The organism is Sphingopyxis sp. YF1 (assembly GCF_022701295.1).
Classification (GTDB): Bacteria; Pseudomonadota; Alphaproteobacteria; order Sphingomonadales; family Sphingomonadaceae; genus Sphingopyxis.
The window spans coordinates 391,213-501,671 of sequence record NZ_CP033204.1 but is presented as its reverse complement, the minus strand read 5'-3'; the positions used below and the strand labels follow the sequence as shown (position 1 = coordinate 501,671).

Annotated in this window: 115 protein-coding genes (2 of these 115 only partly in view); 56 read left to right on the top strand and 59 right to left on the bottom strand. The window is 67.0% G+C overall.

Annotated features, from left to right (window positions below; genetic code table 11):
- Positions 1-2,151, bottom strand: partial view of a carbamoyl-phosphate synthase large subunit gene (gene carB, locus EAO27_RS02610; protein WP_242776814.1) — the 5' portion only. It extends 1,170 nt beyond the left edge of the window; 2,151 of the gene's 3,321 nt are visible here — the first part of the coding sequence; its start codon is at positions 2,149-2,151; the stop codon falls past the left edge of the window.
- A 64-nt stretch (positions 2,152-2,215) separates the two neighbouring features.
- Between carB and EAO27_RS02605 the strand changes: the two genes are divergently transcribed.
- Positions 2,216-2,560, top strand: coding sequence for a DUF559 domain-containing protein (locus EAO27_RS02605; protein WP_242776812.1), 345 nt, complete (start codon positions 2,216-2,218; stop codon positions 2,558-2,560).
- Between the two features lie 137 nt (positions 2,561-2,697).
- Here EAO27_RS02605 and EAO27_RS02600 read toward each other — a convergent pair whose 3' ends face one another.
- Together EAO27_RS02600 and carA are read right to left on the bottom strand one after the other, a co-directional pair.
- The gene (locus tag EAO27_RS02600) at positions 2,698-3,003 is read right to left on the bottom strand and encodes a hypothetical protein (RefSeq protein ID WP_242776810.1); all 306 of its coding nucleotides are present in this window, start codon (positions 3,001-3,003) and stop codon (positions 2,698-2,700) included.
- Positions 3,000-4,196, bottom strand: a complete 1,197-nt coding sequence (gene carA, locus EAO27_RS02595; protein WP_242776808.1) for a glutamine-hydrolyzing carbamoyl-phosphate synthase small subunit — start codon at positions 4,194-4,196, stop codon at positions 3,000-3,002. Before carA ends, EAO27_RS02600 begins: the two co-directional genes overlap by 4 nt.
- Before the next feature lie 132 nt (positions 4,197-4,328).
- Here carA and EAO27_RS02590 point away from each other — a divergent pair, with 132 nt between their 5' ends.
- The 4 genes from EAO27_RS02590 (at position 4,329) to rpoD (ending at position 9,227) form a co-directional block, all read left to right on the top strand.
- A complete protein-coding gene (locus EAO27_RS02590; RefSeq protein WP_242776806.1) occupies positions 4,329-4,781 on the top strand; it encodes a GatB/YqeY domain-containing protein in 453 nt (150 codons plus the stop codon).
- Between the two features lie 120 nt (positions 4,782-4,901).
- Positions 4,902-5,294 (top strand): DUF559 domain-containing protein, encoded by a 393-nt coding sequence (locus EAO27_RS02585; RefSeq protein ID WP_242776804.1) that lies wholly within the window; start codon positions 4,902-4,904, stop codon positions 5,292-5,294.
- Positions 5,295-7,178, top strand: coding sequence for a DNA primase (dnaG, locus tag EAO27_RS02580; RefSeq protein WP_242776802.1), 1,884 nt, complete (start codon positions 5,295-5,297; stop codon positions 7,176-7,178). It begins immediately after the preceding gene.
- 30 nt (positions 7,179-7,208) lie between these two features.
- Complete coding sequence (rpoD, locus tag EAO27_RS02575) at positions 7,209-9,227, top strand: RNA polymerase sigma factor RpoD (protein ID WP_242776800.1); 2,019 nt, start codon at positions 7,209-7,211, stop codon at positions 9,225-9,227.
- Between the two features lie 106 nt (positions 9,228-9,333).
- On the opposite strand, the gene EAO27_RS02570 is transcribed toward rpoD, so the two are convergent.
- The 7 genes from EAO27_RS02570 to EAO27_RS02540 all read right to left on the bottom strand — a co-directional run bounded on the left by EAO27_RS02570 (position 9,334) and on the right by EAO27_RS02540 (position 16,951).
- Entirely contained in the window at positions 9,334-11,535 is a 2,202-nt protein-coding gene (locus tag EAO27_RS02570) for an EAL domain-containing protein (protein WP_242776798.1), read from the bottom strand.
- Between the two features lie 165 nt (positions 11,536-11,700).
- Complete coding sequence (locus EAO27_RS02565) at positions 11,701-13,215, bottom strand: acetyl-CoA hydrolase/transferase family protein (protein WP_242776796.1); 1,515 nt, start codon at positions 13,213-13,215, stop codon at positions 11,701-11,703.
- 102 nt (positions 13,216-13,317) lie between these two features.
- Positions 13,318-14,349, bottom strand: coding sequence for a tRNA preQ1(34) S-adenosylmethionine ribosyltransferase-isomerase QueA (gene queA, locus EAO27_RS02560; protein WP_242776794.1), 1,032 nt, complete (start codon positions 14,347-14,349; stop codon positions 13,318-13,320).
- Positions 14,350-14,362: 13 nt separating this feature from the next.
- Positions 14,363-15,181, bottom strand: coding sequence for a peptidylprolyl isomerase (locus tag EAO27_RS02555; RefSeq protein ID WP_242776792.1), 819 nt, complete (start codon positions 15,179-15,181; stop codon positions 14,363-14,365).
- 86 nt (positions 15,182-15,267) lie between these two features.
- A complete protein-coding gene (gene coaD, locus EAO27_RS02550; protein ID WP_242776790.1) occupies positions 15,268-15,774 on the bottom strand; it encodes a pantetheine-phosphate adenylyltransferase in 507 nt (168 codons plus the stop codon).
- A complete protein-coding gene (locus EAO27_RS02545) occupies positions 15,774-16,661 on the bottom strand; it encodes a polyprenyl synthetase family protein (RefSeq protein ID WP_242780405.1) in 888 nt (295 codons plus the stop codon). The genes coaD and EAO27_RS02545 overlap by 1 nt, the downstream gene beginning before the upstream one ends.
- A 38-nt stretch (positions 16,662-16,699) precedes the next feature.
- Positions 16,700-16,951 (bottom strand): exodeoxyribonuclease VII small subunit, encoded by a 252-nt coding sequence (locus tag EAO27_RS02540; RefSeq protein ID WP_242776788.1) that lies wholly within the window; start codon positions 16,949-16,951, stop codon positions 16,700-16,702.
- 73 nt (positions 16,952-17,024) lie between these two features.
- On the opposite strand from EAO27_RS02540, the gene EAO27_RS02535 reads away from it, so the two are divergent.
- The 6 genes from EAO27_RS02535 (at position 17,025) to EAO27_RS02510 (ending at position 22,373) form a co-directional block, all read left to right on the top strand.
- Entirely contained in the window at positions 17,025-17,690 is a 666-nt protein-coding gene (locus EAO27_RS02535) for a hypothetical protein (RefSeq protein WP_242776786.1), read from the top strand.
- Complete coding sequence (locus tag EAO27_RS02530; RefSeq protein WP_242776784.1) at positions 17,687-18,103, top strand: DUF2177 family protein; 417 nt, start codon at positions 17,687-17,689, stop codon at positions 18,101-18,103. Before EAO27_RS02535 ends, EAO27_RS02530 begins: the two co-directional genes overlap by 4 nt.
- Positions 18,104-18,235: 132 nt before the next feature.
- On the top strand, positions 18,236-18,526 hold the full coding sequence (locus EAO27_RS02525) for a hypothetical protein (protein WP_242776782.1): 291 nt from the start codon (positions 18,236-18,238) through the stop codon (positions 18,524-18,526).
- Between the two features lie 361 nt (positions 18,527-18,887).
- Complete coding sequence (purL, locus tag EAO27_RS02520; RefSeq protein WP_242776780.1) at positions 18,888-21,143, top strand: phosphoribosylformylglycinamidine synthase subunit PurL; 2,256 nt, start codon at positions 18,888-18,890, stop codon at positions 21,141-21,143.
- A gap of 97 nt (positions 21,144-21,240) precedes the next feature.
- Positions 21,241-21,975 carry a DUF72 domain-containing protein gene (locus EAO27_RS02515; protein WP_242776778.1) on the top strand — a complete coding sequence of 245 codons (735 nt, stop codon included), beginning with the start codon at positions 21,241-21,243 and terminating at the stop codon, positions 21,973-21,975.
- Entirely contained in the window at positions 21,972-22,373 is a 402-nt protein-coding gene (locus tag EAO27_RS02510) for a DUF3052 domain-containing protein (RefSeq protein WP_242776776.1), read from the top strand. The genes EAO27_RS02515 and EAO27_RS02510 overlap by 4 nt, the downstream gene beginning before the upstream one ends.
- 147 nt (positions 22,374-22,520) lie before the next feature.
- Here the strand turns inward: EAO27_RS02510 and EAO27_RS02505 are convergent, their stop codons facing one another.
- Entirely contained in the window at positions 22,521-23,300 is a 780-nt protein-coding gene (locus EAO27_RS02505) for a Coq4 family protein (RefSeq protein WP_242776773.1), read from the bottom strand.
- A 140-nt stretch (positions 23,301-23,440) separates the two neighbouring features.
- Between EAO27_RS02505 and EAO27_RS02500 the strand changes: the two genes are divergently transcribed.
- Complete coding sequence (locus EAO27_RS02500; protein ID WP_242776771.1) at positions 23,441-24,700, top strand: DUF418 domain-containing protein; 1,260 nt, start codon at positions 23,441-23,443, stop codon at positions 24,698-24,700.
- Here the strand turns inward: EAO27_RS02500 and EAO27_RS02495 are convergent.
- The 6 genes from EAO27_RS02495 to panB form a co-directional block, all read right to left on the bottom strand.
- Positions 24,694-25,146 (bottom strand): Hpt domain-containing protein, encoded by a 453-nt coding sequence (locus tag EAO27_RS02495; protein WP_242776769.1) that lies wholly within the window; start codon positions 25,144-25,146, stop codon positions 24,694-24,696. The two genes, EAO27_RS02500 and EAO27_RS02495, sit on opposite strands and share 7 nt — an antisense overlap.
- A gap of 63 nt (positions 25,147-25,209) precedes the next feature.
- The gene (locus EAO27_RS02490) at positions 25,210-25,422 is read right to left on the bottom strand and encodes a sulfurtransferase TusA family protein (protein WP_242776767.1); all 213 of its coding nucleotides are present in this window, start codon (positions 25,420-25,422) and stop codon (positions 25,210-25,212) included.
- A gap of 6 nt (positions 25,423-25,428) precedes the next feature.
- The gene (der, locus tag EAO27_RS02485; protein ID WP_242776765.1) at positions 25,429-26,814 is read right to left on the bottom strand and encodes a ribosome biogenesis GTPase Der; all 1,386 of its coding nucleotides are present in this window, start codon (positions 26,812-26,814) and stop codon (positions 25,429-25,431) included.
- Positions 26,815-26,860: 46 nt separating this feature from the next.
- A complete protein-coding gene (locus tag EAO27_RS02480) occupies positions 26,861-28,195 on the bottom strand; it encodes a PQQ-binding-like beta-propeller repeat protein (RefSeq protein WP_242776763.1) in 1,335 nt (444 codons plus the stop codon).
- Positions 28,195-28,968, bottom strand: coding sequence for a tetratricopeptide repeat protein (locus EAO27_RS02475; protein WP_242776761.1), 774 nt, complete (start codon positions 28,966-28,968; stop codon positions 28,195-28,197). The genes EAO27_RS02480 and EAO27_RS02475 overlap by 1 nt, the downstream gene beginning before the upstream one ends.
- A 115-nt stretch (positions 28,969-29,083) precedes the next feature.
- On the bottom strand, positions 29,084-29,947 hold the full coding sequence (gene panB / locus EAO27_RS02470; protein WP_242776759.1) for a 3-methyl-2-oxobutanoate hydroxymethyltransferase: 864 nt from the start codon (positions 29,945-29,947) through the stop codon (positions 29,084-29,086).
- Between the two features lie 308 nt (positions 29,948-30,255).
- On the opposite strand from panB, the gene EAO27_RS02465 reads away from it, so the two are divergent.
- Together EAO27_RS02465 and EAO27_RS02460 are read left to right on the top strand one after the other, a co-directional pair.
- Positions 30,256-30,681 (top strand): hypothetical protein, encoded by a 426-nt coding sequence (locus EAO27_RS02465; protein ID WP_242776757.1) that lies wholly within the window; start codon positions 30,256-30,258, stop codon positions 30,679-30,681.
- Positions 30,674-30,895: a helix-turn-helix transcriptional regulator gene (locus EAO27_RS02460; RefSeq protein ID WP_242776755.1), complete on the top strand. Its 222-nt coding sequence runs from the start codon at positions 30,674-30,676 to the stop codon at positions 30,893-30,895. Before EAO27_RS02465 ends, EAO27_RS02460 begins: the two co-directional genes overlap by 8 nt.
- A 124-nt stretch (positions 30,896-31,019) precedes the next feature.
- Here EAO27_RS02460 and EAO27_RS02455 read toward each other — a convergent pair whose 3' ends face one another.
- Genes EAO27_RS02455 through EAO27_RS02445 form a run of 3 tightly spaced genes read right to left on the bottom strand, consistent with a single transcriptional unit; the run spans position 31,020 to position 33,162 of the window.
- A complete protein-coding gene (locus tag EAO27_RS02455) occupies positions 31,020-32,036 on the bottom strand; it encodes a glycerophosphodiester phosphodiesterase (RefSeq protein WP_242780403.1) in 1,017 nt (338 codons plus the stop codon).
- Between the two features lie 56 nt (positions 32,037-32,092).
- Positions 32,093-32,440, bottom strand: coding sequence for an ArsC family reductase (locus EAO27_RS02450; protein ID WP_242776753.1), 348 nt, complete (start codon positions 32,438-32,440; stop codon positions 32,093-32,095).
- 44 nt (positions 32,441-32,484) lie between these two features.
- Positions 32,485-33,162, bottom strand: coding sequence for a cyclic nucleotide-binding domain-containing protein (locus EAO27_RS02445; protein WP_242776751.1), 678 nt, complete (start codon positions 33,160-33,162; stop codon positions 32,485-32,487).
- Between the two features lie 262 nt (positions 33,163-33,424).
- Between EAO27_RS02445 and EAO27_RS02440 the strand changes: the two genes are divergently transcribed.
- Complete coding sequence (locus EAO27_RS02440) at positions 33,425-34,798, top strand: 3-deoxy-7-phosphoheptulonate synthase class II (protein WP_242776749.1); 1,374 nt, start codon at positions 33,425-33,427, stop codon at positions 34,796-34,798.
- 122 nt (positions 34,799-34,920) lie between these two features.
- Here the strand turns inward: EAO27_RS02440 and EAO27_RS02435 are convergent, their stop codons facing one another.
- From EAO27_RS02435 to EAO27_RS02425, 3 genes are all read right to left on the bottom strand, one after another.
- Positions 34,921-36,426 carry a M28 family peptidase gene (locus EAO27_RS02435; protein WP_242776748.1) on the bottom strand — a complete coding sequence of 502 codons (1,506 nt, stop codon included), beginning with the start codon at positions 36,424-36,426 and terminating at the stop codon, positions 34,921-34,923.
- A gap of 111 nt (positions 36,427-36,537) precedes the next feature.
- Positions 36,538-36,840 carry a hypothetical protein gene (locus EAO27_RS02430; RefSeq protein ID WP_242776747.1) on the bottom strand — a complete coding sequence of 101 codons (303 nt, stop codon included), beginning with the start codon at positions 36,838-36,840 and terminating at the stop codon, positions 36,538-36,540.
- Positions 36,841-36,912: 72 nt separating this feature from the next.
- A complete protein-coding gene (locus EAO27_RS02425) occupies positions 36,913-37,716 on the bottom strand; it encodes a CoA ester lyase (RefSeq protein ID WP_242776746.1) in 804 nt (267 codons plus the stop codon).
- Positions 37,717-37,799: 83 nt separating this feature from the next.
- On the opposite strand from EAO27_RS02425, the gene EAO27_RS02420 reads away from it, so the two are divergent.
- Both EAO27_RS02420 and EAO27_RS02415 read left to right on the top strand, forming a co-directional pair.
- The gene (locus EAO27_RS02420; protein WP_242776745.1) at positions 37,800-38,711 is read left to right on the top strand and encodes an SPFH domain-containing protein; all 912 of its coding nucleotides are present in this window, start codon (positions 37,800-37,802) and stop codon (positions 38,709-38,711) included.
- 1 nt (position 38,712) lies between these two features.
- Positions 38,713-39,159: an NfeD family protein gene (locus EAO27_RS02415; protein ID WP_242776744.1), complete on the top strand. Its 447-nt coding sequence runs from the start codon at positions 38,713-38,715 to the stop codon at positions 39,157-39,159.
- 108 nt (positions 39,160-39,267) lie between these two features.
- Here EAO27_RS02415 and EAO27_RS02410 read toward each other — a convergent pair whose 3' ends face one another.
- Both EAO27_RS02410 and EAO27_RS02405 read right to left on the bottom strand, forming a co-directional pair.
- A complete protein-coding gene (locus EAO27_RS02410) occupies positions 39,268-39,798 on the bottom strand; it encodes a GNAT family N-acetyltransferase (RefSeq protein WP_242776743.1) in 531 nt (176 codons plus the stop codon).
- 112 nt (positions 39,799-39,910) lie between these two features.
- Positions 39,911-40,822, bottom strand: a complete 912-nt coding sequence (locus EAO27_RS02405; protein ID WP_242776742.1) for a metal-dependent hydrolase — start codon at positions 40,820-40,822, stop codon at positions 39,911-39,913.
- Between the two features lie 57 nt (positions 40,823-40,879).
- Between EAO27_RS02405 and EAO27_RS02400 the strand changes: the two genes are divergently transcribed.
- The 3 genes from EAO27_RS02400 to obgE all read left to right on the top strand — a co-directional run bounded on the left by EAO27_RS02400 (position 40,880) and on the right by obgE (position 43,155).
- Entirely contained in the window at positions 40,880-41,482 is a 603-nt protein-coding gene (locus EAO27_RS02400; RefSeq protein WP_242776741.1) for a TetR family transcriptional regulator, read from the top strand.
- An 81-nt stretch (positions 41,483-41,563) separates the two neighbouring features.
- Entirely contained in the window at positions 41,564-42,067 is a 504-nt protein-coding gene (locus tag EAO27_RS02395) for a hypothetical protein (protein WP_242776740.1), read from the top strand.
- A 38-nt stretch (positions 42,068-42,105) separates the two neighbouring features.
- The gene (gene obgE, locus EAO27_RS02390) at positions 42,106-43,155 is read left to right on the top strand and encodes a GTPase ObgE (protein WP_242776739.1); all 1,050 of its coding nucleotides are present in this window, start codon (positions 42,106-42,108) and stop codon (positions 43,153-43,155) included.
- Positions 43,156-43,165: 10 nt separating this feature from the next.
- Here the strand turns inward: obgE and EAO27_RS02385 are convergent, their stop codons facing one another.
- A complete protein-coding gene (locus EAO27_RS02385) occupies positions 43,166-44,227 on the bottom strand; it encodes a class I SAM-dependent methyltransferase (protein WP_242776738.1) in 1,062 nt (353 codons plus the stop codon).
- 866 nt (positions 44,228-45,093) lie between these two features.
- Between EAO27_RS02385 and proB the strand changes: the two genes are divergently transcribed.
- From proB to sppA, 3 genes are all read left to right on the top strand, one after another.
- A complete protein-coding gene (gene proB / locus EAO27_RS02380; RefSeq protein WP_242776737.1) occupies positions 45,094-46,200 on the top strand; it encodes a glutamate 5-kinase in 1,107 nt (368 codons plus the stop codon).
- Between the two features lie 20 nt (positions 46,201-46,220).
- Entirely contained in the window at positions 46,221-47,120 is a 900-nt protein-coding gene (locus EAO27_RS02375) for an NAD(P)H-binding protein (RefSeq protein WP_242776736.1), read from the top strand.
- Between the two features lie 117 nt (positions 47,121-47,237).
- On the top strand, positions 47,238-49,220 hold the full coding sequence (sppA, locus tag EAO27_RS02370; RefSeq protein ID WP_242776734.1) for a signal peptide peptidase SppA: 1,983 nt from the start codon (positions 47,238-47,240) through the stop codon (positions 49,218-49,220).
- A 26-nt stretch (positions 49,221-49,246) separates the two neighbouring features.
- Here sppA and EAO27_RS02365 read toward each other — a convergent pair whose 3' ends face one another.
- From EAO27_RS02365 to EAO27_RS02310, 12 genes are all read right to left on the bottom strand, one after another.
- Complete coding sequence (locus tag EAO27_RS02365; RefSeq protein WP_242776732.1) at positions 49,247-50,146, bottom strand: alpha/beta fold hydrolase; 900 nt, start codon at positions 50,144-50,146, stop codon at positions 49,247-49,249.
- A 64-nt stretch (positions 50,147-50,210) separates the two neighbouring features.
- Positions 50,211-50,843, bottom strand: a complete 633-nt coding sequence (locus tag EAO27_RS02360; protein WP_242776730.1) for a TRIC cation channel family protein — start codon at positions 50,841-50,843, stop codon at positions 50,211-50,213.
- Between the two features lie 6 nt (positions 50,844-50,849).
- A complete protein-coding gene (locus tag EAO27_RS02355; RefSeq protein ID WP_242776727.1) occupies positions 50,850-52,187 on the bottom strand; it encodes an amidohydrolase in 1,338 nt (445 codons plus the stop codon).
- Between the two features lie 24 nt (positions 52,188-52,211).
- Positions 52,212-53,609 carry a dihydrolipoyl dehydrogenase gene (lpdA, locus tag EAO27_RS02350; RefSeq protein WP_242776725.1) on the bottom strand — a complete coding sequence of 466 codons (1,398 nt, stop codon included), beginning with the start codon at positions 53,607-53,609 and terminating at the stop codon, positions 52,212-52,214.
- 3 nt (positions 53,610-53,612) lie between these two features.
- Positions 53,613-53,972, bottom strand: a complete 360-nt coding sequence (locus tag EAO27_RS02345; RefSeq protein WP_242776723.1) for a gamma-glutamylcyclotransferase family protein — start codon at positions 53,970-53,972, stop codon at positions 53,613-53,615.
- Between the two features lie 13 nt (positions 53,973-53,985).
- Positions 53,986-54,312 carry a hypothetical protein gene (locus EAO27_RS02340; RefSeq protein ID WP_242776721.1) on the bottom strand — a complete coding sequence of 109 codons (327 nt, stop codon included), beginning with the start codon at positions 54,310-54,312 and terminating at the stop codon, positions 53,986-53,988.
- A 34-nt stretch (positions 54,313-54,346) separates the two neighbouring features.
- Positions 54,347-55,570: a 2-oxoglutarate dehydrogenase complex dihydrolipoyllysine-residue succinyltransferase gene (odhB, locus tag EAO27_RS02335; RefSeq protein WP_242776719.1), complete on the bottom strand. Its 1,224-nt coding sequence runs from the start codon at positions 55,568-55,570 to the stop codon at positions 54,347-54,349.
- A gap of 20 nt (positions 55,571-55,590) precedes the next feature.
- On the bottom strand, positions 55,591-58,410 hold the full coding sequence (locus EAO27_RS02330; RefSeq protein ID WP_242776717.1) for a 2-oxoglutarate dehydrogenase E1 component: 2,820 nt from the start codon (positions 58,408-58,410) through the stop codon (positions 55,591-55,593).
- A gap of 85 nt (positions 58,411-58,495) precedes the next feature.
- Positions 58,496-59,386, bottom strand: a complete 891-nt coding sequence (gene sucD, locus EAO27_RS02325) for a succinate--CoA ligase subunit alpha (RefSeq protein WP_242776715.1) — start codon at positions 59,384-59,386, stop codon at positions 58,496-58,498.
- A gap of 2 nt (positions 59,387-59,388) precedes the next feature.
- Positions 59,389-59,994, bottom strand: coding sequence for a hypothetical protein (locus EAO27_RS02320; RefSeq protein ID WP_242776713.1), 606 nt, complete (start codon positions 59,992-59,994; stop codon positions 59,389-59,391).
- Positions 59,991-60,953, bottom strand: coding sequence for a malate dehydrogenase (gene mdh / locus EAO27_RS02315; RefSeq protein WP_242776711.1), 963 nt, complete (start codon positions 60,951-60,953; stop codon positions 59,991-59,993). Before mdh ends, EAO27_RS02320 begins: the two co-directional genes overlap by 4 nt.
- Before the next feature lie 193 nt (positions 60,954-61,146).
- The gene (locus EAO27_RS02310) at positions 61,147-62,619 is read right to left on the bottom strand and encodes a DUF4157 domain-containing protein (RefSeq protein WP_242776709.1); all 1,473 of its coding nucleotides are present in this window, start codon (positions 62,617-62,619) and stop codon (positions 61,147-61,149) included.
- A gap of 172 nt (positions 62,620-62,791) precedes the next feature.
- On the opposite strand from EAO27_RS02310, the gene EAO27_RS02305 reads away from it, so the two are divergent.
- Positions 62,792-63,835 (top strand): hypothetical protein, encoded by a 1,044-nt coding sequence (locus EAO27_RS02305; protein ID WP_242776707.1) that lies wholly within the window; start codon positions 62,792-62,794, stop codon positions 63,833-63,835.
- Positions 63,836-63,841: 6 nt separating this feature from the next.
- Here the strand turns inward: EAO27_RS02305 and zapE are convergent, their stop codons facing one another.
- From zapE to EAO27_RS02290, 3 genes are read right to left on the bottom strand one after another with little or no spacing between them, the layout of a single operon-like run.
- The gene (gene zapE / locus EAO27_RS02300; RefSeq protein ID WP_242776705.1) at positions 63,842-64,963 is read right to left on the bottom strand and encodes a cell division protein ZapE; all 1,122 of its coding nucleotides are present in this window, start codon (positions 64,961-64,963) and stop codon (positions 63,842-63,844) included.
- Positions 64,960-65,448: a PaaI family thioesterase gene (locus EAO27_RS02295; protein ID WP_242776702.1), complete on the bottom strand. Its 489-nt coding sequence runs from the start codon at positions 65,446-65,448 to the stop codon at positions 64,960-64,962. Before EAO27_RS02295 ends, zapE begins: the two co-directional genes overlap by 4 nt.
- On the bottom strand, positions 65,445-66,227 hold the full coding sequence (locus tag EAO27_RS02290; RefSeq protein WP_242776700.1) for a succinate dehydrogenase iron-sulfur subunit: 783 nt from the start codon (positions 66,225-66,227) through the stop codon (positions 65,445-65,447). Before EAO27_RS02290 ends, EAO27_RS02295 begins: the two co-directional genes overlap by 4 nt.
- A 127-nt stretch (positions 66,228-66,354) precedes the next feature.
- Here EAO27_RS02290 and EAO27_RS02285 point away from each other — a divergent pair, with 127 nt between their 5' ends.
- Together EAO27_RS02285 and EAO27_RS02280 are read left to right on the top strand one after the other, a co-directional pair.
- On the top strand, positions 66,355-67,884 hold the full coding sequence (locus tag EAO27_RS02285) for an oligosaccharide flippase family protein (RefSeq protein WP_242776698.1): 1,530 nt from the start codon (positions 66,355-66,357) through the stop codon (positions 67,882-67,884).
- 12 nt (positions 67,885-67,896) lie between these two features.
- Positions 67,897-68,583, top strand: a complete 687-nt coding sequence (locus EAO27_RS02280) for an HAD-IB family phosphatase (RefSeq protein ID WP_242776696.1) — start codon at positions 67,897-67,899, stop codon at positions 68,581-68,583.
- Between the two features lie 9 nt (positions 68,584-68,592).
- On the opposite strand, the gene EAO27_RS02275 is transcribed toward EAO27_RS02280, so the two are convergent.
- Positions 68,593-69,702 (bottom strand): glycosyltransferase, encoded by a 1,110-nt coding sequence (locus EAO27_RS02275; protein WP_242776694.1) that lies wholly within the window; start codon positions 69,700-69,702, stop codon positions 68,593-68,595.
- A gap of 231 nt (positions 69,703-69,933) precedes the next feature.
- On the opposite strand from EAO27_RS02275, the gene EAO27_RS02270 reads away from it, so the two are divergent.
- Positions 69,934-71,037 (top strand): CDP-alcohol phosphatidyltransferase family protein, encoded by a 1,104-nt coding sequence (locus EAO27_RS02270; RefSeq protein WP_242776693.1) that lies wholly within the window; start codon positions 69,934-69,936, stop codon positions 71,035-71,037.
- Positions 71,034-71,462: an HIT domain-containing protein gene (locus tag EAO27_RS02265; RefSeq protein ID WP_242776691.1), complete on the top strand. Its 429-nt coding sequence runs from the start codon at positions 71,034-71,036 to the stop codon at positions 71,460-71,462. The genes EAO27_RS02270 and EAO27_RS02265 overlap by 4 nt, the downstream gene beginning before the upstream one ends.
- On the opposite strand, the gene EAO27_RS02260 is transcribed toward EAO27_RS02265, so the two are convergent.
- From EAO27_RS02260 to EAO27_RS02250, 3 genes are read right to left on the bottom strand one after another with little or no spacing between them, the layout of a single operon-like run.
- Complete coding sequence (locus tag EAO27_RS02260; RefSeq protein WP_242776689.1) at positions 71,450-72,214, bottom strand: phosphocholine cytidylyltransferase family protein; 765 nt, start codon at positions 72,212-72,214, stop codon at positions 71,450-71,452. The genes EAO27_RS02265 and EAO27_RS02260 overlap by 13 nt on opposite strands.
- Positions 72,211-73,005: an NTP transferase domain-containing protein gene (locus tag EAO27_RS02255; RefSeq protein WP_242776686.1), complete on the bottom strand. Its 795-nt coding sequence runs from the start codon at positions 73,003-73,005 to the stop codon at positions 72,211-72,213. The genes EAO27_RS02260 and EAO27_RS02255 overlap by 4 nt, the downstream gene beginning before the upstream one ends.
- Positions 73,002-73,940, bottom strand: coding sequence for an alpha/beta hydrolase (locus EAO27_RS02250; RefSeq protein WP_242776684.1), 939 nt, complete (start codon positions 73,938-73,940; stop codon positions 73,002-73,004). The genes EAO27_RS02255 and EAO27_RS02250 overlap by 4 nt, the downstream gene beginning before the upstream one ends.
- Positions 73,941-74,071: 131 nt before the next feature.
- Here EAO27_RS02250 and EAO27_RS02245 point away from each other — a divergent pair, with 131 nt between their 5' ends.
- The 5 genes from EAO27_RS02245 to EAO27_RS02225 all read left to right on the top strand — a co-directional run bounded on the left by EAO27_RS02245 (position 74,072) and on the right by EAO27_RS02225 (position 78,921).
- Positions 74,072-74,902, top strand: coding sequence for a diacylglycerol kinase family protein (locus EAO27_RS02245; protein ID WP_242776682.1), 831 nt, complete (start codon positions 74,072-74,074; stop codon positions 74,900-74,902).
- On the top strand, positions 74,899-75,747 hold the full coding sequence (locus EAO27_RS02240) for a metallophosphoesterase (protein WP_242776680.1): 849 nt from the start codon (positions 74,899-74,901) through the stop codon (positions 75,745-75,747). The genes EAO27_RS02245 and EAO27_RS02240 overlap by 4 nt, the downstream gene beginning before the upstream one ends.
- 315 nt (positions 75,748-76,062) lie before the next feature.
- Positions 76,063-77,154, top strand: a complete 1,092-nt coding sequence (locus EAO27_RS02235; protein WP_242776678.1) for a hypothetical protein — start codon at positions 76,063-76,065, stop codon at positions 77,152-77,154.
- Complete coding sequence (locus tag EAO27_RS02230) at positions 77,151-78,191, top strand: ecdysteroid 22-kinase family protein (protein ID WP_242776676.1); 1,041 nt, start codon at positions 77,151-77,153, stop codon at positions 78,189-78,191. Before EAO27_RS02235 ends, EAO27_RS02230 begins: the two co-directional genes overlap by 4 nt.
- Positions 78,192-78,258: 67 nt before the next feature.
- Positions 78,259-78,921, top strand: coding sequence for an HAD-IA family hydrolase (locus EAO27_RS02225; protein WP_242776674.1), 663 nt, complete (start codon positions 78,259-78,261; stop codon positions 78,919-78,921).
- A gap of 6 nt (positions 78,922-78,927) precedes the next feature.
- On the opposite strand, the gene EAO27_RS02220 is transcribed toward EAO27_RS02225, so the two are convergent.
- Positions 78,928-79,737, bottom strand: a complete 810-nt coding sequence (locus tag EAO27_RS02220) for a universal stress protein (protein WP_242776672.1) — start codon at positions 79,735-79,737, stop codon at positions 78,928-78,930.
- A gap of 29 nt (positions 79,738-79,766) precedes the next feature.
- On the bottom strand, positions 79,767-80,696 hold the full coding sequence (locus tag EAO27_RS02215) for a LysR family transcriptional regulator (protein WP_242780401.1): 930 nt from the start codon (positions 80,694-80,696) through the stop codon (positions 79,767-79,769).
- Between the two features lie 88 nt (positions 80,697-80,784).
- Here EAO27_RS02215 and EAO27_RS02210 point away from each other — a divergent pair, with 88 nt between their 5' ends.
- The 7 genes from EAO27_RS02210 to EAO27_RS02180 all read left to right on the top strand — a co-directional run bounded on the left by EAO27_RS02210 (position 80,785) and on the right by EAO27_RS02180 (position 86,647).
- Complete coding sequence (locus EAO27_RS02210) at positions 80,785-81,495, top strand: CoA transferase subunit A (RefSeq protein ID WP_242776670.1); 711 nt, start codon at positions 80,785-80,787, stop codon at positions 81,493-81,495.
- Positions 81,496-81,512: 17 nt separating this feature from the next.
- Positions 81,513-82,115 carry a hypothetical protein gene (locus tag EAO27_RS02205; RefSeq protein ID WP_242776668.1) on the top strand — a complete coding sequence of 201 codons (603 nt, stop codon included), beginning with the start codon at positions 81,513-81,515 and terminating at the stop codon, positions 82,113-82,115.
- On the top strand, positions 82,112-83,002 hold the full coding sequence (locus EAO27_RS02200) for an HAD family acid phosphatase (RefSeq protein ID WP_242776666.1): 891 nt from the start codon (positions 82,112-82,114) through the stop codon (positions 83,000-83,002). Before EAO27_RS02205 ends, EAO27_RS02200 begins: the two co-directional genes overlap by 4 nt.
- On the top strand, positions 83,002-83,643 hold the full coding sequence (locus tag EAO27_RS02195) for a CoA transferase subunit B (protein ID WP_242776664.1): 642 nt from the start codon (positions 83,002-83,004) through the stop codon (positions 83,641-83,643). The genes EAO27_RS02200 and EAO27_RS02195 overlap by 1 nt, the downstream gene beginning before the upstream one ends.
- Positions 83,627-84,934 (top strand): serine hydrolase domain-containing protein, encoded by a 1,308-nt coding sequence (locus EAO27_RS02190; RefSeq protein WP_242776662.1) that lies wholly within the window; start codon positions 83,627-83,629, stop codon positions 84,932-84,934. Before EAO27_RS02195 ends, EAO27_RS02190 begins: the two co-directional genes overlap by 17 nt.
- Before the next feature lie 67 nt (positions 84,935-85,001).
- A complete protein-coding gene (locus tag EAO27_RS02185) occupies positions 85,002-85,979 on the top strand; it encodes an NAD(P)-dependent oxidoreductase (protein WP_242776660.1) in 978 nt (325 codons plus the stop codon).
- A complete protein-coding gene (locus tag EAO27_RS02180) occupies positions 85,967-86,647 on the top strand; it encodes a glutathione S-transferase family protein (RefSeq protein ID WP_242776658.1) in 681 nt (226 codons plus the stop codon). The genes EAO27_RS02185 and EAO27_RS02180 overlap by 13 nt, the downstream gene beginning before the upstream one ends.
- Before the next feature lie 100 nt (positions 86,648-86,747).
- Here EAO27_RS02180 and EAO27_RS02175 read toward each other — a convergent pair whose 3' ends face one another.
- Entirely contained in the window at positions 86,748-87,263 is a 516-nt protein-coding gene (locus tag EAO27_RS02175; protein WP_242776656.1) for a sterol desaturase family protein, read from the bottom strand.
- Positions 87,264-87,472: 209 nt separating this feature from the next.
- Between EAO27_RS02175 and leuC the strand changes: the two genes are divergently transcribed.
- From leuC to EAO27_RS02150, 5 genes are all read left to right on the top strand, one after another.
- A complete protein-coding gene (gene leuC, locus EAO27_RS02170) occupies positions 87,473-88,903 on the top strand; it encodes a 3-isopropylmalate dehydratase large subunit (RefSeq protein WP_242776654.1) in 1,431 nt (476 codons plus the stop codon).
- Positions 88,900-89,490: a 3-isopropylmalate dehydratase small subunit gene (gene leuD, locus EAO27_RS02165; protein WP_242776652.1), complete on the top strand. Its 591-nt coding sequence runs from the start codon at positions 88,900-88,902 to the stop codon at positions 89,488-89,490. Before leuC ends, leuD begins: the two co-directional genes overlap by 4 nt.
- A gap of 20 nt (positions 89,491-89,510) precedes the next feature.
- Positions 89,511-90,506, top strand: coding sequence for an NADPH:quinone oxidoreductase family protein (locus EAO27_RS02160; protein WP_242780399.1), 996 nt, complete (start codon positions 89,511-89,513; stop codon positions 90,504-90,506).
- A gap of 68 nt (positions 90,507-90,574) precedes the next feature.
- Positions 90,575-90,784: a DUF167 domain-containing protein gene (locus tag EAO27_RS02155; RefSeq protein WP_278190116.1), complete on the top strand. Its 210-nt coding sequence runs from the start codon at positions 90,575-90,577 to the stop codon at positions 90,782-90,784.
- A 95-nt stretch (positions 90,785-90,879) separates the two neighbouring features.
- Entirely contained in the window at positions 90,880-91,155 is a 276-nt protein-coding gene (locus EAO27_RS02150) for a hypothetical protein (protein WP_242776648.1), read from the top strand.
- Between the two features lie 217 nt (positions 91,156-91,372).
- On the opposite strand, the gene sdhA is transcribed toward EAO27_RS02150, so the two are convergent.
- The 5 genes from sdhA to EAO27_RS02125 form a co-directional block, all read right to left on the bottom strand.
- A complete protein-coding gene (gene sdhA, locus EAO27_RS02145; RefSeq protein WP_242776646.1) occupies positions 91,373-93,175 on the bottom strand; it encodes a succinate dehydrogenase flavoprotein subunit in 1,803 nt (600 codons plus the stop codon).
- 1 nt (position 93,176) lies between these two features.
- Complete coding sequence (sdhD, locus tag EAO27_RS02140; RefSeq protein ID WP_242776643.1) at positions 93,177-93,581, bottom strand: succinate dehydrogenase, hydrophobic membrane anchor protein; 405 nt, start codon at positions 93,579-93,581, stop codon at positions 93,177-93,179.
- Complete coding sequence (sdhC, locus tag EAO27_RS02135) at positions 93,574-94,023, bottom strand: succinate dehydrogenase, cytochrome b556 subunit (RefSeq protein WP_242776641.1); 450 nt, start codon at positions 94,021-94,023, stop codon at positions 93,574-93,576. Before sdhC ends, sdhD begins: the two co-directional genes overlap by 8 nt.
- A gap of 551 nt (positions 94,024-94,574) precedes the next feature.
- On the bottom strand, positions 94,575-95,282 hold the full coding sequence (locus tag EAO27_RS02130; protein ID WP_242776639.1) for a response regulator transcription factor CtrA: 708 nt from the start codon (positions 95,280-95,282) through the stop codon (positions 94,575-94,577).
- Positions 95,283-95,478: 196 nt separating this feature from the next.
- On the bottom strand, positions 95,479-96,414 hold the full coding sequence (locus tag EAO27_RS02125) for a LysR family transcriptional regulator (RefSeq protein ID WP_242776637.1): 936 nt from the start codon (positions 96,412-96,414) through the stop codon (positions 95,479-95,481).
- Between the two features lie 233 nt (positions 96,415-96,647).
- Between EAO27_RS02125 and EAO27_RS02120 the strand changes: the two genes are divergently transcribed.
- The 6 genes from EAO27_RS02120 (at position 96,648) to EAO27_RS02095 (ending at position 100,451) form a co-directional block, all read left to right on the top strand.
- Positions 96,648-97,355, top strand: coding sequence for a pirin family protein (locus tag EAO27_RS02120; protein ID WP_242776635.1), 708 nt, complete (start codon positions 96,648-96,650; stop codon positions 97,353-97,355).
- 85 nt (positions 97,356-97,440) lie between these two features.
- Positions 97,441-98,043, top strand: coding sequence for an NAD(P)H:quinone oxidoreductase (gene wrbA, locus EAO27_RS02115; protein WP_242776633.1), 603 nt, complete (start codon positions 97,441-97,443; stop codon positions 98,041-98,043).
- A 4-nt stretch (positions 98,044-98,047) separates the two neighbouring features.
- Positions 98,048-98,872 (top strand): class III extradiol ring-cleavage dioxygenase, encoded by an 825-nt coding sequence (locus tag EAO27_RS02110; protein ID WP_242776631.1) that lies wholly within the window; start codon positions 98,048-98,050, stop codon positions 98,870-98,872.
- A gap of 7 nt (positions 98,873-98,879) precedes the next feature.
- Positions 98,880-99,563, top strand: coding sequence for an RNA pseudouridine synthase (locus tag EAO27_RS02105; RefSeq protein ID WP_242776629.1), 684 nt, complete (start codon positions 98,880-98,882; stop codon positions 99,561-99,563).
- Positions 99,556-99,957, top strand: coding sequence for an alternative ribosome rescue aminoacyl-tRNA hydrolase ArfB (gene arfB / locus EAO27_RS02100; RefSeq protein ID WP_242776627.1), 402 nt, complete (start codon positions 99,556-99,558; stop codon positions 99,955-99,957). Before EAO27_RS02105 ends, arfB begins: the two co-directional genes overlap by 8 nt.
- A 164-nt stretch (positions 99,958-100,121) precedes the next feature.
- On the top strand, positions 100,122-100,451 hold the full coding sequence (locus tag EAO27_RS02095; RefSeq protein WP_242776625.1) for a PilZ domain-containing protein: 330 nt from the start codon (positions 100,122-100,124) through the stop codon (positions 100,449-100,451).
- 4 nt (positions 100,452-100,455) lie between these two features.
- Here EAO27_RS02095 and EAO27_RS02090 read toward each other — a convergent pair whose 3' ends face one another.
- Positions 100,456-100,881, bottom strand: a complete 426-nt coding sequence (locus EAO27_RS02090; protein ID WP_242776623.1) for an EVE domain-containing protein — start codon at positions 100,879-100,881, stop codon at positions 100,456-100,458.
- Between the two features lie 152 nt (positions 100,882-101,033).
- On the opposite strand from EAO27_RS02090, the gene EAO27_RS02085 reads away from it, so the two are divergent.
- Both EAO27_RS02085 and EAO27_RS02080 read left to right on the top strand, forming a co-directional pair.
- On the top strand, positions 101,034-101,963 hold the full coding sequence (locus tag EAO27_RS02085) for a 2-oxoglutarate and iron-dependent oxygenase domain-containing protein (protein ID WP_242780397.1): 930 nt from the start codon (positions 101,034-101,036) through the stop codon (positions 101,961-101,963).
- Between the two features lie 25 nt (positions 101,964-101,988).
- A complete protein-coding gene (locus tag EAO27_RS02080; protein WP_242776621.1) occupies positions 101,989-102,594 on the top strand; it encodes a hypothetical protein in 606 nt (201 codons plus the stop codon).
- On the opposite strand, the gene EAO27_RS02075 is transcribed toward EAO27_RS02080, so the two are convergent.
- The 3 genes from EAO27_RS02075 to EAO27_RS02065 are packed head-to-tail and all read right to left on the bottom strand — an operon-like array spanning position 102,576 to position 104,439.
- On the bottom strand, positions 102,576-102,980 hold the full coding sequence (locus tag EAO27_RS02075; RefSeq protein WP_242776619.1) for a ribose-phosphate pyrophosphokinase: 405 nt from the start codon (positions 102,978-102,980) through the stop codon (positions 102,576-102,578). The two genes, EAO27_RS02080 and EAO27_RS02075, sit on opposite strands and share 19 nt — an antisense overlap.
- Before the next feature lie 6 nt (positions 102,981-102,986).
- Positions 102,987-103,808 (bottom strand): DUF1295 domain-containing protein, encoded by an 822-nt coding sequence (locus tag EAO27_RS02070; protein WP_242776617.1) that lies wholly within the window; start codon positions 103,806-103,808, stop codon positions 102,987-102,989.
- 19 nt (positions 103,809-103,827) lie between these two features.
- The gene (locus EAO27_RS02065; RefSeq protein WP_242776615.1) at positions 103,828-104,439 is read right to left on the bottom strand and encodes a lysophospholipid acyltransferase family protein; all 612 of its coding nucleotides are present in this window, start codon (positions 104,437-104,439) and stop codon (positions 103,828-103,830) included.
- A gap of 121 nt (positions 104,440-104,560) precedes the next feature.
- Between EAO27_RS02065 and EAO27_RS02060 the strand changes: the two genes are divergently transcribed.
- Complete coding sequence (locus tag EAO27_RS02060; RefSeq protein ID WP_242776613.1) at positions 104,561-105,967, top strand: M20/M25/M40 family metallo-hydrolase; 1,407 nt, start codon at positions 104,561-104,563, stop codon at positions 105,965-105,967.
- A 13-nt stretch (positions 105,968-105,980) separates the two neighbouring features.
- On the opposite strand, the gene EAO27_RS02055 is transcribed toward EAO27_RS02060, so the two are convergent.
- Positions 105,981-106,799 (bottom strand): ferredoxin--NADP reductase, encoded by an 819-nt coding sequence (locus EAO27_RS02055; protein WP_242776611.1) that lies wholly within the window; start codon positions 106,797-106,799, stop codon positions 105,981-105,983.
- Entirely contained in the window at positions 106,796-107,257 is a 462-nt protein-coding gene (locus EAO27_RS02050; RefSeq protein WP_242776609.1) for a hypothetical protein, read from the bottom strand. The genes EAO27_RS02055 and EAO27_RS02050 overlap by 4 nt, the downstream gene beginning before the upstream one ends.
- 139 nt (positions 107,258-107,396) lie before the next feature.
- On the opposite strand from EAO27_RS02050, the gene EAO27_RS02045 reads away from it, so the two are divergent.
- Both EAO27_RS02045 and parC read left to right on the top strand, forming a co-directional pair.
- Entirely contained in the window at positions 107,397-108,404 is a 1,008-nt protein-coding gene (locus tag EAO27_RS02045) for a pyridoxamine 5'-phosphate oxidase family protein (protein ID WP_242776607.1), read from the top strand.
- Positions 108,405-108,456: 52 nt separating this feature from the next.
- Positions 108,457-110,459, top strand: the 5' portion of a protein-coding gene (gene parC / locus EAO27_RS02040) for a DNA topoisomerase IV subunit A (protein WP_242776605.1). It continues 304 nt past the right edge of the window; 2,003 of the gene's 2,307 nt are visible here — the first part of the coding sequence; its start codon is at positions 108,457-108,459; the stop codon falls past the right edge of the window.

Here is a 110,459-nt window from a genome sequence, read left to right as displayed (position 1 = left end):
CAGCGCCGCAAAACGCTCGCGGTCCTCGGCGAGGTCGATCGCGTCGGGCGAGGTGCCGAGGATCGGGATGCCGGCATCTTCCAGCGCCTGCGCGAGCTTGAGCGGGGTCTGGCCGCCGAACTGGACGATCACGCCGACGAGCGTGCCCTTCGACTGCTCGACGCTGAGGATTTCGAGCACGTCCTCGGCGGTCAGCGGTTCGAAATAGAGGCGGTCCGAGGTGTCATAGTCGGTCGACACCGTTTCGGGGTTGCAGTTGACCATGATCGTTTCATAGCCCGCCTCTTCCAGCGCGAAGCACGCGTGGCAGCAGCAATAGTCGAACTCGATCCCCTGCCCGATGCGGTTCGGACCGCCGCCGAGAATGACGATCTTCTGCCGCTCCGACGGGTTCGCCTCGCATTCGGGGGTTCCGAAGGTCGGGGCTTCGTAGGTCGAATAGAGATAGGGCGTCTTGGCCGCGAATTCGGCGGCGCAGGTGTCGATCGTCTTGAACACCGGGCGCACGCCGAGCCGGTGGCGCAGGTCGCGCACCTCGGCCTCGGTCACGCCGCCGGTCATCGCCTTGACCGCCTCGTGGATCAGCCCGCTGCCGCGCGCGGTCGCGCGCGCCGCGCCGGGACGCAGATGCGCCGACCGGAGCGCGAGATAGGCAAGGCGCTTGTCGCTGAAGCCCATCGCCTTCAGCTTGCGCAGCCCCTCGGCGTCGCGCGGCAGGCCGTTTTCCATCACGCCGTTTTCGGCCGCGACGATCTCTGCAATGCGTTCGAGGAACCACATGTCGTAACCCGCGACGCGGTTGATCTCGGCGAGCGGCAGGCCTTCGCGGATCGCCTGCGCGGTGTTGAGCAGCCGGTCGGGGGTGCGCTGCGCGAGCTCGCTGCGCAGCTGGTCGTGGCTCGCGCCGACGAGCCGGTCGACGAAGTTGAAACCCGAGAGGCCGGTTTCGAGGCCGCGGAGCGCCTTTTGCATCGATTCGTGGATCGTGCGGCCGATCGCCATCACCTCACCGACCGATTTCATCGCGGTCGACAGCGTCGCCTCGGCGCCCTTGAACTTTTCAAAGGCGAAGCGCGGGATCTTGGTGACGACATAGTCGATCGTCGGTTCGAACGACGCCGGGGTCACGCCGGTGATGTCGTTCATGATCTCGTCGAGCGTGTAACCGACCGCGAGCTTCGCCGCGACCTTGGCGATCGGGAAACCTGTCGCCTTCGACGCCAGCGCCGACGAACGCGACACGCGCGGGTTCATCTCGATGACGATCAGGCGGCCGTCCTTGGGGTTGACCGCGAACTGGACGTTCGACCCGCCCGTCTCGACGCCGATCTCGCGCAGCACCGCGATGCTCGCGTTGCGCATGATCTGATATTCCTTGTCGGTCAGCGTCAGCGCCGGCGCGACGGTGATGCTGTCGCCGGTATGCACGCCCATCGGATCGACATTCTCGATCGAGCAGATGATGATGCAATTGTCCTTGCGGTCGCGCACCACCTCCATCTCATATTCTTTCCAGCCGAGGAGCGATTCCTCGATCAGGACCTCGGTGGTCGGCGAGGCGATCAGGCCGCCGCGGACGATTTGCTCGAACTCCTCGCGGTTATACGCGATGCCGCCGCCGGTGCCGCCAAGCGTGAACGACGGGCGGATGATCGACGGCAGCCCGGTGCGTTCGAGCACCGCAAACGCCTCGTCGAGCGTGTGCGCAACGCCCGAGCGCGCGCTTTCCAGCCCGATCTTGTCCATCGCGTCGCGGAACTTCTGCCGGTCCTCGGCCTTGTCGATCGCCTCGGCGTCGGCGCCGATCATCTCGACGCCATATTTGGCGAGCGTGCCGTCCTGCGCGAGCGCAAGCGCGGTGTTGAGCGCGGTCTGCCCGCCCATCGTCGGCAGCACCGCATCGGGGCGCTCCTTTTCGATGATCTTGGCGACGATCTCGGGCGTGATCGGCTCGACATAGGTCGCGTCGGCGAGGTCGGGATCGGTCATGATCGTCGCCGGATTGGAGTTGACGAGGACGATGCGATAGCCCTCCTCCTTCAGCGCCTTGATCGCCTGCGTCCCCGAATAGTCGAACTCGCACGCCTGACCGATAACGATCGGGCCAGCGCCGATGACGAGGATGGATTGGATGTCGGTTCTTTTGGGCATTTCAGGCTGCTATCTTCAAAGCCCCCCCCCATGAGGGGGAGGGTTGGGTGGGGGCGTCCAGACGATGACGGACAAGCGATTGACGAGGGTAGCGCGCAGGTTGCGTCGCGAACCCACCGAGGCGGAGAAAAGGCTGTGGTCGCGGCTGCGCGGAAAACAGCTGGGCGTTCAATTCACCCGGCAATTCCCGATCGGCCCGTTCGTGGCCGATTTTGCCTGCCGGTCGATGAAGCTCGTCGTCGAGGTCGATGGCGGCCAGCACGCCGACAGCCCCGATGATGCCGAGCGCACGCGCCTGATCGAGGCGCATGGCTACAGCGTGATCCGCTTCTGGAACAATGATGTACTCGCCAATACCGATGGCGTTGTCGCGATGATTGTCGAACAACTCGCCATCGCCCGTGGCTGATAAAACCCTCCCCCTTGAAAGGGAGGGTTGGATGGGGGTGTACGTACGTGAGCGGTGACGCGCGGCCTGACGACCTCGCTCCCCCACCCCCAGCCCCTCCCCGACGGGGAGGGGGGCAACAAGGCCGAAACCTTGGTTCACTGCACATTCCGATCGACGCCGATCTGCGGATCAGTCCCGCCGACCTCGGCGATGAAGTCGAGCACCGGGCGTGCGGTCGCCGCGACCCACGCCGCATCGGGCACGACATCCTCATATTCGAAGATCAGATGATGCCGCCCGACCCCGCGCGCTTCGCCAAGGCCGCGCGCCTCGGCAAGCTGCACCGCCTCATAGGGCAGCCGCCGCGCGCAGGTGATGTTGAGCCGCACCCCCGCGCCCCAGCGCTCAGGGTTCGCCGCAGCATCAGCGGCCAGCGCGTCGAGCTGCTCGGCAAAACTCATTTGAGCCCGCCCACGAACTTCTCGAACAGATAGAAGCTGTCCTGCGGCCCCGGGCTCGCCTCGGGGTGATATTGGACGCTGAAGGCCTTCTTGCCCGTGATCGCGATACCGCAGTTCGATCCGTCGAACAGGCTCTTGTGCGTTTCGACCACGCCCGCGGGCAAGGTCGCGGCGTCGACTGCGAAGCCGTGGTTCATGCTGGTGATCTCGACCACGCCGTCGGCGAAGTCGCCGCCGACGCGCTGCACCGGGTGGTTCGCGCCGCGATGGCCCTGATGCATCTTCACCGTCTTGGCGCCCGCCGCGATGCCGAGCATCTGGTGGCCGAGGCAGATACCGAAGATCGGCACGTCGCGGTCGAGCAGGCCCCGGATCACCGGTACCGCATAGTCGCCCGTCGCCGCGGGGTCGCCGGGGCCGTTCGACAGGAACACGCCGTCGGGCTGGTGGCCCAGCACCTCGTCGAGGGTCGCGGTCGCGGGGACCACGGTGACGCGCGCGCCCGCCGCGACGAGGTTGCGGAAGATATTGTCCTTTGCGCCATAGTCGATCGCGACGACGTGCGGGCGTTCGCCGCCGCCCGCGCCCGCATAGCCATGGCCGAGTTTCCACGCGCCGCCGGTCCAGTCGCCCGTGTCGGTGCGGCTGACCTCCTTCGCAAGGTCGAGCCCCTCGAGCCCCGACCAGCCGCGCGCTTGTCCGAGCAGTTCGTCGATGTCGAATTTGCCGTCGGGGTTGTGCGCAACGACGCCGTTGGGTGCGCCCGCGTCGCGGATACGGCGCGTCAGCGCGCGCGTGTCGATGCCGGCGAGCCCGATCAGGCCCTGATCGGCCATCCAGTCGGGCAGCGTCTGGACGCTGCGGAAATTGCTGGGCTGCGTCGGCAGTTCGCGCGTGATGCAGCCGATCGCGGCGCGCTTGTCGCGCTCCATATCCTCGGGATTCGCGCCGACATTGCCGATGTGCGGAAAGGTGAAGGTGATGATCTGCCCCGCGTAGCTCGGGTCGGTCAGGATTTCCTGATATCCCGTCATCGCCGTGTTGAAGCAGATTTCGCCCACCCCCGCGCCGGTCGCGCCATAGCCGATGCCCCACAGGATCGTGCCGTCGGCAAGGACGAGGACGCCGGTGGCGCCCGAGGGCTGGCTTGCGGGCGCGACTTTGGGCGCCACAGGGGGGTTGGCTGGTGCCATTCAACATGCTCCGGACGGGGGGCTAAACGGCCGACCAAGTAGGCGGCAAAAAAGTGATTCACAAGCTATCGGATTATGAATCTTGCCGCTAAGGGTGCTTCTTTCCCACATTGCAGCGCAAGAGGACACGTCATGATTCGCGACGACATCAAGGCTGCGCAGGTTGCCGCGATGAAAGCCGGCGACAAGGCGCGTTTGGGCACGATCCGGCTGATGCTGGCCAAGATCAAGGACAAGGACATCGAACTCCGGACCGGCACCGCGCCGGCCGACGACGACGCGCTCGTCACCGACGTCCTGCAAAAGATGGTCAAGCAGCGCCGCGAGTCGATCACCATGTACGAACAGGGCGGCCGCCAGGAACTCGCCGATATCGAGGCGGCCGAGGTCGCGGTGATCGAGGATTTCCTGCCCGCGCAGCTCAGCGATGACGAAGCGCAGGCCGCGATCCGGGCGATCGCCGCCGAGCTCGGCGCGGCGAGCCTCAAGGACATGGGCAAGGTCATGGCCGCGGTGAAGGAACGCCACGGGTCCGAGCTCGACATGAGCAAGGCGAGCGGGTGGGTGAAGGCGGCGCTGAGCTGAATCCGCTCGCGGCGCCGGCCCACCCCTAGCCCCTCCCGCAAGCGGGAGGGGACAAGAAGGTCGCGGACCAACCTCTCCCCTCCCGCTTGCGGGAGGGGTCGGGGGTGGGCATACCGCCCTATGATGGATGGACAGTTTCAGCCCCGCGACACGCCGCGAGCGAAGGAGTTGCGCAATGCTGCCACTCCCGCCGAGCGGACCTTGTGGCGCTGCCTGTCCGGCCGGAAAATCGGTGGCTGGAAATTCAGCCGGCAAATGCCTGTCGGCCCCTACTTCGCTGACTTTCTTTGCCGTGAGGCGCAATTGATAGTCGAACTCGATGGATACTCGCACGACATGCGCCAGGCTTATGACGAGCATCGGGGTCATTGGCTTGTCGAAAACGGGTTTCGAGTCCTTCGTTTCACGAACAGTGACGTGATGGCGAACATCGATGGGGTTGTGAGCGAAATCGAGCGCAGCCTTGACCTTCTGCCCACCCCCGGCCCCTCCCGCATGCGGGAGGGGAGTTAAGTGACCCTCACCCCGCAATGGCTCGACGAACTACGCTCGCGGATCACGCTGTCGTCGATCATCGGACGCACGATCAAGATCACGCGCGCCGGGCGTGAGTATAAGGCGTGCTGCCCCTTCCATAACGAAAAGACGCCCAGCTTCACGATCAACGACGAAAAGGGCTTCTACCACTGCTTCGGCTGCTCGGCGCACGGCGACGCGATCCGCTGGATGACCGACCAGCGCGGCCTGTCGTTCATGGACGCGGTCAAGGAACTCGCCGCCGAGGCCGGGATGGACGTCCCCGCCCCCGACCCACGCGCCGCGAAGAAGGCCGAGGAGCAGGCGAGCCTGCGCGACGTGACGCAGGCGGCGGCCGACTGGTTCAGCCAGCAGCTCGGCAGCAGCAACGGCGCCCCGGCGCGCGAATACCTCACGAAGCGCGGCATTTCGGACGCGACGCGCAAGGCTTTCGGCTTCGGCCTGGCGCCCGACAGCCGCAGCGCGCTGAAGGACGCACTCAGGAAATTCCCGACCGCGATGCTCGTCGAGGCGGGGATGCTGATCGCGGTCGAAGACAAGGAGCCCTACGACCGCTTCCGCGGGCGGCTGATGATCCCGATCCGCGACGCGCGCGGGCGCGTGATCGCGTTCGGGGGACGCATCCTCGGCGACGGCGAGCCCAAATATCTGAACTCGCCCGACACCCCGCTCTTCGACAAGGGGCGCACGCTCTACAATCTCGACAAGGCGTCGCCCGCGTCGCGCCAGACGAACCGCGTGATCGTCGTCGAGGGCTATATGGACGTCATCGCGCTCGCCGAGGCGGGGATCGCCGATGCGGTCGCGCCGCTCGGCACCGCATTGACCGAGAACCAGATCGGCATGCTGTGGCGCATGGTGCCGGTGCCCCTCCTTTGCTTCGACGGCGATGCCGCGGGACAGAAGGCGGCGATGCGCGCCGCAACGCGCGCACTGCCGCTGCTGCGCCCGGGATTCAGCCTCGCCTTTGCGACGCTCCCGGCCGGACAGGACCCCGACGACATCGTGCGTGCGCGCGGCGCGGCGGGGTTCGCCGAACTGCTCGACGACGCGCAGCCGCTCGTCGAGCGCCTGTGGGCGCACGAGGTTGCCGCTAGCCCGCTCGCGACCCCCGAGGAGCGCGCGGCGCTGAAGACGCGGCTGCTCGCGCACGCCGATGCGATCGAGGATGCCGACGTGCGTCACCATTATCGCGAGGCGTTTCGCGAACGACTCGACACGCTTTTCGCGCGCAAGGCGCCCGAACGCAGCGCGCGCGTGCCGTGGGCGCCGCAACCGCAGCGCGGCAATCGCCGCTTCGCGCCCGACCCCAGGCTGCAGCCTCCGGCCGACGAGACGCGCACGATCGGCCAGGCGGGAATCGGCGGCCCCTATGCGGCGGCGCTGCTCGGCGGGCTGCTGCGCCATCCCGCGGCGCTGTGCCGTCACGAAGAGGCGCTGGCGCGGCTCGCGATCGCCGATTCCGCCGATGCCGAACTGCTCGGGCGGATGCTTGACATCGCAATCGGTCAGGAAGGGCTTGATACCGAGGGGTTGCTTGCCATATTGGAGCCAATGAAAGTGTATAATAGGGCGACGACCTTGCTCAGAGCCGATGGAATGCACTTCTCGTTCAATCGACCGCTGGACAAGCAGGATGGGGCCGATGCGGCGCGCGAGGCCGCGCTTCGCGACCTCGACGAATATATCGGCGTGCTCGTGACGCAGCCCGAAATCCGCGCCCGACTCGCCGAGGCGACAGCGGATTTCCAGCGCACGATGGACGACGCAGGTCTGGAACGTCAGCAGAAGCTGCGCGCGCTGGACGAAGATCTGACCCGCCGCCTGGCCGCGCTGTCCGAAGACAGCCACCAGGTCTGAACACTTTACGCCTTGAGGCAGGAATAGCGAATGGCCACCAAGAACACCGCCGAAACCGACACCGACGCGCCGCTGATCGACCTCAACGAGGCCGACGTCAAAAAGCTGATCGCGCGCGGCAAGAAGCGCGGTTACCTGACCTATGACGAACTCAATGCGGCCTTGCCGCAGGATGAGATGTCGTCGGAGCAGATCGAGGACATCATGTCGGCGATCTCCGACATGGGCATCAACATCGTCGAGAGCGACGAAGACGTCCAGGAAGAGGCCGAGCAGGAAACCGACGACGAGGTCGACGTCAGCGCCGGCACCGGATCGCTGTCGAACCCGGCGGTCGAGAAGAAGAAGGAAACGGTCGATCGCACCGACGATCCCGTTCGCATGTACCTGCGCGAAATGGGCGCGGTCGAACTGCTCAGCCGCGAGGGCGAAATCGCGATCGCGAAGCGCATCGAGGCGGGCCGCGACACGATGATTCTCGGGCTGTGCGAAAGCCCCCTCACCTTCAACGCGATCATCGAATGGTCGAACGCGCTCAACAACGGCGACATGCAGCTGCGCGAGATCGTCGATCTCGAAGCGATGCTGTCGAAGGATCCCGCGCCCGAGAATCTCGAGGAAGAAGGCGCCGACGACGACGGCGAGATCAGCGAAAAGAACGCCGGCGTCTCGTTCAAGGACGAGGATGAGGTCGGGGAGGAAGCGTCCGCCGACGGCGACGACGAGGATGGCGAAGGTTCGTCGGGCAAGCGCGAAAATTTCGAGGAAGACGACGAGGACAACACACTGAGCCTCGCGGCGATGGAAGAATTGCTCAAGCCCGACGCGCTTGAGAAATTCGCCAACATCACGAAGAGCTTCAAGGCCTTCTCGAAGCTGCAGGACGCCCGCCTCGAAGCCCTGTCGGGCGGCGAGGAATTCCCCGCGGCGTCGGAGAAGAAATATCACAAGCTGCGCGAGGAACTCACCGCGCAGGTCGAGAGCGTGCAGTTCCACGGCACCAAGATCGAATATCTGGTCGACCAGCTGTACAGCTACAACCGCCGCCTGACCGCACTCGGCGGCCAGATGCTGCGCCTCGCCGAGCGCCACAAGGTGCCGCGCAAGTCGTTCCTCGACAATTATGTCGGGCGCGAGCTCGAGGAAAACTGGCTCGACCAGGTCGGCGGGATCGACAAGAAATGGGCCGCCTTCGCCGAGAATGAGGCCGGCGCGGTCGACCGCATCCGCATCGAGATTTCGGAAATCGCGCAGGCCGCGGGCATGAGCCTCGTCGAATTCCGCCGCGTCGTGAACATGGTCCAGAAGGGCGAGCGCGAGGCGCGTATCGCCAAGAAGGAAATGGTCGAGGCGAACCTGCGCCTCGTGATCTCGATCGCCAAGAAATACACCAACCGCGGCCTGCAGTTCCTCGACCTGATCCAGGAAGGCAATATCGGCCTGATGAAGGCGGTCGACAAGTTCGAGTACCGCCGCGGCTACAAGTTTTCGACCTATGCGACCTGGTGGATCCGGCAGGCGATCACCCGTTCGATCGCCGACCAGGCGCGCACGATCCGCATCCCGGTCCACATGATCGAGACGATCAACAAGCTGGTGCGGTGCAGCCGCCAGTTCCTCCACGAAAGCGGCCGCGAGCCTACGCCTGAGGAAATGGCCGAGCGCCTGTCGATGCCGCTCGAAAAGGTCCGCAAGGTGATGAAGATCGCCAAGGAACCGATCAGCCTCGAAACGCCGATCGGCGACGAGGAAGACAGCCACCTCGGCGACTTCATCGAGGACAAGAATGCCGTCATCCCGGTCGACGCCGCGGTGCAGTCGAACCTCAAGGAAACGGTGACGCGCGTTCTGGCGTCGCTCACCCCGCGCGAGGAACGTGTTCTTCGCATGCGCTTCGGCATCGGCATGAACACCGACCACACGCTCGAAGAGGTGGGGCAGCAGTTCAGCGTGACCCGCGAACGCATCCGCCAGATCGAGGCGAAGGCGCTGCGCAAGCTCAAGCATCCGAGCCGGTCGCGCAAGATGCGGTCGTTCCTCGACCAGTAAGGTCGCATCCTTCGTCGCGAAGGATCATGCAGGGTGAAAAACAGGGCGCGGGTGTTGCATCCGCGCCCTTTTTCGTGGCTCCGCCGAACCGGCGCCCGGCGCCTGATCAGTTCTCCGCCCAGTCGCTCGTCGTCGTGAAGGTCGGAAGTGACAGGCCGCCGGTCTGCTGGCTCGCCGCGGCGATCAGATAGGGCGAGACGCGATGCCGGGTGCACAGCCCGCCGTTGCCGTCGGCGACCAGCGATTGTTCGAACTCGACCCCCTGCTGGTGCTTTTTCGACCGGCGAACGATCGCGGTTGCAAGCTGTCCTTCGCCGAAGTCGATCACGAACCGGGTGCCGACGGGAACATCGACCATCCCCTCGATGAAGGCGCCTGTCGCCGACAGGTTGCGCATCACCACCGTATAACGATGATTGCCGTGAACCGCGCCGATCTTGCGGAACATCTGGAAGCGGTCGTTGCGCTGCTTGGCGGGGCCCGCGGGGGCGATCGTCCAGCTCCCGGCCTCGGCATGCCCGATCAGTTCGTCGTTCGCGACCGACTTGCTGTACACATAGCCTTGGACATGGCTGACATTGAGCTTGCGGATCAGATCGAGCTGGTCGAGCGATTCGATGCCCTCGGCGGTCGTTTCCATCTCCAGCGCCTCGGCTAGCGCCACGATCGCCGCGATGATCGCCGCGTTGCGCGATCCTTTCTGGGTCGCACCGCGCACGAAGCTCTGGTCGATCTTGATCTTGTCGAACGGCGCCGACTGCAGATAGCCGAGCGACGAATAGCCAGTGCCGAAATCGTCGAGCGCGAGACGCACCCCGATCCCCTTGAGCGCGGTGAACATCGCCGCCGTCTCGGCCGAATCGCCGAGGAAGACGCTTTCGGTGATTTCGAGCTCGAGCCGTTCGGGGGCGAGGCCGGTGGCGGCGAGCGCGTGCGCAATGACCCGCGGCAGGTCTGGGTTGGCGAACTGGATCGGCGAGACATTGACCGCAAGGCGCAGATCGCCGGGCCAGCGCGCCGCATCTTCGCAGGCCTTGCGCAGCACCCATTCGCCGAGCGTCCAGATCAGGTTCGCCTCCTCGGCGATCGGAATGAACAGCGCTGGCGAAATCGTGCCGCGTTCGGGGTGATTCCAGCGCACAAGCGCCTCGACGCCGCTGACGGTATTGCTCCTGGCGCGCACGACGGGTTGGTAGGTCAGTTCCATTTCGCCGCGAACGAGCGCGTCGCGCAAATCCTCTTCGAGCGCGCGGCGATCCTCTGCCGACTGGTGAAGGTCGCTCGAATAGAAACGAAAGCGCCCGCGGCCGTTGCCCTTTGCGGCATAGAGGGCGAGGTCGGCGTTGCGCACCAGATCCTCGCTCGTCATTCCGTCGAAGGGCGCGATCGCGACGCCCACCGACGCGCCGATGATGCAGCGGCTGCCCTCGACCGAATAGGGTTGCGACAGGCTGGCGATGATGTCGCTAGCCATGTCGCCCAGCTTGCCGCGGTCGTCCTGATCGGCGAGGATCACCTGGAACTCGTCGCCGCCCAGCCGGCTCACCATTTCCTTGTCGCCGACGATCTTGAGCAACCGTTCGGCGACCTGCCTGAGCAGCGCATCGCCCGCCGGATGGCCCAGCGTGTCGTTGACCTGCTTGAACCGGTCGAGGTCGATCAGCATGATCGCGCACGATCGCTGCTGCGGCGCGAAGGTCGTCAGCGTCGTGTCGAGCCGCCGCGAAATGTTGAAACGATTGGCGAGCCCGGTCAACGAATCATAGAGGGCCAGGCGCGACGCATCCTCGGCCGAGCGGCGCTGCACCGTCACGTCGATGCCGCTGCCGCGATAGCCGGTGAAGCGGCCTCCCGCTTCGAACTGCGGGCGTCCCGACACCGCCCACCAGCATTCCTCGCCCTGCGCGGCGCGCAGCGCCAGCCCGTCGAACTTCGATTGCCGCGTCAGCAGGAAGGGCAGCGAGCGCTGCCGTTCGGCCGCCGAATCGGCGGGCAGGAACAGGGTGGTGAACGCCTGGCCGATCAGCGTGCCAAGCGGACGGCCGAGCTGGTCCGCGACCGCTTCGGAGAGGTAGGCGATGCGCCCGTCGGCGTCGGTCGACCAGAACCATCCCTGGCCGCTGTCTTCGTGGTTGCGCAGCAGCAGCAGCGCATCGTGCGCCGCAAGCGGCAAGGACTGCCCGCCACGCGGCGGCGCGAAGCGATCTCCGATCTTTCCGAAAAATCCACGTTCGGCGCCGCCCGGCACGGATGGTCCTCCGTCGTCGTCCGGGCGCAGCGCCGGATCGCCCTGTTGCATCGTCATCATGGTCCCCACCGATGAGGACGATTTGCCTGAAATGCCTTGCGAATCCGTAAATGGGCGCCGCGCATCGGGGGCATCGGGTTCTGAGCGCAGCAAAGCCGGCACTCCGGATTTGCATTTAACCGTGTTTTCGGAGCCATCGGGCGATCCGCCTGCCCCGAAAACGCCCTAAAGTCGCATCGTCCCCGTTTCCACAAAGCGCTGGTGCCACGAGAGCGCTTCGGTCAGCAGCGACGGCGCATGCTTGCCGTAGGAGGAGACCAGCGCCCGCGCGTAATAATCTTCGAGCATCGGCCGGAAATCGGGGTGCGCGCATCTTTCGATGATGAGCGCCGCGCGCTGTTTGGGGGCGAGCCCGCGCAGGTCGGCCAGCCCCTGTTCGGTGACCAGCACCTGTACGTCCTGCGTGATATGGTCGACGTGGCTCACCTGCGGGACGATCGCCGAAATCGCGCCGCCCTTTGCGGTCGACGGGGTCATGAAGATCGAGACGAAGGCGTTGCGCGCGAAGTCCCCCGACCCGCCGATGCCGTTCTGGATGCGCGACCCCATGATGTGCGTCGAATTGACGTTGCCGTAAATGTCCGCCTCGATCAGCCCGTTCATCGCGATGCAGCCGAGGCGGCGGATCAGTTCGGGGTGGTTGCTGATCTCCTGCGGGCGCAGGATCATCCGGTCGCGGTAGCGCGCCATGTCGGCGTTGACCCGCAGCGCAGCCTCGGGCGAGAGCGAGAAGGCGGTCGCCGATGCCATGCGCAGCTTGCCCGCGTCGATCAGGTCGAGCATCCCGTCCTGGAGCACTTCGGTATAGGCCGTCATATTCTCGAACGGGCTGTCGACCAGCCCGGTGAGCACCGCGTTGGCGATGTTGCCCACCCCCGACTGGATCGGCAGCAGCGACGCGGGCATCCGCCCCATCGCGACTTCGTGCGCGAGGAAGTCGAGCAGATGATCCGCGATCGCGCGCGCGGCCGCGTCGGGCGGGGTGAAGGGCAGGTTGCGGTCGGGCAGGTCGGTGACGACGATCGCCGCGATCCTGTCGGGATCGCAGCGCAGCAGCGGTTCGCCGATGCGGTCGTCGGCGCGCACGAGGGGGATCGGCACGCGGTCGGGCGGCAGGCGCGTGCCGTAATAGATGTCGTGCATCCCCTCTAGCGCGGGATTCTGCCAGCTGTTCACCTCGAGGATGATCCGGTCGGCGCGGTCGATCCACGTCTTGTTGTTGCCCACCGACGAAGAGGGGATCAGTCCGCCGTCGGCGGTAATCCCCGTCACCTCGATCACCGCGGTATCGAGCGGGCCGAGGAAACCCTGCCACGCCATCGGCGCGACCTGGCTCAGATGCATGTCGAAATAGGCCATTTCGCCGCGGTTGATCTTTTCGCGGGCGATCGGGTCGCTGTTGTACGGCAGGCGGAACTCGATCCCGTCGGCGCGCGCCAGCGCCCCGTCGAGTTCGGGGCCCGTCGAAGCGCCGGTCCACACGCGCACGCGAAAGGGATTGCCCGCGGCATGTTCGCGCTCGATCCGCGCCGCGAGCGCGATCGGCACCGCCTTGGGATAGCCCGAGCCGGTGAAACCGCTCATACCGATCGTCGTCTCCGGCGCGATGAGCGCGGCAGCGTCCTCGGCATCCATGATCCGATCGTGGAGATGCGGCGGGGCAATGCGGCTGTTCGTCATGATGACGCTCCTTTCAGAATGCAGCGACCAGCCGGCCCTCCCCGCACCGGTGTCGTATCGAAGGCCGGATTGCCCGGCGGAATGTCCTTGACCTCGCCGGGCCTATCCGCCCGGCAGCAGCAAGCTCGAATCGCCATAGCTGTAGAAGCGGTAACCCGCATCAATGGCGTGGGCATAGGCCGCCTGCATCACGTCGAGTCCCATCAGCGCGCTGACCAGCATGAACAAGGTCGATTTGGGCAGGTGAAAATTGGTCATCAGCCCGTCGATCGCCCGGAAGCAGTATCCCGGGGTGATGAAGATCGACGTGTCGCCGGCAAAGGGCGCGATGGTGCCGTCCGGCTGCGCGGCGCTTTCGAGCAGGCGGAGGCTGGTCGTGCCGACCGCGATGATGCGTCCGCCCGCGGCGCGCACCGCGTTGAGCCGCGCGGCCGCGCCGGCGTCGATGCGTCCCCATTCGGCGTGCATGACATGGTCGTCGGTGTCGTCGGCCTTGACGGGCAGGAAGGTCCCGGCACCGACGTGGAGCGTGAGCGTCTCGCTGGTCACGCCCGCCGCGGCGAGAGCGGCCAGCAGCCCGGGGGTGAAGTGCAGCGCCGCGGTCGGCGCGGCGACCGCGCCGTCCTCGCGCGCGAACATCGTCTGGTAATCGCTGCGGTCGTCGGCGTCGGTCGGGCGCTTGCCCGCGATATACGGCGGCAGCGGCATCGTGCCCGCGCGTTCGAGCAGCACCTCGACCGGCTCGTCGCCTGCGAAGGCGAGGACGAAGCTGCCGTCGGCGAGCCGTTCCTCGGCGACCGCCGCGACCCCGGCCCCGAAATCGACGCTCTCGCCGACGCGCAGCCTTTTGGCGTTGCGCACAAAGGCCTGCCAGCGGCGGAGGTCGATACGCTTGTGCAAGGTCGCGCCGATCCTGGCGTCTCCCCGCCGTCCTTCGAGCTGCGCAGGGATCACCCGCGTGTCGTTGAACACCAGGCAGTCGCCCGCGCGGAGCAGCGACGGCAGGTCGCGCACGCCCATATCGCGCATCGCCCTTCCCTCGACGACGAGCATCCGCGCCGCGTCGCGCGGGCGCGCGGGGCGAAGCGCGATACGCGCGTTCGGCAGGTCGAAGTCGAAAGCGTCGACGCGCATCGCGCGCCCTTCCTTACTGGATCGGCGCGTTGAGCTGGTCGGCGGTGATCTCGGCCGGTGCCGGCGGCGGCGTCTCGGTCAGCGCCGAGGCGGGCGGCATCGGCTTGTTGTCGGCAGCGACCGACACCTGGACCATGCGCGACATCACCGCGGGGGGCTCGCCCTTCTGGATCGCGTCGACATATTGCATGCCCGAAATCACCCGGCCGAACGCGGTGTAGCGGCGATCGAGGCTGAATCGCGGCTGGAGCATGATGAAGAACTGGCTGTTCGCGCTGTTCTCGCTCTCGGCGCGCGCCATCGAAACCGTCCCGCGCAGATGCGGGGTCGGATTGAATTCGGCTGCAAGGTCGGGAAGCTGCGAGCCGCCCTGCCCGGTCGCGGTCGGATCGCCCGTCTGCGCCATGAACCCGTCGATCACGCGGTGGAACTTCACCCCGTCATAGAACCCCGCGCGCGCCAGCTGCTTCAGCCGTGCGACATGGTTGGGCGCGACGTTCGGATAGAGCTGCACCACGACCCGGCCACCGGTCGAAAGGTCGATATTGAGCATATATTCGGGGTTGTTGATATATTGGTCGGGCGTCATCGCGGGGGCAACCGGCGCCGCGGTGGCCGCGGTCGCCTCACCCGCAGCGGGTGCGCTTGCGGGCGGCGGCGCCGGAATTTCTGCGGGCGGCGCAGGCTCCGCAGGAACCTCGGTCGGCACGGGCGCCGGGCTGCCTTCAGGCGCGGGGAGCGACGGCGGCGGGGGCGCCTCCTGTGCGACGGCCGAAGCCGCAAGGCCGATCGCCATCGTCGTCAGGACCAGGGAGCGGAAGGTGGATTTCATGCTGGATCGGCCTTTGTGATGAATGTCGATTTGCGCCCCGTCAGGCGCGCCCTAGCGGGAAAAAGCTGAACGCTCAATGATTGGGATCAGCCCTCGCCCTGCCGCAGACCGCGCTCGTCGATGCGCGACACCACGGCATCCTTCACCGCCGGCGTCACGAATTTGTGGATGTCGCCGCCAAAGATCGCAATCTCCTTGACCAGTCGCGAGGCGATCGGCTGCAATCCCACGTCCGCCATCAGGAACACCGTTTCGATGCGGTCGTTCAGCTGCTGGTTCATCCCCGCCATCTGATATTCATATTCGAAGTCGGCGACGGCGCGCAGTCCGCGGACGATCACGCTCGCGCCTTCGCGTTCCGCAAAGTCCATCAGGAGCGAATTGAAGCCGACGACGCGGATGTCGCCTTCGATGCTTGCGACCTCGTTGCGGACCATCGCGATGCGCTCGTCGTCGTCGAACAGCGGCGACTTGGTGATGTTCGTCGTGACCCCGATCACCAGCCGGTCGACAAGCTTTGCGCCGCGGCGGATGATGTCCATATGCCCCAGTGTGATCGGGTCGAACGTCCCCGGATAAACCCCCACGCGCATCAGCGATCCCTTTCCACGATATAGCGCGCGATGGCGCGCAGCAGCGCCGCCTCGTCGCCGAAACCCGACAGATGCGCGACGGCCTGGTCGACGAGGGCGCGCGCCTGGTCGCGCGCGCGATCGAGCCCCATCAGCGTGACGAAGGTCGCCTTGCCCGCGGCCTCGTCCTTGTGCAGCGCCTTGCCCGCGAGCGCCTCGTCGCCCTCGACGTCCATGATGTCGTCGGCGATCTGGAACGCGAGCCCGATGTCGCGCGCATAGCCGCGCAGCGGGGTGCGTCCTTCAGCCGGAATGCGCCCGAGGATTGCCCCCGCCTCGACCGAGAAAGCGATGAGCGCGCCGGTCTTGAGCTGTTGCAGCCGCGTCACGGTGGGCAGGTCGAACTGCGCGGTTTCGGCGGCAAGGTCCATCATCTGCCCACCTGCCATGCCCGCGGGCCCCGCGGCGCGCGCCAGTTCCCGGACCAGTTCGCCGCGCACGAAGGGATCGGCGTGGGTCGCCGGGTCGACGAGCCATTCGAACGCCAATGCATGGAGCGAATCACCCGCGAGCACCGCGGTCGCCTCGTCATAGGCGCGGTGCACGGTCGGCTTGCCGCGGCGCAGATCGTCATCGTCCATGCACGGCAGGTCGTCGTGGATCAGCGAATAGACATGCATCGCCTCGACCGCCGCGCCGACACGCAGGCTGGGCGCCGGATCGACGTGGAACAGGTCGCCCGCGGCGCGCACGAGCAGCGGGCGCAGTCTTTTGCCGCCGCCGATCGCGGCATGACGCATGGCATCATAGAGGCGCGCGCGCGGATCGTCGGGGACCGCGAGCAGCCGGTCGAACAACCGGTCGATATCGCGCACGACTTCGGCCTGCACCGCATCGAGCCGCGCCATATCGGCGCCGATATCTCCCTCCGCGACCATCACCGGGGTCAGCCTTCGCCGAACGGCGCGGTTCCCGCCGGCCGGCCGTCGGCGCCGAGGCTGACCTGCTCAATCCGCGCCTGCGCCGCCGCAAGCCGCGCCTCGCAATGCGCGCGCAGCGCGTGGCCGCGCTCATAGAGGGCGACCGATTGCTCGAGGCTGACATCGCCGCTTTCGAGCCGCCGTACGATCGTTTCAAGCTCGCTCATCGCGGCTTCGAACGACAAGGAGGAAATGGCAGGGTCGGGATTGTCCGTCATGGCGCCTGCTTTGGCCCCTTCGCCCCCGCGCGGTCAAGCTTGACGTCGCCCCGGGCGGCGATAGGCTCGCCGCATGTTCATCGGCCATTTCGCGCCCGCACTCGTCGCGGCGGCCCGCCCCCGGACGGCGGGGCTCGGAACGCTGTTCGTCGCGGCGCAGCTCGTCGACATCGGTTTCGCGGCGCTGCTTATCCCGGGGATCGAGGCCATGCGGATCGTTCCCGGCATCAGCGCGATGAACCCGATGGACCTTTATCACATGCCCTATACGCACAGCCTGCTCGGCAGCCTGTTGTGGGCGGCGGGGTTCGGCGCGCTGGTCTGGCTGGCGACGCAGCGGCGCGCGGCGGCGATCGGCGCAGCGCTGGTCGTGATGTCGCACTGGTTCGTCGACCTGCTCGTCCATATCCCCGACCTCACCCTGTTCGGGGCGCCACCGAAGTTCGGGTTCGGACTGTGGGACCATCCCGCGATCGCGATGCCGCTTGAAATAGCGCTGATCGGGGGCGCGCTGGTCTATTACGCCCGCAACACGCGCGCGCCGGCGGGCGATCGGCGGCTGTGGGTGCTCGCCGGCCTGCTTGCGCTGGCACAGGCGATCGACTGGTTCGGACCGAAACAGCCCGCCTATTCGATCGCGATCCCGGCGACGATGCTGATCGCCTATGCGTTGCTTGCAGGAACCGCGGCGTGGGCCGGCGCGCGCCGCCAGCCGCTGTCATCGGGCGCGCCCGCATGAAGCCGCAGGCGGTGGCTGCCTATGTCGCGACGGCCATCGTTTTCGGTATTCTCGACACGCTTTGGCTCACGCAGGTGGGCCCCAAACTCTATCGCCCCGAAATCGGCCCGCTGATGATCGACGGCTGGCGCCCCGGACCAGCGCTGACCTTCTATGCTCTCTACATGCTCGGCATCCAGATCTTCGCCGTCGCCCCCGCGCTCGACGCCGGTCGCTGGCCGGTCGCGGCTCGCCGCGGCGCCCTGTTCGGTTTCTTCTGCTACATGACCTACGACCTCACCAACCATGCGACGATGAAAATCTGGTCGCTCCGGATCACGCTCGCCGACATGGCGTGGGGAACATTCGCGACGGGCTTCGCGGCGGGCGCAGCCGCCTGGCTGGTGCTGACGCTGCTGCCGCGCAAAGGCTGACGCCCCGCGCACGGCGCAATCGCGTTTCCATCTTTTGCAATTGCCGGCCGGCATCGGACCGCTCATGCTGCACCGCACAAGAAGAGAGGGGCGAAAAGGCAAGTTTTGTTGAACCGGACAAGGACTTGCATCATGAAAAAACTCATCCTCCCCGTGCTTGGCCTGCTTGCGACCGTTCCCGCCGCCCATGCCGGCGAGACAGAGCGCCGCTTCGAGCATGAAGGCCGCGTTTACAGCTACACCGTCGGCACGGTCGGCGAACACCGCGTGATCCGCGGCGTCGAGGAACAGACCGGAAAACCCTTCACCTTGCGCGTCGGCACGTACAAGGTGCGCGGCACCGTCGGATCGCAGCAGGTCGAATTCTCGCTGAAGGACGTCAAGCCGCTCAAGGCGTCGGTCACCGTCCTCGCCGCGCGCTGATCGCTCTTCGAACGCGGGCCCCATGGTGCGAAATGCACTATGGGGTCTGTTCCTATCGCGCGCACGCGGCAAGAGCCTCCCCTCCCGAATTGGAAACACCGTGATCGCGCCGGGGCGTTCGCTGGCAAGGAGTGGTGCGCCGCGCGGGCTGATAGCCCGTGCAAGCACCGCGACGCTGTCCAGCGGGCGCCCCCGCGCGACCCCAAGGGGCGGGCCGATTTTGGCTCATTGCTGCGTTGCGAGCCAAAGCCTTGGGGGTCACGATGTATCGACATCGCTCCCTCCTCGTGCCTTGCACTGAGCCAAAATCGACTCCGTCACGGTGCTTCCAATTCGGGAGGGGAGGCTCTAAAGGCGCGCCATGACTCAGACAGCAGCCGCGCCCGCCTCCGTCATCACCCCCGAGATCGTCGCCGAACACGGCCTCTCGCCGGAAGAATATGATCGCGTCCTCGCCGCGCTCGGGCGCGAGCCGAACCTTGTCGAACTCGGCATCTTCTCGGTCATGTGGTCCGAGCATTGCAGCTACAAAAGCTCGCGCCTCCACCTCAAGAAGCTCCCCACCGAAGCCCCATGGGTGATCTGCGGTCCCGGCGAGAATGCCGGTGTCATCGACATCGGCGAAGGGCCCGACGGCAAGAAGCTCGCCGCCATCTTCAAGATGGAGAGCCACAACCACCCGTCGTATATCGAGCCCTATCAGGGCGCGGCGACCGGGGTCGGCGGCATTTTGCGCGACGTCTTCACCATGGGCGCGCGCCCCGTCGCGAACCTCAACGCGCTGCGTTTCGGGCGTCCCGACCATCCGAAGATGAAGCATCTCATCTCGGGCGTCGTCCACGGCATCGGCGGCTACGGCAATTGCGTCGGCGTGCCGACGGTGGGCGGCGAGGTCAATTTCCACAAGGCCTATGACGGCAATATCCTCGTCAACGCGATGACCGTCGGCGTCGCCGAACAGGACAAGATCTTCTATTCGGCCGCATCGGGCGTCGGCAATCCGATCGTCTATGTCGGGTCCAAGACCGGCCGCGACGGCATCCACGGCGCGACGATGGCGTCGGCAGACTTCGGCGAGGATGCCGAGGAAAAGCGCCCGACCGTCCAGGTCGGCGACCCCTTCACCGAAAAATTGCTGATCGAGGCGTGCCTCGAACTGATGGCGTCGGACGCGATCGTCGCGATCCAGGACATGGGCGCCGCGGGCCTCACCTCCTCGTCGGTCGAAATGGCGTCGAAGGGCGGCGTCGGCCTCCACCTCAAGATGGACGATGTACCGCAGCGCGAAACCGGCATGACGGCGTACGAGATGATGCTCTCGGAAAGCCAGGAACGCATGCTGATGGTGCTGAAGCCCGGCAAGGAAGAGTTTGCGCAGGCGATCTTCCACAAATGGGAACTCGACTTCGCGGTCATCGGCACCGTCACCGACACCGGCCGCATGGTGCTCGAACATCATGGCGAGATCGTCTGCGACATCCCGCTCGCGCCGCTCGCCGACGACGCGCCGCTCTATGACCGCCCGCATGTGCCGACGCCGAAGCAGGCCGAGCTGACGAACGTCCCCGAGACGAAGGACGTCGCCGCCGATCTCAGGACGCTGATGGGCACCCCCGACATTGCCAGCCGCCGCTGGATCTGGGAGCAGTACGACAGCCAGGTCGGCGCCGACACGGTGCAGACCGGCGGCGACGCCGCATTGGTGCGCATCCACGGCACCAACCGCGCGCTCGCCATGTCGACCGATTGCACCCCGCGCTATTGCTACGCCGACCCCGTCGAGGGCGGCAAGCAGGCGGTCGCCGAAACCTGGCGCAACATCAGCGCGGTCGGCGCGACCCCGCTCGCGATCACCAACTGCCTCAATTTCGCCAATCCGCAGCGCCCCGAAATCATGGGCCAGATCACGGGCTGCCTCGACGGCATGGCGCAGGCGTGCCGCGCGCTCGACTATCCGATCGTGTCGGGCAACGTCAGCCTCTACAACGAGTCCAAGGCGACCGGCGGCGGCAGCGCGATCCTGCCCACCCCCGCGATCGGCGGCGTCGGCGTGATCGAGGATCTGAGCCGCGCGGTCGGCATCGGCTTCAAACGCACCGGCGATATCGTGCTCGCGGTCGGCGAACGCGCCGGCCACCTCGGCCAGTCGGTGTGGCTGCGCGAAATTCTGGGCCGCGAAGAAGGCCCGCCGCCGCCCGTCGACCTCAAGGCCGAAAAGCGCACCGGCGACTTCATCCGCCAAGCAATCAACGCCGGCTGGATCACCGCGTGCCACGACGTCTCGGACGGCGGCCTCGCAGTAACGCTCGCCGAAATGGCGCTGAAGTCGAACATCGGCGTGCTGGTCAGCGAAGAACAGCCGTTCGGCGTCGCCGAAAGCTTCTTCGGCGAGGACCAGGGCCTTTACCTCGTTACCGTCTGCGACACCTGCCTCGCCGACTTCCTCGACGCCGCAGGCCGCGCCGACGTGCCGGTCGACCCCGTCGGACGCACGATCAAGGACCGGATCGTCTTCGAACTGGAAGGCAGTGATCATCAGGTGACGCTCGCCGAACTGCGCGAAGCGCATGAGGGGTTCTTCCCGAACCTGATGGGGGCCGACGCCGCGCTGGCGTAACACGCTCACCCGTCATCCCGGCGAAGGCCGGGATCTCGCCGGTGCGGCGAACGCAACGTTGAGATCCCGGCCTTCGCCGGGATGACGGAGGTGATTTATGAGCATCCATGTCGGCATCGGCGGCTGGACCTTCGAACCGTGGCGCGGCCCCTTCTATCCCGCGGGCCTCGCGCAAAAGCGCGAGCTTGAATATGCCGGGCAGCAGCTGACCGGGATCGAGATCAACGGCACCTATTATGGCAGCCAGAAGCCCGAAAGCTTCTCCAACTGGGCCGCGTCGGTCCCCGACGGCTTCAAGTTCAGCGTCAAGGCGTCGCGCTTCACGACCAACCGCAAGATTCTGAAGGAAGGCGCGGCCTCGATCGAGAAATTCCTGACGCAGGGGCTGACGCGGCTCGGCGACCGGCTCGGCCCGATCCACTGGCAGTTCATGGCGACCAAGAAATTCGACCGCGACGATTTCGCGGGCTTCCTCGACCTGCTGCCCGACACGCAGGACGGCCTCCCGCTCCGCCACGCGATCGAGGTCCGCCACGAAAGCTTCCGCGATCCGGCCTTCATCGCCATGCTGCGCGAGCGGAACATGGCGGTGGTCTATGCCGACAGCGACGAATTTCCGTGCATCGACGAACAGACGGCCGATTTCACCTACGCCCGGTTGCAACGCAGTCGGGAGGATGTCGAAACCGGCTATGACGCCGCGGCGCTCGACCAATGGGCCAGGCAGGCCAAGGATTGGGCCAAAGGCGGCCGCGACGTCTTTCTCTTCTTCATTGCGGGCGCGAAGGTCCGCAATCCCGCCGCGGCGCAGGCGCTGATCGCGCGGCTATGACCGCGGGTTACTCGGGCACACCGCTCGCGAAGAAGCTGTCGCTCAAGGACGGCCTGTCGGTGTGGTTCCACGCCATGCCGACCAGCGTGCGCGAAGACATCGGCGGCGTTGCACTCGACGAGCGCGCCGCGCCCGAAGCGGGGCTGCAGGCCGCGCACATCTTCATCACCGAACGCGCCGAACTCGAACACCTGCTGACCGACCTCCGCACGCTGATCGTCCCCGCGGGGTTCGTCTGGGTGAGTTGGCCCAAGAAGGCGTCGAAGGTCCCGACCGACATCACCGAGGACGTCATCCGCGCGCTCTGCCTGCCGATGGGCTGGGTCGATGTGAAGGTCTGCGCCGTCGATGCGATCTGGTCGGGGCTGAAGCTGATGATCCGGAAAGAGCTGCGCTAAGAAATCCTCCCTGTGGCGAAGCCATGGGGAGGGGGACCGTCCGCGAAGCGGATGGTGGAGGGGCCAGCGACGTCGCGTCATTGCCCCTCCGTCAGCCCTTCGGGCTGCCACCTCCCCATCGCTCCGCGACAGGGAGGAATTATTGGGTCAAGCCGCGACGGCCTTCGCCGCAAGGAAATTATACGGGTCGATGCCGCGGCTGCGGTACGCGCGGTGCGCTTCCTCGTACAACGTCGGCTTGCCGATGCCGAGCCGCGCTCGCGCGGCCTCGAGCGGTTCGGCGAGCAGCGAACGGATATCCTGCTCGATGATCGCCTTTGCCGCCTTGCCGTGACGCTGGCCCTGACGGATCGCTCCCATCACCGGCGCGTCGCCCTTGACGCGGCGCTTGAGTTCGTAACCGCCGGCATAGGCGATGAAGGCATTGCCGTAGTTTCCCGTCTGGCCATAGGTAAAGCCGAGCACGCACTGTTCACCCAGCGCGTCGCGGCCATAGCCGGTCAGAATGTGGAACAGGTCGTGCGTGTCGCGCAGGCGGTTCGCAAACCATTGCACCTGATCGTCATATTGCGGACGCCCCATCTTGTCGCTCTCGGCGACGAGGCCCGCTGCCGACAGGCCTTCGCGGCGCATGAAGGTGACATAGGCGTCGCCCACGCTGCCTGCGGGCAGCGTGCCGATCCACTCATGATCGTCGAGCAGGTCGGGCAGATAGGGTTCACTGACCATCAGCCGCCGGCCGAGGTCGCTTTCGACGAAGGCGCGCGCATCGTCCATGAAGCTTTTGCGCGGCAGTGCCTCGAAGATGTGGAACACCTGTTCGGTGTCTTCCTTGTCCTTGATCAGCTTGCGGAAATGCGACAGCGCCTTCAGCGGGCGGAATTTCTGCGGCTGGCGGTCGGGGTGGGAAAAGAGCGTGGGGGCCATGTCGGTCTCGCTGAGAATCGGTGGACGATGATCAGCTAAGCATTACTGACACAAATGTCAATAGATGCCCGGAGGGGCGAAACCGCTGGACGCGACGGCGCGGTACCCGTTAGGTCGCGGTGGCAGCAGGAGAGGCAGGCTTGACCGCGACCACAGCGACGACCGCGCGCTACGAAAGCCTCGACGCGATCCGCGGCGTCGCGGTGATGGGCATATTGGCGATGAATATTCTCGCCTTCGGCCTGCCCTTCCCCGCCTATTCGAACCCGGCCGCGGCCGGACCGCCGGGCGGCGCCGACATCGCGGCATGGTTCGTCAGTTTCGTCTTCATCGATGCCAAGATGCGCGGGCTCTTTTCGATCCTGTTCGGCGCGAGCACGCTGCTCGTGATCGAGGGCGCGACGGCGCGCGGACGCAGCGCGGCGGGCGCGCATTATGCACGCATGTTCTGGCTCGCGCTCTTCGGACTCGCCCATTTCTACCTGATCTGGTTCGGCGACATCCTGTTCCTCTACGCGATGTGCGGGCTGCTGCTCTTCCTGTTCCGGAGCCTGTCGGTCCGGGCGCTCGTCGCATGGGCCGTCGCCTTCCTCGCGATCGACATATTGCTCTTCGGTTCGGGCTGGGCTGCGATGGCGCTCGCCGAGGCGGGGCGCATGTCGCCCGCGGCGAATGCGGCGATGCAGGAGGGGCTGGCGCAGATCAATCGCGACATGGGACCGTCGACCCCCGCCTATGCAACCGACCTCACGCTCCACCTCGGCAGCTATGCACAGCTGGTGGCGCACCGGACCGGCGAGATGGGGGCCTTTCCCTTCGTGTCGCTCGGGCTGTTCGGCTGGGAAACGATCGGCCTGATGCTGTTCGGCATGGCGCTGTTCAAGACGCGCATGCTGACCGGCGAATGGGACGCCGCACGCTATCGCCACTGGGCGATGGGGTCCTTCGCCATCGCCGTGCCGCCGCTCGTCGCACTCGCCGCCTATCAGTACCGCTCGGGGTTCAGCGGCACATCGGTCTTCGGATCGACGATCGCGCTGTCGGTGCCCTTCGACGTGGTCATGGCGATCGGCTGGGCGGCGCTGATCATGCTGCTGATCGGGACCGTGGCTTCACCTGGCGCGCGCGCGCGCCTCGCGGCCGCGGGGCGCATGGCCTTCACCAATTATCTCACCACCTCGATCGTGATGACGACGATCTTCTATGGCTATGGACTGGGGCTCTATGGCGCGGTGCCGCGGGTCGCGCTCTACCTCTTCTGCATCGGCATGTGGGCGGCGATGCTGCTCTGGTCGAAACCGTGGCTCGACCGCTTTCACTACGGCCCGCTCGAATGGCTATGGCGCAGCCTCTCGCGCGGCGCGCTGCAACCGATGCGGAAGGTCGCCGTGCCTCAGTAACCGACGGCGCGGCCGAAACCCGGGGCGCGGCGCTGGACGAGCGGATTGGCCTCGCGCTCGAGCGCGGCGAGCGTCTGTTCGAACAGGGGGCGCAATTCGACCACGCGCGGCAGATATTCTTCGGGGCTGACCTGCGCCTCGACGCAGTGACGCGCGAACATTTCGATATCCTCGGCGAGTTCGGCGAGCCTCTCGGCACCGAACTGGCGCGATTCGCCCTTCAGCGTGTGCGCGGGCATGACGAGTCCGCGCGCGTCGCGCGCGCGCATTGCGTCCTCGATCGCGGCGACCGATTTGGTGCCGTCCTCGCGAAAATAGCCCAATATCCGCACAAAAGCGGCGCCGAGCTGGGTGCGCGTCGCGCGGAATTCATCCCAATCGACCAGGATATCGTCCACTCGTTTGTCCCTTGGCAGCAATTCGGTCTTTGGTCCCGATGCTGTCATGCCGCGAAGTCGGTAAAAAAGCGGTTACGGATCGGGGTCATATCATATCCGTCCCCGGAATGATCAGCCGCGGCAAACCCGCCAGCGCGCCTCGCCCTCGGCGGCGATCGTCCAGCCATGTTCGGCGGCGAGCGCCGCGGCCTCGCGTCCCGCCCGCGGATCGTCGGCAAGCAGGATCGCGGCGTCGGCATCGCGCATCGCCCGCGCGAGCCGCAGCGCCGGCCAGGGGCAACGCATGCCGCGCGCGTCGACGGTCACCGCCTCCGCATGCGTCACGCCGCGTCACTCGTCATAGGGATTGCGCGAATTGCGGAAATTGAGCCGCACCGGCACGCCCTGGAACCCCAGTTCCTTGCGCATGCCGTTGACCAGATAACGTTCGTAGCTGCCCGGCAGCGCGTCGGTGCGCGTGCCGAAGACGACAAAGGTCGGCGGCCGCGTGCGCGCCTGGGTGATGTAGCGCAGCTTGATCCGCTTGCCCCCCGGCGCCGGCGGCGGGTTCGCGGTCACCGCGCCCTCGAACCAGCGGTTGAGCCGCGCGGTCGAGACGCGATTGGTCCAGATCTCGCGCTGTTCGAACGCGACGCGCACCAGCGTGTCGATCCCCTTGCCGGTCGCGCCCGAGATGCTGAGCACGGGCACGCCCTTGACCTGCGAGAGACCGTCGTCGAGCGCGGTGCGCACCCCGTTGAACAGCGCCGAGGGGTCCTCGGCGATATCCCATTTGTTGAGCGCGACGATCAGCGCACGCCCTTCCTGAAGCACCTTGTCGGCGATGCGCAGATCCTGCGCCTCGAGCCCCTTGGTCGCGTCGAGCAGCAGCACGACGACCTCGGCGAAATCGACCGCGTGGAGCGCGTCGGCGACGGACAGTTTTTCGAGCTTGTCGACCACCTTGGCGCGCTTGCGCATGCCCGCGGTGTCGAACAGCTGGATCTCGTGGACCTCGCCGTCCTTTTCCCACTGCCAGTCGACGCGGATCGAATCGCGCGTGATCCCGGCTTCGGGCCCGGTGATCAGGCGATCCTCGCCGATCATGCGGTTGATCAGCGTCGACTTGCCCGCATTCGGGCGTCCGACGATCGCGAGCTTCATCGGGCCGAGGGGCGCATCCTCATCCTCGTCGTCCCCGATGGCCGGCAATGCTTCGGCTTCGGCCGCGTCATAGGCCTCGACGATCGGTCGCAGCGCGTCGAACAGATCGACGACGCCCTCGCCATGCTCGGCGCTCAATGCGATCGGATTGTCGAAGCCGAGCGAATAGCTTTCCATCAGGCCATTCTCGCCCTGCTTGCCCTCGGCCTTGTTGACCAGCAGGATGATCGGCGTGTCCTCGCTGCGCAGCCAGCGCGCGATTTCCTCGTCGAGCGGGGTCACCCCGGCGCGACCATCGATCATGAACAGCGCGGCATCGGCTTCGCGCACCGCTTTCTCGGTCTGGACGCGCATCCGGCCCGGCAGCGTCGCGGCGTCGTAATCCTCGAACCCCGCGGTGTCGACGATCGTGAATTTCAGACCCAGCAGTTCGGCGTCGCCCTCGCGCCGGTCGCGCGTCACCCCCGGCTGGTCGTCGACAAGCGCAAGGCGCTTGCCGACGAGCCGGTTGAACAGCGTCGACTTGCCGACATTGGGCCGGCCGACAATGGCGATCGTTGCGGATCGCGCCATGGTTTCATCCTATCTGTCCGCGCAGCCGGAGCGGCCGCGCCCCCGGTTACCGCCAGGCGGTGATGCGTCCGTCGTCCGCGAGGATGTACAGGACGTTGTTCGCGACGATCGGCGGCTGCGAGAGCGGCGTCTTGAATTCGGTCGTCGCGAGCGTCGATCCGTCGGTCGGCGAGAATTCGACGAGCTGGCCCTCGCTGTTGACGGCGATCAGCCGCCCGCCGGCGAGGATCGGCCCCGTCCAGCGGATCGGGTCCTTCTTCTTCTTCTCGGTCTCGACGCGGTAGCGCGCAAGCTGCTGGAGCCAGCGCACCTTGCCCGTCGCGCGCGCGACGCACAAAAGCTTGCCGTCGTCGGTCATCGCATAGACCCATTCGCCGACCACATAGGGGGTCGAAATGCCCGCGATCGAGATTTCCCAGATACGCTGGCCGGTGACGAGTTCGTAGCTCGCCATGCGGCCGCCCTGACCGAGCGCGAAGACGCGGCCGCGGTCGATCACCGGGTCGGCGTCGACATCGGAGAGCGTCGACACCGACAGCGCCATCGAGGTACGCGCGAGCGCATCTTCCCACAGATCGCGGCCGTTCTCGTATCGATAGGCCTGCACCTCGCCCGACGAGAAGCCGGCAACGATCGTGCTCTGTCCCGCGGCGGGCGACGCCGCGCCGAACACGCTGCCCGCCTCGAGCGACGCCGTCGCCTGCCACAGCACCGCGCCGTTCGCCGCGTTGAGCGCGAGGACCTGGTTGTCCTGCGTGATCACATAGACACCGCCATAGGCGACCGTCGGCGCGCCGCGCAGCGGCCCCGCGGGCTTGACCTTCCACAGCACCGACCCGTCGGCGGCGTTGAGCGCCGCGACGTCGCCGACCCCGCTGGTCGCATAAACGACATTGCCATCGACCGAAGCCCCGCCGCCGAACAGCGAATCCTGGAAATCCTTGCCCGTGCTGCCGATCGACGCGCGCCAGATTTCGGCGCCGGTATCGGCAGACAAGGCCGTCACTACGGCGTCGGTACCGACCACGAAGAGCCGCCCGTCGGCGACGACGGGCGCCGCGGCGAGCCGCTGCTTGTTGTTGCCGCCCGCGATGCTCGCGGTCCAGATCTGGCTGCGCGAGGCGGCGAGCGCGGGATGCCCCATCGACTTCGACGCATTGCCGCCCGACTGCGCCCAGTTCGCGTTGACCGCGGGATCGGGCAGCACGACCGCGACCGAAGCGGTGGCCTCATCGACCTTGATGCTGTTGTCGTTCGACAGGATCGACACGCGTTCGCCGACGGTCGGGGTCTTCGGCCCGCCGTCACCCTTGAACACGCCGCAGCCCGCAAGCGACAGCGCGATCAGCGCCGCGCCGGCGGCATAACCGGTTTTCCGCATTATTTCTTTTCCTCAACTGCTCCGGCGGCCGGCCCCTTGGGCGCCCCGCTGCCCTGCTTGTCCTTGGCGGCGCTTTCGTCCGCACGGTCTGCGACGGCGTCGACGCCCAGCATGCCGGCCATCTGCACGCTGCGCGATTGCAGCGAACGGGGCATGTCGGGCAGTTTGGCGATGCGGCCGTAAAGCTCGCCCGCCTGCTTGTACTGGCCGAGCTGGTAGTGCGCGATCGCCGACAGTTCGGCGGCGCTCGGGAACCAGCTCGATACCGGATCCTTGGCATCGACCAGCGGCTTCATCCGCGCGATGACCGCTTCGGGCTTCAGCGTGTCGAATTCGAAGGCGGTCTGGCGGACCAGCGCAAGATCGCGCAGCGACGGGTCGAGCTTGCTGTCCGCCGCGGCCTTGCCCATCAGCGCGGCTGCCGCCTTGAGGTCGCCGCGCTCGGCCTTCATGTTCGCCTGCTGGAAGATCGCGATCGCGCGATAGGCATCGCCGCCCTCGCTCTCGAGCTTGGCGAATTCATTGGTCGCCGCGGTCGGCTGCCCGCTCTTGAGCTTGTCGAAAGCCCCGATCAGCGCCTCGGCCTGCTCGCCGCGCTCGGTCTGCTGCAGATGACCCCAATAAAGATAGCCACCGAAGGCGAGCAGCGCCGCGATCACGCCCGCGACGATCCAGCGTCCGAACCGTTCCCAGATACTGTCGAGCCGGTCCTTGCGGACGGCGTCGTCCACTTCCTGCAAGAGGGCCGCATTGTTCGTCGGGCTCAGCGCCACGCATTTCCTCCATATACCGGGCGGGCACGGACGCACCCTCCGGTGGTTTCCTTAGCGACGCGCCCGGAAAACGCCAAGCCTTTCACTGGCCCCCGTCCCGCGCACGCGCACCGCGTCAACCAGCGTAGATCTGATCCTCGGTGGGGAATGAACGGGACCTGACTTCGTCCGCATATTCCTTGACCGCGCCGTTCACGACACCGGCCATGTCCTGGTACCGCTTCACGAACTTGGGGACGCGCTCGAACATGCCGAGCATGTCGTCGGTGACCAGCACCTGGCCGTCGCACTGCGCCGAAGCGCCGATGCCGATCGTCGGGCAGGCGACCTTCTCGGTGATCTCGATCGCGATCGATTCGAGCACGCCTTCGATGACGATCGAGAAGGCGCCGGCCTGCGCAACGGCAACCGCATCCTCGACGATCGACCGCGCCTCTTCCTCGCTCTTGCCACGCACGCCATAGCCGCCCAGAATATTGACCGCCTGCGGGGTCAGCCCGACATGGCCCATGACCGGGATGCCGCGCTGGGTGAGGAATTCAATCGTCGGCGCCAGCACCTTGCCGCCCTCGACCTTGACCGCCGCGGCGCCGGTTTCCTTGAGCAGACGCGCGGCGTTGTCGAACGCCTGTTCGGGGCTGCCCTCATAGCTGCCGAAGGGCATGTCGACGATCACCGCCGCATGATAGCTGCCGCGCACCACCGCGGCGCCGTGCAGCGCCATCATCTCCATCGTCACGCCGACGGTGTGCGGCAGGCCATAGATCACCTGCGCAAGCGAATCGCCGACGAGCAGCATGTCGCAATGCGGATCGAGCAGCTGTGCCATGCGCACCGTATAGGCGGTCAGCATGACGAGCGGTTCGCCGCCCTTGCGCTGGCGAATCCGCGGCACCGTCAGGCGCTTCATCGGCTGCGGCGTCGGATTGGCGCGGCTGGTGGAGGTGTCGAGGGTGAGCGTTTTGGGGAGCGTGGACATGGCGCGCGGCTTAGCGGTTTATGTTGCGGTGCGAAAGCGGCAAAGGCGATCGATGTAATGTCCGATTGACTCAATGTTAAAAATATCGAACATAGAGTTCGAATCACATGACATGGAGTGCCGTCGATGTCCTTTCGCGAAAAAAATCACCGGGTCACGCTGGTGACGCTTCCAATGGCCTTCGGCTCGCATCCACCCGCCGAACCGGGCCGGATCGGCGCCCCGCCCTCCCCTCTCGGCGGAGCCTCTGACCGATGATTTCCTCACCGCCCCGCCCGGCCTTCGCCGCCGAAACCGGAGAATTGCCGATGACCTATCGCGAAAAAACCACATGGCTGATCGTCGTCAGCATGATCGCTGCCTACACGCTCTATTTCGGGCTGATCATCGGCGGACACCCCGCCGGGCGCGAGATGTTTGCGATGCTCTGGCTGTTCGGCGGCATCGCTGCGACGCAGGCGCTGGTCGTCATCGCCGGATATGCCTTCCTGGCGATGACAACGCCCAAAGCGGAACGCCGCCGCCCCGACGAGCGCGACCGCGCGATAAGCCGCCGCGGCGCCGCGGCCGCCTATTATGTGTTGATGGCGGGCACGATCATGGTCGGGGTGGTGATGCCCTTCACCGACACCGGCGTGACCATCGCCAATACGGCGCTGTTCGCGATCGTGCTCGCCGAACTGGTGAACACCGCGACCGTGCTCGTCAGCTACCGGCGCGGCTGGCATGGCTAGGCCGCCCTTCACCAACGACATCCGCACGCTGCGCTTCCTTGCCGGCGAGATGACGCAGGGCGAACTCGGCGACCGCGTCGGGGTAACGCGCCAGACCATCGCGGCGATCGAACAGGGCAAATATTCGCCATCGCTCGAGGTCGCCTTCCGCATCGCGCGCGCCTTCGGAAAGCCCCTCGAAGCGGTGTTCGAATGGAGCGACGACAGCGATTGAGGATGCGCGGCCGCGCCGGCCCGGCCCGAGGCTCTCCCCGGGGTCTCGGGCCGGGCCGAAATCAATTGGCCCGACGATCGAAATCACAAAGCGTCCGGTCGCGGTTTCGCTTGGCGTAGCGCGCCTAGCGCCCGGCACTCCTCACCGCCGCGACCGCCTCGCGCGGGTTGTCGCTGAACAGGCCGTCGATCCCCGTACGAAGATAGGCATCGACCTCCGCCCCGAGGTCGCCGTGGCCCGCGGGGTTGATGCCGCCCTTGTCGCGCAGCGGCAGGAAATAATTTTCGCGACGGAAGGTCCACGGATGGACCTTGAGCCCCGCGGCGTGCGCGTCGCGGACGAGCGGGGTCGGATCGCCGAGCGTACCGAGCAAGCCGCGGGGAATGACCATCGCCTTGTTCGGCCCGATACCGTCGGCATAGGCGGCGACCGCCTTCAATCCGGCGGGCGTCGCCATCACGGCATAGCTTTGCGAGGGATCTTCGGCGGGTCCGCCCTCGCCGTCCATCAACTGGATCAGCGGCAGGTCGCTCTTCGCGCGGATCGCCTTGAGGTTGGCGACCTCGAAGCTCTGGATGAACACCGGCGCGGCGCGTCCGCGATAGCCGTACCGGTCGAGCAGCGCGAGCAGGGGCGCTTCGTGCGGCAGCCCGATCGACGCGAAATAGCCCGGGTGCTTGGTCTCGGGATAGACGCCGACCGGATGCTCGCGCCCCTTGTTCGCCGCGACCAGCAGGTCGAGAATTTCGGCGAAGGTCGGGATTGCATACTGGCCGTCATGCGCGGTGCCGCGCAGCCGTGGAATACGCTCCTTCGCGCGCAGCCGCTTCAGTTCGGCGAGGGTGAAATCCTCGGTGAACCAGCCCGCGACGTCCTGTCCGTCGATCCGCTTCGTCGCCTTGCGCGCGGCGAATTCGGGATGGTCGGCGACATCGGTCGTTTCCGAAATCTCGTTCTCGTGCCGCGCCACGAGCACGCCGTCACGGGTCAGGACCAGGTCGGGTTCGATATAGTCGGCGCCCTGTTCGATCGCGAGTGCATAGGCTTCGAGCGTATGTTCGGGTCGCTCGCCCGACGCGCCGCGGTGCGCGATGACGATCGGCGGCCTGCCGTCGAGCGTCGGAACCGGCTGCGCCGCCATCGGTTCAGCGCCGCAGGCCGCGAGCAGCAACGCCGACAGGGCGAAACGCCGCCCGATCATGCAAAGCGTTGCTGCCACTCATCGGCCGAAAAGCCCACGCTGACATCGCCCGCGGTCTCGACCACCGGCCGCTTGATCATCGCCGGCTGATCGAGCATCAGCGCCTTCGCCGACCCCGCGCCCAGCCCCGCTTTCTGTTCGTCGGACAGCTTGCGAAAGGTCGTGCCGCTGCGGTTGAGCAATTTTTCCCAGCCCAGCGCGTCGATCCACCCCTGCAATTTTCCGGGATCGAGCCCGTCCTTGCGGAAATCGTGAAAGGCATAAGGAATGCCGGCCGCGTCGAGCCAGCGACGCGCCTTCTTCACCGTGTCGCAATTGGGGATGCCGTAGAGAGTCAGTGCCATATGTCCCACGCTGGAAGCTGCCGGTTGCCGATATGCGGTGGACCCTAGGCGATGGGTGGCAGGTCGGCAATGCGGGCATTGGCGCTGGCGAGCTTGCCGCGAAGCGCGCGTGCGAAACCTTCGTGCAGCGCCGCCGCGATCTCGGGGTTGGCGCCAAGGAAGCTGCGCAGCGACGCGGCGGGAACGAACCACAGCCGCGCGTTGCTCGACAGGATCACCGTGCCGGTCGCATGCGTGCCGTCGAGCACGGTCGCCTCGCCGATCAGCGCCCCGCCGGCAAGCGACCCGACATCGGTTCCGTCGCGGCGAATCGTCACCGCACCGTCGGCTAGGTAGAAGAGGCTCGGCGCCGCCTGATCCTCGCGGATCAGCACTTCGCCGCGCCGCGCCGAAATCCAGTGTCCCTGATCCATCAGCCGCCGCGCGTTGCCGCTGCTCAGCGCGCCGAAGTGGAGCCGCCGCAATTCCTGTTCCTCGGGCGTGAAGCGGACCTGTGCGTCGCCGACCCAGAGCCGCGCGACCTGCACCGCATTGGCGATCAGGATCAGCGCGGCGAGCAGCGCATAACCCGCCCCCGGCGCGTGGAAGATCATCAGCGGCAAGGCCACGAGCGCGGCAAGCGCGAGCCCGACCCGGACATGCGACAGGCTCGACACGAAGCTGGTCGCAAGGACCAGCAGCAGCGCGCCGTACCCGAACCATGCGGGATCGAAATTCGCCATATGCATCTTTTCGTCTGAGGCCCCGCGAAGCTGGAGCACTAGGTACATCGGGGGCACTAGGTATATAAGGTTACGGATTGCCGAACAGCCCCGGTGCGCGATTGCCGCGCATAGCGCCAAAACCGTAGCAAACTAACAGTTTTTCGGCGCAAAGAAAAGGACGGGTGCGAAAAAGTCCCGCGGATGCTAGGGTCCCCGCGCTTGCCTCCGGGGTGCGTCCGCGCCATGGCGTCGGGCGATTCGGTTTTTTTGGATTTTGGTCATGACACAGCAATGGCAGCCGCACAGCTGGCGCTCGCACGAAGCCCGCCAGCTTCCCACCTACACCGACGACGCCGCGCTCGCCGCGGCCGAGCGCGAGCTTGCCGGTTATCCGCCGCTGGTCTTTGCCGGCGAAGCCCGCGATCTGACGCAGGAACTGGGCCGCGTCGCCGACGGCAAGGCCTTTCTGCTCCAGGGTGGCGACTGCGCCGAGAGCTTTGCCGAATTCCATCCGAACAACATCCGCGACACCTTCCGCGTCCTGCTCCAGATGGCGGTCGTGCTGACCTTTGCGTCCAAAATGCCGGTGGTGAAGGTCGGCCGCATGGCGGGCCAGTTCGCCAAGCCGCGTTCGGCCGACATGGAGGAAGTGGGCGGTGTCGAGCTGCCGAGCTACCGCGGCGACATCATCAACGACATCGCGTTCGAGGCCGAGGGTCGCGGCCCCGACCCGCAGCGCATGATCAAGGCGTACAACCAGTCGGCGGCGACACTCAATCTGCTGCGCGCCTTCGCCGGCGGCGGCTACGCCAATCTGCACCAGGTCAACGCCTGGACGCACGACTTCATGGACCGCAGCCCGTGGGCGAAGAAATATCAGGAAACCGCAGCGCGGATTTCCGAAGCGCTCGCCTTCATGGAAGCCTGCGGCGTGACCCCCGAGACCGTGCCGCAGATCAAGGGCACCAGCTTCTACACCAGCCACGAAGCATTGCTGCTCCCCTATGAGCAGGCGCTGACGCGGCAGGACAGCCTGACCGGCGGCTGGTACGACACCTCGGGCCATATGCTGTGGGTCGGCGACCGCACCCGCTTCGAGGGGTCGGCGCACATCGAATATCTGCGCGGCATCGGCAATCCCGTCGGCATGAAATGCGGTCCCAGCCTTGAGCCCGACGCGCTGCTGCGCCTGCTCGACACGCTGAACCCGGGTCATGTCGCGGGCCGCATGACGCTGATCACGCGCTACGGCCACGACAAGATCGAGGCGCATCTGCCCAAGCTGGTGCGCGCGGTGAAAGAATCGGGCCACCCCGTCGTCTGGTCGTGCGACCCGATGCACGGCAATGTCATCAAGACCCCCAACGGTTACAAGACCCGCCCGTTCGAGCGCATCCTCGCCGAAGTGCGCGGCTTCTTTGCCGTGCACCGCGCCGAGGGCACGCATGGCGGCGGCATCCATATCGAGATGACCGGACAGAATGTCACCGAATGCACGGGCGGCGCGATGGACGTGACCCAGATGGATCTCGCCGACCGGTACCACACGCATTGCGATCCGCGCCTCAACGCGGGCCAGTCGCTCGAACTGGCGTTCCTGCTGGCCGAAATGCTCAATCAGGAAATGAGCGAGCGCGCCAGACAGGCGGCTTGATCCCACACACCTCGTCATTGCGAGGAGCGAAGCGACGCGGCAATCCAGAGGTGCGGTAACCGCTCTGGATTGCTTCCCCCGGCTGTCGCCGGGGTCGCAATGACGAAGCTTTTAAGTCAGCGCTACTTCTCGGTCCCCGACCAAGCCTTGGTATCGGCAAACACCCGGCCGAGCGCGACGTGCAGGCCGGCGTCCTCGGCCGCGCCGCCGAGCGGAATCGCGTCGCTGAAATTGTCGCCCGCGCGGTGATAGTCGCCGCCGAGGAACGTCTCGAGCAGCGGCATGTCCGAAAAGCTGCCCCCGACCATCAGCGACGGCACGCCTTTCGCGCCGAGCGCCCAGCCGTCCTGCCGCTGGACGAAGGCATCCGCCTCGCCATCGTCATCCATCTTGCGTCCGAGCCGGGTCGCGACGTCGCGGATCACCGCATCATAGGCCGGGCGTCCGCGCCCGATCGTCGCGACCGGGGTACCGCGCGGCGAGATCGCGATGGTGTCGATGTTGAGCGCGACGGTGATGTCGGTGAGCGGCACGACCGGATGGTCGGCGAAATGATAGGCGCCCAGCAACCCCATCTCCTCAGCGGTGGTCGCCATGAAATAGATATCGCGGTCGGGGCGCGGCCCGCTCGCAAGGCGTTTCGCGACCTCGGTCAGCACCGCGATGCCGCTCGCATTGTCGACCGCGCCGTTGCAGATACGGTCGGCGTCGCCTTCGTCGCCGCAGATACCGAGATGATCCCAGTGACCAAGGTAGAGCACGGCCTTGCCGTCGGGTTTCGCACCGGGCAGTTTCGCGATGATATTGTTGCTCGCAAACGGGCGGATCGCGGTCGTCGCGCCGATGTCGGCGGTCATGGACAGCGCAAGGCCGCGATAGTCGGCCGCCTTCGCCGCCGCCATCGCCTTGTCCGGCGTCTGGCCCGCCGCCCCCAACAGCGCGGCCGCCGCCGCAGGCGACAGGAAACCGCTCACCGGCGCGCCTGGCTTGGCGCTCGCGAGCCGCACGCTGCGGTCGCCGAGCGACGCACGCAGGTCGTCCCACGGCAGCGCCTCCGACGCCACGACGAGCACTCCGGCAGCGCCCGCATCGGCGAGCATCTGACGCCGCTCGCGGTAGCGCGGCGGCTTGGTGCCGAACGGCGGATTGTCGAACAGCATCACCGCAAGCTTGCCCGCGACGTCGGCGTTCACCTTGCCCGCGCCGTCGATGCCATAGCCGACGAAGACGACCGGCACCGCCGCGCGCGTCATCGACGGATCGCGGCCGACGAGGACCAGTCCGTCCGCGGGCAGCGCGACCTCGCGCCCGCCGGCCTTGAACGCCACCGTTCCGGTCAATGGCCGGGTTTCGACGAGCGGCACCGGTTGCAGCCACGGCGTCGCGCTTCCCGCGACGGGCTCGAGCCCGGCCTTCGCCCATTCGCCGACGACATAGGCGATCGTGCGATCCTCGCCCTCGGTGCCCGGCGCACGGCCTTCGAAAGCATCGCTCGCGAGGATGCGCATATGCGCGGCGAGATCGGATTCGGTGATCGGGGCGTCGGCGGCCCTGGCGTGAAGAACGGGGGCGGCAAGGACCGTGAGGGCGACGGCCGCGATCGCGGCGCGAAACTTTATTGCGTGCATGGCGGCGCGGCATGGCATGTCCGCAGAGGCCGGGCAAGGCGCGTTTGTCGAAGGATGGTGGCTGTTGGTCTGGTCGGGGTGATCATGGGCTGGTTTTGGGATGGATTGCGGTCATCCGGTCTGGCGAGGTAAGATGCTCAGATGATACCGCCTTGGAAAGCTCATCCTGACATTCAAGCTGGCTCCGTCGGTTGGCGGATGGGCATAGGCGAAGAATATGTCATCGAGTTTGGTCAATGGTTTGGCCGCAAGCACGCTGAAGCGAAGCGACGCTATGCCGACGAGCATCCCGAGCCGGCCGGTTGGGAAGGTTTCTATGCCCGTCGAGGTGTCGCCAACATTTGAAAAACGGCCGCAATCGGTTGCTTCCCGACCTTCGTCATCCCGGACTTGATCCGGGATCCATTCCTTCAACGCTGCGAGAATGGACCCCGGATCAAGTCCGGGGTGACGATGCTATAGACATCCCCTTCCGCCCGATACCCGTCATCGCCCCGCCCGCACCAGCAGCGCCCTTGCCGCGGCGACGTGCATGTCCTCGATCATCCGCCCTTCGTGCCGCTGAGCGCCCCCGGTCGCGGCCGCGACGAGCGCTTCGGCCTCGGCGATCTCGCGTGGTGACGGCGCGAAAGCGGCGTTGCACGGATCGACCTGCGACGGGTGGATCAAGGTCTTGCCGTCGAAACCGAGCCGCCGCCCCTCGCCCGCTTCGACCGCGAAGCCGGCGGCGTCGTCGATCCGGTTGTAGACCCCGTCGAACGCCCACACCCCGCCCGCCCGCGCGGCGAGCACGATCGCCTGGATCGCATGGCTCATCGCACCACGGTTCATCCCGTCAGGCAGCCGGAGTTCGTGCGCGAGGTCGTTGAGCCCCGCGATCAGTCCGCGCGTCGCAGGATCGGCGGCGATCTCGCGCGCTGCATAGATGGCGGCAGGCGTCTCGATCATCGCGAGGAGCGGCACGCCGAGCGCACGCGCCGGATCGAGGTCCGACGGCGCATCGACCTTGGGCAGAACCACGGCATCGAGCGCCAGCCCGGCAAGGGCTTCGAGGTCGGCGGGCTGATGGTCGCTGCCGGTGCCGTTGATCCGCACCGCTACGCACTTGCCCGGAAAGCCGCTCGCAACGGCGGCGCGCATCGCGCCCCGCGCCTCGGCCTTGCGGTCGGCGGGGACAGCATCCTCGAGGTCGATGATCAGCATGTCGGCGGCGAGTCCTCGCGCCTTTTCAAGCGCACGGGCGTTCGAGCCGGGGACGTAGAGGAGCGAGCGGGGCGCAAAGTCGGTCATGCGATTTCTGTGGCGCAGGCGGGGCATTGCCGCAATAAGGAAGGCGGGTTTGCATGGATCCATTTTGCGAGAGGGGATGATCGATGGAATTCGCGCTGGCGCTGGTGGTACTGGCCCTTGTCTTCCTGATCTGGGCGCTGACGCCCGTGCGGCAGGGCTATGCCTATACGATCGAACGCTTCGGGCGTTACACGCACACCGCACAGCCCGGGCTCAACTTCATCATGCCGATCTTCGACCGCGTCGGGCGCAAGGTGAACATGATGGAGCAGGTGCTCGACATTCCGGGCCAGGAAATCATCACCAAGGACAATGCGATGGTCGCGGTCGACGGCGTCGTCTTCTTCCAGGTGCTCGACGCCGCCAAGGCGGCCTATGAAGTCAGCGACCTCTATCTCTCGATCATGAACCTGACGACGACGAACCTGCGCACCGTGATGGGTTCGATGGACCTCGACGAGACGCTGTCGAAGCGCGACGAGATCAACACGCGGCTGCTGCATGTCGTCGACGATGCGACGACGCCGTGGGGGGTCAAGATCACCCGCGTCGAGATCAAGGACATCCGCCCGCCCGCCGATATTTCGAACGCGATGGCGCGCCAAATGAAGGCCGAGCGCGAAAAGCGCGCGAACATCCTCGAAGCCGAGGGCAGCCGCGCCTCCGAAATCCTGCGCGCCGAAGGCCAGAAGCAGAGCCAGATCCTCGAGGCCGAAGGCCGCCGCGAAGCCGCCTTCCGCGACGCCGAGGCGCGCGAACGCGAAGCCGAGGCCGAAGCCAAGGCGACCCAGATGGTCTCCGATGCGATCGCCGGCGGCAACGCGCAGGCGATCAACTACTTCATCGCGCAGAAATATGTCGAGGCAGTCGGCCAGTTCGCCACAAGCCCCAATGCCAAGACAATCCTCTTCCCGGTCGAGGCGACGCAGTTGATCGGCACCTTGGGCGGCATCGGCGAACTCGCCAAGGATGCGCTCGAACGCAAGGGAGGCTGACATGCCCGACTGGCTGGCCAATATGGAACCGCATTGGGCGTGGCTCTCGCTGGGCGTGCTCCTCGCCGCCGCCGAGATCGTCGCTCCCGGCTTCTTCCTGATCTGGATCGGCGCCGCGGCGATCGTCACCGGCGTCATCGCGTGGATCGTGCCGCTGAGCGTGCCGCTCCAGCTCGGCATCTTCGCGGTCCTTTCGTTCGTCGCGCTCTATGGCGGGCGCCGCTGGCTCAAGGCGAATCCGATCACCACCGCCGACCCGCACCTCAACCAGCGGGGCGGGCGGCTGGTCGGCGAAGTGCTGACCGTGACCCGAGCGATCGAGGACGGCCGCGGCCGCGCCAGGGTAGGCGACGGTGAATGGCCGGTACGCGGCCCCGACACGGCCGAAGGCACAAAGGTCCGCGTCGTCAGCGCCGACGGCGGCGTGCTGGTGGTCGAACTGGCCTAGCAAGGACTGTCGGCCGCCCCGTTCCGTAACCCGGAGCCTGTCGAAGGGCGCTTTTCGGGACAGGCCCCTTCGACAGGCTCCGGGCCAAAGTGAAGTTTGGCAGCTGCCCTACCCCCCGCGCGGCCGCGAATAGACGCCGACCAGGTACCCCAATGCTTCGCTATCGCCGATGCGACGAAACCCGAGCTTTGCCGACACGCGCTCTGAAGCGTCATTGCCTGGATCAATGATGCAACGCACCTCCGCCGCGTCCAGATTGGCGTCGGCCCAGCCGAGCGCGGCGGTCATCGCCTCGGTCGCATAGCCTGCGCCCCAATGATCGGCGTCGAATGCCCACCCCGCCTCGGGCAAGCCTTCGAGTTCGGGGATGCCGCGGCCGAAATAGCTTAGCCCCCCCATACCGGCCAACCGGTCACTCGCCCTGTCGGCGAACACCCAATATCCGAAGCCCATCACCGGCCACAGACCCGCGGCGGCGAGGAACTTGCCCCAGCTGACGTCGGGCGCGCGCGGTTCGCCGCCGATGAAGCGCGTCACGCGCTCGTCGGCCCACATCGCGATATGGATGTCCTTGTCGGCGAAACGCATTTCGCGAAGGCGCAGGCGTTCGGTTTCGATGATCGGGGGCGCAGTGAACATCACGCCGGGCTATCAGCGCGCGCACCACGCGGCAAGCGGCCGATCCCGCGAAGGCGAAGCCCCGGATATGGGGAGAGAGAGCCCTTCGAAAGGCTCCGCCTTCGCGAGGCTGTCAGGCGGCAGCCGCCGCCAATTCCTCATGGCGCGCCGGCACCGGCGCCGCCGAGCTGTGCTGCGGCATCACCGCATCGGCATAATCGCTTTCATATTTGCCGATCAGCGCGCGATCGTCGTGGTTCCACGGGTGGAAACCCGGCATGAAATAGCTGAGCCAGGGCAGGAAACTCTTGCGCAGAATGCCGGGCGACCCGAGCAGATACCACCAGATGCGCGCGGTGACGCGCCAGCCGGTCAGTCCGTCCTGCCTGAGCAGCGCCTTCATTCCCTTGACCCGCTTCGGCCAGAAGCGGGTGGTGACGAGCAGCATCATGATCGAGCGCGCGCGCCAGCGGCGGAAGCGGCTCCAGTCCCGGGTCGCGTGGAGCCATGTGTCGTAGGCGACGCCCTTGTGCTCGATTTCCTCGATCGCGTGCCATTTCCACAGCGCGCCCCATTCGGGCTCGGCGCCCTGGTACATGCGCTCGTCGCGCAGCATGATCGCCGCCATCATCGCGGTATAATGTTCGAGCGCGATCGTCGCGTTGAGGTTGACGATCTGCGGCCGCGACTTGATCAGGTCGAGCACCTGATTGACGTCGTCTTCCAGCTCCGAAAGGTCGTAACCCGCCTCTGCCGCCTTCTTGTTGAAGACCACGTGCTCGCGGCTGTGGATCACTTCCTGCTGGGTGAAGGCACGGATTTCGCGCGCCAGCTTGTCAGGCACCCCCTCGCGATGCGCCTTCACCGCCTCGATGAACATCGCCTCGCCGCGCGGAAAGGTGACCGACAAGGCGGTGTGAAACGCCGACGCGATCGGATCGCCGTTCAGCCACCAGCGCCCCTGCCTGTCGTCGCGACCGAAGCGCATGTCGCGCGGGGTGATCGACAGGTCGGCGGGGGTCGGAGAGTGGGAAAGGCTGGACATATGTTTCTCACCGTCGGAAAGGACTATGGGGCGGAGCAATAGGGTTTACTTACACACATGTCAATAGTGAAAAAGCGCCTGAGTCCTGAGGAAAGCCGCTCGGTGGCACTCGAGGCGGCGCGCCAGATCCTGATCGAAATGGGACCGCAGGCGGTGACGCTGAAGGCCGTGGCGTCGCGCATCGACCGCACCCACGCCAACCTGCTGCACCATTTCGGCAGCGCAGCCGGCCTGCAAAAGTCGCTCGCCGCCTACCTCGCCGACACGGTGTGCGGCACGATCGCGGCGAAGATGGCGGCCTCGCCGCCGGGCGAGCGCAACGTGCGCGAGATTGTCGACCTGGCGTTCGACGCCTTTGGCAGCGGCGGCGCGGGGGCGCTCGCAACGTGGATGGCGGCGACGGGCAACGAGGGCGCGCTCGACCCGGTGATCGACGCGATTCACCGGCTGATCGACGGCATGAGCCCCGACGCGAACGAAAAGCGGCTGCTGCACGAAGACACGCTGGCGCTGGTACTGATGGCGATGGGCGACGCGCAACTAGGAGGCCCGATGGCCGAAGCGCTCGGCCTGCCGCGCGACACCGCGCGCGGGCTGGCGACCGAGCTGATCACCGGCCGGATCGCGACATTCTGGGCCGAACAGGGTGAAAAGACTTAAGTTCTTTGTGGCAGAAATCTCCGGGCAGGGGATGGTGCCATGGGCGAGCATAGCAAAGCGGTTCGAGTTGTTTCTGGCGCCTTGAGCGCCCTCCTGCTCGCCGGTTGCACGCCGGAACCCGCAAACTACCCGGCCCCCGACAGCGATCAGGCCTTGTCCGCCATCCAGAACGGGATCCGGTCCGACTTTATCGACACACCGCCGCGCCATGCGATACCGGACGATCCCGTGGTCGGCCCCGGCGACGATCCCGGCGAGGCGATGCAAAAGGTCGGCGACACCATGTTGTCGCTCAGCGAAGCCAACGGCCGAATGGGAGCCCGGGACGATATCGACGGCCTCGTCAAGGTCGAGCTCGGCCGATGCGAATGGCAATCGGTGAACATCCGCCGCATCAGGGATTATGCCCGTCACCGGTTCGAGGACAGGGTTCCCGCCGCCTATCTCTGCGACTATCGCGTCACCAGCGCGACCGAAACGCGCGGGCTCGTCGCGGCGAACGGCCGGGGCTATTTCTACGAAGAGGGCGGCGCGTTCTTTCACGCGATCATCGAACAATCGAGCTGGGAGGAGGATCGCCGCTGATGCTGGCCTTTGTCGGGCTTTGCGCCTAAGGGCTCCCGATGCATTTCCTCGACCAAGCCAAGATTTTCATCAAATCCGGCGACGGCGGCCCCGGTGCCGTGTCGTTCCGGCGCGAGAAATATGTCGAATATGGCGGCCCCGACGGCGGCAACGGCGGCAAGGGCGGCGACGTGGTCTTCGAAGCGGTCGCGGGCCTCAACACGCTGATCGATTTTCGTTACACCCAGCATTTCAAGGCCAAGCGCGGCACCCCGGGTTCAGGGCGCGATCGCACCGGCGCGGGCGGCCCCGACCTCGTGATCCAGGTGCCGATCGGCACCCAGATCCTCGACGACGACGAGGAGCGCAGCCTGCTCGCCGACCTGACGAAGGAAGGCGAACGCATCCATTTCTTGCGCGGTGGCGACGGCGGGCGCGGCAATGCGAGTTACAAGACATCGACCAACCGCGCGCCGCGTCAGCACGGGCCCGGCTGGCCCGGCGAGGAAATGTGGGTGTGGCTGCGCCTCAAGCTGCTCGCCGACGCGGGACTCGTCGGCCTGCCCAACGCCGGCAAGTCGACCTTCATCAACGCGGTGACCAACGCGCAGGCCAAGGTCGGCGCCTATGCCTTTACCACGCTGCGTCCGCAGCTCGGCGTCGTCAGCCACAAGGGGCATGAGTTCGTCATCGCCGATATCCCCGGGCTGATCGCGGGCGCCGCCGAAGGCGCGGGCGTCGGCGACCGCTTCCTCGGCCATATCGAGCGCTGCCGCGTGCTGCTCCACCTCGTCGACGCGAACGACGAGGATGTCGCCACCAGCTATCGCATCGTGCGCGACGAACTCGAAGCCTATGGCGCCGACCTCACCGACAAGCCGGTGATCGTTGCCTTGAACAAGATCGATACGCTCGACGACGAACTGGTCGCCGCACTCTCGGCCGAACTCGAAGCCGAAAGCGGCCAGCCGGTGATGGCGCTGTCGGGCGCCAGCGGTGCGGGAATCGAGGCGGTGCTCGACAAGCTGCTCGAAGCGGTCGGCCAGCCCGAACCCGGCGCCGACGAAGCGGATGACGGCGACGCCGGGGGCGAATGGTCGCCAATCTGACGACCGCGCCTCAGCGGGCTTCGAGGATCATGTTGAACGGCCCTTCGGTCGCGCGCCGGACGGCGGCGAAACCGCCGTCGCGGATGACCTGCGACAGCTGCGCCTCGCCCGCCTGCGCCCCCAAGGCCGCGCCGACCTCCTGATCGAGCGAGGTCGGGACACAGATCATCGTCGACGCATTGTAATAGAGCCGCCCGACCGGATTCATATTGTCGGCGGGGGCATCGCCCGCGATCGGTTCGACGATCATCCACACGCCATCGGGCGCAAGGATCCGGCGCATGTGCATGGCACATCCGCGCGGATCGCCCATGTCGTGCAGGCAGTCGTACATGGTCACGAGATCGAATCCGGTCTCGGCGATCTCCTTCGCCGCCGCGACCTCGAAGCGCACGCGGTCGCCATAGCCGTGCTCCGCGGCATGGCGCCGCGCTTCGTCGATCGAGGGGCCATGAAAGTCGAAACCGACGAAGCGGCTTTCGGGATAGGCGTCGGCCATCAGCAGGGTCGAAAAGCCGACGCCGCAGCCGACGTCGGCGACCGCCGCGCCCGCGTGCAGGCGGGCCTCGACCCCGTCCAGCGCCGGAATCCAGTTCGGGACGATATTGTTGACATAGCCCGGCCGGAAAAAGGCGCCCGTCGCGCAGAAGAGGCAACCGGCATGGTCGCCCCAGCGCACGCCGGTGCCGCGGCGGAAACATTGCTCGACCTTGGCCTCGGCCTCGATCATCGCCGCGATCAGTTCGAACGCGCCGGCCAGATAGACCGGGCTGTCGCGGTGCACGAACACCATCGCCTGTTCGCCCGACAGGCTGAACCGATCGGTCGAGGGGTCATGGTCGACATAGCCGTTCGCGGCCTGCGCCAATGCCCATTCGCGAACATAGCGCTCGTGGAGCCCCCCCGCCCGCGCCGCCAGTTCGGACGCGGTCGCCGGCGCTTCGCCCAAGGCGTCGAAAAGTCCCAGCCGGAAACCCAGCCGCACCGTCGGCACGCTCATGCCGCCGCCAAGGTCGCCGAGCATCTTGCCGACAAAGGCGTGCAGCCTGTCTTCGTTGATTGCAGTCGTCATCGTCCCGCTCCTCACCCCCGGGTGGTTCGCGACTCTCCAGAAGGCTCGATGAGGCAGGGCAGCATAGCACAGGCGCCGCGGTCCGGCGCGGCGTTATTCGCATTGGCACCCCTGTCCGCGCGCGCCATCGGCGGCACCATGAGCCTGTTTCCAACCGCCGTCTGCCCCCGCCCGCTCGCCGATCGTCCGCCAACCTGGCTCGCGCGACCAGCCTTCGGTGGGTGTCGCGCTGAGCCACACCTTCGGGGGCGGTCGCTGAGCGGACGGCAGCTATCAACCGGTTGCGGTCGCTCGCTCCTCCCTGTCGCGCAGCGATGGGGAGGTGGCAGCGCGCAGCGCTGACGGAGGGGCGAAAGACGCGACCTCGCGGCCCCTCCACCACCGCCTGCGGCGGCGGTCCCCCTCCCCATGGCCTGCGGCCACAGGGAGGAATGACGGATGACGACCGGAAGCGGCCATTCTTCTCCCCTCCCGCTTGCGGGAGGGGTCGGGGGTGGGCCGCGGCGTCGCGATGGCCCACCCCGCTGCGGCTAACCAGCAAGCTGGCAAGCCTCGCTGCCCCTCCCGCTCGCGGGAGGGGAAACCGGTTCGTCGCTCAATCGGCGGCTCTCCACCCCAAAGCCGACATCGGCGAAGCCGCCAAAAAAAACGCTGTCCTAACATATTCCCGCCGCATAGCGTCACCGGATGGACTCCCCCCGGTCGCAGCTCCTTTCATCCCACCCGTTGCGCCAATCGCCAGCGAGGGGGGAAAGAAGAGGGGTACGTGGTGTGACCTTCGTGACCTTCCGAATAAAATCACTCCGCCTCCCGGCGATTCGACATTCGCATTGGCCACGCGGCCACGCCACGCTATCGGCGGCGCCATGAGCCTGTTCCCGCCCGCATCCTGCCCCCGCCTGATCGTCAAGATCGGATCGGCCCTGCTCGTCGACCCGGACGGCGCGGTGCGGCGCGACTGGCTCAAGGGCGTCGCAGCCGACATCGGCGCGCGGACCAAGGCGGGCCAACAGGTCGCCGTCGTCTCGTCGGGCGCGATCGCGCTCGGCGCGCGGCGGCTCGGCCTTGCCAAGGGCGGCCGCGCGAGCCTCGAGGATGCGCAGGCCGCCGCCGCGACGGGGCAGATCGCGCTCAGCCAGGTCTGGGCCGAAGTCCTCGGCGCCGAAGGCCTCACCGCGGCGCAGATGCTGGTGACGCTCGACGATCTCGAACATCGCCGCCGCTACCTCAACGCCTCGGCGACGCTCGACCGGCTGCTGAACCTCGGCGTCGTGCCGGTGATCAACGAGAATGACAGCGTCGCGACCGAGGAAATCCGCTTTGGCGACAACGACCGGCTCGCGGCGCGCGTCGCGCAGGCGGCCGCGGCGGGCGGGGTGATCCTGCTCAGCGACATCGACGGCCTCTACGACCGCAACCCCGCGCAACCCGGCGCGAACCATATCGCGCGCATCGAGCGCATCGACGCGCGCGTCGAGGCGATGGCCGACACCGGATCGGCGTCGGGCATGGGATCGGGCGGCATGGTGTCGAAGATCGCGGCGGCGCGGATCGCCAATGCCGCGGGCGCGCATCTCGCCATCGCCTCGGGCCATATCGACCACCCGCTGTCGACCGAAGCCCGGCACAGCCTGTTCGTCGCCGAACGCAGCGCGAGCGCGCGCAAGGCCTGGCTCGCCGGCGGACTGACCGCCAAGGGCCGGCTGACGATCGACGCCGGCGCGGCGAAGGCGCTGCGCGGCGGCGCCAGCCTGCTCGCGGCGGGGGTAACCGGAGTCAGCGGCGATTTCGCGCGCGGCGACATCCTCGACATCGCGGCCCCCGACGGCCGCACCCTCGCGCGCGGCCTTTCCGAATATCCCGCCGCCGACGCCGCCGCGATCCTCGGTCTCGGCCGCGACGCGCAGGAAGCCGCGCTCGGCTATGCCCCGCGCGCCGCAATGGTGCACCGCGACCATATGGTGCTGCTCTGACCGCCGCCCCCATCCTTGCGATGACCGGCGCGACCGGCTTCGTCGGCGGCGCGACGTTGCGGCAGGCGGTCGCCGCCGGCTGGCACGTCCGCGCGCTCACCCGCCGTCCGCAACCCGAACGCGAGGGCGTCACCTGGGTCGCGGGCGCGCTCGACCGGCCCGACAGCCTTGCCGAAATGGCGGCGGGCAGCGACGTCGTGATGCACATCGCGGGCGTCGTGAACGTTCCCACCCGCGCCGAGTTCGAGGCCGGCAACGCGACCGCGACCGGGAATGTGATCGACGCCGCGCGCCACGCCGGGGTGACGCGCTTCGTCCATGTCTCCTCGCTCGCCGCGCGCGAGCCCGAAATTTCCAACTACAGCTGGTCGAAGGCACGCGCCGAGACCGTCGTGCGCGCGAGCGGGCTCGACTGGACGATCGTCCGCCCCCCCGCGGTGTTCGGCCCCGGCGATACCGAGATGCTCGACCTGTTCCGCATGGCACGGCGCGGAGTCGCCTTGCTCCCGCCCGCGGGGCGGATGTCGGCGATCTATGTCGACGAACTCGCGCGGCTGCTCGTCGCGCTCGCCGCCGACCGCGACGCCAGCATCGGGGCGACCTACGAACCCGACGACGGCAAGCCTGGTGGCTGGTCGCACCGCAGTTTCGCTCGCGCGATCGGCCGCGCGGTGGGCCGCAGCCACGTCTCGACGCTCGCCGTTCCGGGTGTCGTGCTCAGGGCCGGGGGACGGCTCGACACGCTGGTGCGCCGCAGCCGTGCCAAGCTGACCCCCGACCGGGCGCGCTATATCGCGCATCCCGACTGGGTCGCCGCCGCGGGCGCCTGCCCGCCGCCCGAATTATGGCAGCCGGCGCTCGACACCGGCGATGCGCTCGGCGAGACGGTGCGCTGGTATCGCCGCGAGGGATGGCTCTGAGTTCGGAATGGACAGGTCCACGGCTACGGCAACAGAAACGCCGTTCGCCCCCTTCCTGCCGGTCGCCCGTCGAAGCGTGCATTGCCAACGGCGGGCCGCGTCCCTAGGTTTGCGGCCATGACCGAGACCAGCACCACCCCCAATGATCCCGCCGGCCCCTGGGCGATTCCCGTGCGGCGCCCCCTGCCCGGTGGCGACCGGCCGAAAGCGACGACCAGCTTTCCGCGCAAGGTCTGGAATCTGCTCGTCGCGATCAAGGACGGGCTGGCGCTGATCTTCCTGCTGCTCTTTTTCGTGACGCTGTTCGGGCTGCTGTCGGGCCGGCCCAACGCCGGGCTGCCAGTCAGCGAGGGCGCGCTCTTGCTCGAACTCGACGGCGTCGTCACCGAACAGCCCGCCGAGATCGATCCGCTCGCGGCGCTGTCGGGAGGCAACGACCTCAAGGAAATCCGCGTCCGCGACGTCGTGCACGCGCTCGAAACGGCGGCGGACGACAAGCGCGTGACCTCGGTCGTGCTCGACCTCGACCGCTTCCTCGGGGGCGGGCAGGTCTCGCTCGCCGAAATCGGCGGCGCGATCGACAAGGTGCGCGCGAAAAAGAAGCCCGTGCTCGCTTTCGCCACCGCCTACACCACCGACAGCTATCAGGTCGCATCGCACGCGAGCGAAATCTGGGCCGACCCGATCGGCGGCGTCGCGATCGCAGGACCCGGCGGATCGCGCCTCTATTACAAGGGGCTGATGGACAAGCTCGGCGTGACCGCGAACATCTATCGCGTCGGCACATTCAAGAGCGCGGTCGAACCTTTCCTGCGCGCCGATCAGTCGCCCGAGGCCGAAGCCGCCAACCTCGCTTATGCCGGCGTGCTGTGGGATCAATGGCTGGGCGACGTCAAAAAGGCGCGGCCCAGCGCCAAGCTCGACCCTTTCATCGCCGACACCGCGGGCGCGGTGCGCGCCGCGGGCGGCGACCTCAGCAAGGCCTCGCTCGACGCGGGGCTGATCGACAAGCTCGGCAGCCGCATGGCGTTCGGCCAGCGCGTCGCCGAGATCAGCGGCGCGCAGGACGATAGCCAGCCGTGGAACTACAACGCAATCCCGCTTGAAAACTGGGTCGCTGCCAACCCGCCCGAACAGCCGGGCAGCGCGATCGCGGTCGTGCCGGTCGTCGGCGAGATCGTCGACGGCGAAGCCCCGAACGGCAGCGCTGGCGGCGAGACGATCGCGCAGCACATCCTCGACGCTGCCGCCGATTCGAGCGTCAAGGCGGTGGTGCTGCGGATCGATTCGCCGGGCGGGTCGGTGCTCGCCTCCGAGCAGATCCGCCAGGCGCTGCTCGCTGCCAAGGCGAAGAAGCTGCCCGTCGTCGTGTCGATGGCCAATGTCGCCGCGTCGGGGGGCTACTGGATCTCGACCCCTGCCGACCGCATCTTTGCTGAACCCGAAACGATCACCGGTTCGATCGGCGTTTTCGGTATCCTGCCGAGTTTTGAACAGACCCTCGCCAAGGTCGGTGTCACCGTCGACGGCATCGCAACGACGCCGCTGTCGGGGCAGCCCGATATCCTAGGCGGCGTCAACGACGAGTTCAACGCGCTGGCGCAGGCGAGCGTCGAGGACATCTATGCGCGCTTTACCGGCCTTGTCGCCAAGAGCCGCAAGCAGCCGATCGAGAAGGTCCGCGAGATCGCCGAAGGCCGCGTCTGGGCCGGCGGGACCGCGCGCCAGATCGGGTTGGTCGACCAGTTCGGCGGCCTGCCCGACGCGATGGCGGCGGCGGCGAAGCTCGCCAGGGTCGATGGCGATTATCACGCCAAATATTTCGAAACCGAACCGAGCGAATTTTCCAAGATGCTCGCCAAATGGGCGGGCACCGCCCCCGAGGAAAGCGCGGCACTGCCGCGCGGGTGGTTCGGCATCGCGGCGATGAACCGCCAGATGGTCGAACGCCGCGTGGTGCAGGACCTGACGATGCTCACCGAGGCGGGATCGGTGCAGGCTGCCTGCCTCGACTGCCGCGGCTATCTGCCCGCTGTTCCGCGGCCGGGCCGGGCCGAGGCGAAGGGCCTGTTCGCGACACTGGCGCTGCTGTTGAAATAACCCCTCCCGCGGCCGGGAGGCGGGCGCTACGCGGCCACGCCGCCGTTCGCATGGTCGGCGATTGCGTCGGCGAGTGTATCGACCAGTTGCAGCGGCAGATCATGTCCCATGCCGGGGATTGTCTTCAGCCGCGCTCCGGCGATGCTCGCCGCGGTGTCCTTGCCGCCCGCGAGCGGAACGAGCGGGTCGGCCTCGCCGTGGATGACCAGCGTCGGCGCCTCGATCGCCTTGAGCATCGGCCGCCGGTCACCATCGGCAACGATCGCCGCCATCTGGCGCGCGACGCCCTGCGGATACCAGCCGCGTTCGAAATCACCCCGGACGCGGCGCTGCAAGCGCTCCTCCTCGGCGGGATAGGCGGGGCTCCCGATCACGCGCGCGGCGCGCACCGAATAGGCGATCATGTCCTCGGGGTCGCCGCTCATCGGACGGCTGGTCAGCACGCGCATCGCCTCGCTGTCGGCGCGCGGCAGGCGGCGGTTGCCCGTCGTCGACATCACCGAGGTCAGCGACAGCACGCGACCGGGGTAACGCGCCGCGATATGCTGCGAAATCATGCCCCCCATCGACACGCCGACGACGTGCGCGCGGTCGATGCCCAGATGGTCGAGCAGCGCCACACCGTCGGCGGCCATGTCGGCGAGCGTATAGGCGGGGCGCACCGGCAGCCCGATGAGCGATTTGACGAACATCCATTTAAGGTTCGGCACCCCCGCCGCATCGAAGCGCGTCGACAGGCCAACGTCGCGATTGTCGTAGCGGACGGTACGGAAACCGCGCACGTTCAGCGCATCGACGAATTCGTCGGGCCACAGCGTCAACTGCCCGCCGAGCCCCATCACAAGCAGGATCGCGGGCGCGTCCCTCGGCCCCTTGTCCTCATAGGTGATGGTGATGCCGTTGGCGGTCGTCTTTTCGGTCGTCATGCAGGCCCTTTCCCCGAAACGGGGCCGAACCTGCCACAGATTGGCGATTTGGCAAGCCGCCCGATCAGTCCCGGGCGCGCGGATCGCGATAGGCCGGCAGCGCCAGCGACCAGCGGATCGCCGCGCCGCGCAGCACGAAACCCGCGACCGCGCCCGACACCGCCGCGATCGGAGTCCCGGTGCCGAGCCAGAGCAGCAGCAGGAAGAGCGCCGACGCGAGCGCCGCTGCGGTGACATAAATTTCGGGGCGGACGATGATCGACGGCACCCCCGCCAATATGTCGCGGATCGTCCCGCCGACGCAGCCGGTGATCACCCCCATCATGAGCGCGGGCACCGGCGGCACCCCCCATGCCAGCGCCTTCGCGGTACCGAATACCGCATAGGCGGCGAGCCCCACCGCGTCGGCCCATTCGAGCAATTGCCCCTGCCACCAGCGTTCGGGGGTCACCCAGACGATCAGCGCGATCGCGATGCACACCGCGGCGATCGCGCCGTCCTGGACCCAGAAGACCGGCGCCCCGATCAGCAGGTCGCGCACGCTGCCGCCGCCGACGCCGGTGACAAGCGCGAAGAAGCTGGCGGTGACGAAGGTCTGGCGCAGCCGCACCGCCATCAGCGCGCCCGACAGCGCGAAGACGCCGATGCCGGCGAGGTCGAGCAGGCGGACGATCAGCGCATTGTCGATATCGGGCATCGCCCGTTACTTCGCGGCGGGGCGAACACCGCCGATGATCGACAGGACGATCGCCGACACCGCGTTCCGGATCGCCGGTTCGGCCTTGGGCGCGAAGAAGGGCGAATGATTGGTCGGCGCGGGCTCCCCTTTCGCCTTGAGGTCGGCGAGCACCGCGGGATCATAGCCGCCGATACCGAAGAAGAGCGAGGGTACGCCGGCATCGACGAATTCGGAATAGTCCTCGCTGCCCGACATCGGCGCCGCGCTTGCCGGCGCAAAGACCAGCCCCTTGCCAAAGACCGGGGTCAGCGCGGCGACCGCCGCGTCGGCCATCGCCGCATCATTGGTCATCGCCCCGGTGCCGCTGATGTAGCGGATCGTCGGTTCGGGGGCATTGCCCATCGCCGCCGCCGATTTCGCGACGCGCGCGGTGCCGTCCTGGAGCAGCTTGCGCACCTCGGGCGAATGCGAGCGCAGATTGACCTTCACCTCGGCGCTGTCGGGGATGATGTTGGGCGCGCTGCCCGCGTTGATCGCACCGATCGTCAGCACGCCGAACGCCGCAGGATCCTTCTCGCGGCTGATTACCACCTGCGTGTCGGTGACGAAGCGCGCGGCGATCGGGATCGGATCGATCGTCGCCGCGGGCATCGACCCGTGCCCGCCGCGTCCGTGGAAGGTGATCGAATAGCTGTCCGACGCCGACGAGGACGCCCCCGCCTTGATCGCGACCACCCCGGCCGGAAGGTTCGACACATGCGCGGCGAACCCGAAGTCGGGTTTGGGGAAGCGCGTCAGCAGCCCGTCGTCGAGCATCGCGCGCGCGCCGGTCAGCGGTTCCTCTGCGGGCTGGCCGATCAGCACCGCGGTGCCCGACCAGCTGTCGCGCATCGCGGCGAGCGCCTGCGCGACCCCGACCAGATAGGCGACATGCGTGTCGTGGCCGCACGCGTGCATCACCGGCACGTCGCGCCCTTCATAGGTCGCGCGCGCCTTGCTCGCCCAGGGAAGGCCGGTCTTTTCCTCCATCGGCAGCGCGTCCATATCGGCGCGGATCAGGAAGGTCGGCCCGTCGCCGTTCCTGAGCACGCCGACGACACCGGTGCCGCCGACCTTTTCGGTCACGGTGAACCCCGCCCCCCGCAGATGCCGCGCGAGGATGCCCGCGGTGCGCACTTCCTGCATCCCGAGTTCGGGGTTGGCGTGGAGGTCCTTGTAGATCGCCTCGAGCGCCGGATAATTTTTGTCGAGCAGCGCGGTCAGCCGCGCGTTGGCGGCCGACAGGTCGGGCGCGGCGTGCGCGCCCGCCGGAACGAGGAAGAGCGCGAGCGAAGCCGCTGCCCAGAGCCCGTGCTTCGCCATAGTCTCTTCCCCCGTTCTCGTTCGTCAGATGTGGATCGGCTTGCCGGTGACCGCCATCGCGGCTTCCTTGATCGCCTCGCTGTGCGTCGGATGCGCGTGGCAGGTGTAGGCGATGTCTTCGGACGTCGCGCCGAATTCCATCGCCTGCGCCGCCTGTGCGATCATCGTGCCCGCGACGCTCGCGATGCACCACACGCCCAGCACGCGATCGGTCTTCGCATCCGCGATGACCTTCACAAAACCGTCGGGTTCGTGATTGGTCTTCGCACGGCTGTTCGCCATCATCGGGAATTTGCCGACCTTGACCTCGCCGCGTTCCTTCGCCTGCTCTTCGGTCAGGCCGACACCGGCGATTTCGGGCATGGTATAGACGACCGACGGGATGACATCGTGGTTCACGATGCCGGTCTGACCCGCAATATTCTCGGCGCAGGCGATGCCTTCATCCTCGGCCTTGTGCGCGAGCATCGGGCCCGGGACCACGTCGCCGATCGCCCAGATGCCGGGAACCGAGGTGCGGAAATCATGATCGGTCTCGATCTGACCGCGCTGGTTGACGGTCAGCCCGGCCTTGTCGAGGCCGAGGCCGTCGGTGTTCGGCCGGCGCCCGATCGACACGAGCACGACATCGGCCTCGAGCGTTTCGGCGTCGCCGCCCGCGGCGGGTTCGAGCGTCAGCACCGCCTTCTTGCCCTTAACCTCGGCCTTCGTCACCTTGGTCTTGAGCTTGAATTCGACACCCTGCTTCTTGAAGATCCTGTTCGCTTCCTTGCGGACGTCGCCGTCCATGCCGGGAAGAATCTGGTCGAGGAATTCGACGCAGGTGACCTTGGCACCGAGGCGGCGCCACACGCTGCCGAGTTCGAGCCCGATCACGCCGCCGCCGATGACGACCATATGGCCTGGGACCTTGGCAAGTTCGAGCGCGCCGGTCGAATCGACGATGATCTGCTTGTCATTGTCGACCTCGACGCCGGGCAGCGGGGTCACCGACGAGCCGGTGGCGATGATGATATTTTTCGCGCGCACCTCCTTGCCCGCGACTTCGACCGTGTCGGCCGATGTGAACTGCGCATAGCCCTTGAGCCAGTCGACCTTGTTCTTCTTGAACAAGAATTCGATTCCGCCGGTCAGGCCCTTGACCGCATCCTTGCGCTGGCCCTGCATCGTCGGCAGGTCGAGCTCGGGCTTCACCTTGATGCCCATCGCCGCCATCGCGCCACCGGCGGCGGCTTCGTAAAATTCCGACGCGTGGAGCAGCGCCTTCGACGGGATGCAGCCGACGTTGAGGCAGGTGCCGCCCAGCGTCTCGCGCCCTTCGGCGCAGGCGGTCTTGAGGCCCAGCTGTGCCGCGCGGATCGCCGCGACATAACCGCCGGGGCCGGCACCGATGACAAGCACGTCGTAGTCGTAGTCAGCCATGATTCACTCCATTTCAAGCCCCGGCGCCGCAACATAGACCCAGGCCTCGCGGCCCGATTCCAGCGTCACGCGCCGCCGCTCATATTCGCCGGCCTCATAATCGTCGGCCGCTTCGAGTTCGCGTTTCGTAATCCAATATAGGGTGCCGGCGACGCGCTGCGACCCTTCGGGGTCGGGCGTGAGCACCGGGTGATGCGTCTCGCCGCTCTTGCGCACCACCTCTGCGTCGGCGATCGCGATGCGGCCGAGGCGAAAACCGGTCAGCGCGTCGGCGCTGCCGTCGAGCAGGCGCCCCAGCTGTTCGCGCTGGACGTCGGCATATTGCAACGTACCGTAGGAAAAGAGCGGTTCACTCGCGTCCATCGTTCGGGCACCCTCAGCTGCCGGCCAGCGTCTTCTTGGCGCAGGCTTCCATCACCGGCACCGCATCCTCGGGCGACAATTGCATCAATTCGGACGGGCTGTGCGTCTTTGCCAGCTCGTCGGCGGCGCATTTGCACACCTCGCCCACCTTGTCGGCGGGCGCCCCGGCCCGCGTTGCCCCCGCCTCGCACGAGCGCGTGAAGGTTTCGGCGAACTGCTTTTCGAAGCCGTCCTCGAAACCCTTCTGCGCCTGGTCGCAGCCCGCCAGCGTCGCAGCCGCCGCGAGCAGCGCCGCGGGTGCGGCGAGACGGCGAAGCGTGGCGACGGACCCGAACGACATTCCCATTCTCCCGGTCAGGCGACGACGCCGCCGATCAAAGATCGATCAGCAGACGCGTCGGGTCCTCGATCGCTTCCTTGATCGTCTTGAGGAAGGTCACCGCCTCGCGGCCGTCGATCAGGCGATGGTCGTAGCTCATCGCGAGATACATCATCGGGCGGATCACGATCTCGCCGTTCCGGACGACCGGACGGTCCTCGATGCGGTGAAGGCCGAGCACCGCCGACTGCGGCGGGTTGATGATCGGGGTCGACATCAGGCCGCCGAACACACCACCGTTCGAGATGGTGAAGGTGCCGCCGGTCATGTCGTCCATCGTCAGCGTGCCGTCCTTGGCGCGCTTGCCGAGGTCGGCGATCGCCTTTTCGATGTCGGCGAACGACAGGCTGTCGGCGTTACGCACGACGGGGACGACGAGGCCGTTGGGGGCGCTGACCGCGACCGAGACGTCGAGATAGTCGTGGTAGACGATCTCGTCGCCGTCGATGCGTGCGTTCACCGCCGGAATGTCGTGCGCGGCAAGCGCGACCGCCTTGGTGAAGAAGCTCATGAAGCCGAGGCGCACGCCGTGCTTCTTTTCAAAGCTGTCGCGATATTTCTCGCGCGTCGCCATCACCGCCGACATGTCGACGTCGTTGAAGGTCGTCAGCATTGCGGCGGTGTCCTGCGCCGCCTTCAGCCGCTTGGCGATCGTCTGGCGCATGCGCGTCATCTTGACGCGTTCCTCGCGGCGGCCGGGCGCGCCGCCCGCAGCGGGCGCGGCTGCAGCGGCGGCGGCCGGTGCCGCGGCGGGCGCGGCTTCGGGCGCCGCGCTCGCGGCGGCGAGCACATCTTCCTTGGTCAGCCGGCCATCCTTGCCGCTGCCCTTGATCTTGCTCGGGTCGACGCCATGCTCGAGCACCAGGCGGCGCACCGCGGGCGACAGGGTGGTGACGCCGTCGCCGGTATCCTCGCTCGCCGTCGCGGCGGGCGCCGGAGCGGCGGCTTCGGCCTTGGCCGCCGGGGCGGCCGCCTTGCCGCTGCCGGCTTCGATCGTCGCGATCACCGCGCCGACATTGACCGTGTCGCCGACCGCGACGACCTGCTGGCCCATCACGCCCGCGACGGGCGAAGGCACTTCGACGGCGACCTTGTCGGTTTCGAGGCTCGCGATCGGCTCGTCGAGCGCGACCGCATCGCCCGGCTGCTTCAGCCACTCGCCGATCGTCGCTTCGGTGACGCTTTCGCCCAGCGTGGGGACTTTGACTTCGGTGCTCATCTTGCTTTCCTTCGGGGCGCTTACTTGTTCTTCGTACGGCGGATTTCGGCACGGACGCTCAGGCCCAGCGCATCGGCGACCAGCGCCGACTGCTCCGTCTGGTGGCGGCTCATCAGGCCCGTCGCGGGCGACGCGGCCGCAGCGCGGCCGGCGTAGCGCGGGCGCATGCCCTTGTGCCCGGCGCTGGTCAGCGCCTCCTCGATGAAGGGTTCAACGAAGAACCAGCTGCCGTTGTTGCGCGGTTCCTCCTGCGCCCAGACCACTTCCTCGAGCTTCGGCATGCGCTTCAGGCGCACGGCGAGCGGCTCACCCGGGAAGGGGTAGAGCTGTTCGAGGCGGATCACCGTCGTGTCCTTGAGGTCGGCGGCGTCGCGCGCCTCCATCAGGTCGTAGCCGACCTTGCCCGAACAGAGCACGACGCGCCTGACGTCGCCGTCGGCGGGCGGGGTGCGGTCGGACATGATGCGGCGGAAATGCGCGTCGCCGATGAAGTCCGAGCGCTGCGACACCGCCAGCTTGTGGCGGAGCAGCGACTTGGGCGTCATGATGATCAGCGGCTTGCGGAACGAGCGCAGCATCTGGCGGCGCAGGACGTGGAAATAGTTCGACGGGGTCGAGATATTGCACACTTGGATATTGTCGCCCGCGCAAAGCTGCAGGAAGCGTTCGAGGCGCGCCGAGCTATGTTCGGGGCCCTGCCCTTCGTAGCCGTGCGGCAGCAGCAGCACGAGCCCGTTGGCGCGCAGCCACTTGGCCTCGCCCGACGCGATGAACTGGTCGATCATGATCTGCGCGCCGTTGGCGAAGTCGCCGAACTGCGCTTCCCAGAGCACGAGGCTCTTCGGATCGGCCATCGCATAGCCATATTCGAAACCGAGCACGCCATATTCGGAGAGCGGGCTGTCGAGCACCTCGAAGCGACCGTGCGGCACGGTGGTCAGCGGGACATATTTCTCCTCGCTCTTCTGGTCGACCCACACCGCGTGGCGCTGGCTGAAGGTGCCGCGGCCCGAATCCTGGCCCGACAGGCGGACCTGATAGCCTTCGCTGAGCAGCGTGCCGAAGGCGAGACTCTCGGCGGTCGCCCAGTCGAACACCTCGCCGTCGCCCTTGTCGGCGAACATCGCGGCGCGACCGTCGATCACGCGGCGCAGCGTCTTGTGCACCTCGATCTCGGCGGGGATCGTCGTCAGCGTGCGGCCGATCGAGTCGAACAATTTGTCGCTCACCCCGGTCGCTATGTTGCGGCGCGCGCTTTCGGGGTCGGTCGGCGCATAGAGTCCCGACCAGCGCCCGGCGAACCAGTCGGCCTTGTTCGGCTTGTAGCTCTTGGCGCTGTCGAACTGTTCCTCGAGATGCGTCGTGAATTCGGCGCGGCGGGCGTCGGCCCAGCCGGCGTCGATCACGCCCTCGCCCTCGAGCTTCGCGGCGCAGAGCTGCGACACCGGCGGATGCTGGCGGATGCGCGCGTACATCAGCGGCTGGGTGAACGAGGGTTCGTCACCCTCGTTGTGGCCGAAGCGGCGATAGCACCACATGTCGATCACGACGTCGCGCTTGAAGCGCTGGCGGAAGTCGATCGCGAGCTTGCACGCAAAGGTCACGGCTTCGGGATCGTCGCCGTTGACGTGCAGGATCGGCGCCTGGACGCCCTTGGCGACGTCCGAGGGATAGGGCGACGAGCGCGCGAATTGCGGGCTGGTCGTGAAGCCGATCTGGTTGTTGACGATGAAGTGGATGCAGCCGCCGGTGTTGTAGCCGCGGATGCCCGAGAAGCCGAGGCATTCCCAGACGATCCCCTGCCCCGCGAACGCTGCGTCGCCGTGGATGAGCACGGGCAGCACCTGCGAATGTTCGGCGAGATCGCTGCGCGCGACCTGCTGCGCGCGGACCTTGCCGAGCACGACGGGGTCGACCGCCTCGAGGTGCGAGGGGTTGGGGACGAGCGACATGTGCACCGAAATGCCGTCGAACTCGCGGTCGGTCGAGGTGCCGAGGTGATATTTGACATCGCCCGACCCGCCGATGTCGTCGGGGTTGGCCGAACCGCCGGCGAATTCGTGGAAGATCACCTTGTACGGCTTGGCCATGACGTTCGCGAGCATGTTGAGACGCCCGCGGTGCGCCATGCCGTAGACGATCTCCTTCACGCCGTACTGGCCGCCATATTTGATGATGGCTTCCATCGCGGGGATCATCGATTCGCCGCCGTCGAGACCGAAACGCTTGGTCCCGACATATTTGCGCGCGAGGAATTTTTCCCATTCCTCGGCCTGGATCACCTTGTTCAGGATCGCGCGCTTGCCCTCGACCGAAAATTCGATGTGCTTGTCGGCGCCTTCCATCCGCTCCTGGAGGAACTGGCGTTCCTCGACATCGGCGATGTGCATATATTCGAGGCCGACGTTGCCGCAGTAGTTGGCGCGCAGGATCGCGACGACCTCGCGAATCGTCGCCTTTTCGAGACCCAGCGTCCCGCCGAGCCAGACCGGGCGGTCCTGGTCGGCGCCGACGAAGCCGTGATATTCGGGCGTCAGGTCGGCGGGTAGCTCGCGCTGGCTGAGCCCGAGCGGGTCGAGCTGCGCCGCGAGGTGCCCGCGTACGCGATAGGTGCGGATCAGCATCATCGCGCGGATCGAATCATTCGCCGCGCGTTCGACCTCGGCATTCGACAGCGGTGCGCCCGCCCTAGCCGCGGCGGCCTTTACCACGACCTGCATCTGCTGCGGGTCGAGCCCGGCGGTCAGGTCGTCGCTGTCGATGAGCGGCCAGTTCTTCGGCGCCCAGCTGGGGCCGGCCTGCGGCTCGTCGATGTCGAAGCTTTGTCTCTCGAGGTTCATCTGCTTTTCCACGGGGAGGACGGGTTGGTTTATCTATATGGGGAGCGGACGCCCGCCGGCCAAACAGGCCGGCGGGCCATCCGGATCAGACGCGTTCCTTGAGCACTTCGGCGAGCGTGCTGCCGAGCTCCGACGGGCTGGCCGACACCTTGATGCCGGCGGCTTCCATCGCCGCGATCTTGCTTTCGGCGTCGCCCTTGCCGCCCGACACGATCGCGCCGGCGTGGCCCATGCGGCGTCCCGGAGGCGCGGTGCGGCCCGCGATGAAGCCGGCCATCGGCTTTTTGCGGCCGCGCTTGGCTTCGTCAATCAGGAACTGCGCCGCCTGTTCCTCGGCGTCGCCGCCGATTTCGCCGATCATGATGATCGACTTGGTCGCTTCGTCGGCGAGGAAGAGTTCGAGCACGTCGATGAAGTTGGTGCCATTGACCGGGTCGCCGCCGATGCCGACCGCGGTGGTCTGGCCGAGGCCGACGTTCGAGGTCTGGAACACCGCCTCATAGGTCAGCGTGCCCGAGCGTGAGACGACGCCGACGCTGCCCTTCTTGAAGATCGATCCGGGCATGATGCCGATCTTGCATTCGTCGGGGGTCAGCACGCCGGGGCAGTTGGGGCCGATCAGACGCGACTTCGAACCCGAAAGCGCGCGCTTCACCTTGACCATGTCGAGCACCGGAATGCCTTCGGTGATGCAGACGATCAGTTCCATCTCGGCGTCGATCGCCTCGAGGATCGAGTCGGCGGCGAACGGCGGCGGGACGTAGATGCAGCTCGCGGTCGCCCCGGTCACGGCCTTCGCTTCCGCGACGGTGTTGAAGTTGGGCAGGCCGATATGCGTCGTGCCGCCCTTGCCCGGGGTCACGCCGCCGACCATCTGGGTGCCGTAAGCGAGCGCCTGTTCGGTGTGGAAGGTGCCGGTGGCGCCGGTCATCCCTTGCGTGATGACCTTGGTATTCTTGTCGATGAGGATGGACATATTTACTCGGCTCCTAAGGTGTCGGCTTTGAGGGCAACGCCATAAAAATTGAACATCTGCCTCGCCGGGCTATCGCTCGGTACGAAGAATATTTTGAAGCTACCATGATCCGAAAGAATTCCAGGGGACCATTCTACCGTTCGAACCTCTGGAAATTCCTTAATTTCAAAAGGTGCGCGCTTTAACCAAGCGCCCGCTTGCTCGGCTGGTATCGGGCGGTCCTCGCCAAAGTCATACAGCTGACAACCGCTTATTCGTTTTCCGTCAGCTTTTACTTCGTCGAGCACCATGAAGACTTCTTCGCCTGCTACCGTTTTGACGAAGGAGGTAATTTCACCCATATCCACGCCGCTCGATTCAGCAACTTCCAAGGCCGCCTTGCGGGAGAAGTCCAGAAACACGGCAAGTTGGCCCGCTTCTTCGCTTCTGGAGATCGGCGTCCAACCGGCAGCAATCAGCGATGCCGATGCCATCTGCTGATTTTCCAACGAACCGCAGCCGTCCCGGAATGCATCAAGAATTTCGACGACGGGATAATTTGCATCCGCTGCGTTCGCAGCGGATGCAATCGCGAGGGGCAGGAAAAAGGCGACGCCCCGCAGCTTCATGCCAGCGAGGGATCCAGCGCCTTGCAAGCGTCGAGCAGTTCCTTGACCGCGTCGACCGAGACCTGCAGGCCTGCCTTGTCGGTGTCATCGAGTTCGATCTCGACGATCTTCTCGACGCCGTCCGCACCGATCAGGACGGGCACGCCGACGTACAGGCCGTCGACGCCATACTGGCCGTCGACGTAGGCGGCGCAGGGCAGGATGCGCTTCTGGTCACCCAGATAGGCTTCGGCCATCGCAATGCCCGAGGCTGCCGGGGCATAGAAAGCCGAACCGGTGCCGAGCAGCGCGACGATCTCGCCGCCGCCGCCGCGCGTGCGCTTGACGATCGCGTCGATCTTGTCCTGGCTCGACAGGCCCATCTTGACGAGGTCGGGAACGGGGATGCCGTTGATCGTCGAATAGCGGACGACGGGAACCATCGTGTCGCCATGGCCGCCGAGCACAAAGGTGTTCACATCCTTCACCGACACGTCGAATTCGTCGGCGATGAAGTGGCTGAAGCGCGCCGAGTCGAGCACGCCCGCCATGCCGACGACCTTGTTGTGCGGCAGACCCGAGAACTCACGGAGAGCCCAGACCATCGCGTCGAGCGGATTGGTGATGCAGATGACGAAGGCGTCGGGGGCGTTGGCCTTGATGCCTTCACCGACGGCCTTCATGACCTTGAGGTTGATGCCGAGCAGGTCGTCGCGGCTCATGCCCGGCTTGCGGGCGACACCGGCGGTGACGATGATGACGTCGGCGCCGGCGATGTCGGCATAGTCGTTCGTGCCGGTGATCTTGGCGTCGAAGCCCGCGATCGGACCGACCTGCGACAGGTCGAGCGCCTTGCCCTGCGGTACGCCTTCGACCACGTCGAACAGGACGACGTCGCCCAGTTCCTTCTGCGCGGCGAGAAGCGCCAGCGTGCCGCCGATGTTCCCGGCTCCGATCAAAGCGATTTTCTTGCGTCCCATGGCGCGCGGCACTCCCTTCCTGGCAAGCCCGGCAATTGGTTCACAAACCGGTGGGCGCACGGGCTTCAAAGCGCGGCACCGGTTCCAAGACTGGCGCCGCCCTACGCCGATTCTCCTAAGGAAACAACCGCCAAAAAGTGCGGATCGTCCGCTATTTTTGCAATCAGTTCGCAATAGCAATAATAATCGAAACCTATTTGTAGATATACATCGATCCGATCCGCTCGTCCGCCTTTCCCTTGTTCGCACCGGGAATTTTCTTCAGCCACCCCTTTTCCGGCGTCACGCCGTCCATGGTCGCGCCGACGACATCCTTCGCCTGTTTGAAGGCCGCGCGCCTTTCGGCCTCGTCGGCGGTCTTCCCCGCCTTGAGCTGTCTGGCATATTCGCTGGCCGCGGTCGCCGTCTGCGCCCCTCCGCTCTCGCGCCAGTGGAAATAATAGGGGCCGGCGTCAGCCGGAATCGAGGCCGCCGAAACGCTGCCGACCAGCGCCTTCACCTTGTCGACCGCATCCTTGTTGAGCGAAGCCGCGGGCTTGCCGCCGTTCAGATAGTCGAGCGCGGGCTGATAGTTGGTCGCGGTGCCGATGGCGTGATAGGTTTTCGAGGTCGCGACCTTCGCCAGTGTCGCGGGAAAGGCATCGCTGCCGATGCGCAGCAGCATGCTGTAGAGAATGTAGGCGCGTTGCTGGTCGGCATCGGGCACGTCGGCGACGGTGTGCGACATCTCCGCATAGACGGCGGCGATGATCCGGTTCTTCGCGGCTTCGTTGCCCTTGGCGCGCAGCGCGGCGAGTTCGGCGTCGATGTCGCCGATGTTGGGGTCCTTCCATCCCTGCGGAAAGGCGAAGCAGTCGCCGGTGTGGATCTTTCCGGTGTCGATGCCGTTGAGCGGGACGACGACATCGTCGGTGTAACGGGTGGAATTGCCCGTGTAGAGCCCGGCGTGCGCCTGCTTCAGCCTTTCGGCCATCGCGACCGGGCGGTAGCAGTCGTCGGTCGTCGCGCCATAGACAAAGCTTTTGTACGTCGCGTTGCCGGCAACCTTTGCCTCGGCCTTTTTCTGCTTTTCCGGGTCGCAGGCGGGAACGGCGTCCTTGCACGGCTTGCGCCGCACGACGGGCGCGCCCTCGCCTTCGCCTTGCCTGGCATGCGCGATCTCGTGCGCGAGCAGATGACGCCCCTCGCGCGTGCCCGGCCGATATTCGCCCGCCGCGAAGCCGATGTCCGTCCCGAGCGTGAAGGCGCGCGCATCCATCGCCCGCGCCGCGCGGTCGCCCGGCCCGCCGCTATGGATCCGCACCGCCGAAAGGTCGGCGCCGAAACGCGGTTCGAAAAAGGCGCGTTCGGCAGCTGGGAGCGGGGCGCCGGCGCCGAGCGAGGCGAGCGCCCCGCGAATGGCGGGCCCGGCGGGTGTCGCGGCCGCCGACATCTCGCCGGCCGCAGGTTCGCGCGACGGCGCGCGCGTCACCCCCATCACGCGATCGGCTACCGCGTCGGCCTGCCGTTCCGCACGGTCGTTCGCGCTACCGATGACCGGCGGCGCATGCGCCGGGACATGCGCAAGCGACGCGACCGGCGACCAGCCGCGCCGGACGGGTGCGGCGGCGGGCGGCGCGGCGGCGGAGCGGGGACGGCATTTGCGGCGGATCGCATGTCGGTACATGGCGTTTCTCCTCGCGGGAAAACGAGCCGGACGGTCGATTCTAGCATCGTCGGCGGGGCCGATATTGGACCGATCCGCCAAAGCCGGCTACCCCGCGCGCCGGAGCTTGAAATCCCGCGCCCGCGCGCCGATTAACCCTCCCTTATTGTCGCGCTGCTAGGCGGAAGGCGGGATGACGCGGGCAATCATCAGCTTCGACACCGAATTGTCGGCGGGCCTCTATCAGCGGGGTGCCGACGCGCGCGCCAATTTCGAAAGCTCGATCCTCGGCCGCTGCCGCGATGGCGATTTCGGCATCCATTTCCAGATGGACATGCTCGACCGCCACGGCCTGACCGGGGTCTATTTCGTCGACCCGATGCCCGCGCTCGTCTATGGCCCGGCGGTGATCGACGACATCGTCCGCCCGATCGTCGCGCGCGGGCACGAGGTCCAGCTTCACATCCACACCGAATGGCTCGCCTTCGCGCGCTTCAACCCCGTCGGCCGCCTGACCGGGCGCAACATCGGCGATTTCCCGTTTGCGGCGCAGAAAAGGCTGATCGGGCTGGCCCGCGACATATTGGTCGGCGCGGGGGCACCGCGCCCCACCGCCTTTCGCGCCGGTAATTTCGGCGCCAACGACGACACGCTGCGCGCGCTCGCGGCGCTCGGCTTTCGTTTCGACAGCAGCTTCAATGGCGCCTATCAGGGCCATGGCTGCGCCATTTCGCTCGACGCCGGCAATCTCGGCATGCGCGAGCATATGGGAGTGATCGAAGTCCCGGTCAGCGGCCTGATGGACCGCGCCAACCGCTTCCGCCCCGCGCAGCTATGCGCGATGTCGGAGGAGGAGATGTGCGACGCGCTCGACCACAGCGCGGCAAGCGGCGCGATCCAGTTCTCGGCCTTCAGCCACAGCTTCGAATTGCTCAGCCGCGACCGACAGGTCGCCAACGGCCTCGCGGTCGCGCGGATGGACGCGCTGTGCCGCGCCGTCGCCGACGATGCGCGCGTGACCAGCGGCGGCTTTGCAACGCTGCCCGCGCCGCCGGTGCGTCCGGGGGCGATCCGCGTCGCCGCACCAAAGCCGCTGCGCACGCTGCGCCGTATCGTCGAGCAGGCAGTCGGGCATGCGATGCACGAGGTGCGCTACGTCCGCGACCTGATCGCGGTGACGCTCAATTCGTCGCGCTGGGGCAAGATCGCGGGCGGCGTGTTGCTGGTGCTCGCCTAGGCGGGCCTAAGCGGCCTCATCCTGGCCGTGACCGAGCGCCAGATAGGCGTCGGACTGCATCTCGGCGAGGCGGCTCGCGGTGCGTTCGAACTCGAACGCGCCGTCGCCCGCGACATAGAGCGCATCGGGTCCGGCCGCCGCGCTCGCGAGCAGCTTGACCTTGTACTCGTAGAGCGCGTCGATCAGCGTGACGAAGCGTGCCGCCTCGTTGCGGTTCTCGGGCCCCAAGCGCGGGATGCCGACGATGATCACGCTGTGGAAATGGCGTGCCACCGCCAGATAGTCGGCCGCACCGCGCGCCTCGCCGCACAGACGCTTGAACGAAAAGACCGCGACGCCCTTCAGCGCCTTGGGCACGTGCAGCATCCGTCCGCCGCCGACGTCGAGATCGAGGCTCGGCACGTGCGCGCGATCCTCGGGCGGATAGTCGGTGAGGCGGAAGAAGGCGGCCGACAGCGCCGCGCTCGCGGCATCGTCGGCAGGCACGAACCAGCGCGCGCCGTCGCCGAGCCGGTCGCGGCGATAATCGGTCGGGCCGTTGAGGCTCATCACGTCGAGCTTCGCCCCGATCAGCGCGATGAAGGGCAGGAAATGCTCACGGTTGAGCCCGTCCTTGTAGAGGTCCGCCGGCGGGCGGTTCGACGTCGCGACGACGGTGACGCCGCGGTCGATCAGCGCGGTGAACAGGCGCGAGAGGATCATCGCGTCGGCGCTGTTGTTCACGACCATCTCGTCGAACGCGAGGCAGCGGACATTTTCGACAAGCAGCGCCGCGACCTGCGGGATCGGGTCGCCGCTCTCGGTCTTGCGGACCTCGCGCATCTGCGCGTGGACGCCCTGCATGAAGGCGTGGAAATGGACGCGCTGCTTCCGCTCGATATGGAGCTGGTCGTAAAACAGGTCCATCAGCATCGACTTGCCGCGCCCGACCGCGCCCCAGAGGTAGACGCCGCGCGGCGCCTCGGGCTTGCGGCCGGCGAGGCGCCAGAGCAGACTGCCGCGCGGCGGCGCCGCCTCCAGCTCCTGCTGCAACCGGTCCAGTCGTTCGGCAGCGGCGCGCTGCTCGGGATCGGGTTTGAGTTCGCCGCCCGCGACGAGCGCGTCGTAGGCGGCAAGCACCCCGGTCACTTGCTCGCCTTGCGGATCGTCCCGGCAAAGGTCAGCACGATATGGCTGTCGCCCGCGCCCTGCACGACGAGCCCGCGCAGGAAGATCAGCCGCCCCGTCTCGCGCACCAGTTCGACGACGGCGTCGAGCGGCTCGTCGAGCCGGCCGGCGCCGACAAACTGCGTCGACAGGTCGAGCGTCACCGAATGGCCGGCGTTGAGCGATCCGAACTGGTGCGACGCCGCGAACAGCGCGATGTCGACGAGCGCAAGGCTGACCGCGCCATGGACATTGTCACCGAGATTGCTGTGCTTGCGCGTCGGCAGCATGCGCACGCGGGCGCGCGGGCGGCCGTCCCCGGTCGGCACCTCGGCGCGCACCGACAGGGGTTCGATGAAGGCGTTGAAGCGGCTGGGGTCCTTCAGATTCCAGCTGACCCAGCCGTCGGCCAGTTCCTCGGCGCTGAAATTGTCGCGGCGCTTCGGCTCCTCAATCCCGTCGTTCACACCTGCCGCTCGGCCTCGAGCTTCTTGATCTCGGCGATCGCGCGCGCGGGGCTGAGGCCCTTGGGGCACGCGTTCGAGCAGTTCATGATCGTGTGGCAGCGATAGAGGCGGAAGGGATCTTCCAGCTCGTCGAGGCGCTCGCCGGTCATTTCGTCGCGGCTGTCGGCAAGCCAGCGATACGCCTGGAGCAGGATCGCGGGGCCGAGGAACTTGTCGCTGTTCCACCAATAGCTCGGGCAGCTGGTCGAGCAGCAGGCGCACAGGATGCACTCGTAAAGGCCGTCGAGCTTCTCGCGCTCGGCGGGCGACTGCAGCCGCTCCTTGCCGCTCGGCGTCGTCGTCTTGGTCTTCAGCCACGGCTCGATCGACGCATATTGCGCATAGAAATGGGTGAAGTCGGGGACGAGGTCCTTGATCACTTCCATGTGCGGCAGCGGGGTGATCTGGATGTCGCCCTTCAGATCCTCGATCGCGGTGGTGCAGGCGAGGCCGTTCTTGCCGTTCATGTTCATCGAACAGCTGCCGCAGATGCCCTCGCGGCACGAACGGCGGAAGGTCAGCGTCGAATCCTGCTCGCTCTTCATCTTGATGAGCGCGTCGAGCACCATCGGGCCGCACTTGTCGAGATCGATCTCGAAATTGTCGAAACGGGGATTCTCGCCCTTGTCGGGGTCGTAGCGATAGACCTTGAATTTCTTGACCCTGGTCGCGCCTTCGGCCTTGTGGGTCGTGCCGCCCTTCTGGATGCGGCTGTTCTTCGGAAGGCGAAATTCGGCCATGTCTCTGGCTCCCCTAGTGCAGTCGCGGTCGGCCTAGACCCGATTTCCGGCAACGACAAGGGGTGGAAAAGCGGAAAAGGCGAAAGCCGCTGGCGGCATGTCCGGCGACTCGCTAGGGGCGCAAAGGATGAGCGAAGACGCCGCACAGCCCGCCGTTACGAGCCGCCATGTCGCGCGCGGACTTGGCACAACCGTGCTCGCGCGGCTGGGCGCGGTGGTCGAAATCGTCGCGCAGCCGCTCTATGTCCTGATGTTCGGACTCGCTGGCTACGGCCTCTATGCCGTGCTGTGGGCGACGATCAACCTGCTCGAAAACATCTTCGACATGGGCATGACCAGCGCGATGCAGCGCACCGTGCCGCAATCGGCGAGCGATGCCGAGGCGGCGGCGGCGCTGCGCACCGCGATGCTGTGGGGTGTCGGCCCCTGCCTGATCGTCGCCGCGCTCATCGCGATCTTTGCCGCGGACCTCGCGCCCTTGCTCAACGTCGCGGAGCGCGATCGCCCGCTCGTGGTGCCGGCGATCCAGCTTTTCGTCTGGGCGCTGCCGCTCTGGGCCTTTGTCGAGATCGCGACCTCGGCGATGCGCGCGCGCATGGTGTTCGGCGCCGAAATCCGGCTGCGCATCGTCTGGGAACAGATCCTGCGGCTCGTCTTCGCGGGCGCCTTCTTCGTCGGCGGGCTGGGGCTGAAAGGCCTGTTCATCGCGCATCTCTGCTCGCTCGCCCTCACCGCGATCCTCTGCGTCCGGCTGCTGCGCCGCTATTATGTCTTTGGCAAACTGCTGCACGGCGGCCGCGGCGGCGAGACCGCGCGGAACACCTTCTGGGCGGGGCTCTCGATCCTGCCGGCGAATATCATCGGGCGGCTGTTCGGCGACGCACCCGCGCTGATCCTGAACATGCTGCTGCCCGGGGCGGCGGGCGCCGCCGCGGCGGGGCTGTTCACGATCGCGCGCAAGCTGTCGAGCGTCGTCCAGCTCGTGCGCATGACCTTTTCGCACGTCATGGCGCCGCTCGCGGCGAGCGCCGAGCGCGCCGATCGCCGCCATGTCGCCGACATCTATGGCTATTCGACGCGCCTCGTATCGGTGATCGCGCTGCCGCTCGCGGCGGTGCTCGCGGCGGGCAGCACCTCGCTGCTCAGCCTGTTCGGCGATCAGGCGCAGAGCGCGCAGGCGGCGCTCGTCATCCTGCTCATCGCCCGCGCGGGCGAGGCCGCGCTCGGCATCGCCGCCCCCGTGCTGCAAGTGGTCGCAGCCTTTCGCCAGCAGCTCACCGCGAGCCTCGTCGGGGTGGCCGCCGCGCTGGCGACCGGCTGGCTGGTCGTCGGGCACCTCGACCCGCTGACGGGCGTCACGCTGGCGACGGCGATCGGCCTTGTCGTCACCGCCGGCATTCCGATGATCCAGCTCGCCGTGACCGAACGGCTCCACCCCTTTGACGCGCAGTTTTCCGGCGTCGCCGTGCGCGGCATCGCGATCACCATCGCCGCCGGGGTGGTCGCGCTATTCGCAGCGCGGCTTCCCGATGTCATCGCCCTGCCGCTGATCGCGCTGATCGCAGCCGGGTCGATCTGGCTTTCGGTCCGCTTCGCCCTGCCCCATGCCGATCGCGCGTCGCTAGGCGCAGTGGGCCGGCGACTGCGCCTGATATAGCCCCGCCGCCCCATGACCGACGCCCCCGTTCGCATCGCCGTCTACGACCTCGATCGCACCGTCCTGCGCAAGCCGACCTTCACCCTGTTCCTGCTGTGGGCGGCGGGGTGGCGATTGCTGCTGCTGCCGCTGCTGGCGGCGCTGATGATCGGCTATGCGCTGCGGCTCTATGGCCGCGACCGCTTCAAGCCCGCCGCCATCCGCCTGATGCTCGGCCCCGACCTTACGCCGGCCCGGGCCGAAGCGCTCGCCGCCCGTTTCGCGGCATGGCGTGTCCCGCGCGACGTGCCGCCGGGCGCGAAGGCCTGCATCGCGCGCGACCGGGCCGAGGGCTATCGCCTGCTGATGGCGACCGCGGCGCCCGAATTCTACGCGGGTGCGATCGCCGATGCGCTGGGCTTCGATGCCGTGGTTGCGTCGCGCCATCATCGCGACGCCCGGGGTCACTGGCTGCCGCTGCTCGACGGCCCGAACTGCTATGGCGCGGAAAAAGCGCGGCGCGTAGCCGAATGGCTGGAAGCCAACGCCGCCACCGGCGCGCGGCATATTCGCGCCTATTCCGACCATCCCAGCGACGCGCCGACCTTTGCCCTCGCGCACGAAGCGTGGCTCGTCGGGCGCGGCGGCCGGTTGGCGCGGCTCGCACGCGAGAAGGGCTGGCACCTCATCGACTTCGACAACCCCGACGGCGGCGCCTGACCGCTTCGCTCAGCCCCTGCCGAGCAGTCCGGAAAAAAGCGCCGCATGGGCGTCGCAGGACGCCTCGATCGCGTAAGCCAGCATCGTCTCGCGGCGTACCACCGGCAGGCGGCCGTCGAGCGCCTCGCGCAAGGCGATGCTCAGCGCGGCGGGATCGCCGACCGGAACGGGCGCCCGCGCGCCCACGGCTTCGAGCAGTTCGACGACCGCGCCCGAGCTGGCGGTCGACACGACGGGGCATCCGCACGCCATCGCTTCGATCAGGGTGGCGGGAAGGTCTTCCCAGCGCGACGACAAGGCCATGACCGTCGCTTCGGCATAATAGGGCACCATGTCGTCGACGAAGCCGACGAACTCGACCCGGTCGGCAATCGCCAGTTGCTGGGCCAGATCCTGCAGTGCGTCCTGATCAGGCCCAGTGCCGCAAATGCGCAACCGCCAGGCCCGGTCTCCGAGCAGCGCGACCGCGCGGAGCAATGTCGAATGGTCCTTTTGCCGGGACAGGCGCCCCACCGTCAGGATGACCGGCGTTTCGGGCGCGCCGCGGACGAGATCCTGCGCCGCCATCGCCTCGCTGACATAGGGGTTGTGCAGGAAGACGGCCTTGTCCACGAAATCCGCACGGATCGCGCCCAGACGCGCGACGGCGGGTTCCGAAAGGACGAGGATGCGATCGGCCGGCGCGAAAGCGCGCGAATAGATCTGCCGGCGCAAAGCGCGCTTCCACGCCTTCATGCCCTGCTTGAAGATCGGGTTCGTGATCTTTGGCACAAAGACGCCGTCGAAGGCGGCCAGACGGACCGCGAGGCTTGCCGCCATATGCGTGTGATTGCCCGGCGAGTGGAACAGCGCCGGCCTGCGGGTGCGTAGATAGCGGGCAAGATCGGGAACCCCGGCCAGCAGCCGGGCGCCGCGCGGCAGGCTGCCTATCGTCCGCAGGACGTGGACCGAAATGCCGTCGTCGAGCAATTGCCGGACCGGCCCCGCATCCTGCAGCACCGCAAATTCGACGCGAAGCCCCCGCCGGTGCAGGCCGTTCGCCAGGTGACAGGCGACCCTTTCGACCCCGCCCTTGCCGAAATGGTCGAGCAGGATCGCGACATCGGGTTGACTGTTCAAGATAGGCTCTCCGACGGCAGGACCATTGACGCGTCATCACGCCGGCAAGGACAGGTCCGCGCGCCGACGATGAATGTCAGGGCCTAGCAAGGCTCGTCCCCGAATCAATTCAAATCGCCAGACCGGTCGACCCCGCCCCGGGCGACCGTCCGCCGCAACGGCACCGGCGACGCTCCGGTCGGCCGTTCGCCCTGTCCTTGCAATGGACGCTGGGCAGGATAAGAGCCGCAAATGACCGACGCCAAGTCTTTGCCCGCCCTGACGCCGATCGGCGAAAATCCGACCCTGCTGTGGGGCATGACCAACGCCGAGCGGTTGCGCCGGCTGGCGCGCGCCGAAGGATTACCCGAAACGGCAGACGCCTCCGACGCGCAGATTTACGCCAATCTCGACTATGTCTTTGATCCGGTGTGGCTGCGCCATATCGTCGCGCTGCCGGGCACGGTGGTGATGGACGGCGGCGCGCTGGTGCTCGCGCATCTGACCGGGGGCATGCGTCCCGAAGATATTGCGGGGCAGCGCGGCACGCTGACCATCGTCGACTATCGCGACAATCCGCAGATCTACAACCGCCAGCTGCGCAAGCTCGATTGCCCCTTCATCCAGCGGCTGACCCCCGACACGCGGCGCGAGATCGAGCGGAAAAGCTATTTCGGCGCCTATAAGGGCGTCACCGACCTGCTCACCAAATATCTGTGGCCCGAGCTCGCGCTGTGGCTGACGCGGATCGCCGCGAGCATCGGCATGACGCCGAACATGGTCACCGCGATCGGCGCCACGCTGTGCGTCTATGCGACCTATCTGTTCGCGCAGGGTGATTACTGGGCCGGGATGCTGGCGGGGTTCGTCTTCATGGTGCTCGACACCGTCGACGGCAAGCTCGCACGCTCCACGATCACCTCGTCGAAATGGGGCAATGTCGCCGACCATGGCGTCGATCTGATCCACCCGCCCTTCTGGTGGTATTTCTGGGGTGTCGGCCTCGCCAGCTGGGGTCTCGCATTGTCGAGCCAGAGCTTCCTGCTCGTGATGATCGCGGTCGTCACGGGCTATGTCCTCCAGCGCGTCATTGAGGGGATGTTCATCAAGGATTTCGGGATGGACATCCATGTCTGGCAGAAGTTCGACAGCGACTTCCGCCTGATCACGGCGCGGCGCAACCCGAACTTCGCGATCCTCTTTTTTGCGACGCTGGCCGGAAGGCCCGATATCGGCCTGATCGCGGTCGCGTGGTGGACCGTCATCTCGCTGGTGGTCCATGCAGTGCGGCTGGTGCAGGCCTATGCGGTCCGGCGTTCGGGCCAACCGATTGTCAGCTGGATGGAAAAGGCATGAACGACACGATCGCGAAATTCGGCCACCCCGCCACGCTGGTCGCCGAATATGATCATTGGGTCGTGCTGCTCCGCCCGGCGCAGCCGACGCTCGGCGCGCTGGTGCTCGCGGCGAAATCGGACGCGACGGCGTTCGGCGACTTGCCCGCCGAGGCGCATGCCGAACTCAAGGTCGCGACCGCCGCGATCGAGGCGGCACTGGCCCGGGCCGTCGGCTATGCGAAGATCAACTATCTGATGCTGATGATGGTCGACCCGCACGTCCATTTCCACGTGCTGCCGCGTTACGAGGGCGAGCGCTCGGCGGCGGGGCTGACCGTCGCCGATGCCGGCTGGCCGGCGCAGCCCGACCTCGGGCAGGCGGTCAAGCTGGACGACGCGCAGATCGCCGCGCTCACCCGCTGGCTCAAACCCTATTTCGCGTAGCGGCCCTCGGCGACCCATTTCGCGGTGAGCGCATCGGCCGCCTCGACGTCCTGCGGGAAGTCGACTTCCTGCCATTCGAGCCCCTCGATCGACACGGTGCCGACGCGGTTGCCCTTTGCGATGATATCGATCGCGCGCAGATACCAGCGCTCGACCCCGTCGGGGGTACGCATCATCTGGTCGACCTGGTTGCGGAAGATCGACGGGCCGTCGCCAATGAAGGCCAGCATGCCGATCGATTCGGCGTTGGTGTCGGGGGGGAGCAGCCGCTTGCCGATGTGATGCAGCCGGCCCTCGGCGTCGCGGTTCACCTTCATGTCGTCATCGTCATAGTCGGGCTTGACGTCGACGGTGACGCTGATCGGTTCCTTCGCGCCCGCGATCAGCCTGGCGACGATCTCGTCCGAGATGATGGTGTCGCCGTTCAGGATGATGAAGTCGCGGTCCATCTCCTCGCGCGCAATCCAGCAGGTGCCCAGATTGTCGGCGACCTGGAAGAAGGGATTGAACAGGCAGCGGATGCGCGCGCCGGTGTCGCGATAGAGTTGCAGCGCATGATCCTCGACGCGCTCGGTGCGAAAGCCCGTGACGACGACGATATCCCTGATGCCATTGGCGACCAGCGCCGCGACCTGCCAGCTGATCAGGCTGCGCCCGTTGAACTCGATCAGGCATTTCGGAATGTCACGGGTCAGCGGCAGCAGGCGCGAGCCTTGCCCGGCCGACAGGATGATGGCTTTGTCGATGCTCATAGGGGTCGCCCTATATCCGCTTCCCGCCGTGCGGCAAATATGGCTTCGATCAGTGCGATGTCCGCGGGCTTGTCGGCGTCGATGCACGCCTCGGGCGCCGACATCGGCACCACCGTCGCATCGAGGCCGAAACGCAGTCCCGCTCGCGCCACGCCCTGCTGGATGGTAAAGCGCCGCAGCAGCGCCCCGGCGAGCAGCCATGGCCCGAACGCCGCGATGATCTTCAGCCCCTTCTTGCGGTCGCGCTCGATGCCACTCCAGAAATCGAGCAGCGGCAGCACGCGGCGCCCGCGCAGGCGGAACATGTTCGCCCCCGACCACCAGCCGCCGCGGAACTTCAGCCAGGTCCGTTTCGATTCGGGATAGCGCGCGAGCAGCACGTCGCGCTCGACCATCGCCACCGCGACGTCGCTGCCCGCGGCGCCGTCGAGGAATTCGGCGATCATCGCGGGCGTCAGCAGCACATTGTCGGCGGTCGTCACCAGCACCGGATCGTCGCCCGGCGGCAGCGCGGCGGCGAGCGAACTGCTGATCCCCTGTCCCGAATCCGAAAAATGCAGGTCCGCGACCCCGGCGAGCAGCGGCTCGGCGGCGAGTTCGGCGCTGTTCTGCGCGAGCAGCGTGATCGGTCCGACCTGCGGCGAGGTGCGAAGCGCGCGCACCACATGGACGAGCATCGGCAGGCCCGCGACCGGCAGCAGCGCCTTGGTCGACACCCCCGTGCCGTCGAGCAGCGGGTCGGGGCCGGGGCGGCTGCCGGCCAGGACGATCGCCGGGATGCGAACGGTCACTGCGCGGCCGCCGGCACCGGCGACACCCGCCGCGCCGTCGCGACGCGCAGGAAATCGGTCGCCTCGTCGAGCACAGGGCCGCGGCTGCGAAAGGGCGCCGCCAGCGCCATCACGATGCCGCTGTGGCCGACCCCGGGATAGAGACGCAGCTGTACCTGCCCGCCCGCGCGCTCGATCGCGGCGGCGAGATTCCGGCTGTTGCGCGGGCGCACCGTATCGTCCTCGTCGCCGCTGGCGAGCCACATCGGCGGCGCATCGCCGCGCGCGAAGGCGATCGGCTGCGTCCTTTCCGGCGGCCGGACCTTGCCCATCGCCCGGTGGGCGCTGCCCCCCTTTGCCATCGGCAGGAAATCATAGGGACCCGCAAGCCCCGCCACCCCGCGGATCGCCGACGGGTCGCTCCCCGCACCGCGCAACCATTGCGGGTCGAGCGCGAGCATCGCGGCATTATAGGCCCCGGCCGAATGGCCCATCAGCGCGATGCGGTCGGGGTCGCCCGCGAATCCGGCGATATGACGCTGCGTCCAGGCGACCGCCGCCGCGCTGTCGTGCAGAAAATCGGGCCAATGCGCCTTGGGGTGGAGACGATAGTCGGGAATGACCACGACAAAGCCCTGCGCCGCCAGCGCGCGCCCGGCAAAACCGTAATCCTCGCGCGCGCCGCTGTTCCAGCCGCCGCCGTAGAAGAAGACCACGACGGGCAGCCGGTCGCCCGCCTGCGCATGGTCGGGCACCCAGATGTCGAGCGCCTGCCGCGGCCCCTTATCATAGGGTTCGCCCGAAACGAGCAGGCGCGCCCCGCCGTCGCCGCCGAGCAGCCGGTCCCCCATGTTGAGCGATTTGGCGCCGCCCGCGACGAGCAGTTTCGCGCCGCCGCCGAACAGCAGGACAAGCAGGCCCAGCAAGAAGAGATATTTGATCAAACGTCGCCTCATCGAGTTCCGCCCTGCCCCCTCGCCCTACAGGGGCGCACCGGGGGGAACAAGCCGCGAGCGACGAATGCGGGTCAGGCGGCCGGGGCGCTTATCGCGGCCACTTTTTCCCGCCTCGCGCGTAAGAGGGGACGATGACCCGCTCCTTCACCCGCCCCGCCCTCCTCTGCAACGACCAGAGCGGCAGCTTCGACCCCGCCGCTATCGAGGCGATCACGGAAATCTGCCGCGCACACGGGAGCCCGCTCGCGGCGACCTTTAGGCTGCCCGATGCCGACATTCCCGATGCCGCGGCGTTGCGTGCGGCCGGCATCGACCTGCTGCTCGTCTGGACCGGCGACGGCACGATCAACGCCGCTGCGACCGCCGCCGGGGGCTGGGACGGCGCGATCCTGCCGCTGCCCGGCGGCACGCTCAACCTGCTGTCGAAGGCCCTGCACGGCGACCGGCCGGCGCCCGACATCCTGTCCGACGCGCTCGCGGGCAAGGCGCGCCGCCGCGCGATCCCGATCATCCGCGGCAGCGACGGCGATGCCTTCATCACGGTCGTCGCCGGTCCCGCGACGCGCTGGGCCGAAGTGCGCGAAACGATGCGGCAGGACGGGCTGATCGAAGCCGCGGGCGCAGCGCCCGAAGCGCTGGGCGAAATGCGCAACGCGCCCGGCGTACGCGTCGCGGGGTCGGACAGGGACTGGCCCGCGATCATCCTCACACCCACCGAGACCGGACTGCGCGCGGACGGCATCCTGACCGAAGGCACGGTCGACGTGCTGCGCCACGGCCTTGCCTGGCTCGGCGGCGATTTTCGCGACGGGCCGAGCGAAAGGCTGGCGCACGGCGAAACGATCACTCTCGAAAGCACGCGTCCGATCGCGCTCGAATATGATGGCGAAGTCGGCGAAACCGCCTCGCCCGCGCGCTTTGCGATCGGCACCAGCGCGGTCGATTTCGTCGCGACGGCATGAGGAAATTATTCCATATCAGCGACCTCCATTTCGGCCTGGAGGACCGCAACGCGCTTGGCTGGTTCGAGGATATCGTTCGCCGCGAGCACCCCGCGGCGGTGCTGATCACCGGCGACCTGACGATGCGCGCGCGAGGCCGCGAATTCGCCGCCGCCTGCGACTGGATCGAGACGCTCGACGTGCCGGTGACGGTCGAGGTCGGCAACCACGACCTCCCCTATTTCAACCCATTCGCGCGCTTCTTCTGGCCCTACGCCCGAATCCGGCGGATCGAGCGGCTCGTCGAGCGCGAGCTGGATTTTCCCGGTCTCGCGGTCGTACCGCTCAAGACCACCGCGCGCGCGCAGTGGCGGCTCGACTGGTCGAAAGGCCGGGTGAGCCGGCGCGCGCTGGGGCACACGCTCGCGGCCATCGATGCGCTGCCGCCGGGTACGACGATCCTCGTCACCGCGCACCATCCGCTCGTCGAAGCCGGGACGCGCGGCCGCGCGCTGACCCGCGGCGGCGAGGCAGCGCTCACCGCGCTGGCAGCGCGCGGGGTCGCCGCGGTGCTGAGCGGCCATGTCCACGACGCCTTCGACCTGGTGCAGCAGACCGCGGCGGGCCCGATCCGCATGATCGGCGCCGGCACGCTGTCGCAGCGCATCCGGTCGACCCCGCCAAGCTTCAACCAGCTTGCAATCGCGGGCGGCGTCATCGACGTGCGGGTGCGCAACCTCGAAGCGGTTCCCACCCCCGACATGCAGATCCCCGCCGTCCCGCCCGACGCGCTGCCGCCGCGCAACCCCGGCGAACCGGTCGCCCCGATCGGTGCCGTGCCGCCCGTCGATCCGCCGGTGCATTGACTTCACAACCACGGGTTGCGAACAAGGAAATCCGGAACGGAGGCAGCCATGACAAAGCAGACGGACAAGCCGAGCCATGATCGTCGGGACCAAAAGCCAAAGCCGTGGGCGACGCCCATGGTGCGGTCCATGATCTCTTCGCGTCGCACCGCCGGCGGCCCCCTGAGTCCGAGATTCGTCGAAAACGGCATTTACGGCATCTCCTGAGCGATCTGCCCCGCTCTTGCCGAAGTGATTGCCCGGCCAATCCGCCGGTGCATTGACGCGGCGCTTCGTCCCGTTAGGTTGCAACAAAAAACGGGATGAGGATCCACGATGCTGACCAAGGGCGACGACTATCCGCTGCACCAGACCAGCGAGCCGATTGCGTTCGCGGGGACCGACCGCAACTTCTACGACCGGTATTTCTTCAACGGCTACAGCGCCGACGGGTCGGTCTTCTTCGCGGCGGCGATGGGATTCTACCCCCAGCTCGGGATCATCGACGCCAGCTTTTGCGTGATCGTCGACGGGGTGCAGCATAATCTGCGCGCCAGCCGCCGGTCGGGCGGCGAGCGGCTCGACCTGTCGGTGGGACCGATCGCAATCCACATCGATGCGCCGCTCGAGGTCGTGACTCTGCGCATCGCGCCGAACGACGGTCCGCTGGCGGCCGAACTGACCTTCACGGGGCGCCATTTCCCGGTCGAGGAGCCGCGCTTCATCCGTCGCAACGGCACCCGACTGTTCATGGATTATACGCGGATGACGCAGAGCGGCCGCTGGTCGGGCTGGCTGTCGGTGGACGGTACGCGGATCGATGTCGATGCGGGCTGGGCAGGCACGCGCGACCGCAGCTGGGGCGTGCGTCCCGTCGGCGCGAGCGAACCGCAACCGCCGCCCGAAGGCAATTTCAGCCAGTTTTTCTGGCTGTGGACGCCGTGCAATTTCGGCGACCGGTCGCTGTTTTTCCACAGCAACGACGACGGTGCGGGCAGTCCGTGGAACCGCCGCGCGGTGATCGCGAGCGACGCGGGCGCCGAGACGCATTTCGATGCCGCGACCTTTGCCGTCGAGTGGCAAAGCGGGACGCGGCGCGTCACGAAGCTGACCGCCGACCTTGGCGGCGACCGCCGGCTGAGACTGACCCCGTCGGGACCGGTCTTTGCGATGAGCGGGCTCGGCTATACGCACCCGGTCTGGGGACATGGCTTCGACCACGGCCCCGAACCCGCCGTCGCGCACGACCATCTGACCGAGGCCGAGCGCGACTGGGGCAATCCGCTCGCGATGCACATCCAGGCCTTTACCACTGCCGAACTGGTCGATGGCGGCGCGACGCATCGCGGCGTCGGCATGCTCGAACAATTGTTCGTCGGCCCGCACACCCCCTCGGGCCTGACCGGGCTGATGGACCCCGCCGCATGAGCTTTCCGACCGCGCCGGACGCGATGTCCGCCGAATGGCTCGGCACGATATTGGGGCACCCGGGCGGGCTGGAGGGCTTTGCCGCAATCCCGGTCGGCACCGGCCAGATGTGCGACAGCTATCGCCTGACGCTCGACTGGAATGACGGCGCCGCGGGCCCCGCGACCGTCATCGCCAAATGCCCGAGCCACGACGAAGCGAGTCGCAACATCGCCAAACTCACCGGCACCTACGTCAAGGAAGTGCGCTGGTATCGCGAGCTGGCCGCGGACAGCGGTGTCGCCGCGCCGCATTGCTACCATGCCGAAATCGCCGACGACGACGTCGATTTCATCCTGATTCTTTCGGACCTCGCCCCCGCGCGGCAGGGGGACCAACTCGCGGGGCTGGGCTTTGCCGGGCTGGCGCCGTGCATCGACGCGGCGGCCAGACTCCACGCGCATCTGTGGGACGATCCGCGGCTCGCCGACATGGACTGGCTTGCGCGCGACAACGCCCCGCTGATCCGAACCCTCTTCCCGCAGCTCTATCTCGGCTTTCGCGAGCGCTATGCAGACCGCCTCGCCCCCGACATCCTCGACCTCGGCGCGGGCATCGTCGCGCGACTCGATGCCTATCTGGCGCGCGATCCCGACGCACCAACGATGATCCACGGCGACCTCAGGATCGACAATATCCTGTTCGCGCCCGGGGGCGAGCGCTGCTGGCTGGTCGACTGGCAGACGCTCGGCCGCGGTGGTGGCGCGACCGACATCGCCTATCTGGTCGGGACGAGCATCGCCGACCCCGCCGAACGCGCCGCCGCAGACCGCCCCGCCTTCGATCGGTGGATCGCCGCGCTGCGAACCGAAGGGATCGACCCCGACCCCGACGCGCTGTGGACCGACTATCGCCTCGGCGCGCTCAGCGGCTATTTCATGGCGGTGTTCGCATCGATGAGCGTCGAGCGCACGGCGCGCGGCGACGAGATGTTCGCGGTGATGGCCGAGCGTCCCGCGCGGCAGGCGCTCGCACTGGACAGCCTCGCGCTGCTATAGCGGCGGGCAACGGCAAGGCGGCATCGCGGCATTTGACGCGGCGGGCGAATTTCGCTCTAGCCGCGCCATGGCCCGATACACCCACATCATCTTCGACTTCGGCGGCGTCATCACCGCATCGCCCTTTGAGGCGTTCAACCGGCTCGAGGCCGAACACGACCTGCCGCGCGACTTCGTTCGCCGCGTCAATTCGATCGACCCCGACAGCAACGCCTGGGCGCGGTTCGAGCGCGCCGAAATCGACGCCGAGGCATTTGACGCGCTGTTCGCCGACGAAGCGCGGGCGCAGGGACATGAACTTCGCGGCGAAGCAGTGCTCGCGGTGCTCGCGGGCGCGGTGCGCCCGGCGATGGTCGCGGCGCTCGACACGCTCAAGGCCAGCGGTTTCACGATCGGCTGCATCACCAACAATGTTCCCGGCGGCAAGATGGGATTGCGCGGCGCCGGCATGGCGCGCAGCGAAGAAGCGGCGAACGAAGTGGCAGGCATCATGGCGCGATTCGATCATGTCATCGAATCGTCGAAGGTCGGGGTGCGCAAGCCCGACCCGCGCATCTATGAAATGATGTGCGAGGCGCTCGGCACCGAGCCGGCGGACTGCATCTACCTCGACGACCTTGGCATCAACTGCAAACCGGCTGCGATGCTGGGCATGCACGCGATCAAGGTGACGAGCGGCGAACAGGCACTGGTCGACCTGTCCGCCGCACTGGAGATGCCGCTCCCCTGACGCGCGTCAGTGCGCGAGCAGCAACGGGACGCGCCCGCTCGTCACCAGATATTGGGTCACGCCGCCGAACAGCGTCTCGCGCAGCCGGCCGCGGCCGAAAGCGCCCATGACGATCAGCCCGGCGCCCATGTCGAGCGCCGCCTTTTCGAGCGCCTCCTCGACCGAAACCGCGCCGCGCGCGATGACCCGCGACTCGGCATGGATACCGTGCCGCGACAGATAGGCGAGCGCGTCGGTCGCCGGCAGACTGCCGTCGTCGCTGCCCACCGACACCAGTTCGACACGCCGCCCGGCAAGCAGCGGGATCGCCGCGCGCAGCGCGTGCGCGGCTTCGGGGCTGCCGTTCCACGCGACCAGCGCCGGGGCGTCGAAATCGAGCGTCGCCAGATCCTGCGGCAGCGCAAGCACGGGGGCGCTGATCGCGAGCGCGAGGTCGCCCGCGAGCATCGCCGGCTCGCGCCGCCGGTCGCGCTTGCCGCCGGGCAGGCTGACGATCGCGAGGTCGGCGAAGGTCGCCGCGGCCGCGAGCGAGCCCGCGATATCACCGTCGGCCACCACGACGTCCCAAGGCACGTCTTCCCTGGCGAGGCGCGCCGACAGCGCCGCTTCGAGCGCGGCATCGTCGGCCTGCGCTTTCGCCATCGCCTCGGCCGCGAGGTAGCTGCCGCCGAACGGATCGACCGTGATGAACTGCTGGAACGGCGTCGCGATCATCAGCGTGACGTGCGCGCGCTGGCGCCGCGCGATGTCGAGTGCGGCCTGCATCCGGCTTTCGTTGGCGGGATCATGATCGGCATGGACAAGAATCGAACGCATGGGGCCCTCCTGTAGTGAATGCAGCAGGTCTAGCCGGCCGCGGCGGCGCTTTCCTTGACCGACGTCAAAGTCGCCGCCGCCATCCGCAATTCGCTCGCGCGGTCGAAAATCCGCAGCAGCACCGGTTCGGTGTCGGCGACGCGCATCGCCACGTGGAACGCGACGGGCGCGAGCGCCGGCATGCCCGCGAGCTCGACGAGCGCGCCATCGGCGACAGCCGACCGCACCATCGGTTCGGGAAAGATGCCGACCCCGCCGCCCGCGCGCGCGATGTCAATCATCATGCGGGCATTGTTGCACAGGTTCAGCGATTTCTGCGCGATGCGCGACGACTGGATCGCATCGCGCATCCGCCCGTGGATCGGCGAATGGCTGGCGAGCGACCACAGCGGCACCTCCCCGCCCCCGCCCGCCGCGAAAGCGGCCGCGATCGCCGGGCTCGCGAGCCAGACGAGCGCGACCTCGCCGATCGGGCGCGTCTGGAGCGCGGGATGCGCGATCGGCCCGGCGGCGAAGGCCATGTCGGTACGCCCGGTGAGCAATTGCTGGATCAGGTTCGCTGTGAGGTCGATCTCGATCTCGAGCCCGACGCCGGGCATCTCGGCCTTGAGCGCCGCGACGAAAGCCGGAAGGCAGCTCGCCGCGGCAATCTCGCCCGCGCCGATCCGCACCACCCCGCTCGCCTCGCCATAGCCGCCGCTCCCGAGCAGCGCCAATTGCATGTCGCGCAGCAGCGGGTCGCAATCGCGCACCAGCTTGCGTCCCGCCGCGGTCAGCGACATCGTCCGGCCGTCGCGGCGGAACAGCGGCGAACCGAGTCTTTGTTCGAGTTCGCGCATCCGCGCCGACACCGCGGGCTGGGTCGTGTTCAATCGTTCGGCCGCCGCCGAGAAGGTCCCGAGCCGGTCGATCCAGAGCAGGGTTTCGAGATGGTAGAGCGAGACGCGATTGATCGACATCATTTATGCATAATCGAAAAATAGAGTAATTAGAATTGATGGATTTTATCGGCCAAGATCGTCGCCGACAGCAATGAGGAGTCCGTTGATGGGTAACAAGCGCTATGCCGACGCAGCCGCCGCACTCGAAGGACTTCTGTTCGACGGCATGCAGATCTGCGCGGGCGGTTTCGGCCTGTGCGGCATCCCCGAACGGCTGATCGACGCGATCCGCGACGCGGGTACGAAAGACCTGACGATCGCCAGCAACAACGCCGGGATCGACGGCGAAGGGCTCGGCAAGCTGCTCCGCACGCGGCAGGTCAAAAAGATGATCTCCTCCTACGTCGGCGAGAACAAGGAGTTCGAGCGGCAATATCTGGCGGGCGAGCTCGAGGTCGAATTCTGCCCGCAGGGCACGCTCGCCGAACGCTGCCGCGCGGGCGGCGCGGGCATTCCGGGCTTCTACACCAAGACCGGCGTCGGCACGCTCGTTGCCGAAGGCAAGGAGGTGAAGAATTTCGACGGGCAGGATTATATCCTCGAACGCGGTATCTTTGCCGACCTTGCGATCATCAAGGGGTGGAAGGCCGACGAGAGCGGCAACCTCATCTTCCGCAAGACCGCGCGCAACTTCAACCAGCCGATGGCGACCGCGGCGAAGATCTGCGTCGCCGAGGTCGAGGAAATCGTGCCCGTCGGCAGCCTCGACCCCGACGCGATCCACCTGCCCGGCATCTATGTAAAGCGCCTCGTCCTCGGCGCGCCCTACGACAAGAAGATCGAATTCCGCACGACGCGCCCGCGCGAGACCGCGTGATAGCGGTTCTCGCCTTGATGTCGGCCGCCCCGGCCATCAGCGTGCCCGACCCCGCAACATGGTCGGTCGAGCAAAAGATCGACTATCTCGCGGCGGGGCAGGCGCGCTTCGCCGGCCCCGTCAGCAGCGCGCTATATGACAATCCCGAGGTTCGCGCGGAAATCCGCCGGGTCGGCTTCCTGAAGGGGTGCCAACTGGTCAGCCAGGCCCGAAAGGATGTGCTGGCGGTCCATTTTTCGACGCTCAAGGCGGGCTACACGGCCGCGATCCGCAAGACGGTCGACGAGAACATGCTCAAAGCCGCTCGCTTTCTTTCCTTCAACGCGTCACCGCTGACGCGTGCGAGCTTTCGTCTACGCCGCGAGTCCGAACGGTCGCTCGCGCCCGAGTTCGCTGCAATCCGCATCGAGTTATTCAAGCGTTTTTTCGAGATTTCCAGCCCCTTGCCAACCGAAACCGATCCGGCCGCCAACCGGATCAAGCCAAAAGCTGACATTGCAGGCGCGATGGGAATTGCGGGGGACTACGACTTGGACAATCCGGGCTATCTTGGCCTCGCCTGCGCCGAAGCTTTGATCGATCCGAAATATCGACCGCACATCAGCGGAGGAAGCGAATGACGACGTTCCGGAACTGGCTTTTGCTTGCCGCCGGCTGCGGACTCGCCGGTTGCGCGGCTTCCCCGGCACCCGCGCCCCTGACGCCGCCCCCCGCCGCTGCACCCGCACCGGCCGAAGCCGCCAAGCCGCCGGTCGCTTTGCAATATCTCTACGGTTCGCCCGAAGCTGCGGCCCTGGTGCGCGCCACCAATGCGCGGATCGCCGATTATGGCGCGTGGCGAATCAGGGAGAGGCCGAAGGACAGCGTCGTGCTGGCGCCGGGCGCGACCATGGACGCCCCGACGTTCGAACCGTGCGGCAGCAAGCCCTTCGCAGCCGTGTTCGACGCCGACGAGACCCTGATCTGGAATCTGGGGCCCATGCGGTACTTCGCCGAGAAAGGCACCGCTTTTGACCCCAAGGTCTGGGACCAGTGGGAAAAGACCGGCGCGGGCAAGGCGATCGCGATGCCCGGCACGGTCGCGATGGTGAATGCCCTGCGCGCCGCGGGCATCACCGTGATCGCGAACACCAACCGCACCGCCGCCGCCGCCAAGGGCAGCGAAGACACGCTGCGTGCCGCAGGACTGGGCGAGTTCAGGCATGGCGAGACGTTGTTCCTGATGGGCGACGACACCGGCGGGTCGAGCAAGGACGGACGCCGCAGGGCGATCGCATCGAAATATTGCGTGATCATCCTTGGCGGCGACCAGCTCGGCGACTTCAGCCAGCAGTTCAATGTCAAGGATTTGCCCGCGACGCAGCGCATGGCGCTTGCGACGAACGCCGGCGCGACCGCACTCTGGGACAAGGGCTGGTTCCTTTTCCCCAACCCCGTCTACGGCCCGTGGGAAAAACTGGGCTGGGGCGACGCCTTCCCCTCCGACAAAAAATGGGAGCCGAAATAATGGCCTGGACGCGTGATGACATGGCGGCGCGCGCCGCGAAGGAACTGCAGGACGGCTATTACGTCAACCTCGGCATCGGCATCCCGACGCTCGTCGCGAACCATATTCCCGCGGGGATGACGGTGACGCTCCAGAGCGAGAACGGCATGCTCGGCATCGGCCCCTTCCCCTATGAGGGCGACGAGGATGCCGACCTGATCAACGCGGGCAAGCAGACGATCAGCGAGCTGCCGCAATCGGCCTATTTCAGCTCGTCGGACAGCTTTGCGATGATTCGCGGCGGCCATATCGACCTGACTGTGCTCGGCGCGATGGAGATCGCCGAAAATGGCGACATCGCCAACTGGATGATTCCCGGCAAGATGATCAAGGGCATGGGCGGCGCGATGGATCTCGTCGCCGGCGTGAAGAAGATCATCGTCGTGATGGAGCACAATGCCAAGGACGGCAGCCCCAAATTCATCCCGGCCTGCACGCTGCCGCTGACCGGCAAGAATGTCGTCGACATGATCATCACCGACCTCGCGGTGTTCAAGCGCGACGATCATGCGAGCCCGTTCCGGCTGATCGAACTCGCGCCGGGGGTGACGGCGGAGGAAGTCGCGGCTAAGACGACGGCCACATATGAGGTCGCCATCTGATCACGGGTCCGTCCCGCGCGTTTTCATCATCCTCCTCGCGGTCGTCGCGCTGGGGCTGACGGGCTGGTTCGGTCTTCACGCCGCCGGGGTCCGGACACCCCTCGCGAGCGTCGCGATCCCGATGCGGGGGCCGGAAAACCTGCCCGACACACCCGCCAAATGGCGCGGGCGGATCGACTATCGCGCGCTCGACCGGCAATTGTCCGACCTTGCGCAGCGACCCGAAATGGCGGGGCTGGCGGTCGCGGTGGTCGAAGACGGCAAACTCAGCTTCGTGCGCACCTATGGCGTCGCCGACGCCGGGACCGGAGCCCCGGTCACGCCGCATACGCTGTTCCGCTGGGCCTCGGTTTCGAAGACCGCAACGGGCGTCCTCGCCGCCGCGATGGCCGGCGACGGCACTGTCGATCTGGACCGCCCGGTCGGCGGATCGCGCACGTCATTGCGCCTGCCCGGGGGCGCCGAGGCACGGATCTCGCTGGACGACCTGCTGGCGCAGCGTACCGGCCTGACCAAAAACGCCTATGACGAGAAGCTCGAGGAAGGGCAGAATCCTGCGACGCTGCGCACGAACCTTGCCGCCGCGCCGCTGCAATGCGAGCCCGGCACCTGCCATACCTACCAGAATATCGCCTTCGACGCGGCGAGCGAGATATTGGCCGCGGCGGCGCACAAGCCCTTCGCCGACGCGGTCGAGGACCGGTTTTTCCGACCGCTCGGCATGATCAGCGCGGGGTATGGGATGGAACGGCTGACCGGCGCCAAGGATTGGGCCAAGCCGCACCGGGGCAGCCAGGTCCGCCCGGTCAAGGAAGCCTATTGGCGCGTTCCCGCCGCCGCGGGCGTCGAAAGCGACATCGTCGATTTTGCGACATGGATGCAGGCGATGATGGGCTCCCGCCCCGACGTGCTGCCCGAAGCGGTGCTGGAGCGCGCGCATCGCCCGCGCGTCCGCACCGAAAGCCTTTACGGCAGCGCGCTGCGCCAGGCCAACAGCGATGCGAGCTATGCGCTCGGCTGGCGCAATTTCACCTATGGCGGCCACCGGCTTGCGGGCCATTCGGGAGCGGTCGCGGGTTATCGCGCCACGATGATCTTCGAACCCGCGACGCGGACGGGTGTCGTCGCGCTGTGGAACAGCGATTTCGGCTTTCCCTTCCGCATCCCGTTCGCGGTGATCGACAGCTATCACAAGCGCGAGGACGCGCACTGGCTCGACCTCAGCGAACTGCCGCCCGCAAAACGCACGCCGGTCGGCACCGGCCCGATCGCCGCGGTTCCGAAAAGGTAACGGGCCTGCCGGCCCCAGCCGCCGCCCGGGTATCGGACGCGCGGCGAGGACAGAAGGAGAAGCATCGATGCGCGTGCTGCTGACCGGCTCATCTGGCTGGCTGGGGCGTTATCTGGCGCCGCTTCTCGCCGACAATGGCCATGCGGTCACCGGGCTCGATGTCGTTCCCGGCGCGCACACGCAGGTGGTCGGCACCGTTGCCGACCGCGCGTTGATCGAGCGGACGATGGGCGACCATGGCATCGAAGCGGTGATCCATGGCGGCGCGCTCCACAAACCCGACATCGTCCGTTATCCGCGGCACGCATTCGTCGACGTCAATCTGACGGGCACGCTCAACCTGATCGAGGCGGCCGTGGCGGCGGGCAACGACCGCTTCCTCTTTACCTCGACCACTTCGCTGATGGTGCGCGCCGACGTGCGCGAAGGGGCGGGCGCGGCGGGGGCATGGTGGATGGACGAGGATTTCGGCCCGCTCGAACCGCGCAACATCTATGGCATCACCAAGCTTGCCGCGGAACAGGCGTGCCGGCTGGTTCACCGCGAGCATGGCATCGCCGTCGCAATCCTGCGCACCGGGCGTTTCTTTCCCGAGGACGACGACACGCATGCAACCCCGAGCGGGCCGAATTTGAAGGCCAATGAGATGCTCAACCGGCGGCTGACGGTCGAGGATGCCGCGGCGGCGCATCTCGCGGCGCTCGCGGCCGCGCCGGCGATCGGCTGCGACACGTTCATCCTTTCAGCACCGCCGCCCTTCGCGCGTCAAGAGGCCGAAGAGCTGGCCCGCGATGCCCGTGCGGTGATCGCACGGCACTATCCCGACGCAGCGGCGCTCTATGCAGCCCGAGGATGGGTGCTGCCGGAGACGATCGACCGCGTCTATGATCCGTCGCGCGCCGAACGCCGCTTCGGCTGGCGGGCGCAGAGCGATTTCGGCAGCGTGCTCGCCGCGCTGCGGGACGACACGCCGCTGCCCTTCGCGCACGACCCCGACTATACCTCCCCCATCGTCGCACAGGAGCGCGAAGCATGTATGTGCTGATCACCGCCAACCGCAATTATTCGAGCTGGTCGCTGCGCCCGTGGGTGCTGATGAAGGGACTCGACATCGCATTCGACGACCGCATCGAGCCTTTTGCGCGGCCGGTGAACTATGACGCGTTCCGCAGCTTTTCGCCGACCGGGCAGGTGCCCGCACTGCTGCACGAAGGACGCACGATCTATGATTCGCTTGGCATCGCGCTCTACCTCGCCGACCGGCACGCGAATGTCTGGCCCACCGACCCCGATGCACGCGCATGGGCGCAGTGCGCCGCCGCCGAAATGCACAGCGGCTTTGCCGCGCTGCGCAACGACTGCACGATGAACGTCGGCGTCCGCGTGACGCCGAAACCAATGTCCGGCGCACTCCGCGCCAATGTCACGCGCATCCGCGAGTTGTTCGAGGACGGCCTCGCCCGGTTCGGCGGGCCGTGGCTCGCCGGACCAGACTTCTCGGCGGTCGATGCCTTCTTCGCCCCGGTCGCCTTCCGCATCCGCACCTATGGCCTCGACGTCGGCGCCGGGCAGGCGTGGGTCGACCATATGCTCGCGCATCCTGCAATGCAGGAATGGGAGCGGCAGGCGCTGCTCGAGACCTGGCGCGAGGAAAGCCATGAGGCCGAACTGACCGCGGCGGGAGTGATTACGGCGGATTACCGGACGGCCTAAACCCCTGTCCGTCGTCATTGCGAGCGAAGCGAAGCAAGCCAGAGCGAGCTTACGCGCCTCTGGATTGCCGCGTCGCTTCGCTCCTCGCAATGACAAGGCCCTAGTCCGACAACGCGCGCACCACCGCGATCCCCGCTTCGCGCTGTGCCTTGAGTTCGGCCTTGAGCTTCATGGGATCGCGCGCAAAAATGAAGCCGAAGCTGACCCCGCCCTCCTTGCCGATCGTCGCATGGTGCAGCCTGTGCGCCTGCACCAGCCTTTTGGCGTAGCCGCGACGCGGCACCCAGTGGAAGTAACGCTGGTGGACGAGCCCGTCGTGCACGAGCGTGTAGATGATGCCGTAGCAGAGGATGCCGAGCCCGATCCACGTCCCCGGCTCCCAGGCCGAGGCGCCCAGGATCATCGGGCTGCCCGCCGCGAAAGCCGAAATGCTCATCGCCGCACCGAAGAGTGCGAACAGGTCGTTCTTTTCCAGCCGCTTGTCGTGCGGTTCGTGATGGTCGCGGTGCCACGCCCAGCCAAAGCCGTGCATGATATATTTGTGGCTCGCCCAGGCGACGCCCTCCATCGCCGCGACCGTGACGAGGATGAGCAGGAGGATGACGGGAGTCGACATGGAGGGATTATAGGCTTGTTGAAGACATGATGCCACCAACCCCGCATCGTCATGCCGGACCTGATCCGGCATCCATTCCCGCATCGAAGTCATGGACCCCGGATCAAGCCCCGGGGTGACAATGGGTGGTTACCGACACGCGCGACCGAAAATTGCGTTTTTGATCGCCACTCGCTTGCATTGTTGTCGTACCGGCTTAAGTGAACCGCATGACCCGGCCCCGCACCCTCTACGAGAAAATCTGGGACGCGCATGTCGTCGAACAGCGCCCCGATGGTACCGCCCTGATCTTCATCGACCGTCACCTCGTCCATGAAGTCACCAGCCCGCAGGCGTTCGCGGGGCTTCGCGCGAGCGGCCGCACGGTGCGCCGCCCCGACCTGACGCTCGCGGTGCCCGATCATAATGTGCCGACGACGGCGCGGCTCGATGCGGTGGGCAACCGGCTGCCGGTCGCCGACGCCGAAAGCGCGGCGCAGCTCGCGGCGCTCGAAAGGAACGCGCCCGAATATGGCATCCGCTACATCGACGCGGTGGCGCCCGAGCAGGGCATCGTCCACGTCGTCGGGCCCGAACAGGGCTTCTCGCTGCCCGGCACGACGATCGTGTGCGGCGACAGCCACACCGCGTGCCACGGCGGCATCGGCGCGCTCGCCTTCGGCATCGGGACGAGCGAGGTCGAGCATGTGCTCGCGACGCAGACGCTGCTGCTCCAGCCGTCGAAGACGATGGACGTGCGCGTCGAGGGCGAGGTTGGCCCCGGCGTGTCGGCCAAGGACATCATCCTCCACATCACCGGCACGATCGGCGCCGCGGGCGGCACCGGCCATGTCATCGAATATACCGGCAGCGCGATCCGCAGCCTCAGCATCGAGGGCCGGCTGACGATCAGCAATATGGCGATCGAGGGCGGCGCGCGCGCCGGGCTGATCGCGCCCGACGAGACGACTTTCGCCTATCTGAAGGGCCGCCCCTATGCGCCCAAGGGCGCCGACTGGGACGCCGCCGTCGCGTACTGGAAAAGCCTCGCGACCGATGCGGGCGCGACCTATGACAAGGTCGTCATCATCGACGCCGCCGACATCGCGCCGAGCGTGACCTGGGGCACCAGCCCCGAAGACGTCGTGCCGATTACCGGGGTCGTCCCCGATCCCGCAAGCTTCGCCGATCCGTCGAAGCAGACCGCCGCCGCCAAGAGCCTTGCCTATATGGGCCTCGAACCCGGCACGCGGATGCAGGATGTCCCGATCGAAAATATCTTCATCGGCAGCTGCACCAACAGCCGCATCGAGGACATGCGCGCCGCCGCGGCGGTGATCAAGGGCCGCAAGAAGGCCGACAATGTCAAATGGGCGATCGTCGTCCCCGGATCGGGGCTGGTGAAGGCGCAGGCCGAGGCCGAGGGACTCGACCGCATCTTCACCGACGCGGGGCTCGAATGGCGCGAGCCCGGCTGCTCGGCATGCCTTGCGATGAATCCCGACAAGGTGCCCGCGGGCGAGCGCTGCGCCTCGACCAGCAACCGCAATTTCGTCGGCCGCCAGGGCCCCGGCAGCCGCACCCACCTCGTCAGCCCCGCGATGGCGGCGGCGGCGGCGGTGACCGGCAAGCTCACCGATGTGCGGGAGTTAATGGCATGACCCCCCTCAAGGAAGTCGACGGCCGCGCGATCCCGCTCGGCCTCAAGAATGTCGACACCGACGTCATCATCCCCGCTCACTGGCTGAAGGGCACGACGCGCGAGGGTATGGGCCGCGGTGCGTTCGAAAGCCTGCGCGCCGATCCCGGCAATCTGTTCGACAATCCGCCGTTCCAGGGCGCGCCGATCCTGATCGCGGGCGACAATTTCGGTTGCGGGTCGAGCCGCGAGCATGCCGCGTGGGCGCTCGGCGACCTCGGCATCCGCGTCGTCATTGCCCCCTCCTATTCGGACATCTTCTCGGGCAATGCGGTGAAGAACGGCATCCTGCCCGTCGTGCTGCCGCAGGCGGCGATCGACCGGTTGCTGGAGGTCGCCGCGACCGATCCGGTGCATGTCGACCTCGAAAACCAGACGGTGACGACGCAGTTCCAGGACCGCTTCACCTTCGAGATCGACCCGTTCCGCAAGATGTGCCTGCTCGAGGGGCTCGACGAGATTTCGATCACCGAAAAAAGCGCCGCGGCGATCGGCGCCTATGAACAAAAACTGGCGCAGGACCGGCCCTGGCTGCAACCTTCGCTGTAAACCCCTGTGAGGAGATGATGATGAAGGCCCTTTTGTCGACCGCCACCGGCGGCCCCGAAACGCTTGTCGTCGGCGAACTGCCGCGCCCGACCGCCGGAGCCGGCCAGATCGTGATCGACGTCAAGGCCTGCGCGGTCAATTTCCCCGATGTGCTGATCATCGAGGACAAATATCAGTTCAAGCCCGCGCGCCCCTTCGCGCCCGGCGGCGAGGTTGCGGGGCTGGTCGCCGAAGTTGGCGAAGGTGTCACGGACTTCAAGGTCGGCGACCGCGTGATCGCGGGTTGCGGCAACGGCGGAATGTCCGAAGCGGTCGCGGTTTCGGTGCACAATGTCTATCACCTGCCCGCGGGGCATGACTTCGCCGAAGGGGCCTCGCTGCTGATGACCTATGGCACCAGCATCCACGCGCTGGTCGACCGCGGCCATATCAAGGAAGGCGATACGCTGCTCGTCCTCGGCGCCTCGGGCGGTGTGGGCATCGCCGCAGTCGAACTGGGCAAGGCGTTCGGCGCGCGCGTCGTCGCGGGCGTGTCGAGCGAGGAGAAGGCCGAGATCGCACGCCAGGCGGGTGCCGACGAGGTCGTCGTCTATGGTCGCCAGCCGTTCGACAAGGAACAGTCGAAGGCGCTCGCCGACCGGTTCAAGGCAGCGGTCGGCCCGAACGGCGCCAACGTCATCTATGACGCGGTCGGCGGCGATTATGCCGAGCCCGCGCTGCGCTCGATCGCATGGGAGGGCCGCTACCTCGTCGTCGGTTTCCCCGCGGGCATCCCGCGCCTGCCGCTCAACCTGACCTTGCTCAAGAGCTGCGACGTCGCGGGCGTTTTCTGGGGCGCCTTCGTCGCGCGCGAGCCCGCACGCAACCGCGCCAATATCGCGCGGCTGTTCCAGCTGTGGGAGCAGGGCAAGATCAAGCCGCGCGTCACCGGCACCTACGCGCTCGCCGACGGTGGGCAGGCGATCGCCAAGCTGGGCGACCGCAGCGCGGTCGGCAAGCTGGTGATCACCATCTGAAATATCGTCCCGACCCTGAGCTGACGGCGGCGCTGCACCGGCTTGCAGCGCCGACCGGCCGGATCGAGGTGCGCGTGACGCCGGGCGCCCGCCGCGACGCGGTGGCGATCGAAGGCGACGCAGTCCAGTTGCGCGTCACCGCGCCCCCCGCCGACGGCGCCGCCAACGAGGCCGTGCTGCACCTGCTCGCCGCCGCGCTCGACCGGCCGCGCCGCGACCTGACCCTGCTGCGCGGCGCAAGCGCGCGGATCAAGCTGATCGGCATCGCGCCCGAATGAAACGCGATTAACCCTTTGTCAGGAGCTTCGCGCTATGTCGCAAGGCGTGACAGAAGCGTTTGCGCAGGGTTGGGGCTATGGCGACTCGCCGTTCCATGAATGACAATCGGGCCGCGGGGATCGCCAATATTTCGCGCACCCGTCGCGCGCAGCTCGTTGCCGAGTTCGAAGGCGACCTGGGCATCGACCATCGCGCGCGCGCCAAGGCGGCGGCCGACGAACGGCGCTGGCAGGTGATCAAGACGATCATCGTCTGGACGATCGCGCTGATCTTTTTCACCATCGCGTGCCAGAAGCTGTGGATCATCGGGCAGGACGTCGACCGCCCCTTTTCCGACGTCAATTTCCTTCACGGCTGGTTCGAGGACTAGATCCGCTCAGCTGCCCGTTGCCGTGCATGCCGGATCGATCGTCCTTTCGGCCGGTAATCGAGCCGGATCATCAGGATGCGACCCGGCACTCCGCCGCATTCCGGGCGGCATGCACCGGAACCCGGTGCGACATTCCCCGATCATATGACCGCCCGGATCGAACAGCCGGCAAAAGCGGGGGTGAAGGCGGGACGGACGCGAGGCCCGTCCCCGGCAATCAGTAAACGCGCGCCTTGGGCTTGATATAATCGACGTCGTCCGAAAGCGTATATTCGTGGACCGGACGATAATCGAGGCGAACGCCGCCGCCCTTGCCGCCCCAGCCGTCGAACCAGCTGATCGTGTGCTTCATCCACGTCGCGTCGTCGCGGTTGGGGAAATCCTCGTGCGCGTGGGCGCCGCGGCTTTCCTTGCGGTTGTACGCCGAATGCATCGTCACCGTCGCCTGCGCGATCAGATTGTCGAGCTCGAGCGTTTCGACGAGATCGGTGTTCCAGATCAGGCTGCGGTCGGTGACGTGGACGTCGTTCATCCGCTGATAGGTCTTGGCGAGCTTTTCCTTGCCTTCGGCCATCAGCTCGTCGGTGCGGAACACCGCCGCGTGCTGCGACATGGCGCGCTGCATCTCGGTGCGGATTTCCGCGGTGGGCGAACCGCCGCTGGCGTTGCGGAAATGGTCGAGACGCGCGAGCGCGAGGTCGGCGCTGTCCTTGGGCAGCGCGGGCTGGGCGGCGCCGGGCTTGAGCAGTTCCTTGAGGCGATGACCGGTCGCGCGGCCGAACACCACGAGGTCGATCAGGCTGTTCGAGCCCAGACGGTTCGCGCCATGGACCGAAACGCACGCGGCTTCGCCGACCGCGAACAGGCCGGGGACGACCGCATCGGGATTGCCGTCGCGCAGCGTGACGACTTCGCCATGATAGTTACAGGGAATGCCGCCCATATTGTAATGGACCGTCGGGACGACCGGCAGCGGCTGGCGCGTCAGGTCGACGCCCGCGAAAATCTTTCCGCTCTCGGTGATGCCCGGCAGGCGCTCGGCAAGCACCGCGGGATCGATATGGTCGAGGTGGAGGTAGATATGGTCGTTGTGCGGGCCGACGCCGCGGCCTTCGCGGATTTCGAGCGCCATCGAGCGCGACACCACGTCGCGCGACGCGAGATCCTTCGCCGACGGGGCATAGCGTTCCATGAACCGCTCGCCCTCGCTGTTGGTGAGGTAACCGCCCTCGCCGCGCGCGCCTTCGGTGATCAGCACGCCCGCGCCGTAGATGCCGGTCGGGTGGAACTGGACGAATTCCATGTCCTGCAGGGGCAGCCCGGCGCGCAGCACCATGCCGCCGCCGTCGCCGGTGCAGGTGTGCGCCGAGGTCGCGGTGAAATAGCAGCGACCGTAGCCGCCCGTCGCGAGCACGACGGCCTGGCTGCGGAAGCGGTGGATGCTGCCATCCTCCATGCACAGGGCGATCACGCCGCGGCACTCGCCATTTTCCATGATCAGGTCGAGCGCGAAATATTCGATGAAGAAGTCCGCGTCATATTTCAGCGACTGCTGATAGAGCGCGTGGAGCATCGCGTGGCCGGTGCGGTCAGCCGCAGCGCAGGTGCGCTGCACCGGCGGGCCTTCGCCCATATTCTGCATATGACCGCCGAACGGGCGCTGGTAGATGGTGCCGTCCTGGTTGCGGCTGAACGGCACGCCGGCGTGCTCGAGTTCGTAGACCGCGGCGGGCGCCTCGCGCACCATATATTCGATCGCGTCCTGGTCGCCGAGCCAGTCGGACCCCTTGACCGTGTCGTACATGTGCCACTGCCAGTGGTCGGGCGAATTGTTGCCGAGGCTCGCGGCGATGCCGCCCTGCGCCGCGACGGTGTGGCTGCGCGTCGGGAACACCTTGGTGATGCAGGCGGTCTTGAGTCCCGCTTCGGCGCTGCCCATCGTGGCGCGCAGACCCGAGCCGCCGGCGCCGACGACGACGGTGTCGTACACATGGTCGATGATCTTGTAGGCGTCGGTCATGTCACATGCCCCCCGGGGCGCCCGCAACGGGGGCCAATGCGATGCGGACGATGGCAAAGATGCCGTAGGCCGCACCGCCGATGGCATAGAAATTGAGGATAACGAGCGCGAACAGGCGCGCCGCATCGCCGTGGACATAGTCCTCGATCAGCACCTGAAGCCCGAGGCGGAGATGCCAGAAGACGCTGATCACGAGCAGGATCAGCGCGATCGCGACACCCGGGCTCGACACCCAGCGATAGACTTCGGCATGATCGACGGGCTGCAGACGGATCATCGAAACGACGAACCAGGTGACGAGCAGCAGGTTGCCGAGCGCAGTCAGGCGCTGTTGCAGCCAGTGCTGCGAACCATGCTGTGCCGATCCGAGGCCGCGGACCCGGCCGAGGCGCGTACCGTTACCCATTGAGCGCCTCCGCAAAGATATAGAGCCAGGTCGCCGCCGTGGCGAAAATGCCGGCAAAGATGACGAGCATCGACCAGAGCTTGTTGGCCTTGAGCTCATAGCCCGCGCCGGTGTCGAGCACGAAGTGACGCAGACCCGAGAAGAGATGCTGGAAAAAGGCCCAGGTCAGCCCGATCAGCACGATCTTGCCGAGGATGTTGGTGACCCGGTGGTAGATGTCGGGATCAGGGCTGGGATCGTGCCACACCCAGCCGACAAACGCGGCATAGGCCTCCGGTCCTCCGGCGATCGCGCCGAGCCACCAGAGGAACATCAGCCCGCCGACGATCGCAAGTCCGTCGCCGCTCGCGCGGTGAAGGATCGAAACCGCCATCGAAGGCGCCCATTTATACACCTGCAAATGCGGTGAGAGCGGCCGCCCGCTCGGTTCTGTGCCAGCCATATCAGCCCCGCTTTTCTGACTCTATCCGGTCGATGGGGGCCGGTTAAGCCTTCCTGCCGCGATATGCAATTGCTTAGCAAGCATGGCGCGAAGAAATCGGCGGCGAAAGAGCGGTGCGCGGGCCAGGGGACAGTCCGGAACGCGAGCGATTGCTCCTCCCTGTGGCCGCAGTCCCCAGGGAGGCGGACCGCCGCCGCAGGCGGTGACGTCGGAACCGCAAGGTCGCGCGGCGCCTGACGGCGTCGGCCCCTCCGTCAGCGCGTCGTGCTGCCACCTCCCATCGCGGCGCGACAGGGAGGATCGGCGGGAAACGGCCAGTTGCTGCCGCTGAAGATGTGATCCCCGGCGAAAGCCGGGGCCCAGCGAGCCATCACGCTGCTCCAGCGCTTCAAAGCCTTGGGCCCCGGCTTTCGCCGGGGATCACAAAGGCGCTGCCAACGTCCGCTTCCCGCCCCGAAGCCGCCGCCGGCCGCGCGCAAAGGAAAACCGGCGCGGATCGCTCCGCGCCGGCTCCCCCGTTTGTTCGTGATGCCCGGGCCGGGCGCGGCGCGTCAGGCGACGCGGCGTACCTCGTGCCCGTCGTCGTCGATGTCGCGCAGCACATAGCCGCGCCCCCAGACGGTCTCGATATAATTCTCGCCGCCGCACGCCAGCGCCAGTTTCTTGCGCAGCTTGCAGATGAAGACGTCGATGATCTTGAGTTCGGGTTCGTCCATGCCGCCATAGAGGTGGTTGAGGAACATTTCCTTGGTCAGCGTCGTGCCCTTGCGCAGCGAAAGCAGCTCGAGCATCTGATATTCCTTGCCGGTCAGATGCACGCGCACACTGTCGACCTCGACCGTCTTGGTGTCGAGGTTGACCGCAAGCTTGCCGGTCTTGATCACGCTCTGGCTGTGCCCCTTCGAACGGCGGACGACGGCGTGGATGCGCGCGACCAGCTCGTCGCGGTGGAAGGGCTTGGTGACATAATCGTCGGCGCCGAAGCCGAACGAGCGCACCTTCGAATCCATTTCGGAAATGCCCGACAGGATCAGCACCGGCGTCTGCACCTTGGCGGTGCGCAGCTTCTTGAGCACGTCGTAGCCGTGCATGTCGGGCAGGTTCAGGTCGAGCAGGATGATGTCGTAATCATAGAGCTTGCCCAGATCCAGGCCTTCCTCGCCGAGGTCGGTGGAATAGACGTTGAAGCCTTCGGTCGTGAGCATCGTATCGATCGCTTTCGCGGTCGTCGGCTCGTCCTCGATCAGCAGTACGCGCATTGGGCACCCCTTGATTGTTCCCACGATGATCCCGCGACCCGTCCGCTGGATCATCGTGCGATGCCACCGGCGACCCCCTGTTGCGGGACTGCCGGAACATTAACCATGAAAGCAATGAAGGGAAAAGGTTAATTTTGATTTAACCCGCGGAAATCCACGAGTCGCGGCCAGCGTGTGCGCTCCGGACGGGGCCTGCTCAGCCCGATCCGAGCGCCAGATGCTGCGCATGTGCGCCGCTGCACGAGCGCTTGAGCGTGTCGACCAGATGGTCCGACAGCGCCCGCACACGCGCCGGGCGCAGCCGCGATGGTGGCGAAAGAAGGTGAAGAAAGGATTGCGGCAGCGACCAGTCGGTGAGGATGCGCACCACCGCGCCCGACGCCAGCGCCTGCTCGGCGATGAAGTCGGGCAGCACCGCGATCCCGCCGCCCGCGACGAGCAGCGGGATCATGATATCGCCGTTGTTGGTAAACAGAGGGCCCGTCGGGATCACCGTCGCCTCCTCGCCGGCGCGGTGGAATTTGAGCGGCATCGTCCGCTCGCGGTGGCCGTAGCCGATCAGCCGGTGTCCCGCGAGGTCGAGCGGGTGGCGCGGGGTGCCGTGCCGATCGAGATAGGCGGGGCTGGCGATCACCGACGCCGCAACCGGCGCGATGGTCCGCGCAAGCAGGCTCGAATCCTCCATGCGCGCGATGCGCAGCCCGAGGTCGATCCCCACGGCGACCAGATCGTGCCGCGCGTCGCTCAGCATCACCTCGATCTCGACCGCGGGATGCTGGTCGAGGAAGGCGGCGAGCGGGGCGCCCAGCACCTTGATCCCGAAGCTCATCGGTGCCGACAGGCGGATCGGGCCCGCCAGATCGACGCGGTCGCCGCGCGCCGCCTCGGTCGCCGCGGTCGCCGCCGCGACCATCGCCTGCGCCTCGCCGAGCAGCCCCGCCCCCGCGGTCGACACCGTCACGGTGCGCGAACTGCGGTGGAGCAAGGTGATGCCGAGCGACGCTTCGAGCCGCGTCACCGCTTTCGACACGCTGGCCTTCGACAGGCCGAGCGTCGCGGCGGCGGCAGTAAAGCTGCCGCTGTCGGCGACCGCGGCGAAACAGGCCCAGCCTTCATAGTCGGGAAGCGCCATAAATCGTCTCCTGAACATCGCAGCCCCGGGCCCGCCGCAGGGCGCCTTGCTGCGAAGCGCCCTGCGGCGGGCGCGGGTTTGCGATGTTGGGATAAACCGAACATGCGCAAAATGGAAACAATGAATTTCCATCTACGCTATTTTAGAAACTATCCCGATCGCTATCTTGGCTTCAACAAGACGCCTCGCCCGGCACCACCGCCCCGGCGAGACGCGACAGAAAGGACGAAGCCATGATCGACATCCGCAAGTTCGACAGCCTCGGCCACGCCAACCACGGCTGGCTCGACGCCCGCCACCATTTCTCCTTCGCCAACTATTATGACGAAGGCCGCATGGGCTGGGGCGCGCTGCGCGTCTGGAACGACGATGCCATCGCGGCGCAGGCGGGTTTCCCGCCGCACCCGCACCGCGACATGGAAATCATCACCTATGTCCGCACCGGCGCGATCACCCACCGCGATTCGATGGGCAACACCGGCCGCACCGCGGCGGGCGACGTCCAGGTGATGAGCGCGGGTACCGGCGTCACGCACAGCGAGTTCAACCTCGAGGACGAGGAAACGACGCTGTTCCAGATCTGGATCCTCCCCGATCGCGCCGGCGGCAACCCCGGCTGGGGCGCGCGCCAGTTCCCCGCGGCCGACCGTTCGGGCCGGTTCGTGACGCTGGCGAGCGGGATCGAGGGCGACGTCGAAGGCTCTGGGGCGCTGCCGATCCGCGCCGACGCCCGCGTGGCGGCGGCAACGGTGGGCGCCGGCGAGAGTGTCTCCTATGACCTCGACGCCGGACGCCACGCCTATCTGGTCGCCGCCAAGGGCCGCATCCGTGTCAACGGCGAGGAAGCCGCCCCGCGCGACGGCATCGCAATCCGCGACGTCGGAACGATCAAGGTCGAGGCGATCGACGACGCCGAACTGGTGCTGGTCGACAGCCTCTAGAAGAGCCTCCCCCGGGCCGTCGCCGCTCCCTCCCCGCGGCGGCGGCCCACCCCTGTTTCGTGACAAAACCGAAAGGACAACGACAATGGCAAAAGTTCTGGTGCTCTATTATTCCTCCTACGGCCACATCGAGCAGATGGCCGATGCCGTCGCCGAGGGCGCGCGCGCCGCGGGCGCCGAGGTCGATATCCGCCGCGTCGCCGAAACCGCGCCCGCCGCGGTGGTGCAGGCCGCGGGCTTCAAGACCGACACCGCGCACCCGCTGCTCAGCGACCCCAATGAACTCGCCAACTACGACGCGATCGTCGTCGGCACCCCGACGCGCTTCGGCCGCATGTCGAGCCAGATGGCAAGCTTCTGGGACACCGCCGGCGGCGTCTGGGCACAGGGCAAGCTCAACGGCAAGGTCGGCGCGGCCTTCACCTCTTCGGCGTCGCAGCACGGCGGCCAGGAAACGACGCTGTTCAACATCATCACCAACCTGCTGCACTTCGGGCTGACGATCGTCGGGCTCGACTATGGCTATGCCGGCCAGATGGGCGTCGACGAGGTCAAGGGCGGCGCGCCCTATGGCGCGACGACGCTGGCCGACGGCGACGGATCGCGTCAGCCGAGCGAAGCCGACCTCGGCGGCGCGCGTTATCTTGGCGAAAAGGTCGCGCGGACCGCGGCCAAGCTGATCGCCTGATCCGATGCGCCGTCTCCCGAGCCTTTTCGTCTCGCACGGCTCGCCGATGATGGCGCTCGAGCCCAGCCCGGCGCGGACCTTCCTCGCCGGGCTGGGCGCCCGCCTGCCGCGCCCGCGTGCGATCCTTGTCGTGTCGGCGCACCATGATGCGGCGTTCGAGGGCGGCCGTGCGACGGTCACCGCGTCGCCAGCTCCGCCGACGATCCACGACTTCGGCGGCTTTCCCGACGAACTGTTTGCGATGCGCTATCCGGCGCCGGGCGATCCGGCACTCGCCGGCCGCATCGTCGACCTGCTTGGCGCGCACGGGCTTCCCGTGATCGCCGACCCCGAACGCGGGCTCGACCACGGCGCATGGGTCCCGCTGTCGCTGGCCTATCCGGCGGCCGACATTCCGGTCGTCCAGCTGTCGATCGCCTCGAACGCATCGCCCGAATGGCACTTCGCGCTGGGCCGGGCGCTCGCGCCGCTGCGCGACGAGGGTGTCCTGATCATCGGATCGGGCAGCATCACGCACAATCTGCGTGCCTATTTCACCACCCGTCCGCCGATCGACGCCCCCGCCCCGGCGTGGGTGCGCGGCTTCACCGACTGGATCGCCGACCGTTTCGCGGCGGGCGCCGTCGACGACGTGCTCCACGCGGTCGAGCGCGCGCCGCACGGCAAGGACAACCACCCCACCCCCGACCATATCCTGCCGCTGTTCGTCGCGATGGGCGCGGGGGCCGAAGCCGGCGGGCTTACCGCCGAGCGGCTGCACGACAGCACGACCTATGCGGTGCTCGCGATGGACGTTTACGCTTTCGGCGGGGAGCCCGCCGCCCTATAGGCCGGCGATGCTGCTCACCGATCATATCCTGTTCCTCGACGGCGAGGCCATCGTCGTCGACAAGCCCGCGGGCCTGCCCGTCGACGCGCCGCGCGACGGCAGCCTCAGCCTCGAAAACCATCTCGATTCGCTGCGCTTCGGCTTCAAGCGCTGGCCGCTCGCGGTGCACCGGCTCGACCGCGACACCTCGGGCTGCCTGCTGCTCGCGCGCAACCCCAAGGCGCACGGCCGCTTTACCCGCGCGTTCGAGGCACGCGAGGTCGAAAAGGCGTATCTGGCAATCGTCGACGGCGTCGTCGCGGGCGACGGCGGCACGATCGACCTGCCGCTCGGCAAGACCTCGACCGCCGAGGCGGGCTGGCGGATGATCGTCGACCCCGCGGGCAAGCCGTCGGTCTCACACTGGGAAAAGCTCGCCGAGGTCGACGGCCGCAGCCTGCTGCGCTTCCGTCCCGAAACCGGACGCACCCACCAGCTGCGCGTTCACGCGCTCGAAGGGCTCGGTTTTCCGCTCATGGGCGATCCCGTCTATGGCCGCGGCGGGCCAAAGGGGCGCACCCTGCTCCACGCCGAACGGCTGGTGGTCGCGCGCGGCGACAAGCCGCCGATCGTCGCCGAAGCGCCCTTTCCGGGCCGCTTCGCCGCGCTGGGCTTTGCCGCGCCGGAGGGTGCGGAGCCGACGCGTGGCTGACATCCCCGAAAGCGCGATCAGCGAGAAATTCCTCGCCGGATCGGGGCCGGGGGGTCAGAATGTCAACAAGGTCGCGACCGCGTGCCAGCTGCGCGTCGACGTCTTTGCGCTGCGCCTGCCGCCCGATGCCTATCGACGGCTCAAGACGCTCGCGGGAAGCCGGATGACCGGCGAAGGCGAGCTGATCATCCTCGCGCGGCAGTATCGTACGCAGGAAGCGAACCGCACCGACGCGCGCGAGCGGCTGCACGCGCTGGTCGACCAGGCGCTGGTCCGCCCCGAACGGCGGATCAAGACCAAGCCAAGCAAGGCCGCAAAAGCGCGGCGCATCGACGGCAAGAAGGCGCGCAGCGCGGTGAAGGCGGGACGCGGGCGCGTGCGGCCGTCGGAGTAAAGCGAATATTTACCCTGTCGCGCCAGAAGGCACGCAGCTTTGGCCGAAAGCGTCCCGACGCGGGACGGATAAGCGGCGGTCCGGCAAATTTACGATATATGTTTACACGCGGGCAAGCATCGCGCGCCTAATCCTGCACCAGACCAGCAGGACCGCCCATCGCCGTGCCACATCAAGCCAGATTCAGGATCAAGCCCGCGCCGATATCGGCGAACGGCCGCCGCGCCGAGCGCGCGCCGGTGCGCGGGCGGGCGCGGTTTCGCGAGGTCGGTTGCAATCCGTTCGAGGTCGAGCTGTTCGACCTGTCGGCGAGCGGCTTTCGCATGGCGACCTTTGGCCGGCCGCGCGTCGGCACGCACATCTGGGTCAGCCTGCCCGGGCTGCAGGCGCTTGAGGCGATCGTGCGCCGCGCCGACGGCAATGATTTCGGCTGCGAGTTCGTCCAGCCGCTCCACCCGTCGGTGGCGAAACATCTGCAGGGGACGCTCCGCTGAGGCCTCAGCCGGCGGGGGTTTCCGACTTTTTCAGGATATGCTTCCACTCGGCGGGCGTCACGCGCCCGACCGACAGCCGCGACAGGCGGATCAGGTCCATGTCGGCGAGCGCGGGATCGGCCTTGATCGCCGCCAGCGTCACCGGATGCTTCAGCGCACGCACCGGCGCGACGCGCACGATCACCCACGGCGATCCTTCGTCGGCGGTCGGATCGGGGGTCGCCTCTTCGGTGATCGTCATGATCCCGACGCATTCCTTGCCGATATTGCTGTGATAGAAGAGCGCCTCGTCGCCGACCTTCATCGCCTTCATGTTGAGCTTGGCGCTGTGGTTGCGCACCCCGTCCCACATGCCCTTGCCGTCCTTGACGAGCTGCTCCCACGCATAGGCGTCGGGTTCGGATTTCATCAGCCAATATTGCTTTGCCATGGCCGCTGCCTAGCCGAGCGGGGGGCGGGACGGAACCGCCTTTTTCCCTTTCACGGCGGCGCCGGAACGCCTAAATCCTGATTCATGTCAAAGACGCGCGCCGGCCGGTCCGGCATCGCGCGCCACAGCCTCAACAAATGGACGAACCACCGATGACCGCCGCCGTACCCGTGATTTCCATGGCCCTTCCCGCCGACCAGTTCGCCCAGGCGTTCGGCGCATCGTTCGAACGCTTCGGCTTCGCGATGATCACCGACCATGGCATCGACCCCGATCTGATCGACGAGGCGTGGGACAAGGCGAAGGAATTTTTCGCGCTCTCCGAAGACGAAAAGCGCGCCTATCATATCCCCGGCGGTGGCGGTGCGCGCGGCTACACCCCCTTCGGGACCGAGATCGCCAAGGGCGCGAAGGAGGTCGACCTCAAGGAATTCTGGCACGTCGGCCGCGATCTGCCCGCGGGCCACCGCCTCGCGGCGCAGCAGCCGAACAATGTCTGGCCCGCCGAAGTCGACGGCTTCCGCGCCGTCTATGACACGCTCTTCGCCGAATTCGACCGCGTCGGCGGCCGGCTTCTGTCCGGTATCGCGCGCTATCTCGAGCTCGACCCCAATTTCTTCGACGACACGGTCAAGGACGGCAACAGCGTGATGCGCCTGCTCCATTACCCGCCGGTCGAAGGCCCCGCGAAGGGCATCCGCGCCGAGGCGCATGAGGATATCAACACGATCACCCTCCTGCTCGGCGCCGAAGAGGCCGGGCTCGAAATCCTCGACAAGGATGGCAGCTGGCTCCCGGTGAGCCCCCCGCCCGGCGCGATGGCGGTCAATGTCGGCGACATGCTCCAGCGGCTGACCAACAACCGCCTGCCCTCGACCACGCATCGCGTGCGCAACCCCGATGCGGGCCGCGCGAGCGTCGCACGTTACTCGATGCCCTTCTTCCTCCACTTCCGCTCGGACTATCCGATCGAGACGCTGGAAAATTGCATCGATGCGGCGCACCCGAACCTGTACCCGACGCCGATTACCGCGGACGAGTATCTGCAGGAACGGCTGCGGGAGATTGGGTTGAAGAAATAGGCGACACATCGTCCAACCATTGAGAATGAGTTTGGAAAACTGGATCACCACTGACGAGGCAGAAGATGTTGCAGGCTCGTTGCGACAAGCTCGCCGAGCCTTCAATTCGACTGCGACCGATGCCCAGAGTTGGAAATGGGTCACTCTGGCGATGCATTCAGCAATTCAAGGTGCATGTGTATGTCACCTGACGACGACCGCCTCGCCTATCGGAGCAGTCACCAAAAGCAACGCGTCAGAATGGATTTCCTACTTTGAGAAAAGTCGCACCGATCCGAAAGCCATCCCTCCCCGAACTCACCTGATGGCCCTTCCGGCCTTGTTGAAAGCGGTGAGAAGGGCAAATTCAGCCGGGGACCGTAGCAACGATGTCGGCGTGATGATTTCAGACGATGAATTGCGTTGGCTTTGCCGACTTCACGACGATGTAAGAAACCAGTTCACACACTTCGCTCCAATGAGTTGGGCCTTGGAGACTTCGGGAATCCCCGACCTTGGAAAGCTGATTGCCCGCATCATCGGCGAAATCTCAAACATGGGATGGGGCTTTCGACACAAAAATTTGGCGTGGCGTGAAGAGCTGCAGAATGAATTGTCGCTGCTGAGCGAAGGCTACCGCCCCTCCCAATAATCAAACACCGCCTGCTGCTGTTCGCGAATGAAGCGCGCCGCCGCCGCGCCTTCCCACGGGCCATCGTAGCCGAGCAGCAACGCCGTCCCGCCGACCCACCAGCCCTGTCCGGGAAGCCGGTCGCTCTCGCGCACCACCAGCACCGCCATGTCGGGCTCGCCGTCGGCGGCGCACAGTCGGTCGACCTCTTCCAATGTCCGGCACACCGCGCGCATCTTGGGCCGCGTGAAGCGAAAGCCGAGATCGCCGAGCAGTTCGGAGTAGCTGACGCTGCGCCCCTCGCGCGCCGCGGCGGTCAGGATCGCGCGGATGCGCGGCGCGTCGCCGAGCGCGCTGGCGTCGGCGGCCGCCGGCTGGTCGGGGTCGAGGCCGGGATCACGCGCCATGCGGTTTCAGGACGGACGCTTTTTGGGGGGCCAGGGAATGAAGCCCGAGGTGCGCGCGATATAATCGTCATAGCCCGGCCGCGTGTGCTTCATGCCGCGTTCGAGCAGCGCCTTGCCCGACCATTTGGTGAGCGTGAAGCTCAGGAACAACGGCCCGATTACGCTCGCCGCCGCGACCCAGAAAGCCGCATCGGCGGCGACGAGGAAGATGCCCCACCAGGTCAGTGCGTCGCCGAAATAATTGGGATGGCGCGTGTAGCGCCAGAGGCCGGTGTCGAGCACCTTGCCCTGGTTGGCGGGATCGGCGCGGAAGCGATCCAGCTGCCGGTCGCCGATGGTCTCGAACGCGATGCCGATGAGCGCGGCGGCGACGCCGATCCAACCGATCACGCCGATCGCCGACATCGGCGCCGCGGCGCTCGCCCAGATGCCGATCTGCGCAGGCAGGCTGGTGAGGAACAATAGCGGCGCCTGGGTCAGGAAGACGCTGACCAGCGCCGTGACCTCCCAGCCCCAGTGACGCTTCTTCATGATACCCGCGATGATCTTCTGGTAGCGCGGATCCTCGCCCGACCGGCGCCAGCGGACGAACAAATGCGCCGCGAGCCGCAGGCCCCACAGGGTCGTGAGCCCGAGAAGCAACTGCGCGCGCAGCCCCTCGCTGCCGACCTGCGCCGCGGTGCCCCACGCCAGCAGCACCATGCCGAACGCCCAGAAGGCGTCGATGAACGACACGTCGCGGATCTGCAGCGCGATCAGCCAGAGCAGGCCGATGACCAGGATCAGCCCGAAGAAGTTGGTCGCCAGCACGATTCCCACGCCCGTCATCGCGTCATTCTCCTGCCCCCTAGTCGGTCCCCACGATATCATCGATCGACGTCACCGCACGCTCCGGAAATTTGGGGATGCAGCTTTTATAGACTTCGAGCACCTTCATCATGTCGGCGCGGAAATCGCCGGTCGGCCAGATCAGCGGGCCGAGCCCGCCGGTCTTGGTGCCGTAATCCATCATCCCGACGACCATCGGCACCTTCGCCGCCATCGCGATCTGGTAGAAGCCGGTGCGCCATTTCTTCGCCTTGCCGCGCGTTCCCTCGGGCGCGACGGTGAGCATGAATTCGGCCCGGCGCGCAAATTCGTCGACCATCTGCTGCACCGCATTGCTGGCGTTGTGGCGGTCGACCGGGATGCCGCCCATCTGTTTCATGAAGCCGCCGATCGGCCATTTGAACAGCGACAATTTGCCCATGAAATGGGCGCGCACCTTGAGGTCGGCGGTCAGGCCGAGGAAGTTGACGAAATCCCAGTTGCTCGTGTGCGGCGCCGCGATGATGATGAAGCGCCGCGGTTCGGGGACCTCCCCCGACGCCTTCCACCCGCGCATCCGGTAGAGCAGCAGCAACAGCCGCCGCACCGCGCGCGCCGCCAGCCCCGGCGGGTAATCGTCGATCGCAGTCACTTGCACTCCTCATCCCTTCGCGCGGGATGGGCGAAAGCCGGGGAGCGCGCAAGGAAAACAAAGCGCCTTGCGGGGGATGGCGCTTTCTGCTCCCTTCGGCGCCAAAAGGGGGAGCCTCGAGATGACACGATATTGGCCGCTGCTGCTGTCCGCGCTGGCGCTCGCAACGCCCGCCGCCGCGCAGGAGGCGCGGCCCGACCGGACCGCCTTTCGCACCCTTTACAAGGAACTGGTCGAGACCAACACGACGCTGTCGTCGGGCAGCTGCACGCTGGCCGCCGAACGCATGGCGGCGCGGATGAAGGCGGCGGGCTTCGCCGACAGCCAGCTTCACCTGTTCGCCGCACCGGAACATCCCAAGGATGGCGGACTCGTCGCGGTCTATCCGGGCAGTTCGAAGACCGCAAAACCGGTCCTGCTCGTTGCGCATATCGACGTCGTCGAGGCGAAGCGCGAGGATTGGGAACGCGATCCCTTCACGCTGATCGAGGAAGACGGCTATTTCTATGGCCGCGGCACGCTCGACGACAAGGCGCAGGCGGCGGTGTGGGTCGATACGCTGATCCGCTTCCACCAACAAGGCTACCGGCCGAAGCGCACGGTCAAGCTCGCGCTGACCTGCGGCGAGGAGACTAACGGCGCCTTCAACGGGGTCGAATGGCTCGCGGCGAACCGGCGCGAGCTGATCGACGCCGGGTTCGCCTTGAACGAAGGCGGCGGGGGCGACAGCGACGGCAAGGGGAAGGTGCTGGGCCAGTCGGTGCAGGTCGGCGAAAAGACCTTCGCCAATTTCCGCCTCGAAACGCGCAACCCGGGCGGACACAGTTCGGTGCCGGTGCGCGACAATGCGATCTATCAATTGTCGCGCGCGCTGACGAAGATCGACGAATATGAATTTCCGGTCGAGATGACCGACGTCACGCGGCGCTTCTTTGCCGAAAGCGGCGCGGCGCGCGGCGACGAGACCGGCCAGGCGATGGTCGCGCTCGCGAAGGACAATGGCGACAGGGCGGCGCTGGCGACCGTCGACAAGGACCGCTTCCTCCATGGCAATATCCGCACCACCTGCGTCGCGACCCTGCTCGATGGCGGCCATGCGCCCAACGCACTGCCGCAGCGCGCGGGCGCGAACATCAACTGCCGCATATTTCCGGGACACAGCATCGAATCGATCCGGGACGAACTCGGACGCGTGATCGGCGATCCGGGTGTGACGATCACCCAATTGCCCCCCAAGCGCCCCGCCCCGCCCGCCCCCCTGCTCGATCCGAAAATCCTCGGCCCGATGGAGAAGCTGGTCGCCAAATATTGGCCCGGCCTGAAAGTCATCCCGTCGATGGCGAACGGCTATACCGACGCGACCTTTCTCGGCGCGGTCGGCATCCCGACCTATGGCATCCCGGGCATGTGGGGCGACCCCGACGGCAATGGCGTGCACGGCCTCAACGAGCGCATCGAGGCGAAATCGCTCTATGTCGGGCGCGACTATATGTTCGATCTGGTCAAGGCCTACGCGGACACGCCCTGATAGCCGGCATCGCTTACCCCACGAACGCCCGCTCGATCACGAAATCGCCGGGCGCGGCGTTCGAGCCTTCGCGGAACCCCAGTGCTTCGAAGCGCGCCTGAAGGTCGCGGATCATCGCCATGCTGCCGCACATCATGATGCGGTCGCTCGCGGGATCGAAGGCCGCGGGGCCGGTCAGCGGGTGTCCGAACAGCGCGCCGCCGTCGATCAGCGCGTCGATGCGCCCCGTGGTGCGGAACGGCTCGCGCGTCACGGTCGGCAGATAATGGAATTGCAGCAACGCCTGATCCTGCACCAGCGGGTCGCCCGCAAGCTGGCTTTCGAGATCGTCGCGAAAGGCGAGATCGCCGACCTGCCGCACGCAATGGACGAGCAGGATTTCGTTGAACCGCTCATAGATGTCGGGATCGCGGGCGAGGCTGAGGAATGGCGCGAGCCCGGTTCCGGTCGACAGCAGGAACAGGCGCCTCCCGGGAGTCAGCGCATCGGCGACGAGCGTCCCTGTCGGCTTGCGGCCGAGATAGACCGGATCGCCCGGCCGGATCCGCTGGAGGCGCGAGGTCAGCGGCCCGTCGGGCACCTTGATCGACAGGAACTCCAGCTCGTCGGCATAGGCGGGGCTGGCGATCGAATAGGCGCGCAGCAGCGGCCGCCCCTCGCCGCCCGGCAGGCCGATCATCACAAACTCGCCCGAGCGGAAGCGGAAGCTCGGCGGGCGGCTGATCGTGAAGCTGAACAGATGGTCGTTCCAGTGGCGGACGCGCAGGACCTCCTCGACGGTCAGCGAGGCGGAGGGGGCGAGCCCGGCGGCGGCGGCGATACGATCGCTCATGATGATCGGCTTTCCTGATGGTTCGAGGCGGAGGGGATGAGGCGCGCGAGGTCGACGCCCGCCGCGCCCAGCCGCATCGTCGCGGCGGCCATGGCGGCGGCGAGCGGTCCGGCCGAACCGGGTTCGACGAGCAGCGCGAGGGTCGCGCGGGCCGCCCCGGCGCGGTCGTGCGCGACATCGCGCCACAGGCCGAGGAGGATCGCCTCATCCTCGGCGATCGTTCGACACGCCAGCGGCGCGAGCAGCAGCGTATCGCGCGCGTCGTTCGCGAACAGCGCCATTACGACGTGGAAATCGGGCAGCGCCGTCAGCGCGTGCAGGCCAGCAAAACCGCGGCGCAGCGCGCGCGGCGCGCAATGGCCGGCCTCCGCCGCCTGCGTCCAGCCGCGCATCGCCCACAGCAGGAACCGCCCGCTGTTGGAGAGGCTTTCGACCGGGCGATCGACGAAGGCGTACATGAAAATCTCCAGTCGGTGGTGCGGCGCGCCTTATATGTTATTGAGAGTCATTTGCAACTATGGGATAATATTTATGCAACGATAGCCGGACTATCCGACCCGACGCGGCGATGTCCGGCGCAGCCAGAGAGGATCGATCATGCCTGTCGTCGACAATATCGCGGCGCTCGAGGCGATCGTCGGCAAGGCGTCGCCGACGATCGACCTCAAGGTCATCGACCATGTCGATGCGACCGCGCAGCGCTGGCTCGCCTGCGCACCGCTGATGTTTGCCGGGGTCGGCGACGGCGACGGGATCGCGATCACGCTGGCCGGCGGCGGTGCGGGTTTCGCCCGTTCGGACGGCGCGACCCTGTCGGTGCCGCTCGACCTGGTCGACGATCCGGCGCTGCTGCAGCCCGGGCACGGATTCGGATCGCTCTTCCTGCTGCCCGGGGTCGGCGAAACGCTGCGCATCAACGGCCGCGTGCTCGACCCCGAAGGCGGCACCGCCCGAATCGCGGTCGAGGAATGCTATGTCCACTGCGCCAAGGCGCTGATCCGGTCGGAGTTCTGGAAAGCCGGGACGGACGGCCGCGACGCCGTGCCCGGCAACGAGGGGGACTTCGTCACCGCCGCGCGTTTCATGGCGCTCGCGACGATCGATCCCGCGGGCCGCGCCGACCTCAGCCCCAAGGGCGATCCGGCCGGACGGCTGTCGCGCATCGAAGGGGACGCGCTGCTCTTTCCCGACCGTCCGGGCAACCGGCGCACCGACAGTTTTCGCAACATCATCGTCCAGCCGCGCGTCGCCGCGGCGCTGCTGATCCCGGGGTCGATGATGGTCGCGACGTTGACCGGGGCGGCGTCCCTGACCGACGACACGGCGGTCCGCGCGCGCTTCACGGTCAGGGACAAGCAGCCGCTGCTCGCGACGCGCATCGACGAGCTGGCGATCCGCCTTGCCCCCAGCGCCGCGCTGGCCCGGGCCGCGCTGTGGCCGGCGGCGACGGCACCCGGCGACATCCGTCCGGCGAAGATGCTCGCCGAGCATCTGCGGCTGAACCGACACAAGGGCCTCGGCGCGCGGCTCGCGAGCGCGGTGGTGTCGATCCCCGGGCTGATGCAGAAGGGGCTCGACACGGATTATGAGAACAATCTCTGCTGATCGGCATCCGCCCTTTGCCATGTGAAGCCGGGCTTGCTATCCGCCCCAGACAATGGCGACCAACAACGACGACCTTCCTCCTTCCGAGCCCCCTGCTCCCCTCGGCCAGATCGACACCCCGTTCGACAGCGCGCTGTCCGAACGCTACCTCGTTTATGCGCTGTCGACGATCACCGCGCGCTCGCTCCCCGATCTTCGCGACGGGCTGAAGCCCGTCCACCGCCGCCTGCTGTGGGCGATGCGCGCGATGCGGCTCGATCCGAGCCAGGGTTACAAGAAGTCGGCGCGCGTCGTCGGCGACGTCATCGGCAAATTCCACCCGCACGGCGACACCGCGGTCTATGACGCGATGGTCCGCCTCGCGCAGGACTTCTCGCTCCGCTACCCGCTCGTCGACGGCCAGGGCAATTTCGGCAATATCGACGGCGATAATGCAGCGGCCTATCGCTACACCGAGGCGCGGCTGACGCGCGTCGCGGTCGACCTGATGCAGGGGCTCGACGAGGGCACGGTCGATTTCAAGCCGACCTACAATGGCGAGGACGAAGAACCCGAGATCATGCCGGGGCTGTTCCCGAACCTGCTCGCCAATGGCGCGAGCGGGATCGCGGTCGGCATGGCGACGAACATTCCGCCGCACAACGCCGCCGAAGTGATCGACGCCGCGCTGGTGCTGATCGAGAACCCGCGCGCCGAGCTGACCGAATTGCTCGAGCATGTGAAGGGGCCCGATTTCCCGACCGGCGGCATCGTCGTCGACAGCCCCGACGCGATCCGCCTTGCCTATGAAACCGGCCGCGGCGGCTTTCGCGTCCGCGCGCGCTTTTCGACCGGCAAGACCGACGGCGGCTGGGAAGAAACGGGGATCGAGAAGCAGGCGGGCGGCACGTGGCAGCTCGTCATCAGCGAAATCCCTTACGGGGTCGCCAAGGGCAAGCTGATCGAGCAGATCGCGCAGCTGATCGCCGACAAGAAATTGCCGATCCTCGAAGATGTCCGCGACGAGAGCGCGGAGGATCTGCGCATCGTGCTGGTGCCGAAGAGCCGCAACGTCGACCCCGATGTGCTGAAGGAAAGCCTGTACCGGCTGACCGAGCTCGAAAGCCGCTTCGCGCTCAACCTCAACGTGCTCGACGCGACCCGCACGCCCAAGGTGATGGGGCTGCACCAGCTGCTCACCGAATGGCTGCAGCACCAGATCATCGTGCTCGTCCGCCGCGCGCAGCATCGCATCGCAAAGATCGACGACCGGCTCGAACTGGTTGCGGGTTACATCATCGCCTTTTTGAACCTCGACCGGATCATCGAGATCATCCGCACCGAGGACGAGCCCAAGCCGGTGATGATCGCCGAGTTCATTCTGACCGACCGCCAGGCCGAAGCGATCCTGAACATGCGCCTTCGCTCCCTGCGCAAGCTCGAGGAAATGGAGCTCAAGCGCGAACAGGCCGATTTGACCGCCGAGCGCGACGAGCTGTCGAAGCTGGTCGAAAGCCCGGCGCGGCAGAAGACCCGGCTGCGCAAGGACCTCGAAAAACTGCGCGCGGTCTATGGCCTCGACACCTTGCTCGGCGCGCGGCGCACGACGATCGCCGAAGCCGCGCCCGCGCGCGACATCCCGCTCGACGCGATGATCGAGAAGGAGCCGGTAACGGTAATCCTGTCGAAGCGCGGCTGGATCCGCGCCCAGCGCGGCCATGTCGCGCCCGATCAGTGGAGCGAATTCAAGTTCAAGGAAGGCGACGAACTCGCCTTTGCCGCGCATGCGCAGACAACCGACAAGCTGCTGGTCGCGGCGAGCGACGGACGTTTCTACACCGTCGGCGCCGACAAATTGCCCGGCGGGCGCGGGTTCGGCGAACCGCTGCGCCTGATGGTCGATATCGATCCGGAGGCGCGGATCGTCGCGCTGATCCCGGCAAGCGCCGAGGGCAAGCTGCTGCTCGCCTCGACCAGCGGCCACGGTTTCGTCGCGCAGATGGCCGACATCATCGCCGAGACGCGCAAGGGCCGCAACGTCGTCAACCTGAAGCCCAAGGCGCAGCTTGCCGTCGT

Coding starts and splice junctions, on each gene's coding strand:
- EAO27_RS02085 (WP_242780397.1), top strand. CDS start 101,034: ATGACCGCCGCCGTACCCGTGATTTCCATGGCCCTTCCCGCCGACCAG.
- EAO27_RS02290 (WP_242776700.1), bottom strand. CDS start 66,227: ATGGCCGAATTTCGCCTTCCGAAGAACAGCCGCATCCAGAAGGGCGGC.
- EAO27_RS02495 (WP_242776769.1), bottom strand. CDS start 25,146: ATGACAGCATCGGGACCAAAGACCGAATTGCTGCCAAGGGACAAACGA.
- EAO27_RS02365 (WP_242776732.1), bottom strand. CDS start 50,146: ATGACGACCGAAAAGACGACCGCCAACGGCATCACCATCACCTATGAG.
- EAO27_RS02530 (WP_242776784.1), top strand. CDS start 17,687: ATGAAGCCGCAGGCGGTGGCTGCCTATGTCGCGACGGCCATCGTTTTC.
- EAO27_RS02565 (WP_242776796.1), bottom strand. CDS start 13,215: ATGACGAACAGCCGCATTGCCCCGCCGCATCTCCACGATCGGATCATG.
- EAO27_RS02415 (WP_242776744.1), top strand. CDS start 38,713: ATGCCCGACTGGCTGGCCAATATGGAACCGCATTGGGCGTGGCTCTCG.
- leuC (WP_242776654.1), top strand. CDS start 87,473: ATGACCCGGCCCCGCACCCTCTACGAGAAAATCTGGGACGCGCATGTC.
- EAO27_RS02405 (WP_242776742.1), bottom strand. CDS start 40,822: ATGTCCAGCCTTTCCCACTCTCCGACCCCCGCCGACCTGTCGATCACC.
- EAO27_RS02245 (WP_242776682.1), top strand. CDS start 74,072: ATGACCCGCTCCTTCACCCGCCCCGCCCTCCTCTGCAACGACCAGAGC.
- EAO27_RS02220 (WP_242776672.1), bottom strand. CDS start 79,737: ATGCGTTCGATTCTTGTCCATGCCGATCATGATCCCGCCAACGAAAGC.
- EAO27_RS02200 (WP_242776666.1), top strand. CDS start 82,112: ATGACGACGTTCCGGAACTGGCTTTTGCTTGCCGCCGGCTGCGGACTC.
- EAO27_RS02425 (WP_242776746.1), bottom strand. CDS start 37,716: ATGACCGACTTTGCGCCCCGCTCGCTCCTCTACGTCCCCGGCTCGAAC.
- EAO27_RS02120 (WP_242776635.1), top strand. CDS start 96,648: ATGATCGACATCCGCAAGTTCGACAGCCTCGGCCACGCCAACCACGGC.
- EAO27_RS02585 (WP_242776804.1), top strand. CDS start 4,902: ATGATGGATGGACAGTTTCAGCCCCGCGACACGCCGCGAGCGAAGGAG.
- EAO27_RS02050 (WP_242776609.1), bottom strand. CDS start 107,257: ATGTACGCCTTCGTCGATCGCCCGGTCGAAAGCCTCTCCAACAGCGGG.
- EAO27_RS02225 (WP_242776674.1), top strand. CDS start 78,259: ATGGCCCGATACACCCACATCATCTTCGACTTCGGCGGCGTCATCACC.
- sdhA (WP_242776646.1), bottom strand. CDS start 93,175: ATGACCGACGCCTACAAGATCATCGACCATGTGTACGACACCGTCGTC.
- EAO27_RS02125 (WP_242776637.1), bottom strand. CDS start 96,414: ATGGCGCTTCCCGACTATGAAGGCTGGGCCTGTTTCGCCGCGGTCGCC.
- EAO27_RS02280 (WP_242776696.1), top strand. CDS start 67,897: ATGACCGACGCCCCCGTTCGCATCGCCGTCTACGACCTCGATCGCACC.
- obgE (WP_242776739.1), top strand. CDS start 42,106: ATGCATTTCCTCGACCAAGCCAAGATTTTCATCAAATCCGGCGACGGC.
- EAO27_RS02440 (WP_242776749.1), top strand. CDS start 33,425: ATGACACAGCAATGGCAGCCGCACAGCTGGCGCTCGCACGAAGCCCGC.
- EAO27_RS02540 (WP_242776788.1), bottom strand. CDS start 16,951: ATGACGGACAATCCCGACCCTGCCATTTCCTCCTTGTCGTTCGAAGCC.
- EAO27_RS02460 (WP_242776755.1), top strand. CDS start 30,674: ATGGCTAGGCCGCCCTTCACCAACGACATCCGCACGCTGCGCTTCCTT.
- EAO27_RS02260 (WP_242776689.1), bottom strand. CDS start 72,214: ATGAGCATCGACAAAGCCATCATCCTGTCGGCCGGGCAAGGCTCGCGC.
- EAO27_RS02435 (WP_242776748.1), bottom strand. CDS start 36,426: ATGCACGCAATAAAGTTTCGCGCCGCGATCGCGGCCGTCGCCCTCACG.
- leuD (WP_242776652.1), top strand. CDS start 88,900: ATGACCCCCCTCAAGGAAGTCGACGGCCGCGCGATCCCGCTCGGCCTC.
- EAO27_RS02505 (WP_242776773.1), bottom strand. CDS start 23,300: ATGGCCCCCACGCTCTTTTCCCACCCCGACCGCCAGCCGCAGAAATTC.
- EAO27_RS02230 (WP_242776676.1), top strand. CDS start 77,151: ATGAGCTTTCCGACCGCGCCGGACGCGATGTCCGCCGAATGGCTCGGC.
- der (WP_242776765.1), bottom strand. CDS start 26,814: ATGGCGCGATCCGCAACGATCGCCATTGTCGGCCGGCCCAATGTCGGC.
- purL (WP_242776780.1), top strand. CDS start 18,888: ATGACTCAGACAGCAGCCGCGCCCGCCTCCGTCATCACCCCCGAGATC.
- EAO27_RS02205 (WP_242776668.1), top strand. CDS start 81,513: ATGTCGGCCGCCCCGGCCATCAGCGTGCCCGACCCCGCAACATGGTCG.
- EAO27_RS02355 (WP_242776727.1), bottom strand. CDS start 52,187: ATGGCGAAGCACGGGCTCTGGGCAGCGGCTTCGCTCGCGCTCTTCCTC.
- EAO27_RS02160 (WP_242780399.1), top strand. CDS start 89,511: ATGAAGGCCCTTTTGTCGACCGCCACCGGCGGCCCCGAAACGCTTGTC.
- EAO27_RS02330 (WP_242776717.1), bottom strand. CDS start 58,410: ATGAACCTCGAGAGACAAAGCTTCGACATCGACGAGCCGCAGGCCGGC.
- sppA (WP_242776734.1), top strand. CDS start 47,238: ATGACCGAGACCAGCACCACCCCCAATGATCCCGCCGGCCCCTGGGCG.
- EAO27_RS02570 (WP_242776798.1), bottom strand. CDS start 11,535: ATGATGACGATGCAACAGGGCGATCCGGCGCTGCGCCCGGACGACGAC.
- EAO27_RS02080 (WP_242776621.1), top strand. CDS start 101,989: ATGAGTTTGGAAAACTGGATCACCACTGACGAGGCAGAAGATGTTGCA.
- EAO27_RS02265 (WP_242776691.1), top strand. CDS start 71,034: ATGAACGACACGATCGCGAAATTCGGCCACCCCGCCACGCTGGTCGCC.
- EAO27_RS02420 (WP_242776745.1), top strand. CDS start 37,800: ATGGAATTCGCGCTGGCGCTGGTGGTACTGGCCCTTGTCTTCCTGATC.
- EAO27_RS02210 (WP_242776670.1), top strand. CDS start 80,785: ATGGGTAACAAGCGCTATGCCGACGCAGCCGCCGCACTCGAAGGACTT.
- sucD (WP_242776715.1), bottom strand. CDS start 59,386: ATGTCCATCCTCATCGACAAGAATACCAAGGTCATCACGCAAGGGATG.
- EAO27_RS02465 (WP_242776757.1), top strand. CDS start 30,256: ATGACCTATCGCGAAAAAACCACATGGCTGATCGTCGTCAGCATGATC.
- EAO27_RS02360 (WP_242776730.1), bottom strand. CDS start 50,843: ATGCCCGATATCGACAATGCGCTGATCGTCCGCCTGCTCGACCTCGCC.
- EAO27_RS02450 (WP_242776753.1), bottom strand. CDS start 32,440: ATGGCACTGACTCTCTACGGCATCCCCAATTGCGACACGGTGAAGAAG.
- EAO27_RS02605 (WP_242776812.1), top strand. CDS start 2,216: ATGACGGACAAGCGATTGACGAGGGTAGCGCGCAGGTTGCGTCGCGAA.
- EAO27_RS02410 (WP_242776743.1), bottom strand. CDS start 39,798: ATGTTCACTGCGCCCCCGATCATCGAAACCGAACGCCTGCGCCTTCGC.
- EAO27_RS02535 (WP_242776786.1), top strand. CDS start 17,025: ATGTTCATCGGCCATTTCGCGCCCGCACTCGTCGCGGCGGCCCGCCCC.
- panB (WP_242776759.1), bottom strand. CDS start 29,947: ATGTCCACGCTCCCCAAAACGCTCACCCTCGACACCTCCACCAGCCGC.
- EAO27_RS02045 (WP_242776607.1), top strand. CDS start 107,397: ATGCCTGTCGTCGACAATATCGCGGCGCTCGAGGCGATCGTCGGCAAG.
- EAO27_RS02400 (WP_242776741.1), top strand. CDS start 40,880: ATGTCAATAGTGAAAAAGCGCCTGAGTCCTGAGGAAAGCCGCTCGGTG.
- EAO27_RS02480 (WP_242776763.1), bottom strand. CDS start 28,195: ATGCGGAAAACCGGTTATGCCGCCGGCGCGGCGCTGATCGCGCTGTCG.
- mdh (WP_242776711.1), bottom strand. CDS start 60,953: ATGGGACGCAAGAAAATCGCTTTGATCGGAGCCGGGAACATCGGCGGC.
- EAO27_RS02070 (WP_242776617.1), bottom strand. CDS start 103,808: ATGACGGGCGTGGGAATCGTGCTGGCGACCAACTTCTTCGGGCTGATC.
- EAO27_RS02600 (WP_242776810.1), bottom strand. CDS start 3,003: ATGAGTTTTGCCGAGCAGCTCGACGCGCTGGCCGCTGATGCTGCGGCG.
- EAO27_RS02075 (WP_242776619.1), bottom strand. CDS start 102,980: ATGGCGCGTGATCCCGGCCTCGACCCCGACCAGCCGGCGGCCGCCGAC.
- EAO27_RS02385 (WP_242776738.1), bottom strand. CDS start 44,227: ATGACGACTGCAATCAACGAAGACAGGCTGCACGCCTTTGTCGGCAAG.
- EAO27_RS02130 (WP_242776639.1), bottom strand. CDS start 95,282: ATGCGCGTACTGCTGATCGAGGACGAGCCGACGACCGCGAAAGCGATC.
- EAO27_RS02310 (WP_242776709.1), bottom strand. CDS start 62,619: ATGTACCGACATGCGATCCGCCGCAAATGCCGTCCCCGCTCCGCCGCC.
- EAO27_RS02515 (WP_242776778.1), top strand. CDS start 21,241: ATGAGCATCCATGTCGGCATCGGCGGCTGGACCTTCGAACCGTGGCGC.
- EAO27_RS02525 (WP_242776782.1), top strand. CDS start 18,236: ATGAAAAAACTCATCCTCCCCGTGCTTGGCCTGCTTGCGACCGTTCCC.
- EAO27_RS02455 (WP_242780403.1), bottom strand. CDS start 32,036: ATGGCGGCGCAGCCGGTTCCGACGCTCGACGGCAGGCCGCCGATCGTC.
- lpdA (WP_242776725.1), bottom strand. CDS start 53,609: ATGGCTGACTACGACTACGACGTGCTTGTCATCGGTGCCGGCCCCGGC.
- wrbA (WP_242776633.1), top strand. CDS start 97,441: ATGGCAAAAGTTCTGGTGCTCTATTATTCCTCCTACGGCCACATCGAG.
- EAO27_RS02285 (WP_242776698.1), top strand. CDS start 66,355: ATGAGCGAAGACGCCGCACAGCCCGCCGTTACGAGCCGCCATGTCGCG.
- proB (WP_242776737.1), top strand. CDS start 45,094: ATGAGCCTGTTCCCGCCCGCATCCTGCCCCCGCCTGATCGTCAAGATC.
- EAO27_RS02190 (WP_242776662.1), top strand. CDS start 83,627: ATGAGGTCGCCATCTGATCACGGGTCCGTCCCGCGCGTTTTCATCATC.
- EAO27_RS02110 (WP_242776631.1), top strand. CDS start 98,048: ATGCGCCGTCTCCCGAGCCTTTTCGTCTCGCACGGCTCGCCGATGATG.
- EAO27_RS02305 (WP_242776707.1), top strand. CDS start 62,792: ATGACGCGGGCAATCATCAGCTTCGACACCGAATTGTCGGCGGGCCTC.
- EAO27_RS02340 (WP_242776721.1), bottom strand. CDS start 54,312: ATGTCGTTCGGGTCCGTCGCCACGCTTCGCCGTCTCGCCGCACCCGCG.
- sdhD (WP_242776643.1), bottom strand. CDS start 93,581: ATGGGTAACGGTACGCGCCTCGGCCGGGTCCGCGGCCTCGGATCGGCA.
- EAO27_RS02195 (WP_242776664.1), top strand. CDS start 83,002: ATGGCCTGGACGCGTGATGACATGGCGGCGCGCGCCGCGAAGGAACTG.
- queA (WP_242776794.1), bottom strand. CDS start 14,349: ATGCGCGTCGACGCTTTCGACTTCGACCTGCCGAACGCGCGTATCGCG.
- odhB (WP_242776719.1), bottom strand. CDS start 55,570: ATGAGCACCGAAGTCAAAGTCCCCACGCTGGGCGAAAGCGTCACCGAA.
- EAO27_RS02375 (WP_242776736.1), top strand. CDS start 46,221: ATGACCGGCGCGACCGGCTTCGTCGGCGGCGCGACGTTGCGGCAGGCG.
- rpoD (WP_242776800.1), top strand. CDS start 7,209: ATGGCCACCAAGAACACCGCCGAAACCGACACCGACGCGCCGCTGATC.
- EAO27_RS02235 (WP_242776678.1), top strand. CDS start 76,063: ATGCTGACCAAGGGCGACGACTATCCGCTGCACCAGACCAGCGAGCCG.
- EAO27_RS02055 (WP_242776611.1), bottom strand. CDS start 106,799: ATGAGCGATCGTATCGCCGCCGCCGCCGGGCTCGCCCCCTCCGCCTCG.
- EAO27_RS02510 (WP_242776776.1), top strand. CDS start 21,972: ATGACCGCGGGTTACTCGGGCACACCGCTCGCGAAGAAGCTGTCGCTC.
- EAO27_RS02250 (WP_242776684.1), bottom strand. CDS start 73,940: ATGAGGCGACGTTTGATCAAATATCTCTTCTTGCTGGGCCTGCTTGTC.
- EAO27_RS02150 (WP_242776648.1), top strand. CDS start 90,880: ATGAATGACAATCGGGCCGCGGGGATCGCCAATATTTCGCGCACCCGT.
- EAO27_RS02215 (WP_242780401.1), bottom strand. CDS start 80,696: ATGTCGATCAATCGCGTCTCGCTCTACCATCTCGAAACCCTGCTCTGG.
- EAO27_RS02060 (WP_242776613.1), top strand. CDS start 104,561: ATGACACGATATTGGCCGCTGCTGCTGTCCGCGCTGGCGCTCGCAACG.
- EAO27_RS02180 (WP_242776658.1), top strand. CDS start 85,967: ATGTATGTGCTGATCACCGCCAACCGCAATTATTCGAGCTGGTCGCTG.
- EAO27_RS02270 (WP_242776693.1), top strand. CDS start 69,934: ATGACCGACGCCAAGTCTTTGCCCGCCCTGACGCCGATCGGCGAAAAT.
- EAO27_RS02185 (WP_242776660.1), top strand. CDS start 85,002: ATGCGCGTGCTGCTGACCGGCTCATCTGGCTGGCTGGGGCGTTATCTG.
- EAO27_RS02445 (WP_242776751.1), bottom strand. CDS start 33,162: ATGGCGAATTTCGATCCCGCATGGTTCGGGTACGGCGCGCTGCTGCTG.
- EAO27_RS02545 (WP_242780405.1), bottom strand. CDS start 16,661: ATGGCGCGGCTCGATGCGGTGCAGGCCGAAGTCGTGCGCGATATCGAC.
- coaD (WP_242776790.1), bottom strand. CDS start 15,774: ATGCGCGTGGGGGTTTATCCGGGGACGTTCGACCCGATCACACTGGGG.
- EAO27_RS02590 (WP_242776806.1), top strand. CDS start 4,329: ATGATTCGCGACGACATCAAGGCTGCGCAGGTTGCCGCGATGAAAGCC.
- carA (WP_242776808.1), bottom strand. CDS start 4,196: ATGGCACCAGCCAACCCCCCTGTGGCGCCCAAAGTCGCGCCCGCAAGC.
- EAO27_RS02345 (WP_242776723.1), bottom strand. CDS start 53,972: ATGGACGCGAGTGAACCGCTCTTTTCCTACGGTACGTTGCAATATGCC.
- EAO27_RS02090 (WP_242776623.1), bottom strand. CDS start 100,881: ATGGCAAAGCAATATTGGCTGATGAAATCCGAACCCGACGCCTATGCG.
- EAO27_RS02240 (WP_242776680.1), top strand. CDS start 74,899: ATGAGGAAATTATTCCATATCAGCGACCTCCATTTCGGCCTGGAGGAC.
- EAO27_RS02105 (WP_242776629.1), top strand. CDS start 98,880: ATGCTGCTCACCGATCATATCCTGTTCCTCGACGGCGAGGCCATCGTC.
- EAO27_RS02175 (WP_242776656.1), bottom strand. CDS start 87,263: ATGTCGACTCCCGTCATCCTCCTGCTCATCCTCGTCACGGTCGCGGCG.
- EAO27_RS02555 (WP_242776792.1), bottom strand. CDS start 15,181: ATGAAATCCACCTTCCGCTCCCTGGTCCTGACGACGATGGCGATCGGC.
- EAO27_RS02320 (WP_242776713.1), bottom strand. CDS start 59,994: ATGAAGCTGCGGGGCGTCGCCTTTTTCCTGCCCCTCGCGATTGCATCC.
- sdhC (WP_242776641.1), bottom strand. CDS start 94,023: ATGGCTGGCACAGAACCGAGCGGGCGGCCGCTCTCACCGCATTTGCAG.